At 55.3% G+C, this 113,938-nt stretch carries 111 protein-coding genes, 2 tRNA genes, 1 other RNA gene and 1 pseudogene (1 of these 115 cut by a window edge); 57 read left to right on the top strand and 58 right to left on the bottom strand.

Features of this window, described 5'->3' with window-relative positions; translation table 11 throughout:
* The 3 genes from ACOTXC_RS17625 to pepA form a co-directional block, all read right to left on the bottom strand.
* On the bottom strand, positions 1-2,547 hold the 5' portion of the coding sequence (locus ACOTXC_RS17625) for a valine--tRNA ligase (protein WP_063150255.1). The gene continues 309 nt to the left of window position 1, outside the view; the window shows 2,547 of its 2,856 coding nt (coding positions 1-2,547); it begins with the start codon at positions 2,545-2,547; the stop codon falls past the left edge of the window.
* Positions 2,547-2,990: a DNA polymerase III subunit chi gene (gene holC, locus ACOTXC_RS17620; protein ID WP_003861884.1), complete on the bottom strand. Its 444-nt coding sequence runs from the start codon at positions 2,988-2,990 to the stop codon at positions 2,547-2,549. Before holC ends, ACOTXC_RS17625 begins: the two co-directional genes overlap by 1 nt.
* Before the next feature lie 118 nt (positions 2,991-3,108).
* On the bottom strand, positions 3,109-4,620 hold the full coding sequence (gene pepA / locus ACOTXC_RS17615) for a leucyl aminopeptidase (protein WP_003861882.1): 1,512 nt from the start codon (positions 4,618-4,620) through the stop codon (positions 3,109-3,111).
* 265 nt (positions 4,621-4,885) lie between these two features.
* Between pepA and lptF the strand changes: the two genes are divergently transcribed.
* The 5 genes from lptF to mtgA all read left to right on the top strand — a co-directional run bounded on the left by lptF (position 4,886) and on the right by mtgA (position 11,147).
* Positions 4,886-5,986, top strand: a complete 1,101-nt coding sequence (gene lptF, locus ACOTXC_RS17610; RefSeq protein ID WP_023307066.1) for an LPS export ABC transporter permease LptF — start codon at positions 4,886-4,888, stop codon at positions 5,984-5,986.
* Positions 5,986-7,068: an LPS export ABC transporter permease LptG gene (gene lptG, locus ACOTXC_RS17605; RefSeq protein ID WP_022649534.1), complete on the top strand. Its 1,083-nt coding sequence runs from the start codon at positions 5,986-5,988 to the stop codon at positions 7,066-7,068. Before lptF ends, lptG begins: the two co-directional genes overlap by 1 nt.
* A gap of 137 nt (positions 7,069-7,205) precedes the next feature.
* Positions 7,206-9,539, top strand: a complete 2,334-nt coding sequence (gene arcB, locus ACOTXC_RS17600; RefSeq protein ID WP_058646872.1) for an aerobic respiration two-component sensor histidine kinase ArcB — start codon at positions 7,206-7,208, stop codon at positions 9,537-9,539.
* 232 nt (positions 9,540-9,771) lie between these two features.
* On the top strand, positions 9,772-10,425 hold the full coding sequence (gene elbB, locus ACOTXC_RS17595) for an isoprenoid biosynthesis glyoxalase ElbB (protein ID WP_421767863.1): 654 nt from the start codon (positions 9,772-9,774) through the stop codon (positions 10,423-10,425).
* Positions 10,422-11,147 (top strand): monofunctional biosynthetic peptidoglycan transglycosylase, encoded by a 726-nt coding sequence (gene mtgA, locus ACOTXC_RS17590; RefSeq protein ID WP_023298721.1) that lies wholly within the window; start codon positions 10,422-10,424, stop codon positions 11,145-11,147. Before elbB ends, mtgA begins: the two co-directional genes overlap by 4 nt.
* Positions 11,148-11,186: 39 nt before the next feature.
* Here the strand turns inward: mtgA and npr are convergent, their stop codons facing one another.
* The 11 genes from npr to ACOTXC_RS17535 form a co-directional block, all read right to left on the bottom strand.
* Positions 11,187-11,459, bottom strand: coding sequence for a PTS phosphocarrier protein NPr (npr, locus tag ACOTXC_RS17585; RefSeq protein ID WP_003861872.1), 273 nt, complete (start codon positions 11,457-11,459; stop codon positions 11,187-11,189).
* Positions 11,456-12,310, bottom strand: a complete 855-nt coding sequence (gene rapZ, locus ACOTXC_RS17580) for an RNase adapter RapZ (protein WP_003861870.1) — start codon at positions 12,308-12,310, stop codon at positions 11,456-11,458. Before rapZ ends, npr begins: the two co-directional genes overlap by 4 nt.
* A 45-nt stretch (positions 12,311-12,355) precedes the next feature.
* Positions 12,356-12,847, bottom strand: a complete 492-nt coding sequence (gene ptsN / locus ACOTXC_RS17575) for a PTS IIA-like nitrogen regulatory protein PtsN (protein WP_003861869.1) — start codon at positions 12,845-12,847, stop codon at positions 12,356-12,358.
* Between the two features lie 82 nt (positions 12,848-12,929).
* Positions 12,930-13,217, bottom strand: a complete 288-nt coding sequence (gene hpf / locus ACOTXC_RS17570; protein WP_014171818.1) for a ribosome hibernation promoting factor — start codon at positions 13,215-13,217, stop codon at positions 12,930-12,932.
* A 22-nt stretch (positions 13,218-13,239) separates the two neighbouring features.
* The gene (gene rpoN, locus ACOTXC_RS17565) at positions 13,240-14,673 is read right to left on the bottom strand and encodes an RNA polymerase factor sigma-54 (protein ID WP_022649530.1); all 1,434 of its coding nucleotides are present in this window, start codon (positions 14,671-14,673) and stop codon (positions 13,240-13,242) included.
* A gap of 47 nt (positions 14,674-14,720) precedes the next feature.
* The gene (gene lptB / locus ACOTXC_RS17560; RefSeq protein ID WP_003861862.1) at positions 14,721-15,446 is read right to left on the bottom strand and encodes an LPS export ABC transporter ATP-binding protein; all 726 of its coding nucleotides are present in this window, start codon (positions 15,444-15,446) and stop codon (positions 14,721-14,723) included.
* A 6-nt stretch (positions 15,447-15,452) separates the two neighbouring features.
* A complete protein-coding gene (gene lptA / locus ACOTXC_RS17555; protein ID WP_006812136.1) occupies positions 15,453-16,007 on the bottom strand; it encodes a lipopolysaccharide ABC transporter substrate-binding protein LptA in 555 nt (184 codons plus the stop codon).
* Positions 15,976-16,551, bottom strand: a complete 576-nt coding sequence (gene lptC / locus ACOTXC_RS17550; protein WP_015571983.1) for an LPS export ABC transporter periplasmic protein LptC — start codon at positions 16,549-16,551, stop codon at positions 15,976-15,978. Before lptC ends, lptA begins: the two co-directional genes overlap by 32 nt.
* Positions 16,548-17,114 (bottom strand): 3-deoxy-manno-octulosonate-8-phosphatase KdsC, encoded by a 567-nt coding sequence (gene kdsC / locus ACOTXC_RS17545; protein WP_193131700.1) that lies wholly within the window; start codon positions 17,112-17,114, stop codon positions 16,548-16,550. Before kdsC ends, lptC begins: the two co-directional genes overlap by 4 nt.
* A 14-nt stretch (positions 17,115-17,128) precedes the next feature.
* Positions 17,129-18,115: an arabinose-5-phosphate isomerase KdsD gene (gene kdsD / locus ACOTXC_RS17540; protein ID WP_003861853.1), complete on the bottom strand. Its 987-nt coding sequence runs from the start codon at positions 18,113-18,115 to the stop codon at positions 17,129-17,131.
* 13 nt (positions 18,116-18,128) lie between these two features.
* On the bottom strand, positions 18,129-19,106 hold the full coding sequence (locus ACOTXC_RS17535) for a calcium/sodium antiporter (protein WP_003861852.1): 978 nt from the start codon (positions 19,104-19,106) through the stop codon (positions 18,129-18,131).
* 227 nt (positions 19,107-19,333) lie between these two features.
* Here ACOTXC_RS17535 and mlaF point away from each other — a divergent pair, with 227 nt between their 5' ends.
* The 7 genes from mlaF (at position 19,334) to murA (ending at position 24,127) form a co-directional block, all read left to right on the top strand.
* On the top strand, positions 19,334-20,146 hold the full coding sequence (mlaF, locus tag ACOTXC_RS17530; RefSeq protein WP_022649527.1) for a phospholipid ABC transporter ATP-binding protein MlaF: 813 nt from the start codon (positions 19,334-19,336) through the stop codon (positions 20,144-20,146).
* A gap of 7 nt (positions 20,147-20,153) precedes the next feature.
* On the top strand, positions 20,154-20,936 hold the full coding sequence (mlaE, locus tag ACOTXC_RS17525; RefSeq protein ID WP_003861848.1) for a lipid asymmetry maintenance ABC transporter permease subunit MlaE: 783 nt from the start codon (positions 20,154-20,156) through the stop codon (positions 20,934-20,936).
* A gap of 4 nt (positions 20,937-20,940) precedes the next feature.
* Complete coding sequence (mlaD, locus tag ACOTXC_RS17520) at positions 20,941-21,489, top strand: outer membrane lipid asymmetry maintenance protein MlaD (protein WP_022649526.1); 549 nt, start codon at positions 20,941-20,943, stop codon at positions 21,487-21,489.
* Between the two features lie 18 nt (positions 21,490-21,507).
* Entirely contained in the window at positions 21,508-22,143 is a 636-nt protein-coding gene (mlaC, locus tag ACOTXC_RS17515) for a phospholipid-binding protein MlaC (protein ID WP_023307064.1), read from the top strand.
* Positions 22,143-22,436, top strand: coding sequence for a lipid asymmetry maintenance protein MlaB (gene mlaB / locus ACOTXC_RS17510; RefSeq protein ID WP_022649525.1), 294 nt, complete (start codon positions 22,143-22,145; stop codon positions 22,434-22,436). The genes mlaC and mlaB overlap by 1 nt, the downstream gene beginning before the upstream one ends.
* A gap of 126 nt (positions 22,437-22,562) precedes the next feature.
* Entirely contained in the window at positions 22,563-22,817 is a 255-nt protein-coding gene (gene ibaG, locus ACOTXC_RS17505; RefSeq protein ID WP_003861840.1) for a BolA family iron metabolism protein IbaG, read from the top strand.
* Positions 22,818-22,867: 50 nt separating this feature from the next.
* Positions 22,868-24,127: a UDP-N-acetylglucosamine 1-carboxyvinyltransferase gene (gene murA / locus ACOTXC_RS17500; protein WP_006812128.1), complete on the top strand. Its 1,260-nt coding sequence runs from the start codon at positions 22,868-22,870 to the stop codon at positions 24,125-24,127.
* A gap of 63 nt (positions 24,128-24,190) precedes the next feature.
* On the opposite strand, the gene sfsB is transcribed toward murA, so the two are convergent.
* Positions 24,191-24,478 (bottom strand): DNA-binding transcriptional regulator SfsB, encoded by a 288-nt coding sequence (gene sfsB / locus ACOTXC_RS17495; protein ID WP_022649524.1) that lies wholly within the window; start codon positions 24,476-24,478, stop codon positions 24,191-24,193.
* 229 nt (positions 24,479-24,707) lie between these two features.
* A complete protein-coding gene (gene ispB, locus ACOTXC_RS17490) occupies positions 24,708-25,679 on the bottom strand; it encodes an octaprenyl diphosphate synthase (protein ID WP_006812126.1) in 972 nt (323 codons plus the stop codon).
* A gap of 257 nt (positions 25,680-25,936) precedes the next feature.
* On the opposite strand from ispB, the gene rplU reads away from it, so the two are divergent.
* The 4 genes from rplU (at position 25,937) to cgtA (ending at position 28,777) form a co-directional block, all read left to right on the top strand.
* Complete coding sequence (gene rplU / locus ACOTXC_RS17485; RefSeq protein WP_003025032.1) at positions 25,937-26,248, top strand: 50S ribosomal protein L21; 312 nt, start codon at positions 25,937-25,939, stop codon at positions 26,246-26,248.
* A gap of 19 nt (positions 26,249-26,267) precedes the next feature.
* Entirely contained in the window at positions 26,268-26,525 is a 258-nt protein-coding gene (rpmA, locus tag ACOTXC_RS17480) for a 50S ribosomal protein L27 (protein WP_003861831.1), read from the top strand.
* A 95-nt stretch (positions 26,526-26,620) separates the two neighbouring features.
* A complete protein-coding gene (locus ACOTXC_RS17475) occupies positions 26,621-27,586 on the top strand; it encodes a DMT family transporter (RefSeq protein WP_003861826.1) in 966 nt (321 codons plus the stop codon).
* Positions 27,587-27,601: 15 nt separating this feature from the next.
* A complete protein-coding gene (gene cgtA / locus ACOTXC_RS17470; protein ID WP_003861823.1) occupies positions 27,602-28,777 on the top strand; it encodes an Obg family GTPase CgtA in 1,176 nt (391 codons plus the stop codon).
* Positions 28,778-28,810: 33 nt separating this feature from the next.
* Here cgtA and pmrB read toward each other — a convergent pair whose 3' ends face one another.
* From pmrB to dacB, 3 genes are read right to left on the bottom strand one after another with little or no spacing between them, the layout of a single operon-like run.
* Positions 28,811-29,854, bottom strand: coding sequence for a two-component system sensor histidine kinase PmrB (gene pmrB / locus ACOTXC_RS17465; RefSeq protein WP_058677035.1), 1,044 nt, complete (start codon positions 29,852-29,854; stop codon positions 28,811-28,813).
* On the bottom strand, positions 29,851-30,513 hold the full coding sequence (pmrA, locus tag ACOTXC_RS17460; RefSeq protein ID WP_003861819.1) for a two-component system response regulator PmrA: 663 nt from the start codon (positions 30,511-30,513) through the stop codon (positions 29,851-29,853). Before pmrA ends, pmrB begins: the two co-directional genes overlap by 4 nt.
* A gap of 2 nt (positions 30,514-30,515) precedes the next feature.
* Positions 30,516-31,949, bottom strand: coding sequence for a serine-type D-Ala-D-Ala carboxypeptidase (dacB, locus tag ACOTXC_RS17455; RefSeq protein ID WP_003861817.1), 1,434 nt, complete (start codon positions 31,947-31,949; stop codon positions 30,516-30,518).
* A gap of 228 nt (positions 31,950-32,177) precedes the next feature.
* Between dacB and greA the strand changes: the two genes are divergently transcribed.
* Positions 32,178-32,654 carry a transcription elongation factor GreA gene (greA, locus tag ACOTXC_RS17450; protein ID WP_014171793.1) on the top strand — a complete coding sequence of 159 codons (477 nt, stop codon included), beginning with the start codon at positions 32,178-32,180 and terminating at the stop codon, positions 32,652-32,654.
* A gap of 151 nt (positions 32,655-32,805) precedes the next feature.
* On the opposite strand, the gene yhbY is transcribed toward greA, so the two are convergent.
* Positions 32,806-33,099, bottom strand: coding sequence for a ribosome assembly RNA-binding protein YhbY (gene yhbY, locus ACOTXC_RS17445; protein ID WP_003861814.1), 294 nt, complete (start codon positions 33,097-33,099; stop codon positions 32,806-32,808).
* Between the two features lie 127 nt (positions 33,100-33,226).
* Between yhbY and rlmE the strand changes: the two genes are divergently transcribed.
* The 6 genes from rlmE to ACOTXC_RS17415 all read left to right on the top strand — a co-directional run bounded on the left by rlmE (position 33,227) and on the right by ACOTXC_RS17415 (position 38,818).
* Positions 33,227-33,853: a 23S rRNA (uridine(2552)-2'-O)-methyltransferase RlmE gene (gene rlmE / locus ACOTXC_RS17440; RefSeq protein WP_003861812.1), complete on the top strand. Its 627-nt coding sequence runs from the start codon at positions 33,227-33,229 to the stop codon at positions 33,851-33,853.
* A 102-nt stretch (positions 33,854-33,955) separates the two neighbouring features.
* Positions 33,956-35,890, top strand: coding sequence for an ATP-dependent zinc metalloprotease FtsH (gene ftsH / locus ACOTXC_RS17435; RefSeq protein WP_003861810.1), 1,935 nt, complete (start codon positions 33,956-33,958; stop codon positions 35,888-35,890).
* Between the two features lie 98 nt (positions 35,891-35,988).
* Entirely contained in the window at positions 35,989-36,837 is an 849-nt protein-coding gene (gene folP / locus ACOTXC_RS17430) for a dihydropteroate synthase (RefSeq protein ID WP_045622101.1), read from the top strand.
* Positions 36,830-38,167 (top strand): phosphoglucosamine mutase, encoded by a 1,338-nt coding sequence (gene glmM, locus ACOTXC_RS17425; protein ID WP_003861804.1) that lies wholly within the window; start codon positions 36,830-36,832, stop codon positions 38,165-38,167. The genes folP and glmM overlap by 8 nt, the downstream gene beginning before the upstream one ends.
* A gap of 222 nt (positions 38,168-38,389) precedes the next feature.
* Positions 38,390-38,722 (top strand): preprotein translocase subunit SecG, encoded by a 333-nt coding sequence (gene secG / locus ACOTXC_RS17420; protein ID WP_003861803.1) that lies wholly within the window; start codon positions 38,390-38,392, stop codon positions 38,720-38,722.
* Positions 38,723-38,731: 9 nt separating this feature from the next.
* Positions 38,732-38,818 (top strand) — tRNA-Leu (locus ACOTXC_RS17415).
* A 187-nt stretch (positions 38,819-39,005) separates the two neighbouring features.
* Here the strand turns inward: ACOTXC_RS17415 and argG are convergent.
* On the bottom strand, positions 39,006-40,352 hold the full coding sequence (argG, locus tag ACOTXC_RS17410; RefSeq protein WP_022649518.1) for an argininosuccinate synthase: 1,347 nt from the start codon (positions 40,350-40,352) through the stop codon (positions 39,006-39,008).
* Positions 40,353-40,639: 287 nt separating this feature from the next.
* Between argG and ACOTXC_RS17405 the strand changes: the two genes are divergently transcribed.
* The 12 genes from ACOTXC_RS17405 (at position 40,640) to mtr (ending at position 54,343) form a co-directional block, all read left to right on the top strand.
* A tRNA-Met gene (locus ACOTXC_RS17405) sits at positions 40,640-40,716 on the top strand.
* A gap of 207 nt (positions 40,717-40,923) precedes the next feature.
* Positions 40,924-41,376, top strand: coding sequence for a ribosome maturation factor RimP (gene rimP / locus ACOTXC_RS17400; RefSeq protein ID WP_014833432.1), 453 nt, complete (start codon positions 40,924-40,926; stop codon positions 41,374-41,376).
* A gap of 28 nt (positions 41,377-41,404) precedes the next feature.
* Entirely contained in the window at positions 41,405-42,907 is a 1,503-nt protein-coding gene (gene nusA, locus ACOTXC_RS17395) for a transcription termination factor NusA (RefSeq protein WP_003861798.1), read from the top strand.
* A gap of 24 nt (positions 42,908-42,931) precedes the next feature.
* Positions 42,932-45,619: a translation initiation factor IF-2 gene (gene infB / locus ACOTXC_RS17390; RefSeq protein WP_022649517.1), complete on the top strand. Its 2,688-nt coding sequence runs from the start codon at positions 42,932-42,934 to the stop codon at positions 45,617-45,619.
* A 106-nt stretch (positions 45,620-45,725) separates the two neighbouring features.
* Positions 45,726-46,130 carry a 30S ribosome-binding factor RbfA gene (rbfA, locus tag ACOTXC_RS17385; RefSeq protein WP_003861793.1) on the top strand — a complete coding sequence of 135 codons (405 nt, stop codon included), beginning with the start codon at positions 45,726-45,728 and terminating at the stop codon, positions 46,128-46,130.
* Positions 46,130-47,080 carry a tRNA pseudouridine(55) synthase TruB gene (truB, locus tag ACOTXC_RS17380; RefSeq protein ID WP_023298718.1) on the top strand — a complete coding sequence of 317 codons (951 nt, stop codon included), beginning with the start codon at positions 46,130-46,132 and terminating at the stop codon, positions 47,078-47,080. The genes rbfA and truB overlap by 1 nt, the downstream gene beginning before the upstream one ends.
* A gap of 154 nt (positions 47,081-47,234) precedes the next feature.
* Positions 47,235-47,504: a 30S ribosomal protein S15 gene (gene rpsO / locus ACOTXC_RS17375; protein ID WP_003861789.1), complete on the top strand. Its 270-nt coding sequence runs from the start codon at positions 47,235-47,237 to the stop codon at positions 47,502-47,504.
* Positions 47,505-47,746: 242 nt separating this feature from the next.
* Positions 47,747-49,885 carry a polyribonucleotide nucleotidyltransferase gene (gene pnp, locus ACOTXC_RS17370; RefSeq protein WP_022649515.1) on the top strand — a complete coding sequence of 713 codons (2,139 nt, stop codon included), beginning with the start codon at positions 47,747-47,749 and terminating at the stop codon, positions 49,883-49,885.
* A 110-nt stretch (positions 49,886-49,995) separates the two neighbouring features.
* A complete protein-coding gene (nlpI, locus tag ACOTXC_RS17365) occupies positions 49,996-50,880 on the top strand; it encodes a lipoprotein NlpI (RefSeq protein WP_003861782.1) in 885 nt (294 codons plus the stop codon).
* Positions 50,881-50,987: 107 nt separating this feature from the next.
* The gene (yrbN, locus tag ACOTXC_RS17360; protein ID WP_097397692.1) at positions 50,988-51,068 is read left to right on the top strand and encodes a protein YrbN; all 81 of its coding nucleotides are present in this window, start codon (positions 50,988-50,990) and stop codon (positions 51,066-51,068) included.
* Positions 51,061-52,956, top strand: coding sequence for a DEAD/DEAH family ATP-dependent RNA helicase (locus ACOTXC_RS17355; RefSeq protein ID WP_022649514.1), 1,896 nt, complete (start codon positions 51,061-51,063; stop codon positions 52,954-52,956). Before yrbN ends, ACOTXC_RS17355 begins: the two co-directional genes overlap by 8 nt.
* 142 nt (positions 52,957-53,098) lie before the next feature.
* Positions 53,099-54,343: a tryptophan permease gene (gene mtr / locus ACOTXC_RS17350; RefSeq protein WP_038416787.1), complete on the top strand. Its 1,245-nt coding sequence runs from the start codon at positions 53,099-53,101 to the stop codon at positions 54,341-54,343.
* An 84-nt stretch (positions 54,344-54,427) separates the two neighbouring features.
* Here mtr and ACOTXC_RS17345 read toward each other — a convergent pair whose 3' ends face one another.
* The 3 genes from ACOTXC_RS17345 to ubiU all read right to left on the bottom strand — a co-directional run bounded on the left by ACOTXC_RS17345 (position 54,428) and on the right by ubiU (position 57,394).
* Positions 54,428-55,435 (bottom strand): luciferase-like monooxygenase, encoded by a 1,008-nt coding sequence (locus ACOTXC_RS17345; protein ID WP_022649512.1) that lies wholly within the window; start codon positions 55,433-55,435, stop codon positions 54,428-54,430.
* 77 nt (positions 55,436-55,512) lie between these two features.
* A complete protein-coding gene (locus ACOTXC_RS17340) occupies positions 55,513-56,391 on the bottom strand; it encodes a U32 family peptidase (protein ID WP_317579328.1) in 879 nt (292 codons plus the stop codon).
* 7 nt (positions 56,392-56,398) lie between these two features.
* Positions 56,399-57,394 (bottom strand): ubiquinone anaerobic biosynthesis protein UbiU, encoded by a 996-nt coding sequence (gene ubiU / locus ACOTXC_RS17335; RefSeq protein ID WP_022649510.1) that lies wholly within the window; start codon positions 57,392-57,394, stop codon positions 56,399-56,401.
* A 221-nt stretch (positions 57,395-57,615) separates the two neighbouring features.
* On the opposite strand from ubiU, the gene ubiT reads away from it, so the two are divergent.
* Both ubiT and ACOTXC_RS17325 read left to right on the top strand, forming a co-directional pair.
* On the top strand, positions 57,616-58,140 hold the full coding sequence (gene ubiT, locus ACOTXC_RS17330; protein ID WP_023307057.1) for a ubiquinone anaerobic biosynthesis accessory factor UbiT: 525 nt from the start codon (positions 57,616-57,618) through the stop codon (positions 58,138-58,140).
* Entirely contained in the window at positions 58,134-58,637 is a 504-nt protein-coding gene (locus ACOTXC_RS17325) for a GNAT family N-acetyltransferase (protein ID WP_022649509.1), read from the top strand. The genes ubiT and ACOTXC_RS17325 overlap by 7 nt, the downstream gene beginning before the upstream one ends.
* Here ACOTXC_RS17325 and ACOTXC_RS17320 read toward each other — a convergent pair.
* Positions 58,624-58,953 (bottom strand): GIY-YIG nuclease family protein, encoded by a 330-nt coding sequence (locus ACOTXC_RS17320; protein WP_003861768.1) that lies wholly within the window; start codon positions 58,951-58,953, stop codon positions 58,624-58,626. The two genes, ACOTXC_RS17325 and ACOTXC_RS17320, sit on opposite strands and share 14 nt — an antisense overlap.
* 14 nt (positions 58,954-58,967) lie before the next feature.
* Between ACOTXC_RS17320 and ACOTXC_RS17315 the strand changes: the two genes are divergently transcribed.
* Complete coding sequence (locus tag ACOTXC_RS17315; protein WP_022649508.1) at positions 58,968-59,402, top strand: YhbP family protein; 435 nt, start codon at positions 58,968-58,970, stop codon at positions 59,400-59,402.
* Here ACOTXC_RS17315 and ACOTXC_RS17310 read toward each other — a convergent pair.
* On the bottom strand, positions 59,382-59,900 hold the full coding sequence (locus ACOTXC_RS17310; RefSeq protein WP_015571965.1) for a type 1 glutamine amidotransferase domain-containing protein: 519 nt from the start codon (positions 59,898-59,900) through the stop codon (positions 59,382-59,384). The two genes, ACOTXC_RS17315 and ACOTXC_RS17310, sit on opposite strands and share 21 nt — an antisense overlap.
* A 128-nt stretch (positions 59,901-60,028) precedes the next feature.
* Here ACOTXC_RS17310 and ACOTXC_RS17305 point away from each other — a divergent pair, with 128 nt between their 5' ends.
* Both ACOTXC_RS17305 and ACOTXC_RS17300 read left to right on the top strand, forming a co-directional pair.
* Entirely contained in the window at positions 60,029-60,673 is a 645-nt protein-coding gene (locus tag ACOTXC_RS17305; protein ID WP_022649507.1) for an NAD(P)H-binding protein, read from the top strand.
* Between the two features lie 40 nt (positions 60,674-60,713).
* A complete protein-coding gene (locus ACOTXC_RS17300) occupies positions 60,714-61,751 on the top strand; it encodes a permease (RefSeq protein WP_421767862.1) in 1,038 nt (345 codons plus the stop codon).
* 50 nt (positions 61,752-61,801) lie between these two features.
* Here ACOTXC_RS17300 and dolP read toward each other — a convergent pair whose 3' ends face one another.
* The 4 genes from dolP to ACOTXC_RS17280 are packed head-to-tail and all read right to left on the bottom strand — an operon-like array spanning position 61,802 to position 65,490.
* Positions 61,802-62,377 carry a division/outer membrane stress-associated lipid-binding lipoprotein gene (gene dolP / locus ACOTXC_RS17295; RefSeq protein ID WP_022649505.1) on the bottom strand — a complete coding sequence of 192 codons (576 nt, stop codon included), beginning with the start codon at positions 62,375-62,377 and terminating at the stop codon, positions 61,802-61,804.
* Positions 62,378-62,386: 9 nt separating this feature from the next.
* Positions 62,387-62,977: a DnaA initiator-associating protein DiaA gene (gene diaA, locus ACOTXC_RS17290; protein ID WP_003861754.1), complete on the bottom strand. Its 591-nt coding sequence runs from the start codon at positions 62,975-62,977 to the stop codon at positions 62,387-62,389.
* A 21-nt stretch (positions 62,978-62,998) separates the two neighbouring features.
* On the bottom strand, positions 62,999-63,394 hold the full coding sequence (locus ACOTXC_RS17285) for a YraN family protein (protein WP_022649504.1): 396 nt from the start codon (positions 63,392-63,394) through the stop codon (positions 62,999-63,001).
* Positions 63,352-65,490: a penicillin-binding protein activator gene (locus ACOTXC_RS17280; RefSeq protein WP_421767861.1), complete on the bottom strand. Its 2,139-nt coding sequence runs from the start codon at positions 65,488-65,490 to the stop codon at positions 63,352-63,354. The genes ACOTXC_RS17285 and ACOTXC_RS17280 overlap by 43 nt, the downstream gene beginning before the upstream one ends.
* Before the next feature lie 61 nt (positions 65,491-65,551).
* Here ACOTXC_RS17280 and rsmI point away from each other — a divergent pair, with 61 nt between their 5' ends.
* Positions 65,552-66,415, top strand: a complete 864-nt coding sequence (gene rsmI, locus ACOTXC_RS17275; RefSeq protein ID WP_271075421.1) for a 16S rRNA (cytidine(1402)-2'-O)-methyltransferase — start codon at positions 65,552-65,554, stop codon at positions 66,413-66,415.
* 67 nt (positions 66,416-66,482) lie between these two features.
* Here rsmI and ACOTXC_RS17270 read toward each other — a convergent pair whose 3' ends face one another.
* The 11 genes and pseudogenes from ACOTXC_RS17270 to kbaZ form a co-directional block, all read right to left on the bottom strand.
* Positions 66,483-68,372, bottom strand: coding sequence for an enterotoxin (locus tag ACOTXC_RS17270; RefSeq protein WP_032626403.1), 1,890 nt, complete (start codon positions 68,370-68,372; stop codon positions 66,483-66,485).
* 16 nt (positions 68,373-68,388) lie between these two features.
* Positions 68,389-69,561 (bottom strand): MalY/PatB family protein, encoded by a 1,173-nt coding sequence (locus ACOTXC_RS17265; RefSeq protein WP_023307051.1) that lies wholly within the window; start codon positions 69,559-69,561, stop codon positions 68,389-68,391.
* Between the two features lie 12 nt (positions 69,562-69,573).
* A pseudogene (gene malX / locus ACOTXC_RS17260) lies at positions 69,574-71,145 on the bottom strand (maltose/glucose-specific PTS transporter subunit IIBC).
* Positions 71,146-71,261: 116 nt separating this feature from the next.
* A complete protein-coding gene (gene kbaY / locus ACOTXC_RS17255) occupies positions 71,262-72,134 on the bottom strand; it encodes a tagatose-bisphosphate aldolase subunit KbaY (RefSeq protein ID WP_003861740.1) in 873 nt (290 codons plus the stop codon).
* 12 nt (positions 72,135-72,146) lie between these two features.
* Entirely contained in the window at positions 72,147-73,292 is a 1,146-nt protein-coding gene (locus tag ACOTXC_RS17250; RefSeq protein WP_421767860.1) for an SIS domain-containing protein, read from the bottom strand.
* A 246-nt stretch (positions 73,293-73,538) separates the two neighbouring features.
* The gene (nagA, locus tag ACOTXC_RS17245; RefSeq protein WP_058677044.1) at positions 73,539-74,672 is read right to left on the bottom strand and encodes an N-acetylglucosamine-6-phosphate deacetylase; all 1,134 of its coding nucleotides are present in this window, start codon (positions 74,670-74,672) and stop codon (positions 73,539-73,541) included.
* Complete coding sequence (gene agaF, locus ACOTXC_RS17240; RefSeq protein WP_032626392.1) at positions 74,669-75,103, bottom strand: PTS galactosamine/N-acetylgalactosamine transporter subunit IIA; 435 nt, start codon at positions 75,101-75,103, stop codon at positions 74,669-74,671. The genes nagA and agaF overlap by 4 nt, the downstream gene beginning before the upstream one ends.
* 16 nt (positions 75,104-75,119) lie before the next feature.
* Positions 75,120-75,998, bottom strand: a complete 879-nt coding sequence (agaE, locus tag ACOTXC_RS17235; protein ID WP_333027997.1) for a PTS N-acetylgalactosamine transporter subunit IID — start codon at positions 75,996-75,998, stop codon at positions 75,120-75,122.
* Positions 75,988-76,767, bottom strand: coding sequence for a PTS N-acetylgalactosamine transporter subunit IIC (gene agaW / locus ACOTXC_RS17230; protein WP_003861730.1), 780 nt, complete (start codon positions 76,765-76,767; stop codon positions 75,988-75,990). Before agaW ends, agaE begins: the two co-directional genes overlap by 11 nt.
* 10 nt (positions 76,768-76,777) lie before the next feature.
* Complete coding sequence (gene agaV / locus ACOTXC_RS17225) at positions 76,778-77,251, bottom strand: PTS N-acetylgalactosamine transporter subunit IIB (protein ID WP_003861728.1); 474 nt, start codon at positions 77,249-77,251, stop codon at positions 76,778-76,780.
* 19 nt (positions 77,252-77,270) lie between these two features.
* Positions 77,271-78,578 (bottom strand): tagatose-bisphosphate aldolase subunit KbaZ, encoded by a 1,308-nt coding sequence (gene kbaZ / locus ACOTXC_RS17220; RefSeq protein ID WP_171932521.1) that lies wholly within the window; start codon positions 78,576-78,578, stop codon positions 77,271-77,273.
* 239 nt (positions 78,579-78,817) lie between these two features.
* Between kbaZ and ACOTXC_RS17215 the strand changes: the two genes are divergently transcribed.
* Positions 78,818-79,621 carry a DeoR family transcriptional regulator gene (locus ACOTXC_RS17215; RefSeq protein WP_015571958.1) on the top strand — a complete coding sequence of 268 codons (804 nt, stop codon included), beginning with the start codon at positions 78,818-78,820 and terminating at the stop codon, positions 79,619-79,621.
* 107 nt (positions 79,622-79,728) lie between these two features.
* Here the strand turns inward: ACOTXC_RS17215 and garD are convergent, their stop codons facing one another.
* The gene (garD, locus tag ACOTXC_RS17210; protein WP_421767859.1) at positions 79,729-81,300 is read right to left on the bottom strand and encodes a galactarate dehydratase; all 1,572 of its coding nucleotides are present in this window, start codon (positions 81,298-81,300) and stop codon (positions 79,729-79,731) included.
* Between the two features lie 366 nt (positions 81,301-81,666).
* Between garD and garL the strand changes: the two genes are divergently transcribed.
* The 11 genes from garL (at position 81,667) to ACOTXC_RS17155 (ending at position 95,457) form a co-directional block, all read left to right on the top strand.
* On the top strand, positions 81,667-82,437 hold the full coding sequence (gene garL, locus ACOTXC_RS17205) for a 2-dehydro-3-deoxyglucarate aldolase (protein WP_003862676.1): 771 nt from the start codon (positions 81,667-81,669) through the stop codon (positions 82,435-82,437).
* Between the two features lie 21 nt (positions 82,438-82,458).
* Complete coding sequence (gene garR / locus ACOTXC_RS17200) at positions 82,459-83,349, top strand: 2-hydroxy-3-oxopropionate reductase (protein WP_022649490.1); 891 nt, start codon at positions 82,459-82,461, stop codon at positions 83,347-83,349.
* Between the two features lie 56 nt (positions 83,350-83,405).
* Positions 83,406-84,551 carry a glycerate 2-kinase gene (gene garK / locus ACOTXC_RS17195; protein WP_046620847.1) on the top strand — a complete coding sequence of 382 codons (1,146 nt, stop codon included), beginning with the start codon at positions 83,406-83,408 and terminating at the stop codon, positions 84,549-84,551.
* 32 nt (positions 84,552-84,583) lie between these two features.
* An RNA gene (rnpB, locus tag ACOTXC_RS17190) (RNase P RNA component class A) lies at positions 84,584-84,960 on the top strand.
* 672 nt (positions 84,961-85,632) lie between these two features.
* A complete protein-coding gene (gene tdcA / locus ACOTXC_RS17185) occupies positions 85,633-86,553 on the top strand; it encodes a transcriptional regulator TdcA (RefSeq protein WP_252066304.1) in 921 nt (306 codons plus the stop codon).
* A 96-nt stretch (positions 86,554-86,649) separates the two neighbouring features.
* Positions 86,650-87,639: a bifunctional threonine ammonia-lyase/L-serine ammonia-lyase TdcB gene (tdcB, locus tag ACOTXC_RS17180; protein WP_023298701.1), complete on the top strand. Its 990-nt coding sequence runs from the start codon at positions 86,650-86,652 to the stop codon at positions 87,637-87,639.
* 9 nt (positions 87,640-87,648) lie between these two features.
* Positions 87,649-88,980 (top strand): threonine/serine transporter TdcC, encoded by a 1,332-nt coding sequence (gene tdcC / locus ACOTXC_RS17175; protein WP_022649486.1) that lies wholly within the window; start codon positions 87,649-87,651, stop codon positions 88,978-88,980.
* A 30-nt stretch (positions 88,981-89,010) separates the two neighbouring features.
* On the top strand, positions 89,011-90,219 hold the full coding sequence (gene tdcD / locus ACOTXC_RS17170; RefSeq protein ID WP_421767858.1) for a propionate kinase: 1,209 nt from the start codon (positions 89,011-89,013) through the stop codon (positions 90,217-90,219).
* A gap of 15 nt (positions 90,220-90,234) precedes the next feature.
* A complete protein-coding gene (gene pflB / locus ACOTXC_RS17165; RefSeq protein WP_421767857.1) occupies positions 90,235-92,529 on the top strand; it encodes a formate C-acetyltransferase in 2,295 nt (764 codons plus the stop codon).
* 274 nt (positions 92,530-92,803) lie between these two features.
* The gene (locus ACOTXC_RS17160) at positions 92,804-94,135 is read left to right on the top strand and encodes an amino acid permease (protein WP_022649483.1); all 1,332 of its coding nucleotides are present in this window, start codon (positions 92,804-92,806) and stop codon (positions 94,133-94,135) included.
* A 20-nt stretch (positions 94,136-94,155) separates the two neighbouring features.
* Positions 94,156-95,457 (top strand): serine dehydratase subunit alpha family protein, encoded by a 1,302-nt coding sequence (locus ACOTXC_RS17155; protein ID WP_421767856.1) that lies wholly within the window; start codon positions 94,156-94,158, stop codon positions 95,455-95,457.
* Between the two features lie 93 nt (positions 95,458-95,550).
* On the opposite strand, the gene ACOTXC_RS17150 is transcribed toward ACOTXC_RS17155, so the two are convergent.
* Positions 95,551-96,252 carry a pirin family protein gene (locus ACOTXC_RS17150; RefSeq protein WP_022649481.1) on the bottom strand — a complete coding sequence of 234 codons (702 nt, stop codon included), beginning with the start codon at positions 96,250-96,252 and terminating at the stop codon, positions 95,551-95,553.
* A 104-nt stretch (positions 96,253-96,356) separates the two neighbouring features.
* Here ACOTXC_RS17150 and yhaJ point away from each other — a divergent pair, with 104 nt between their 5' ends.
* Entirely contained in the window at positions 96,357-97,259 is a 903-nt protein-coding gene (gene yhaJ / locus ACOTXC_RS17145) for a DNA-binding transcriptional regulator YhaJ (RefSeq protein WP_022649480.1), read from the top strand.
* Between the two features lie 47 nt (positions 97,260-97,306).
* Here yhaJ and ACOTXC_RS17140 read toward each other — a convergent pair whose 3' ends face one another.
* From ACOTXC_RS17140 to ACOTXC_RS17090, 11 genes are all read right to left on the bottom strand, one after another.
* The gene (locus ACOTXC_RS17140; RefSeq protein ID WP_022649479.1) at positions 97,307-97,672 is read right to left on the bottom strand and encodes a DUF805 domain-containing protein; all 366 of its coding nucleotides are present in this window, start codon (positions 97,670-97,672) and stop codon (positions 97,307-97,309) included.
* A 106-nt stretch (positions 97,673-97,778) separates the two neighbouring features.
* On the bottom strand, positions 97,779-98,765 hold the full coding sequence (locus ACOTXC_RS17135) for a glutathione S-transferase family protein (protein ID WP_421767855.1): 987 nt from the start codon (positions 98,763-98,765) through the stop codon (positions 97,779-97,781).
* Between the two features lie 72 nt (positions 98,766-98,837).
* Positions 98,838-99,230, bottom strand: a complete 393-nt coding sequence (locus ACOTXC_RS17130; RefSeq protein WP_006812075.1) for a DoxX family protein — start codon at positions 99,228-99,230, stop codon at positions 98,838-98,840.
* A 254-nt stretch (positions 99,231-99,484) separates the two neighbouring features.
* The gene (locus tag ACOTXC_RS17125; protein ID WP_022649477.1) at positions 99,485-99,781 is read right to left on the bottom strand and encodes a YqjK-like family protein; all 297 of its coding nucleotides are present in this window, start codon (positions 99,779-99,781) and stop codon (positions 99,485-99,487) included.
* The gene (locus ACOTXC_RS17120; protein WP_003862647.1) at positions 99,778-100,176 is read right to left on the bottom strand and encodes a phage holin family protein; all 399 of its coding nucleotides are present in this window, start codon (positions 100,174-100,176) and stop codon (positions 99,778-99,780) included. Before ACOTXC_RS17120 ends, ACOTXC_RS17125 begins: the two co-directional genes overlap by 4 nt.
* 2 nt (positions 100,177-100,178) lie before the next feature.
* Positions 100,179-100,484: a DUF883 family protein gene (locus ACOTXC_RS17115; protein WP_008503141.1), complete on the bottom strand. Its 306-nt coding sequence runs from the start codon at positions 100,482-100,484 to the stop codon at positions 100,179-100,181.
* A 29-nt stretch (positions 100,485-100,513) separates the two neighbouring features.
* Complete coding sequence (locus ACOTXC_RS17110) at positions 100,514-100,882, bottom strand: DUF1090 domain-containing protein (RefSeq protein ID WP_017382428.1); 369 nt, start codon at positions 100,880-100,882, stop codon at positions 100,514-100,516.
* 143 nt (positions 100,883-101,025) lie between these two features.
* Positions 101,026-101,409, bottom strand: a complete 384-nt coding sequence (mzrA, locus tag ACOTXC_RS17105; protein ID WP_022649476.1) for an EnvZ/OmpR regulon moderator MzrA — start codon at positions 101,407-101,409, stop codon at positions 101,026-101,028.
* 2 nt (positions 101,410-101,411) lie between these two features.
* Positions 101,412-102,074: a DedA family general envelope maintenance protein YqjA gene (yqjA, locus tag ACOTXC_RS17100; RefSeq protein WP_022649475.1), complete on the bottom strand. Its 663-nt coding sequence runs from the start codon at positions 102,072-102,074 to the stop codon at positions 101,412-101,414.
* A gap of 341 nt (positions 102,075-102,415) precedes the next feature.
* Positions 102,416-103,192: a transcriptional regulator ExuR gene (gene exuR, locus ACOTXC_RS17095; protein ID WP_421767854.1), complete on the bottom strand. Its 777-nt coding sequence runs from the start codon at positions 103,190-103,192 to the stop codon at positions 102,416-102,418.
* Positions 103,193-103,388: 196 nt separating this feature from the next.
* Positions 103,389-104,687, bottom strand: a complete 1,299-nt coding sequence (locus ACOTXC_RS17090) for an MFS transporter (protein ID WP_022649474.1) — start codon at positions 104,685-104,687, stop codon at positions 103,389-103,391.
* A gap of 475 nt (positions 104,688-105,162) precedes the next feature.
* On the opposite strand from ACOTXC_RS17090, the gene uxaC reads away from it, so the two are divergent.
* The gene (gene uxaC / locus ACOTXC_RS17085) at positions 105,163-106,575 is read left to right on the top strand and encodes a glucuronate isomerase (protein ID WP_126291444.1); all 1,413 of its coding nucleotides are present in this window, start codon (positions 105,163-105,165) and stop codon (positions 106,573-106,575) included.
* A gap of 17 nt (positions 106,576-106,592) precedes the next feature.
* Entirely contained in the window at positions 106,593-108,080 is a 1,488-nt protein-coding gene (locus ACOTXC_RS17080) for a UxaA family hydrolase (protein WP_126291442.1), read from the top strand.
* Between the two features lie 139 nt (positions 108,081-108,219).
* Here the strand turns inward: ACOTXC_RS17080 and sstT are convergent, their stop codons facing one another.
* From sstT to ACOTXC_RS17060, 4 genes are all read right to left on the bottom strand, one after another.
* Positions 108,220-109,461 carry a serine/threonine transporter SstT gene (gene sstT, locus ACOTXC_RS17075; protein WP_023298692.1) on the bottom strand — a complete coding sequence of 414 codons (1,242 nt, stop codon included), beginning with the start codon at positions 109,459-109,461 and terminating at the stop codon, positions 108,220-108,222.
* A 275-nt stretch (positions 109,462-109,736) separates the two neighbouring features.
* Positions 109,737-110,702 (bottom strand): TerC family protein, encoded by a 966-nt coding sequence (locus ACOTXC_RS17070; RefSeq protein ID WP_022649470.1) that lies wholly within the window; start codon positions 110,700-110,702, stop codon positions 109,737-109,739.
* Between the two features lie 252 nt (positions 110,703-110,954).
* Positions 110,955-111,953 (bottom strand): Gfo/Idh/MocA family protein, encoded by a 999-nt coding sequence (locus tag ACOTXC_RS17065; RefSeq protein WP_022649469.1) that lies wholly within the window; start codon positions 111,951-111,953, stop codon positions 110,955-110,957.
* A gap of 70 nt (positions 111,954-112,023) precedes the next feature.
* Positions 112,024-112,527, bottom strand: a complete 504-nt coding sequence (locus ACOTXC_RS17060) for a M48 family metallopeptidase (RefSeq protein ID WP_023298690.1) — start codon at positions 112,525-112,527, stop codon at positions 112,024-112,026.
* 83 nt (positions 112,528-112,610) lie between these two features.
* On the opposite strand from ACOTXC_RS17060, the gene rlmG reads away from it, so the two are divergent.
* Positions 112,611-113,747, top strand: a complete 1,137-nt coding sequence (gene rlmG, locus ACOTXC_RS17055; protein ID WP_023298689.1) for a 23S rRNA (guanine(1835)-N(2))-methyltransferase RlmG — start codon at positions 112,611-112,613, stop codon at positions 113,745-113,747.
* The last annotated feature ends 191 nt before the right edge of the window (positions 113,748-113,938 follow it).

Genomic DNA, 113,938 nt, shown 5'->3' with positions numbered 1-113,938 from the left:
ACGCGCCATGGTTTTCAGGAAGGTATTGTTCTCGGTGACGCGACGAACGGCAGCTTCGCTGCAACCGCGCAGCAGCAGCTCCAGTGGTTTACCCGGAGCGATGTTCATTTCCGCGCGGATGTTACGTACCGCAACGATCGCCTGTTTCAGCCACTCGGTATCCGCAGACGCGGCTTCATCCACTTTCGCGGCGTCGAATGCCGGGAACGGCTGGAGCATGATGGTATCGGCGTTTATACCGGCAATTACCTTCACGCGCTGCCAGATGGTTTCGGTGATGAACGGAATGATCGGGTGCGCAAGGCGCAGCAGACCTTCCAGAACGGTAATCAGCGTATTACGCGTACCGCGCAGCTCCGCCTCAGTGCCGCCGTTCATGACCGGCTTCGCCAGCTCCAGATACCAGTCACAGAACTGGTTCCAGGTGAATTCGTACAGGATGCCTGCCGCGATGTCGAAGCGGTAGCTGTCCAGCGCGTCGCGGAACGCTTTCACCGTCTGGTTAAATTCCGCCAGGATCCAGCGGTCTGCCAGAGACAGGGTCATTTCGCCGCCGTTAAAGCCGCAATCCTGATCTTCGGTGTTCATCAACACGAAGCGGCTGGCGTTCCACAGCTTGTTACAGAAGTTACGGTAACCTTCGAGACGCTTCATATCCCAGTTGATGTCACGACCGGTGGAGGCCAGCGCCGCCAGGGTGAAGCGCAGGGCGTCGGTACCGTGAGATTCGATCCCGTTCGGGAACTGCTTCTCGGTACGCTTGCGGATTTTCTCCGCCAGCTGCGGCTGCATCATGTTGCCGGTACGTTTTTCCAGCAGCTCTTCCAGAGAGATACCATCAACCATGTCCAGCGGGTCGATAACGTTACCCTTGGATTTGGACATCTTCTGGCCTTCGTCGTCGCGGATCAGGCCGGTCATGTAAACGGTATGGAACGGAACCTGCGGCTTGCCATCTTCGTCTTTGATGAAGTGCATGGTCATCATGATCATGCGGGCGATCCAGAAGAAGATGATGTCGAAGCCGGAGACCATCACGCTGGTTGGGTGGAACTGACGCAGCGCGTCGGTATTTTCCGGCCAGCCGAGGGTCGAGAAGGTCCACAGCGCGGAGGAGAACCAGGTATCCAGCACGTCTTCGTCCTGGCGCAGCGCAACGTCAGCGCCCAGGTTGTTTTCCTGACGCACTTCCTCTTCGGTGCGGCCAACGTAGACGTTGCCTTCATTGTCGTACCACGCCGGGATACGGTGACCCCACCACAGCTGACGGGAGATACACCAGTCCTGAATATCGCGCATCCAGGAGAAGTACATGTTTTCGTACTGCTTCGGCACGAACTGAATGCTGCCGTTCTCAACCGCTTCCACAGCCGGTTTCGCCAGCACGTCGGCACGCACGTACCACTGGTCGGTCAGCATTGGCTCGATAACCACGCCGCCACGGTCGCCGTACGGCACGGTCAGATCGTGAGGTTTAATCTCTTCCAGCAGGCCGAGCGCGTCCACGGCGGCTACGACGGCTTTACGCGCGGCAAAGCGCTCCAGCTTCTGGAACTCAGCCGGGATGTCGCTGGAATAAACGTCGGATTCGTTGCCTTTGGTGTCGTACACTTCTGCGCTTTCGCGGATATCGCCGTCGAAGGTCAGAATGTTGATCATCGGAAGTTGATGACGACGACCGACTTCATAGTCGTTAAAGTCGTGTGCCGGGGTAATTTTCACGCAGCCGGTGCCTTTTTCCATGTCGGCGTGTTCGTCGCCCACAATCGGAATACGGCGGTTCACCAGCGGCAGCACCACAAATTTGCCGATCAGATCTTTATAGCGCGGATCTTCCGGGTTAACGGCCACGCCGGTATCGCCCAGCAGGGTTTCCGGACGGGTGGTCGCCACCACCAGGTAATCTTTACCGTCTGCGGTTTTTGCACCGTCGGCCAGCGGGTAGCGGATGTGCCACATGGAGCCTTTAGACTCGCGGTTTTCCACTTCCAGGTCAGAGATGGCGGTACGCAGTTTCGGGTCCCAGTTGACCAGGCGTTTGCCACGGTAAATCAGGTCTTCTTTGTACAGGCGCACGAAGACTTCTTTCACGGCGTTGGACAGGCCTTCGTCCATGGTGAAGCGCTCACGCTCCCAGTCCACGGAGTTGCCGAGACGGCGCATCTGACGGGTAATAGTGCCGCCGGATTCCGCTTTCCACTGCCAGATTTTGTCGATAAACGCGTCGCGACCGTAGTCGTGGCGGGTTTTACCCTCTTCAGCGGCAATTTTACGCTCAACCACCATCTGGGTCGCGATACCCGCGTGGTCAGTCCCCGCCTGCCACAGGGTGTTTTTACCCTGCATACGCTGGTAGCGGATCATGGTATCCATGATGGTCTGCTGGAAAGCATGCCCCATATGCAAACTGCCGGTGACGTTCGGCGGCGGGATCATGATGCAGAAGGACTCTTTGCTTTCGTCGCCGTTAGGCTTGAAATAGCCCTGCTGTTCCCAGTGCTCGTAAAGCGGCTGTTCGATATCGCGTGGGTTATATGTCTTTTCCATTATTTCCAGGTTGCCGTATTCAGGTTAAAACCGGCCAGGCGGTACGCTTTGTAGCGTTCGCGCGCCAGCTGTTTCAAAGATTCTTCGTAAGGGACAAAGTCTACCACTTCTGTGAAAGCGGTGGCAAAATCTGCAAAGTCTGTCCGCAGGCTAATGAGAATGTCGCGCGCGCTGCTGTTGCGTTTTTGCGGCCAGGCAATCTCCACCGGTGCCCCGCCGCGTGGACCTTCGCCCGACAGGTTATGCGGAACAAAACTCTCCGGCGGGCGCGCCCATAGCGCTTCATCCAGACGAATCGCCTGCTGCTCATCTTCACAGGCAATCAGGACGCGTTTACCTGCGCGCCAACGTTCTGCGGCAATTTCACACACCAGTTGTTCAACGGCGCTGAGGCCATCCTGATGGGTGTCATTGTCCAGAAGGTAGAACGTTGCATTCTTCATATATGGGGTTTCTTGTCGTGGATTTAAATGCAAAGCCGGGTGGCGCTACGCTTACCCGGCCTACGGTTGAGTGACGTTGTAGGCCGGGTAAGGCGAAGCCGCTACCCGGCGTTTTTCATCACTCGTCGCCGTTAAAACCCGCGCGATTGAGCAGGAACTGCGACAGCAGCGCCACCGGACGTCCGGTCGCGCCTTTGGCTTTACCGGAGCGCCATGCGGTCCCCGCAATGTCCAGGTGCGCCCAGTTGTACTTGCGGGTGAAGCGCGCCAGGAAGCAGCCTGCGGTAATTGCGCCGCCAGGACGACCACCAATGTTCGCCATGTCCGCGAAGTTAGACTCCAGCTGTTCCTGGAACTCGTCCCCCAGCGGCAGACGCCATGCGCGGTCGCCAGCCTGCTCGGACGCGCCGATCAGCTCATGCGCCAGCGGATTGTGGTTCGACATCAGGCCGGTGATGTGATGCCCCAGCGCAATCACGCAGGCGCCGGTCAGGGTAGCTACGTCGATAACCGCTTCAGGTTCGAAACGCTCAACGTAGGTCAGCACGTCGCACAGCACCAGACGGCCTTCGGCGTCGGTGTTCAGCACTTCAACGGTCTGGCCGGACATGGTAGTCAGCACATCACCCGGGCGATAAGCGCGGCCGCCAGGCATGTTTTCGCAGCCCGCCAGCACGCCGATCACGTTGATGGGCAACTGAAGTTCCGCGACCATGCGCATGACGCCGTAAACCGCCGCCGCGCCACACATGTCGTACTTCATCTCATCCATGCCTTCTGAAGGCTTGATGGAGATACCGCCGGAGTCGAAGGTCAGCCCTTTGCCAACGAGTACGATCGGACGCGCGTCTTCAGACGGATTGCCTTTGTATTCGATGACCGACATCAGGGATTCGTTCTGGGAGCCGTTACCGACCGCCAGATAAGAGTGCATCCCCAGCTCTTTCATCTGCTGTTCGCCGATAACGCGGGTGATGACGTTCTTGCTGTAGGCGTCAGCCAGCTGGCGCGCCTGTGACGCCAGGTACGCGGCGTTACAGATGTTTGGCGGCATATTGCCAAGATCTTTTGCCGCTTTAATACCGGCAGCAATCGCCAGACCGTGCTGAATGGCGCGCTCGCCGCTGGTCAACTCGCGACGGGTTGGCACGTTAAAGACCATTTTACGCAGCGGGCGACGCGGCTCGCTTTTGGTGGTCTTCAACTGATCAAAGCTGTAGAGGCTCTCTTTTGCGGTTTCGACGGCCTGGCGTACTTTCCAGTACGTGTTGCGGCCCTTAACGTGCAGCTCCGTGAGGAAGCAGACGGCTTCCATCGAACCAGTATCATTCAGTGTATTAATGGTCTTCTGAATAACCTGCTTGTACTGGCGCTCATCAAGCTCACGTTCTTTACCGCAGCCAATCAGCAGAATACGCTCGGACAGGACGTTCGGAACGTGGTGCAGCAACAGGGTCTGCCCTGGTTTGCCTTCCAGTTCGCCACGGCGCAGCAGGGCGCTGATATAGCCGTCGCTGATTTTATCGAGTTGCTCGGCGATCGGGGAGAGTCGGCGTGGTTCAAAGACGCCCACAACGATGCAGGCACTCCGCTGTTTCTCCGGGCTACCGCTTTTTACACTGAACTCCATGCACTACGCTCCTGAATCTTAAAGACAACGGCGGCGGCTACGGATAGAATTGAAACCTTTCGTAACTCATGTCCGCCGTTGTGGTGACTTCGTGTTAATCTTACGTTACTACGGTTTCGACACGTCAATAAATGTCATGAAGCGCGAATCCGCCGGGTTTTTTAATCTTAGCGATGATTTCGACGACTCAAGAGAATAAATGACGTTTAAGCCATGAAACAAGCTAAATTCCTGCATAAGACGAGTTTTAACGGGCGTATTTAAAGTGATAATCATAAGATATCTGGTTCGGGAGACGCTGAAGAGCCAACTGGCGATCCTCTTTATCCTCCTTCTGATCTTTTTCTGTCAGAAGCTGGTCAGGATCCTCGGCGCGGCAGTTGATGGCGAAATCCCAACGAATCTGGTGCTTTCCCTGCTCGGGCTTGGCGTGCCGGAAATGGCGCAGCTTATCCTGCCGTTAAGCCTGTTCCTTGGTCTGCTGATGACCCTGGGTAAGCTCTATACCGAAAGTGAAATTACCGTGATGCATGCCTGCGGCCTCAGTAAGGCCGTACTGGTAAAGGCAGCCATGGTGCTGGCGCTGTTTACGGGCATTGTTGCCGCGGTTAACGTCATGTGGGCGGGGCCGACCTCGTCCCGTCATCAGGATGAGGTGCTGGCGGAAGCAAAAGCTAACCCGGGGCTGGCGGCGCTGGCGCAGGGGCAGTTCCAGCAGGCGACCGACGGTAACTCCGTGCTGTTTATCGAAAGCGTCGATGGCAGCCGCTTCAATGACGTGTTTCTTGCTCAACTGCGCCCGAAAGGTAACGCTCGCCCTTCTGTGGTAGTGGCGGACTCCGGTCAGCTGGCGCAGCGTAAAGACGGCTCTCAGGTTGTCACGCTGAACAAAGGAACGCGTTTCGAAGGCACGGCTATGCTGCGTGACTTCCGTATCACCGATTTCCAGAACTACCAGGCCATCATTGGTCACCAGGCCGTCGCGCTCGATCCAACGGATACTGAGCAGATGGATATGCGCACCTTAATGAATACTGATACCGATCGTGCGCGTGCTGAACTGCACTGGCGTATCACGCTGGTATTCACCGTATTTATGATGGCGCTGATGGTAGTGCCGCTGAGCGTGGTGAACCCGCGTCAGGGCCGCGTGCTGTCGATGCTGCCAGCGATGCTGCTGTATCTGGTGTTCTTCCTGCTGCAAACCTCAATCAAGTCTAACGGCGGGAAAGGTAAAATTGACCCGATGATCTGGACCTGGGTCGTGAATGGTTTGTATCTGCTGCTGGCAGTCGGACTCAACTTGTGGGACACGGTGCCTGTGCGTCGTCTTCGTGCCCGGTTTACGCGTAAAGGAGCCATCTAATGCAGGCGTTTGGCGTACTTGACCGCTATATCGGTAAAACAATTTTTACCACCATCATGATGACCCTGTTCATGCTGGTGTCGCTCTCGGGCATTATCAAATTTGTCGACCAGCTGAAAAAAGCCGGGCAGGGGAGTTACGACGCGTTGGGCGCCGGGATGTACACCCTGCTCAGCGTACCAAAAGATGTACAGATCTTCTTCCCGATGGCGGCCCTGCTGGGTGCGCTGCTGGGCCTGGGGATGCTGGCTCAGCGTAGCGAACTGGTGGTGATGCAGGCATCGGGCTTTACCCGTATGCAGGTTGCGCTGTCGGTGATGAAAACCGCGATCCCGCTGGTGCTGCTGACCATGGCGATCGGCGAATGGGTCGCGCCGCAGGGCGAACAGATGGCGCGTAACTACCGTGCTCAGGCGATGTACGGCGGTTCTCTGCTCTCCACGCAGCAGGGATTATGGGCGAAAGATGGCCAGAACTTCGTCTATATCGAACGCGTGAAAGGGGATGACGAGCTGGGTGGCGTGAGTATCTATGCTTTCAATAACGATCGTCGTTTGCAGTCAGTGCGTTATGCCGCCTCTGCTAAATTTGATGCAAACAACAAGCTGTGGCGGTTATCCCAGGTTGATGAATCTGACCTGACTAACCCGAAACAGATCACCGGTTCGCAGACCGTTAGCGGTACCTGGAAAACCGACCTGACGCCGGACAAGCTCGGCGTCGTGGCGCTTGACCCCGATGCGCTCTCCATCAGCGGTCTGCATAACTACGTGAAGTATCTGAAATCGAGCGGGCAGGATGCGGGGCGTTACCAGCTCAACATGTGGAGCAAAATCTTCCAGCCGCTGTCCGTGGCGGTGATGATGCTGATGGCGCTGTCGTTCATCTTTGGACCGCTACGTAGCGTGCCGATGGGGGTTCGCGTGGTAACAGGTATCAGCTTTGGTTTCGTGTTCTACGTCCTCGATCAGATTTTTGGTCCGCTGACGCTGGTGTATGGCATTCCGCCAATTATCGGCGCGCTGTTGCCGAGCGCCAGTTTCTTCCTGATCAGCCTCTGGATGCTGCTAAAACGCTCCTGATAAACCTTCTTCCTCGCTCCCGCTTGCCCGGGGGCGAGGCTAATCTCCTGTTTCACGCCGCACTTTTTCTCACAACCTTCAACGCCTCGCCGTGAATTTGAGTATTATTGAGCGATAAAGTCGTGAAGGGATCCTCTATGAAGCAAATTCGAATGCTGGCCCAGTACTACGTCGACCTGATGATGAAGCTCGGGCTGGTGCGTTTTTCCATGCTGCTGGCGCTGGCGCTGGTCGTTCTGGCCATCGTCGTGCAAATGGCCGTGACCATGGTTCTGCATGGTCAGGTCGAGAGCATCGACGTGATCCGCTCTATTTTCTTTGGCCTGCTGATCACCCCATGGGCGGTCTATTTCCTCTCCGTGGTGGTTGAGCAGCTGGAAGAGTCCCGACAGCGTTTATCGAAACTGGTGGATAAGCTGGAAGAGATGCGCGAGCGCGATCTTAAACTCAACGTTCAGCTCAAGGACAACATTGCCCAGCTGAATCAGGAAATTTCAGACCGTGAGAAGGCGGAAGCCGAGCGTCAGACCACGCTGGAGCAGCTGAAAATTGAGATGAAAGAGCGTGAGGTCACGCAGATCCAGCTTGAACAGCAATCCTCTTTCCTGCGCTCGTTCCTCGATGCGTCGCCGGATCTGGTGTTCTACCGTAATGAAGATAAAGAGTTCTCCGGCTGTAACCGGGCCATGGAATTGTTGACCGGGAAAAGCGAAAAGCAGCTGATACACCTGAAACCTCAGGATGTCTATTCCGAAGAGGCGGCGGCAAAAGTGATGGAGACAGATGAAAAGGTCTTCCGTCATAACGTCTCGTTGACCTATGAGCAGTGGCTGGATTATCCCGACGGGCGCAAAGCCTGCTTTGAAATCCGCAAAGTGCCTTATTACGATCGGGTGGGTAAACGTCATGGTCTGATGGGCTTTGGCCGTGATATCACCGAGCGTAAGCGATATCAGGATGCGCTGGAGCGCGCCAGCCGGGATAAAACAACCTTCATCTCCACCATCAGCCATGAGCTTCGTACGCCGCTAAACGGTATCGTGGGGCTGAGCCGTATTCTGCTGGATACCGACCTGACCAGCGAGCAGGAAAAATACCTCAAAACGATCCACGTTTCGGCGGTCACGCTGGGCAATATCTTCAATGATATTATCGACATGGATAAGATGGAGCGCCGTAAGGTTCAGCTCGACAACCAGCCGGTTGATTTTACCGGCTTCCTCGCGGACCTGGAGAACCTGTCAGGTTTGCAGGCCCAGCAGAAAGGGTTGAGCTTCGTGATGGAACCGACGCTGCCGCTGCCGCATAAAGTGGTGACGGACGGCACGCGTCTGCGTCAGATCCTGTGGAATCTCATCAGCAACGCCGTGAAGTTTACCCAGAAGGGACGGGTTGCGGTGCGCATTCGCTATGATGAGGGGGACATGCTGCACTTTGAAGTTGAGGACTCGGGTATCGGCATTCCTCAGGATGAGCAGGATAAGATCTTCGCCATGTATTATCAGGTTAAAGACAGCCACGGCGGTAAACCGGCGACCGGCACGGGCATTGGCCTGGCGGTGTCGAAACGTCTGGCGAAAAGTATGGGTGGGGATATCACCGTTGCCAGCCAGCCGGGTAAAGGCTCCACCTTTACGCTTACCGTCCACGCCCCTGCTGTTGCTGAAGAAGTGGAAGATACGTTTGAGAACGATGATATGCCGCTTCCAGCCCTGCACGTCCTGCTGGTTGAAGATATTGAGCTGAACGTCATTGTCGCCCGGTCGGTACTGGAAAAACTCGGTAACAGCGTGGATGTCGCGATGACCGGCAAAGCCGCGCTGGAGATGTTCACGCCGGGCGAGTACGACCTGGTGCTGCTCGATATTCAGCTACCGGACATGACCGGGCTGGATATCTCCCGCGAGCTGACGCACAAATATGCTCCTGACGAGCTGCCGCCGCTGGTTGCGTTGACCGCAAACGTGTTGAAAGATAAAAAAGAGTACCTCGAGGCCGGTATGGACGACGTGCTCAGCAAGCCGCTGGCAGTACCTGCCCTGACGGCGATGATCAAGAAGTTCTGGGATACCTGTGATGAAGAGGAGAGCACCATGACGTCTGTTGATAGCGCTAAAACCCAAACGATACTGGATACCGCCATGCTGGAGCAGTATATCGATCTGGTGGGACCCAAACTGATCACCGATGGCCTGGCCGTGTTCGAAAAAATGATGCCGGGCTATCTGAACGTGCTCGAATCCAACCTGACGGCGCGTGACCAGAAGGGCATCGTCGAAGAGGGACATAAAATCAAAGGCGCAGCTGGTTCAGTCGGGTTACGCCATCTCCAGCAGCTGGGCCAACAGATTCAGTCGCCTGATTTACCTGCCTGGGAAGATAACGTAGGTGATTGGGTTGAAGAGATGAAACAAGAGTGGCAAAACGATGTGGCAGTGCTGAAAGCCTGGGTAGAATCCCGAAAAAAATGACCCCGGCTATACCGGGGTGCGCGAATACTGCGCCAACACCAGGGAAATCGTGGCTGCGCCTGATTTTTATGGGTTGTTTTCGCATGGACGCCGCCTGAAAATTAAGGCCGCACGCAGATAAGATAGCAAATCTTAAACAGTTTGTTACATGAATCAGTGAAATGTGTGAAGCATAGCGTTTTAATCAGAATTTTTAATGTGCTTCAGCGAGTTGCATAGAAGGATCGTCAGAATGAAGAAAGTGGGTGTCGTGCTGAGCGGATGTGGCGTTTACGATGGTTCAGAGATACATGAAACCGTATTAACGCTGCTGGCATTATCGCGCCAGGGGGCCGACGTTATCTGCTTCGCTCCGGATAAAACGCAGGCAGACGTGGTTAATCATCTTACCGGCGAGCCAATGGCGGAAAGCCGTAACGTGCTGATTGAAGCGGCGCGTATTGTGCGCGGGGATATTCATCCGCTGGTACAGGCCGATGCTGCTGAGCTAGATGCGCTCATCGTGCCGGGCGGCTTTGGCGCGGCGAAAAACCTGAGCACGTTTGCATCGCAAGGCGCGGCGTGTCAGGTCGAGCCCGACTTAAAAGCGCTATCGCTGGCGATGCATGCGGCAGGTAAGCCGCAGGGCTTTATCTGCATTGCGCCAGCCATGCTGCCGAAGATTTTTGATTTCCCGCTGCGGCTCACGATCGGAACCGACATTGATACTGCTGAAATTGTCGAAGATATGGGCGGCGAACATGTGCCATGTCCGGTAGACGACATTGTGGTGGATGAGGACAATAAAATCGTCACCACGCCGGCGTATATGCTGGCGCAGAACATTGCCGAGGCTGCTGCAGGCATTGAAAAGCTGGTGGACAGAGTGCTGGTTCTTACCGAATGAGCCGTAAATTATCCCCTGGCGGGTGGTTAAAACGGATCCTGCTGCGTATTGTGCTGGTCCTGGCCGTTTTTTGGGGCGGAGGCATTGCGCTGTTCAGCATCCTGCCCGTCCCGTTCTCGGCCGTGATGGCAGAGCGGCAGATTAGCGCCTGGCTCTCGGGTGATTTTGGCTATGTTGCCCACTCAGACTGGGTCGGCATGGATGAAATCTCCCCGTGGATGGGGCTGGCGGTCATTGCGGCAGAAGATCAGAAATTCCCGGAGCACTGGGGTTTTGACGTGGCGGCTATCGAGAAGGCGCTGGATCATAATGAACGTCATGAAAACCGCGTCCGCGGTGCGTCGACGCTTTCCCAGCAGACGGTAAAAAACCTGTTCTTATGGGACGGTCGCAGCTGGGTGAGAAAAGGGCTGGAGGCCGGGCTGACGCTGGGCGTCGAGACGGTGTGGAGCAAAAAACGCATTTTGACTGTTTACCTGAATATCGCGGAGTTTGGTGACGGCGTGTTTGGCGTCGAAGCGGCATCGCAGCGCTATTTTGGCAAGCCCGCCAGCAGGCTGACTATGTCCGAAGCGGCACTGCTTGCCGCCGTGCTGCCGAACCCGCTGCGTTTTAAGGCCAGCGCGCCGTCAGGCTACGTGCGAAGCCGCCAGGCGTGGATTATGCGCCAGATGCGTCAGCTGGGTGGGGAAGGGTTTATGGAGCGAAATAATCTTATGTAAAGCGGGTAAGCGCAGCGCTACCCGCCGACGTGGCGAACGTTAATCTTCGTCAAACCCGGCGTTAAACAGGGCAATCACTGCCGCCAGCGCTTCTTCTTCCTGCGGGCCGGTGGCTTCAACTTCAATCTGGCGGCCTTTGGCAGAATCCAGCATCAGCAGCGCAATCACGCTGTTGGCTTCTGCCTCGGTTCCCTCATCGTTGCGCAGCAGCACCTCAGCATCAAAACCCTGCATCAGTTCAAACAGCTTCATCGCCGGGCGCGCATGCATGCCCAGCTTATTGGTGATTTCGACGGTCTGTTTTACGGTCATGTTTTGCGTTTTTCCAGCGTGCGATGACGGGACTGAACGTTCTTCCCGCGTGAGCGGAAGTAATCGGCCAGCTGTTCGGCAATGTAGACCGAACGATGTTTACCGCCGGTACAGCCAATCGCCACCGTCAGGTAGCTACGATTGTTTGTCTCCAGCATAGGTAACCATAGCTCAAGGTAGCTTCGCGTCTGGTAGATAAAATTGTGTACTTCTGTGTGTCGGTCGAGGAACGCCGCCACCGGCTTATCCAGACCGGTCATCGGACGCAGTTTCGGATCCCAGTGTGGGTTCGGCAGGAAACGCACATCAAAAACGTAATCCGCATCGATAGGGATACCGTGCTTAAAGCCGAAGGATTCAAACACCATCGTCAGTTCGCGCTCGCGCTTGCCGAGTAAGCGAGTACGCAGCATTTCCGCCAGCTCGTGGACGGACATTTCTGAAGTGTCGACAATCAGGTCGGCCCGGGAACGCAGCGGCTCAAGCAGATCGCTCTCTTTATCGATGGCGCTTTCCAGCGAAAGATTTTTACTCGAGAGCGGATGCAAACGACGTGTATCGCTGTAACGGCGGATCAGCGTGTTGCGGTCAGCATCCAGGAACAAGAGCTGAGGCGAGAAGCATTCCGGCAGGCTGTTCATTGCCTGCTCGAAGATTTCCGGCGATTCCGGCATGTTACGCACGTCAATACTGACGGCGGCAGAGATTTGTCTGTCCGCCAGCGTCCGCGCCAGATCGGGTAACAGCACTACCGGCAGGTTATCTACGCAGTAAAATCCCATGTCTTCCAGCGCGCGCAGGGCCACGGACTTCCCGGACCCCGAACGACCGCTGACGATCATCAGCACCATGTTCCGTTTCTCCTCAGGGCAGCCGTTCTGAAGGCCCTTTCCCGATTATGCCTCATCCTGATTGCCTTCTGCTTCAGTGATAATTTGATAAAGCTCTTCATCACTTTGAGCTGAGCGCAGTCGACGACAAATGGTTTTATCCGCCAGACGTTTGGCAACCAGCGACAGCGTGTGCAGGTGGGTTTTGGTCTGATCGGCAGGAACCAGCAGCGCGAAGAGCAGATCCACAGGCTGGTTATCGATGGCGTCAAAAGCGATAGGCGTTTCCAGTTGCACAAACACCCCCACGGCACGCAGCGTATCTTCTTCCAGCTTGCCATGCGGGATCGCAATGCCATTGCCGATGCCGGTACTGCCCATTTTTTCACGGGTCAGAATGGCTTCAAACACGATCTGCGGCGGCAGACCCAGCTGTTTTGCGGCCAGCTCACTGATGATTTCCAGCGCACGTTTTTTGCTCTGGCAGTGAACGCCACTGCGGGTACAATCCTGGTTAAGGACATTGCTCAGTTGAAGAGCGGAATCGTTGTTTATCATAATTTCACCTAAGCGCTAACTGTACAAATGGCCTGTTGTGTTTCACAACAGGCCGTCCTGCACCCGTTAACTGCCCGGACAATTAGTGTTGTTTCAGTTTATCTTTATGTTTATTGAGCTGTCTCGCAAGCTTATCAATCAAGCCGTCGATAGCCGCGTACATGTCTTGCCCTTCCGCACTGGCATGAAGTTCCCCTCCGTTGACGTGCAGGGTCGCATCCGAGATATGCGTCACTTTCTCCACTTTCAACACAACATAGACCTGGTTGATCCTCTCGAAATACTGCTCGAGTTTCGCGAACTTAGCGTTTACAAAATCGCGTAAAGCCTCAGTAATTTCGACGTTATGTCCGGTGATATTGAGCTGCATAGTGTCTTCCTTATCGGTTGTGTCAAACCAGTTGTTTACGCTGGTTAGACGGCGGAATGGATAAAGACTCTCGATACTTCGCGACAGTACGGCGTGCCACCATAATACCCTGATCGGACAGCATGGTGGTTAACTTACTGTCACTGAGTGGCTTCGCGGGGTTCTCCGCGGCGATCAACTTCTTCACCAGTGCGCGAATAGCTGTTGACGAGGCTTCGCCGCCGCCTTCGGTGTTCACGTGGCTGGAGAAGAAATACTTAAGCTCAAAAATACCGCGTGGGCTGTGCAGATACTTCTGCGTGGTCACGCGGGAAATGGTTGATTCATGCATCTCGACGGCCTGGGCGATGTCCGCCAGCACCATCGGTTTCATAAACTCTTCGCCCTGCTCAAAGAATGCCTGCTGCTGTTCGACAATACAGCGGCTGACGCGCAGCAGCGTGTCATTACGGCTTTCCAGACTCTTAATCAACCAGCGTGCTTCCTGAAGGTTGCTGCGAATGTATTGATTATCAGCGTCGTTACGGGCGCTGGTGCACATGGAGGCGTATTGCTGGTTGATTTGCAGGCGAGGAATGCTGTCGGCGTTCAGTTCAACGACCCAGCGGCCATTGTGTTTTCTCACCAGCACATCAGGAATAACGTATTCCGGTTCGCTGGTCTGGATAGATTGCCCCGGACGCGGATCGAGTGACTGGATCAGATTCACCGCTTCCTTCAGCACCTCTTCTTTGAGGCGCGTGACGCGCATCAGGGTGCGGAAGTCGTGATTTGCCAGCAAATCCAGATGCTCGCTGATGATGAGCCGGGCTTCATCAATCCACGGTGTCTCTTTGGCAAACTGCGAAAGCTGGATCAGAAGGCAGTCGCGCAGATCTTTCGCGGCGACGCCAATCGGGTCGAAACGCTGAACGCGTTTCAGGACGGCTTCGATCTCTTCCAGTTCAATCTCGTCATCGCCGATGCTTTCCAGAATCTCGTCCAGCGTCACGGTCAAATAGCCCGTGTCGTCAACGGCATCGACAATCGAGGTGGCAATGGCGCGATCGGTATCGGAGAAAGGCGTCAGCTCCACCTGCCACATCAGGTAGTCCTGAAGCGACTGGGTAGTTTCGCCCTGGTAGACCGGGAGTTCATCGTCCTGGTAATCTGCACGCGTCCCGGAAGGGGTACCCGCGGTGTAGATTTCATCCCAGCTGGCATCCAGCGGCAGTTCCTCCGGCATCTCTTTCTGTTCGAGCGCATCTACGGAGTCGAGCGTTTCTGTGTCCTGCGTCTGCTGAGCGTCTACCTCGTCATGAAGATCGGTTTGCTCCAGCAGCGGATTGCTGTCCAGCGCCTGCTGGAGCTCCTGCTGGAGTTCTAACGTGGACAGCTGCAACAGACGGATTGCCTGCTGGAGCTGCGGCGTCATGGCCAGTTGCTGGCTGAGCCGTAATTGCAAACCTTGCTTCATGTTCAGAGCGTTTTTCTCCGGTTCGGCGTGACTTAACCTCTACCCTATCAGAGTCTGAAGTCTTCCCCAAGGTACACGCGCTTAACATGCTCATCTTCGAGGATTTGCTGCGGCGTACCGTGGGCAATCAGATGGCCCTGGCTCACTATGTAGGCGCGCTCACACACGGCCAGCGTTTCACGAACGTTGTGGTCCGTGATCAGCACGCCAAGCCCGCTGTCGCGCAGGTGCTCAATAATACGTTTGATATCGATAACGGAGATGGGGTCAACGCCCGCAAACGGTTCATCCAGGAGGATAAATTTCGGGTTTGCTGCCAGCGCGCGCGCAATCTCAACGCGGCGGCGTTCACCACCGGACAGCGCCTGACCGAGGCTGTCACGCAGATGTTCAATATGAAACTCTTCCATCAGCTCGTTCGCACGGTCAGTGCGCTGCTCGCTGGTCAGATCGTCACGGATCTGGAGCACGGCCATCAGGTTGTCGAACACGCTTAAGCGGCGGAAGATAGAGGCTTCCTGCGGCAGATAGCCGATGCCACGACGCGCGCGGGCATGCAGTGGCAGCAGACTGATATCTTCATCATCGATGATGATGTTGCCGGCGTCACGCGGGACGATGCCCACCACCATGTAGAAAGTCGTGGTTTTACCCGCCCCGTTAGGGCCAAGCAAACCCACGATTTCGCCGGAGTTGACGGTCAGACTGACATCTTCGACGACGCGGCGGCCCTTATACGCTTTCGCGAGGTTTTTTGCTGTTAAAGTTGCCATAACGAATTAGTTACTCTTTTTCTGTGCCGGAGCCTGGCCGTTGTTCTTGTCCTGCAATTGCGAAGGCACAAGAACGGTCGTGACGCGTTTGCCTTTTTCACTGGAGGCCTGCATTTTCTGCTCTTTCACCAGATAAGTGATCTTGTCGCCTTTGATATTGCTGTCCAGCTGTTCCAGGTAAGCATTACCGGTCAGGATGACCAGATCCTTCGCCAGTTCATAGTGCATATGCGAGGCATGGCCTTTCACCGGCTTGCCGTTGTCCTGCATCTGGTAGAAGGTGGCCGGGTTGCCATAACCATCGATAATCTCTTTGCCCTGCTCGCCGCCCGGTCGGGTAACGACCACTTTGTCGGCGTTGATTTTGATGGTGCCCTGGGTCATGACCACGTTGCCGGTAAAGGTGACGACGTTACCCTGCATATCCAGAGACTGGGTATCGGATTCAATATGAATCGGCTGTTCGGTGTCGCCAGTCACAGCAAGCGCGGGAAGACTGGCCGCCAGCAGCGCGCTGGCGATAACAACTTTAAGGCTGAGTTTGTTTGTTTTGAATTTCATAGGAGGTTCTAACCTTTTCAATCAGCTCGGCGTTTTTGCTGCGTAAGTTCCCGCGCATTCTTAAACCGCTGGAATTAAATGTTGTGCCATACAGGGTGACTAAATCCTGCGACGTGACATCCTGGGTGACCAGGTTGATCTGGGCGTTATCCGTCGTAATTTTTCGCAGTTGCGCGTCAGCGGTCAGGGCGTTGACTTCAACGTGACCATACAGGTAAAGCATACGGTCATTTGTCAGTTTTGCCCGGTCAGACTTGATAGACCACGTCGGCACTTTGTCCGTATCAAAGGTGGTCATGACCGGTTGGGTAAACCACGAAGTACCGTCATCTGAAAAATATTCTACATGCTGAGCAACGAGGCGATAGTTCAGCGCACCTTCCGGGCTATAGACCACGGTGTCGCTGTGATCGCTTTTATAGGTCGGGTCGCTCGTGTTAACCACTTCCGCTTGCGTATCATCGCGGTCAGCGAGGTTTACGCCAATCAGTACCAGGGCGACAAGCGCAAGCAGAATGATAACCCAACGTCTGGTTTTACTCATATCGATTGCCCTTTCGCCTCATCAAGCTTGCCCTGCGCCAGCAGAAGCAGATCGCAGACTTCACGGACGGCGCCGCGGCCACCGTGAATATGGGTAACGTAATCAGCACGCGGGATCAGCAGCGGGTGCGCGTCAGCCACGGCGATGCTCAGACCCACCTCCACCATGACTGGCCAGTCGATCAAATCATCCCCGACGTATGCCACATTCTCTGGTGCAATGGCCAGTTTTCCCAACAGATCCCGGAAGGCTACCATCTTATCAGACTGCCCCTGATAGAGATGGGTAATGCCCAGCGTTTCACACCGATCCTCTACCAGTTTAGCTTTCCGCCCGGTTATGATTGCAACTTCAATACCGGACGTGAGCGCACAGCGGATACCGTAACCGTCGCGAACGTTAAAGGCTTTCAGCTCTTCGCCGTTATTGCCCATATAAATCAGACCGTCGGAGAGCACACCATCCACATCGAGGATCAGCAGGCGGATATTTTCCGCCTTTGCCATCATGTGGGCGCTCACCGGGCCATAACAGGTTGCAAGGGATGCACCCGCATTACTCATTGTCTTATCCTTCATTACACTACGCCAGCGCGCAGCAGATCATGCATATGTACCACACCCAGCAGTTGGTCGCCATCGGCAACCATCACTGAGGTAATATGACGGGACTGCATCAGGTTCAGTACATCTACCGCCAGCGTGCCCGGACGGACGCGGATCCCGCCTGGTGTCATTACATCAGCGATGCCCAGCGTTCGGACATCCACACCCATATCGAATACCCGGCGCAGGTCGCCGTCGGTGAAAATGCCCTGAATTTTCATCAGATCGTCGCAGATAACCGTCATGCCCAGGTTTTTACGGGTAATCTCCAGTAACGCGTCGCGCAAAGAGGCCTCTTTGCTGACGTGCGGGATCTCATCCCCGGTGTGCATAATATCGTTGACCCGCAGCAGCAGTTTGCGCCCGAGCGCGCCGCCGGGGTGAGACAGGGCGAAATCTTCTGGCGTAAAACCGCGGGCTTCCAGCAGCGCAACGGCAAGGGCATCGCCCATCACCAGCGCGGCGGTTGTGCTGGAGGTCGGCGCCAGCCCCAGCGGGCAGGCTTCTTTCGGCACCTTCACGCACAGGTGAATATCTGCCGCACGCGCCATGCTGCTTTCCGGGCGGCTGGTCATGCAAATCAGCGGTACGTGCAGACGCTTCAGCACCGGGATCAACGCCAGGATTTCATTCGATTCCCCGGAGTTGGACAGCGCAATAACCACGTCCTGCGGCGTAACCATGCCGAGGTCACCGTGCGCGGCTTCACCGGGATGAACGAAGAATGACGACGTGCCGGTACTGGCAAAGGTCGCCGCCATTTTGCGCCCGATATGGCCGGATTTGCCCATCCCCATCACCACGACTTTACCGGCGCAGTAGAACATCTTCTCACAGGCCAGACTAAAATCCTGATTAATGTACTGATCTAACTGCGCCAGACCTTCACGTTCAATCTCCAGAACGTCTTTGCCTGCTTTCTGAAAGTCAAAACCCGGCTGCAATTCTATTTGCGACATAATGCGTTTCCGTTTACCCAGAGAGAAGTGGCGAGAGCCAGTACAGCATCGCCAGCCATACGATAAATCCACCCGTCAGCAGCGCGCCCGCGCCTTTGCCGATCTGCTCTTTTCGCCGCCAGCAGAGCAGGGCGAAAATTACGCTGACCAGTAGCATCACACCGTAATCGCGCGTGAAGACCATAGGGTTAAACGGCCCCGGTGAGATTAATGCTGGCAGCCCCGTCACGATCGCGATATTGAAAATATTCGAGCCAATGATATTGCCGATGGCGATATCATCTTCCCCTTTACGTGCCCCGGCGATGGCGGTAGCCAGCTCTGGCAGGCTGGTGCCGATGGCGATGACCGTCAGACCGATTGTCAGTTCGCTCATCGCAAACGCGTTCGCCAGCACCGTCGCGTTATCGACCACCATCCGCGTGGCCATTGGCATTATGATCAGCGCGACGCCCAGCCACAGCAGGGCGACGGGTAAGGTCCCTTCCCGTGGCAGCTCGGCGAGATGCTCACGCGTGAGGCTATCATTACCCTGTTTTTCCGCCAGACGTGCGATCTTCACGCTGTAAAGCAACCAGATCACGGCCAGGGCGAGCAGGAATATACCGTCACCGACGCTCAGCACCCCGTCATAAAGCACATAGCCTGCCAGCAGACTGACGACTAACATTAGCGGCAATTCACGACGCAAAACATCGGAATGTACGCGAAATGGATGCAGTAATGCGGCTAAGCCTAAAATCAGCAAGATATTGACGATGTTAGAGCCAATCGCAGTGCCAATAGCGAGGTCGACCTGGCCATGCAACGAGGCTGAAACAGAAACGATGATTTCAGGAAGCGATGTGCCTACACTGACCACCGTCATCCCAATAATGATGGGCGGCATGCCAATGAGTCGACAGAGAATGGATGCGGCAAAGACCAAACGGTCAGCACTGTAGACCACCAACAGTAAACCAATTATTAACAGTGCTGTTGCTAAAAGCATCAAAAGTCCTTTCTTCAGGTATACTCGCTGGTCCACTGCGCACGAATTTTAGCGCCAGATGAAGTCTGAGACGTGACGAATTCCTAATTTTGACTTTATGCGCCGGAAAAGTAAAACAAATGCCAGCTTTCGCTAACCCCAATAGTGAATATTCTGTAAAAATGCGGGGTTTAGGGCTGATTTACGCTTCATGCCAGCAGTGAAGCAAGGTAAGTAAGGAACCATAAATGAGCCAAACGATGGCGAATATAGTCGATGTCCGGGGCGTCAGTTTTTCTCGCGGCAACCGGGTGATATTTGATGATATTTCGCTGACCGTGCCGCGCGGTAAAATCACCGCCATCATGGGGCCGTCAGGGATCGGTAAAACGACGTTGCTGCGTCTTATCGGCGGGCAAATCCCCCCTGATAGCGGCGAAATTCTCTTCGACGGTGAAAACGTCCCGGAGATGTCTCGCTCGCGCCTCTACACGGTTCGCAAACGGATGAGCATGCTCTTTCAGTCGGGTGCGCTGTTCACCGATATGAACGTATTTGACAACGTGGCCTATCCGCTGCGTGAGCACACCCATCTTCCTCCTGCGCTGTTGCACAGCACGGTGATGATGAAGCTCGAAGCTGTGGGGTTGCGGGGGGCTGCGAAACTTATGCCGTCCGAACTCTCGGGTGGGATGGCGCGCCGCGCCGCGCTGGCGCGTGCTATTGCCCTGGAACCCGATTTAATCATGTTCGATGAACCGTTCGTCGGGCAGGACCCTATCACCATGGGCGTGCTGGTGAAGTTAATCTCGGAGCTGAACAGCGCCCTTGGCGTCACCTGCGTGGTGGTTTCCCACGACGTGCCGGAAGTGCTGAGTATTGCTGATTACGCCTATATTGTGGCTGACAAAAAGATCGTCGCCCACGGCAGCGCTCAGGCGTTGCAGGAGAATGGCGATCCGCGCGTGCGGCAGTTCCTGGACGGTATCGCAGATGGGCCGGTGCCTTTCCGCTATCCGGCGGGCGACTATCATGACGATTTACTGGGAATAGGGAGTTAATCCACTCATGCTGTTAAATGCGTTGGCGGGTCTTGGACACCGTGGCCTAAAAACCATCAGTACGTTCGGGCGTGCCGGATTAATGTTGTTCAACGCGCTGGTTGGCAAACCGGAGTTCCGCAAGCATGCGCCGTTACTGGTGCGGCAGCTTTATAACGTCGGCGTGCTGTCGATGCTTATCATCATCGTGTCGGGTCTGTTTATTGGCATGGTGCTGGGGTTGCAGGGGTATCTGGTGCTGACAACCTACAGCGCGGAAACCAGCCTTGGCATGCTGGTGGCGCTCTCGCTGCTGCGTGAACTCGGGCCGGTTGTAGCAGCGCTGCTGTTCGCCGGGCGTGCCGGATCAGCGCTGACGGCTGAAATTGGCCTGATGCGCGCCACAGAGCAGCTCTCCAGTATGGAGATGATGGCGGTCGATCCGCTGCGCCGGGTGATCTCGCCGCGCTTCTGGGCCGGGGTTATCTCCTTACCGTTACTGACTATCCTCTTTGTGGCGGTAGGTATCTGGGGAGGCGCGCTGGTTGGCGTCAACTGGAAAGGCATTGATGCCGGGTTCTTCTGGTCTGCCATGCAGGACGCCATCGATCTGCGGATGGATCTGGTGAACTGTCTGATCAAGAGCGTGGTTTTCGCTGTGACGGTTACCTGGATTGCGTTGTTTAATGGTTACGATGCCATTCCGACGTCGGCGGGCATTAGCCGTGCAACGACGCGTACTGTCGTACATTCGTCGCTGGCCGTTTTAGGTCTGGATTTTGTGCTCACCGCACTGATGTTTGGGAATTGAGTTCATGCAAACGAGAAAAAATGAAATTTGGGTTGGCGTGTTTTTGCTTCTGGCGCTGCTGGCCGCGCTGTTTATCTGCCTGCGCGCGGCGGACATCACCTCTGTTCGCACCGAGCCGACGTATCGCGTCTACGCGACTTTCGATAATATCGGCGGCCTGAAGGCGCGCTCACCGGTCCGTATTGGTGGCGTCGTTATTGGACGTGTCGCTGACATTACGCTTGATGAGAAAACCTATCTGCCGCGCGTCGCAATGGATATCGAAGAACGCTATAACCACATTCCTGACACCAGCTCGCTCTCTATCCGCACCTCTGGCCTGCTGGGGGAGCAATATCTGGCCCTTAACGTTGGTTTTGAAGATCCTGAGCTGGGAACGTCTATCCTTAAAGACGGTAGCGTAATCCAGGATACCAAGTCAGCGATGGTGCTGGAAGATATGATTGGTCAGTTCCTTTACAACAGTAAAGGGGATGATAAAAAGTCTGACGATGCCCCTGCGCAGAGTGAAGACCACACCAACGTCGAACCGACGCCAGGCGCGACGAATTAATTTCAGGAGAAGTCATTCATGTTTAAACGACTGTTAATGGTTGCCATGCTGGTCATTGCCCCTCTAACCGCGGCGCACGCTGCGGATCAGAGTAACCCGTACAAACTGATGGATGAGGCCGCGAAGAAAACCTTCGACCGTCTTAAAAACGAACAGCCAAAAATCCGCGCTAACCCTGATTATCTGCGTGATGTGGTGGATCAGGAACTGCTGCCGTATGTGCAGATCAAGTACGCGGGCGCACTGGTGCTGGGCCGTTACTACAAAGACGCGACCCCGGCGCAGCGCGAGGCTTACTTTGCGGCGTTCCGTGAATACCTGAAACAGGCTTACGGCCAGGCGCTGGCGATGTACCACGGGCAGACCTATCAGATTGCTCCTGAACAGCCGCTGGGCGATGCCACCATCATTCCTATCCGCGTGACGATTATCGATCCAAACGGTCGTCCACCGGTACGCCTGGACTTCCAGTGGCGTAAAAACAGCCAGACCGGAAACTGGCAGGCGTACGACATGATCGCTGAAGGCGTCAGCATGATCACCACTAAACAGAACGAGTGGAGCGATCTGCTGCGCACCAAAGGCATCGATGGCCTGACGGCTCAGCTTCAGTCCATCTCTCGTCAGAAAATTACCCTGGACGAGAAGAAGTAATGTCGCAGCAGCTTAGCTGGGCGCGTGACGGCGAGACGTTGACGCTGACGGGAGAGCTGGATCAGGATCTGCTTAACCCGCTGTGGGACGCTCGCCATAACGCGATGCAGGGCGTGACGTTGATTGATCTCCATGGCGTCACGCGAGTAGATACCGCCGGTATCGCCCTGCTGGCGCACCTGGTGGCCACGGGCAAAAAGCAGGGGAGTAGCGTCACCCTGACGGGGGTAAGCGATAATGTCGTAACCCTTGCACAGCTTTACAATTTGCCTGAAGACGTATTACCTCGCTAACTTTTTCAGTACGTTACTTCCGAAAGCCCCGACAGTTTACGCGTCGGGGCTTTTTGCTTGTTTAAGACCGCGCCACTTTGCTCTAAGATGTTGAGCTTGTTTTCACTATCAGATGATGTAGACCCCATGGAAAATAATGAAATCCAGACAGTGCTGATGAATGCACTCTCCCTTCAGGAAGCCCACGTCTCTGGCGATGGCAGTCACTTCCAGGTTATTGCTGTGGGTGAGATGTTCGACGGAATGAGTCGCGTGAAGAAACAGCAGGCTGTGTACGCGCCGCTGATGGAATACATTGCGGATAACCGCATCCACGCCCTGTCGATTAAAGCGTTCACCCCACAGGAGTGGGCACGCGATCGCAAACTAAACGGTTTTTGAGCTGAGGGCGAAGCGCCCGCAGCACGGTTGAATTTATAAGAGAGCAAACGATGGATAAATTTCGTGTACAGGGACCCACGCGTCTCCAGGGCGAAGTCACAATTTCTGGCGCTAAAAACGCCGCGCTGCCCATTCTTTTCGCTGCGCTGCTCGCAGAAGAGCCGGTAGAGATCCAGAACGTACCGAAGCTGAAAGATATCGACACGACCATGAAGTTGCTCGGCCAGTTGGGCACCAAAGTGGAGCGTAACGGTTCCGTCTGGATCGATGCCAGCAACGTGAACAACTTCTCAGCGCCGTATGAGCTGGTGAAAACCATGCGTGCTTCCATCTGGGCGCTTGGCCCGCTGGTTGCGCGTTTCGGTCAGGGACAGGTTTCACTGCCGGGCGGATGCGCTATCGGCGCCCGTCCAGTCGACCTGCATATCTTCGGTCTGGAAAAGCTGGGCGCGGAGATCAAGCTGGAAGAGGGGTACGTTAAAGCGTCCGTCAATGGTCGCCTGAAAGGCGCGCACATTGTCATGGACAAAGTGAGCGTGGGCGCAACGGTAACCATCATGTCGGCTGCTACGCTGGCAGAAGGCACTACCATCATCGAAAACGCCGCCCGAGAGCCGGAAATCGTGGATACCGCGAACTTCCTGGTCGCGCTGGGGGCGAAGATCAGCGGGCAGGGCACAGACCGTATCACCATCGAAGGCGTTGAACGTCTGGGTGGTGGTGTGTACCGCGTACTGCCAGACCGTATCGAAACCGGTACTTTCCTGGTAGCGGCTGCCATTTCTGGCGGTAAGATTGTTTGTCGTAACGCACAACCGGATACCCTGGATGCGGTGCTGGCGAAACTGCGCGATGCGGGTGCGGACATTGAAATTGGTGAAGACTGGATCAGCCTCGATATGCACGGGCAGCGTCCTAAAGCCGTTAACGTGCGCACTGCGCCACATCCGGCATTCCCGACGGATATGCAGGCACAGTTCACCCTGTTGAACCTGGTGGCCGAAGGCACAGGCTTCATCACGGAAACTATCTTCGAAAACCGTTTCATGCACGTACCGGAACTGATCCGTATGGGTGCGCATGCTGAGATTGAAAGCAACACGGTCATTTGCCACGGCGTTGAAAAACTGTCCGGTGCGCAGGTGATGGCGACCGATCTGCGCGCGTCTGCGAGCCTCGTACTGGCAGGTTGTATTGCAGAAGGGACTACCGTCGTCGATCGTATCTACCACATCGATCGTGGTTACGAGCGTATTGAAGACAAACTGCGCGCGCTGGGTGCGAATATCGAGCGTGTGAAGGGCGAGTAATCGTTCCGGCACCCCCCTGCCATAACAGGCCGGGGGATTGCTGTTCCTGTAAATCCGGGTGCATCAGTCCTGATGTGCTTTCTTCGCTTTGCTCTGGCGCATCATGCGCGTTCTGTCGATAAATTCATGGGTAATGGGATCGTGATAGCGTGACGGCCATATCACCCACGGATGCGTATCCAGCGCCGTCGCAATAATCAGTTCCCCCTTCGGCCATGGGCGGGTCAGGGCGTTTGCCAGCGTCGACGAGCTCAGCCCATGACGACGTGATTCGGCAGCCAGCGATGTCCCTTTTTTACGCAGTGCCGCAATAATGTCAGCAGAATGCCAGTCGATGAATTTTGTATCCATAATGCTGTCCTTGTGTTCGTTATCGTCCACGTCGTTTCGTGTGAAAAGACAGCATTACTATACTCACTTCGAACATCTGTTCTAAAAAGTTCATGTTACGAGAAGCAATATTCAGAATAAGGCACGGCTTTATACATACGGCCTGTAACCTGATGAGCTTACGCGTAAATGTAATTTATTGGTGCGTACTGGAACCTCCCTACGAGATCGCAGGGAGATGAGGAGGGGATTAACGGTCGCGCTGGACGGCGATGTGCGCGAGGCCGATTAGCGCATCACGCCATGGGCTGTCGGGAATGACCTGAATTGCGGCGATGGCTTTGTCTGCTTCTTCTTCAGCACGCTGACGCGTCCATTCAAGGGAACCACAGATGGCCATTGTTTCCAGTACCGGTTCCAGAAGATGGCGACCATTTCCCTGCTCGATAGCCTCCCGGATCATTTTCGCCTGCTCTGGTGTGCCATTGCGCATCGCGTGGAGCAGCGGCAGCGTTGGCTTGCCTTCGTTCAGGTCATCGCCAACGTTTTTACCGAGCGTTTCGCCATCCGCGCTGTAGTCCAGCAAATCATCAATCAGCTGGAACGCGGTGCCGAGGTAACGGCCATAGTCCTGAAGCCCTTTTTCCTGAGCTTCGCTACAGCCTGCCAGAATGCCGGAGCACTGCGCGGCGGCTTCAAACAGACGTGCGGTCTTGCTGTAAATCACCCGCATATAGTTTTCTTCGGTGATATCCGGGTCGTTGACGTTCATCAACTGTAGGACTTCGCCTTCAGCGATAACGTTTACGGCTTCTGACATCACTTCCAGCACCTTCAGCGAGCCAAGGCTGGTCATCATCTGGAAGGCTCGGGTATAGATAAAATCCCCTACCAGAACGCTTGCCGCATTACCAAACGCGGCATTGGCGGTGGCTTTGCCACGACGCATGTCTGATTCATCCACAACATCGTCATGAAGCAGGGTGGCGGTGTGGATAAATTCGATCAGCGCCGCGATCGTGACGTGGGCATTTCCCTGATAGCCAACCGCGCGTGCGGCCAGAATGGCAATCATCGGACGAATACGTTTACCGCCGCCGCTGACGATGTAATAGCCCAACTGATTGATCAGCTGAACGTCAGAGTTGAGTTGCTCCAGGATTGCTGCATTCACACCCGCCATATCTTGCGCGGTTAACTCATTGATTTTTTCTAAATTCATCGCAAAAGCCGGGCTTTTTATCCTGTTTATCCCACACGAGATGGGTACACAAAGGGTTTCGGTTTATAAATAGTATTGCTGATTGTACTGAAAAAATGGCTCAGATAAACGTTACCGTACGTGTTGTGTTTTTTTTCTTCATGTATTGATGGTAGCACTTGTCAAAGGCTCGCGTTTTGCGTAATATTCGCGCCCTATTGTGAATATTTATAGCGCACTCTGAATCATACGAGGATGTGCGCGGAAGCGGAGTTTATATGTACGCGGTTTTCCAAAGTGGTGGTAAACAACACCGAGTAAGCGAAGGTCAGACCGTTCGCCTGGAAAAGCTGGACATCGCAACTGGCGAATCTGTTGAGTTCGCTGAAGTTCTGATGATCGCAAACGGTGAAGAAGTCAAAATCGGCGTTCCTTTCGTTGATGGCGGCGTTATCAAAGCTGAAGTTGTTGCTCACGGTCGTGGCGAGAAAGTTAAAATCGTTAAGTTTCGTCGTCGTAAACACTATCGTAAGCAGCAGGGCCACCGTCAGTGGTTCACTGATGTGAAAATTACTGGCATCAGCGCCTAAGACCTGAGGAGAGATTTAAATGGCACATAAAAAGGCTGGCGGCTCCACACGTAACGGTCGCGATTCAGAAGCTAAACGCCTGGGCGTTAAGCGTTTCGGTGGCGAATCCGTTCTGGCGGGTAGCATCATCGTTCGTCAGCGTGGCACCAAGTTCCACGCGGGTACCAACGTAGGTTGCGGTCGTGACCACACTCTGTTTGCTAAAGCAGACGGTAAAGTGAAATTTGAAGTTAAAGGCCCGAACAACCGTAAATACATCAGCATCGTTGCTGAGTAAGGTTTTCTCGGTCCGGTAACGGATTAAAGCCCCGCAACGTGTTGCGGGGCTTTTTACATTGGAAACCCGGAAAATTTTCTGTAGGGAAAACGGGCATGAAGCAGCAGGCCGGCATTGGTATTCTTTTGGCGCTCACTACCGCGATGTGCTGGGGGGCGCTGCCAATTGCAATGAAGCAGGTACTGGAAGTGATGGAACCGCCCACGGTGGTGTTTTATCGCTTCCTGATGGCAAGTATAGGCCTGGGCGCCATTCTGGCCGTCAAAGGTAAGCTGCCACCGCTGCGCATCTTCCGAAAACCGCGCTGGCTGGTGTTACTGGCTATCGCGACGGGCGGTCTGTTCGGTAACTTCATTCTGTTCAGCTCTTCCCTGCAATATCTTAGCCCTACAGCGTCGCAGGTGATTGGTCAGCTATCACCGGTCGGCATGATGGTCGCCAGCGTATTCATCCTCAAGGAGAAGATGCGCGGTACGCAGATCATCGGGGCAAGCATGCTGCTTTGCGGTCTGGTGATGTTCTTTAACACCAGTCTGATCGAGATTTTTACCCGCCTGACGGATTACACCTGGGGTGTCATTTTTGGGGTGGGTGCAGCAACGGTCTGGGTGAGTTATGGCGTCGCGCAAAAGGTGTTATTGCGTCGTCTTGCCTCACAGCAGATCCTCTTTTTGCTGTACACTTTGTGTACACTGGCATTATTGCCGTTAGCTAAGCCGGGGGTGATTACCCAGCTCAGCGACTGGCAACTGGCGTGCCTCATTTTTTGTGGGCTGAACACGCTGGTCGGTTATGGCGCGCTGGCTGAAGCTATGGCGCGCTGGCAGGCAGCACAGGTTAGCGCCTTAATCACGCTTACCCCGCTGTTTACGCTGTTATTTTCAGATTTGTTATCAATGGCCTGGCCCGATGTCTTCGTCAAGCCGATGCTCAACCTGTTGGGTTATCTCGGTGCGTTTGTCGTGGTTGCGGGCGCGATGTATTCCGCCATTGGTCATCGTCTCTGGGGGCGTTGGCGCAAAAATGAAGCGGTTGTAATAGTCCCCCGCTCAGGCGAATGAGTTACGGAGAGTAAAATGAAGTTTGTTGATGAAGCGACGATTCTGGTCGTGGCAGGTGATGGCGGTAACGGTTGTGTAAGCTTCCGCCGTGAAAAATATATTCCTCGTGGCGGTCCTGACGGCGGTGACGGTGGGGACGGTGGCGACGTGTGGCTGGAGGCGGATGAAAACCTCAACACGCTGATCGACTACCGTTTCGAAAAATCTTTCCGCGCCGAACGTGGGCAGAATGGCCAGAGCCGCGACTGTACCGGTAAACGCGGTAAAGACGTGACGATCAAAGTGCCGGTAGGTACGCGTGTCATCGATCAGGGCACGGGCGAAACCATGGGTGATATGACCAAACACGGTCAGCGCCTGATGGTGGCGAAAGGCGGCTGGCACGGTCTGGGTAACAGCCGTTTCAAATCTTCCGTTAACCGTACCCCGCGTCAGAAAACCATGGGTACCCCGGGTGATAAGCGCGACCTGCAACTGGAACTGATGCTGCTGGCGGATGTGGGGATGCTGGGTATGCCAAACGCCGGTAAATCGACGTTTATCCGTGCGGTCTCTGCGGCGAAACCAAAAGTGGCAGATTATCCGTTTACGACGCTGGTACCGAGCCTGGGCGTTGTCCGTATGGATAACGAGAAGAGCTTCGTGGTCGCTGACATCCCGGGTCTGATTGAAGGGGCAGCAGAAGGCGCCGGTCTGGGGATTCGCTTCCTGAAGCACCTTGAGCGTTGTCGCGTACTGTTGCACCTCATCGACATCGATCCAATCGACGGTTCCGATCCGGTTGAAAACGCCCGTATCATTATCGGTGAGCTGGAGAAATACAGTGAAAAACTGGCGCAAAAACCGCGCTGGCTGGTATTTAACAAGATCGACCTGATGGATAAAGCGGAAGCTGAAGCGAAAGCTAAAGCGATTGCCGAAGCGATGGGTTGGGAAGATAAGTACTACCTGATCTCTGCCGCCAGCCAGGTTGGCGTGAAAGATCTCTGCTGGGATGTGATGACCTTTATCATCGAGAATCCGGTTGTTCAGGCAGAAGAGGCGAAACAGCCTGAAAAAGTCGAATTCATGTGGGATGACTACCACCGCCAGCAGCTCGAAGAGCTGGAAGCGGAAGAAGATGATGAAGACTGGGACGATGACTGGGATGAAGACGACGAAGAAGGCGTCGAGTTCATCTACAAGCACTAACTTCAGTATAAAGCCCCTTAACGGGGCTTTTTTTTATCCTATTTTCGCCGGTAACCAACAGCTGGCGATGAGGCCGCCCGCAGCGCCGTTCTCCAGCGTTAAATGGCCATGATGGAGCTGTACGATACGCTGTACGATGCTCAGCCCAAGGCCGCTGCCGCCGTAGCGCTGGTCGAGACGTCGGAAAGGTTCGGTGATCGACTGGCGGTGTGCCTCATCAATACCCGGCCCCTGATCGGTAACGCTCACCCGGGTACCGCTCTCCGTCGCTGTTAATGCCACTTCAATGGTTGTGCCTGCCGGGCTGTAGCGGGCGGCATTCTCCAGAAGGTTCCTTAGCATCAGACGTAACAGGACGGCGTCGCCCTGTACCGTCAGCGGGCTGTGAGCAGGCCATATCACCGTATGCTCTCTGGCTTCATGCTCCAGGCTGAGCGGTGCAATGATCGTCTCAGTCCAGTTCACGGTATCGTAATGGCCGCTGGCCATCGCCTGTCCGGCACGCGCCAGCATCAGCAGCTGTTCCACCGTGTGCATCAACTGATCGATCCGGTTTATCAGTGGCGTGGCCTGCGGGGAACCGGACTGAGCCATCAGTTCCAGATGGAGCCTGATCCCCGCAAGCGGCGTACGTAACTCGTGTGCCGCATCGGCGGTAAACAGGCGTTCCTGTTGAATAGTGTGATCCAGCCGGGCGAGGAGTTGATTGAGCGATGTGGTCACAGCGCCTATCTCTTCCATATCAGAATACATCGGCAGGGGAGTCAGATTATCCGCCGAGCGGTTCGCAAGGCTGGCGCGAAGTTTATTGAGTGGTCGGGTGATCCAGGTTACTGCCCAGAATGAGAAGAGCAGGGTAAAACCGACCATCACCAGAGAAGGGACCAGCAGGGAGGCAATGGCTTCGCGGATCTCTTTTTCGACATGGTTGTTGCGCGCTTTCGCAGACAACGTTTCATTCACCAGAAAACCGATTTGCTCGCGGCTCTCATGCCACAGCCAGACTACGCTAACCAGTTGAAAAAATAGCAGTATAACCGCCAGCAACACCATTAATCGCCGGCGCATACTGTTCATTTCTGGCTCTCCAGACGGTAACCCACGCCACGTACGGTTTTGATGCGATCTTTACCGAGCTTGCGGCGCAGATTATGAATGTGAACTTCAAGCGTGTTTGATCCTGGATCGTCCTGCCAGGAGTAGATGTCCTGTTGCAGCGTTTCACGGTGCACGGTCTGCCCGCTGCGCATGATCAGACGCGTCAGCAGAGCGAACTCTTTTGGGGTCACTTCCACAGGCTGAGACTGGCGCAGCACCTGCTGAGTTTGCAGATTGAGGGTGATATCCCCGTCCGTCAGCAGGTTGTCGCTGTGGCCCTGATAGCGGCGGATTAACGCCCGTACGCGAGCCTGTAGCTCGGCAAGGGCGAAGGGTTTTACCAGATAATCGTCAGCGCCAGAATCCAGCCCGTTAATTCTGTCTTCAATGGCATCGCGGGCGGTGAGAATCAATACGGGATTCTCCACTCCGCGACGACGCCACTGGCAGAGCAGCGTCGCGCCGTCTTTATCCGGCAGTCCCAAATCCAGGATCACAAGGCTGTATTCTCCGCTCTGGATCAAGGCATCTGCTTCAGCCGCCGTGGCGGCACAATCCAGGGCGTAGCCCTCATTCCCCAGTGCCAGCGCTAACCCTTCCTGTAATAACAGATCGTCTTCAACTATCAGTAGTTTCATCGCTAGTTATTCTGGTAGATGTCCTTATAGAGCCTGCTTTCGAAACGCACCAGTGGAATACGACGATTGCGCTGGTCAGCCGGTTCGACGGCATAGCCGGACAGATACTGCACAAAGGCCATGCGTTGCCCGCTGGCTGTCGTGATAAAACCGGCAAGGTTGTAAACGCCCTGCAGGGAACCCGTTTTGGCTGACACTTTGCCATCCACGCCTGCAGCGTGAAGGCCCGCACGGTACTGAAGTGACCCATCGTGTCCGGCGAGCGGCAGCATTGTAATAAAGTTTAGCTCAGCGTCATGCTGAGCGATGTACTGCAACACCTGCATCATGGTGGCCGGTGAGATCAGGTTATGGCGCGATAAACCGGAACCGTCGACAGCGATCGTATTGCCCAGATCGATACCCGCCTGCTGACGCAGGATCTGACGTACGGCATCAGAACCGGCCCGCCAGGTTCCAGGCACACCAAAGCGTGCGTGCCCAATCATACGGAACACGGTGTCGGCAATCATGTTATCCGACTTTTTCAGCATAATCTTAAGCAAATCATGCAGTGGCGCGGACTGTTTGCTGGCAATCACCGTGCCTGGTTCATTCACCTGCGTCTGGCGCAGCAGCGTTCCGGTGTAGGTTATGCCCGCCTGCTTCAGTTCATCTTTAAAAATGGCACCGGCATAGCCTGCGCCATCCTGAATGGCAAAGGCCAGCGGGAGGGGATCGGCCCGCTGGGTCAGGCAGCCGGTGAGCGTATAGCGATTGAGATCGCCCGGTACCACGTCGAGCTCACAATACTGCGCCTCCGGGGAGCCTTTCGCCAGCGTCCGCACCTGGCTGAACATCGTGACCGGGTAGTAAGACGCCACGCGGATAAACGCTAAGTCATTGGGTTTTGGCGCGCTGTAAAGCGATACGGAGAAGCAGTTACGGTCAACGATGGCGGCGGCTGGCGGGGCGCTAAAGCACTGCGTCATGTCGTTCCATGGCCAGCCAGGCGCTTTATCGTGGCTGGCGAAAATGGAGGTGTCGATCAGCACGTTGCCATCAATTTTTGTTACGCCGGATTTTTTCAGTACCGCCACCATGTTGCGGACATCCTGGCGCTTAAAGGTGGGATCGCCACCAAAACGGGCGATAAGATCGCCTTTCAGTTCGCCACCCTCAACGTTACCTCTGGTTTCAAGGGTGGTAGTAAAACGGAAGTCAGGCCCGAGCTGGAGCAGGGCGGCGAGGGCAGTGATCACCTTCTGGGTACTGGCAGGCAGCGCCATCTGTTGACTGTGATAGTCAATCTCGGGAGCCTGCGCGCCAACCTTCTGCACCATCAGGGCAAGGTTCGCGCCGGCGGGCAGTTGATTAATGTACTCATCAACATTCGCGGCCTGAACGGTGAACGTTATACTGGTAGTCAATCCGATGATAAAACTGGAAAATCGCATAATCTCGCGCTAACAACCCGAAAACAAACCGTCATACTACGGTGCATGGCACTGTAAAGTAAACGATGACCCATAGTGAACTTCGCGGTAAAATGCGTATCAAATTGAAAAATTGCTGCTGACCTGGGGCGTTGCTCCCGGGTCGGTTTTCTTTTTGCTTCTGGCCTGTTCAGGTGGGCTGGAGCAGGGAACACTGCTCCCAACAGGAATGTTTAAGAGGTATAACAAATGCAAGCTATTCCGATGACCTTACGTGGTGCCGAAAAACTGCGCGAAGAGCTGGATTTTCTGAAATCCGTACGTCGCCCTGAAATCATCGCCGCTATCGCGGATGCGCGTGAGCATGGCGACCTGAAAGAGAATGCTGAATACCACGCGGCGCGTGAGCAGCAGGGTTTCTGCGAGGGGCGTATCAAAGATATCGAAGCGAAACTGTCCAACGCGCAGGTTATCGATATCACTAAAATGCCAAACAACGGTCGCGTGATCTTCGGCTCTACCGTCACCGTCCTGAATCTGGACAACGACGAAGAGCAAACCTATCGCATCGTGGGTGATGATGAAGCGGACTTCAAACAGAACCTGATTTCGGTGAACTCCCCGATTGCTCGCGGCCTGATTGGCAAAGAGCAGGATGATGTTGTGACTATCCGCACCCCAGGTGGCGAAGTGGAATACGAAATTATTAAGGTTGAATACCTGTAATTCGCTTCTCTTCTAAGATGTTGATACATTGTAAAGAAAAGAAAAAGGCCGCATAGCGGCCTTTTATCAACTCAAGGAGCATGGCATTTTGCTCGCCTGCTGAAAGAAATCCCTCGTTTCACACAGAAAATGTGTTTGATTCAGGATATCCTTAACGTGGCAGCGAGATTTTGCGCTCTTTAGATGGGCGATAGAGCACCAGCGTTTTACCGATGACCTGTACATTACAGGCGCCGGTTTCGCGCACGATGGCTTCCACGATCAGGTTTTTAGTGTCTCTGTCTTCAGAGGCGATTTTCACCTTGATCAGCTCGTGGTGTTCCAGCGCTTGTTCAATCTCGGCAAGCACCCCTTCGGTCAAACCATTGTTGCCAAGCATCACTACAGGCTTGAGCGGATGTGCCAGACCTTTAAGGTGCTGTTTTTGTTTAGTACTCAGATTCATCGTATATTTTTGCTTACGTTGGGATTGAAAACGGTTCATTCTACCGCCATCTCCCTAATATCGCCAAATAGCTGCGTAGAAATTTACGTCACAGGCAAGTAACGATGAACCAGGACGGAAATGTTAAATGACAGGTAAAAAGCGTTCTGCCAGCTCCAGCCGCTGGCTTCAGGAACACTTTAGCGATAAATATGTTCAACAGGCGCAGAAAAAGGGGTTACGTTCCCGCGCCTGGTTTAAACTTGATGAAATACAGCAAAGTGACAAACTTTTTAAACCGGGAATGACGGTGGTCGACCTCGGTGCGGCACCTGGCGGATGGTCACAGTATGCGGTTACGCAGATCGGCGGAACGGGCCGAATCATCGCATGCGATCTTTTACCAATGGATCCCATCGTCGGTGTCGACTTCCTTCAGGGCGACTTTCGTGATGAATTAGTGCTTAAAGCATTACTTGATCGTGTAGGTGACAGTAAGGTCCAGGTTGTCATGTCGGATATGGCACCAAATATGTGTGGAACACCGGCGGTGGATATCCCCCGCGCCATGTATCTGGTGGAACTAGCGTTAGAAATGTGTCGTGATGTACTAGCGCCTGGTGGTAGTTTTGTTGTGAAGGTGTTTCAGGGCGAAGGTTTCGAGGAGTATCTTAAGGAAATTCGCTCCCTGTTTGCGAAGGTCAAAGTTCGTAAGCCGGACTCTTCCCGGGCCCGTTCCCGTGAAGTGTATATTGTAGCGACCGGGCGAAAATGATAACCGGTAGATTTCAGGCGAAAGTTTGAATGAAACTGGATATAGAGTATCCTGACGCTGTTTTTAACACAGTTGTAATATGAGGTTAATCCCTTGAGTGACATGGCGAAAAACCTAATACTCTGGCTGGTCATTGCCGTTGTGCTGATGTCAGTTTTCCAGAGCTTTGGGCCCAGCGAGTCGAATGGCCGCAAGGTGGATTATTCTACCTTCCTGCAAGAGGTCAATCAGGACCAGGTTCGCGAAGCGCGTATCAACGGACGTGAGATCAACGTTACCAAGAAAGATAGTAACCGTTACACGACTTACATCCCGGTGAACGATCCTAAGCTGCTTGATAACCTTCTGACCAAAAACGTCAAAGTGGTAGGCGAGCCGCCGGAAGAACCAAGCCTGTTGGCTTCTATCTTCATTTCCTGGTTCCCAATGCTGCTTCTTATCGGTGTCTGGATCTTCTTTATGCGCCAGATGCAGGGCGGTGGTGGCAAAGGTGCCATGTCGTTCGGTAAGAGCAAGGCGCGTATGCTGACGGAAGACCAGATCAAGACCACCTTTGCTGACGTAGCAGGTTGTGACGAAGCAAAAGAAGAGGTGGGTGAACTGGTTGAATACCTGCGCGAGCCGAGCCGTTTCCAGAAACTGGGCGGTAAGATCCCGAAAGGCGTCCTGATGGTCGGCCCTCCGGGTACCGGTAAAACCCTGCTGGCAAAAGCCATCGCGGGTGAAGCGAAGGTCCCGTTCTTTACTATTTCAGGTTCTGACTTCGTTGAAATGTTCGTGGGTGTCGGTGCATCTCGTGTGCGTGACATGTTCGAGCAGGCTAAGAAGGCAGCACCGTGCATCATCTTCATCGATGAAATCGACGCCGTTGGCCGCCAGCGTGGCGCAGGCCTGGGCGGTGGTCACGATGAACGTGAGCAGACCCTGAACCAGATGCTGGTTGAAATGGACGGCTTTGAAGGTAACGAAGGTATCATCGTTATCGCGGCAACTAACCGTCCAGACGTACTCGACCCTGCGCTGCTGCGTCCAGGCCGTTTCGACCGTCAGGTTGTGGTCGGTCTGCCGGATGTTCGTGGTCGTGAACAGATCCTGAAAGTGCATATGCGTCGCGTACCGCTGGCGCCAGATATCGACGCGGCAATCATCGCGCGTGGTACTCCAGGCTTCTCCGGTGCGGATCTGGCTAACCTGGTCAACGAGGCAGCACTGTTTGCCGCTCGCGGTAACAAGCGTGTAGTGTCCATGGTGGAATTTGAGAAAGCGAAAGACAAAATTATGATGGGTGCGGAACGTCGCTCCATGGTGATGACGGAAGCGCAGAAAGAGTCCACGGCATATCACGAAGCGGGCCACGCGATTATCGGTCGTCTGGTGCCGGAACACGATCCGGTACACAAGGTGACGATCATTCCACGCGGTCGTGCGTTGGGTGTGACCTTCTTCCTGCCTGAAGGTGACGCGATCAGCGCCAGCCGTCAGAAGCTGGAAAGTCAGATTTCAACCCTGTACGGCGGTCGTCTGGCAGAAGAGATCATCTACGGTGCGGAACATGTTTCCACCGGTGCGTCGAACGATATTAAAGTGGCGACAAACCTGGCACGTAACATGGTGACCCAGTGGGGCTTCTCCGACAAACTCGGTCCGCTGCTCTATGCAGAAGAAGAGGGCGAAGTATTCCTGGGCCGCTCCGTGGCAAAAGCGAAACATATGTCCGATGAAACGGCTCGTATCATCGACCAGGAAGTGAAAGCGCTGATTGAGCGTAACTACGCTCGCGCCCGTCAGATCCTGAATGACAATATGGACATCCTGCATTCGATGAAAGATGCGCTCATGAAATATGAGACCATCGATGCTCCGCAAATTGACGACCTGATGGCTCGCCGCGAAGTGCGTCCGCCAGCAGGCTGGGAAGACCCAGGCGCGTCTAACAATTCTGACAACAATGGCACCCCGCGTGCACCGCGTCCGGTCGATGAACCGCGTACGCCAAACCCGGGCAACACCATGTCAGAGCAGTTGGGCGACAAGTAAGTCACTGCTGTTGAAGCGTTTGTCTGTACATCAAACCCTGGAGCGTGCTCCGGGGTTTTTCTTTTTTATATAACCATGAAAATAACAGGGATTTAGCCATGAAACTCTTCGCCCAGGACTCGCATCTCGACCTTTCACATCCGCATGTGATGGGAATCCTGAATGTCACGCCTGATTCCTTCTCTGACGGCGGCACGCATAACTCGCTTATCGACGCGGTTAAACACGCGAATTTAATGATCAACGCGGGTGCCACCATCATTGACGTTGGAGGGGAGTCAACGCGGCCTGGCGCGGCGGAGGTTTCGGTGGAAGAAGAGCTGGCGCGCGTGGTGCCGGTGGTGGAGGCTATCGCCCGGCGCTTTGAAGTGTGGATCTCCGTTGATACCTCCAAACCCGAAGTGATCCGTGAAGTGGCGAGAGTGGGCGCTCACATTATTAATGATATCCGCTCGCTGACCGAGCCGGGCGCAATTGAAGCCGCCGCTGAAACCGGGCTACCGGTGTGTCTGATGCATATGCAGGGCCAGCCTAAGACAATGCAGGAGGCGCCAAAATATGAAGATGTGTTTGCCGACGTCACCCGCTTCTTTATTGAGCATATCGAACGCTGTGAACGTGCGGGTATCGCAAAAGAGAAATTGCTGCTCGACCCGGGCTTCGGTTTCGGTAAAAATCTCTCACACAATTACGCGTTGCTTGCGCGCTTATCAGAGTTTCATCAGTTCGGCCTGCCACTGCTGGTGGGAATGTCGAGAAAATCGATGATTGGTCAGTTGTTGAATATCGGGCCGAACGAACGTCTGAGCGGCAGTCTGGCCTGCGCGGTGATTGCCGCGATGCAAGGTGCACACATCATTCGCGTCCATGACGTAAAAGAAACAGTAGAAGCCATGCGTGTGGTGGAAGCCACACTGGCAGCGAAGGAAAACAAACGCTATGAGTAATCGTAAATATTTTGGTACCGATGGCATCCGTGGGCGCGTAGGCGATGCGCCAATTACCCCTGACTTTGTCCTGAAGCTGGGCTGGGCGGCGGGTAAGGTACTGGCGCGTCATGGCTCCCGTAAGATCATTATTGGTAAAGATACCCGTATTTCGGGTTATATGCTTGAGTCCGCGCTGGAAGCCGGGCTGGCGGCGGCGGGGCTTTCAGCTTCCTTTACGGGGCCAATGCCGACCCCTGCTGTTGCCTATCTGACTCGTACCTTCCGTGCGGAAGCGGGCATCGTCATTTCAGCTTCTCATAATCCGTTCTATGACAACGGTATCAAATTCTTCTCCATCGACGGCACTAAACTGCCGGATGACGTGGAAGAGGCGATTGAAGCGGAAATGGAGAAAGAGATCACCTGTGTCGACTCCGCTGAGTTGGGTAAAGCCAACCGTATTGTCGATGCCGCAGGCCGCTACATTGAATTCTGCAAAGGCACGTTCCCGAATGAACTGAGCCTGGCACACCTCAAAATTGTGGTGGACTGTGCAAACGGTGCGACCTATCACATTGCGCCGAATGTTTTCCGCGAGCTGGGCGCGAAAGTGATCACCATCGGCTGCGAGCCGGACGGTCTGAACATCAATGAAGAAGTCGGCGCGACAGACGTGCGTGCCTTGCAGGCGCGTGTACTGGCTGAAAAAGCCGATCTGGGTATTGCCCTGGATGGCGATGGCGATCGTGTGATCATGGTTGACCACGAAGGTAACAAGGTCGATGGCGATCAGATCCTCTACATCATTGCGCGTGAAGGCCTGCGTCAGGGGCAACTGCGCGGTGGCGCGGTGGGCACGCTGATGAGCAATATGGGTCTGGAGCTGGCGCTGAAACAGCTGGGCATCCCGTTTGTTCGCGCGAAAGTGGGTGACCGCTACGTGCTGGAAAAACTTCAGGAAAAAGGCTGGCGCATTGGCGCGGAAAACTCCGGCCACGTGATCCTGCTCGATAAAACCACCACCGGTGACGGCATTGTGGCGGCGCTTCAGGTTGTTGCCGCGATGGCGCGTAACCATATGAGCCTGCACGATCTGTGCAGCGGCATGAAAATGTTCCCGCAGATCCTGGTGAACGTGCGTTTCACCGCTGGTAAAGGCGACCCGCTGGAAAATGATAACGTGAAAGCGGTGATGGCAGAGGTGGAAGCGACGCTTGGCAGTCGTGGACGCGTCCTGCTGCGTAAGTCGGGTACCGAGCCGCTGATCCGCGTGATGGTGGAAGGTGAAGACGAAGCGCAGGTAACTGAATTTGCGCACCGCATTGCGGATGCAGTGAAAGCTGCATAATCTTTCAGAATAAGTGTTTAAAAAGGCGGCGTTTGCCGCCTTTGTTTTAAGCAATTAATGGCTTTTTGCTGTTTTTTTCCGCAGTTGATACAATGCCTCGAAAATGCCCTTGCGAAGGTGATTCGCTTTGGTTAGTATTCACACCCGCTTCAGTGGGAAACAAAATCCTGCTAATTGGTCGAAGCATTGGTATGCGGCAAATCCGCAAGGAACAGGTTGATTATGTACGAAGCTCTTTTAGTTATTTTCCTTATTGTAGCCATCGCTCTCGTAGCGCTGATTATGCTGCAGCAAGGTAAAGGCGCTGATATGGGAGCCTCCTTCGGAGCAGGCGCTTCCGGTACGCTGTTCGGTTCAAGTGGTTCTGCGAACTTCATGACCCGTACGACGGCGATTCTGGCTACGCTGTTCTTCATCATCAGTCTGGTGCTGGGCAATATCAACAGCAACAAGACCAGTAAAGGAAGCGAGTGGGAAAATCTGAGCGCGCCAGCAAAAACTGAGCAAACTCAGCCAGCTGCACCGGCTAAGCCAACCAGCGATATCCCGCAGTAAGTATTCAGTACCGAGGTGGTGGAATTGGTAGACACGCTACCTTGAGGTGGTAGTGCCCTAACGGGCTTGTGGGTTCGAGTCCCATCCTCGGTACCAATATTCCAGAAGAAAGACGTCGCAAGACGTCTTTTTTTTCGTCTGTACATTCTGTGTTTCCGATCTATTGTAGGGCGGGTAAGCGCAGCGCCGCCCGCCGTTTTGCCCGGCGGCGCTGCGCTTACCGGGCCTACGAAGACCACAAAAAAGGCGCCCATTGGGCGCCTTTTGCATGTCTTGCTGTCGATTACTTCTTATCGCTGTGTTCCAGGTTCTCAACCTGCGGCAGACCATTACCGGAATTCGCGGAGAGCAGGCCATTCTCAACATAGTTGAACAGCTTCTCACGGGTATCGGTGATGTCCAGGTTACGCATGGTCAGCTGGCCAATACGATCGTCCGGAGAGAATACTGACTCACCTTTCTCCATGGTCAGACGCTCTGCTTTATAGGTCAGGTTGTCAGACACGGTATTGAGGATGGAGTAATCATTGCCGCGACGCAGTTCCAGCGTCACTTCGCCGGTGATTGCGCTCGCCACCCAACGTTGCAGGGCGTCACGCAGCATCAGCGCTTGTGGATCAAACCAGCGACCCTGATACAGCAGTTTGCCCAGCTGACGGCCATGAGCGTGATACTGCTCAATGGTGTCTTCGTTGTGAATACCGGTCAGCAGACGCTCATAAGCGATGTGCAGCAGCGCCATCCCCGGAGCTTCGTAAATGCCACGGCTTTTCGCTTCGATGATACGGTTTTCGATCTGATCGCTCATACCCAGACCGTGACGACCGCCGATGCGGTTTGCTTCCAGCATCAGTTCAACATCGTCTGAGAAGGTTTTACCGTTCAGGGCAACCGGATGACCGCGTTCGAAACGCACGGTCACTTCTTCCGCCGGGATCTTCACGTTCTCATCCCAGAATTTTACGCCCATGATCGGGTTAACAATTTTTACGCTGGAGTTCAGGAATTCCAGGTCTTTCGCTTCGTGCGTCGCACCCAGCATGTTGGAGTCGGTTGAGTAGGCTTTCTCAACGGACATCTTATAGTCAAAGCCGCAGGCAATCATAAACTCAGACATTTCATGACGGCCACCCAGTTCGTCGATGAAGTCGGTATCCAGCCACGGTTTGTAGATCTGCAACTCGGCGTTGGTCAGCAGACCGTAACGATAGAAACGTTCAATATCGTTGCCTTTATAGGTACTGCCATCACCCCAGATGTTCACGCCATCTTCTTTCATGGCGGCGACCAGCATGGTGCCGGTGACAGCACGACCCAGCGGAGTGGTATTAAAATAGGTCAGGCCGCCGGTAGTGTTATGAAAAGCACCGCACTGGATAGCGGCAATGCCTTCAGCGACCAGTTGCTTACGGCAGTCAATCAGACGTGCGTTCTCTGCGCCATACTCCATGGCACGACGAGGGATCGCGTCATAATCTTCCTCGTCCGGCTGACCCAGGTTCGCAGTATATGCATACGGAACCGCTCCCTTCTGGCGCATCCACAGCAGTGCAGCGCTGGTATCCAGGCCGCCTGAGAAAGCGATGCCAATACGTTGTCCTACCGGAAGATGCTTGAGAATCGTCGTCATAGAATAAAACCCTGCTTGATTGACTGATTAGAGACCACTTTCGCTCTCTTGTGCATTTTTATGCAAAATAAGTGAGTATTCATTTAATCATCTTTTGTCGAAGACCGAAAGAGACTCGTGCGTTTTTTGTAAAAAATTTGGTCTGTTCTGTCTGGCAGAAGCTGGGTTGACAGGTGGGGTCAACTATCAATATACTAAACGCCGATTTTACGTCCCGTCTTCGGTACCAAATCCCAGCATTATTTGCAAATTCTGTCCAAAACGCGTAGAATTTGCCACGTTTCAGGCGCGGGGTGGAGCAGCCTGGTAGCTCGTCGGGCTCATAACCCGAAGGTCGTCGGTTCAAATCCGGCCCCCGCAACCACTTTCCTATAAAGTTCTTTTTCAAATATACTGTGAAGACTTAGAGCCTTCGTAGCTGGATTTGAAAAAATTCTTTCGGAAAGTGCTCCAGGCCACAGTTGTGGCTATAGGGTTCAGTTATCTAAAGCCCCGATTTATCGGGGTTTTTTGTTATCTGACTACAGAATAACTGGGCTTTACGCCCTTTTTTTATGTCTTGGGGGTGGGCTTGTCCACATTAGAGCAAAAATTAACAGAGATGATTACTGCACCGGTCGAAGCACTGGGCTACGAACTGGTCGGCATCGAATTCGTTCGCGGCCGCACATCGACGCTGCGCATCTATATTGATAGTGAAGATGGCATCAATGTTGATGATTGTGCTGATGTCAGCCACCAGGTGAGTGCGGTTCTTGATGTTGAAGATCCGATTACCGTTGCGTACAACCTGGAAGTTTCCTCACCTGGCCTCGATCGTCCGATGTTCACGGCCGAGCACTATGTGCGCTTTACCGGTGAAGAAGTGGCTCTCGTTCTGCGTATGGCCGTACAGAACCGCCGTAAATGGCAGGGAATTATCAAAGCCGTTGATGGTGAAATGATCACGGTGACAGTCGAAGGCAAAGATGAAGTGTTCGCGCTGAGTAATATCCAGAAGGCGAACCTGGTTCCCCACTTTTAACAGTCTGGATTGAGGTGAAAAGCCCGCGATGAACAAAGAAATTTTGGCTGTTGTTGAAGCCGTCTCCAACGAGAAATCACTGCCGCGTGAGAAGATTTTCGAAGCGCTGGAAAGTGCACTGGCTACAGCAACCAAGAAAAAATACGAACAAGAGATTGATGTTCGCGTAGAAATCGATCGTAAAAGCGGTGACTTCGATACATTCCGTCGTTGGGTAATCGTTGAAGAAGTGACCCAACCGACCAAAGAGATCACCCTGGAAGCGGCACGTTTTGAAGACGAAAGTCTGAACGTGGGTGACTACGTTGAAGATCAGATTGAATCTGTCACCTTCGACCGTATCACCACCCAGACCGCGAAGCAGGTTATCGTGCAGAAAGTTCGCGAAGCCGAGCGCGCGCTGGTTGTCGATCAGTTCCGCGATCAGGAAGGCGAAATCATCACTGGCGTGGTGAAGAAAGTGAACCGCGATAACATCTCTCTGGAGATCAAATCCGAAGGGCTGCCGGGTAACGCTGAAGCCGTTATCCTGCGTGAAGACATGCTGCCGCGTGAAAACTTCCGCCCAGGCGACCGTATTCGTGGTGTGCTGTATGCCGTACGTCCTGAAGCACGTGGTGCACAGCTGTTCGTGACGCGTTCTAAACCAGAAATGCTGGTTGAACTGTTCCGTATCGAAGTGCCGGAAATCGGCGAAGAAGTTATCGAAATCAAAGCGGCGGCCCGCGATCCGGGCTCCCGTGCGAAAATTGCGGTGAAAACCAACGACAAGCGTATCGACCCGGTCGGTGCTTGCGTCGGTATGCGTGGCGCACGTGTTCAGGCGGTTTCTACCGAACTGGGCGGCGAGCGTATTGATATCGTTCTGTGGGACGACAATCCGGCGCAGTTCGTGATCAACGCAATGGCACCGGCTGATGTGGCGTCTATCGTTGTTGACGAAGACAAACACACCATGGATATCGCTGTAGAAGCGGGCAACCTGGCGCAGGCGATTGGCCGTAACGGTCAGAACGTACGTCTGGCGTCACAGCTGAGCGGCTGGGAACTCAACGTGATGACCGTTGATGACCTTCAGGCCAAGCATCAGGCTGAAGCCCACGCGGCGATCGATACCTTCACCAAATACCTGGACATTGACGAAGACTTCGCCACTGTGCTGGTTGAAGAAGGTTTCTCTACGCTGGAAGAACTGGCCTACGTGCCAATGAAAGAGCTGCTGGAAATTGACGGTCTGGATGAACCAACCGTTGAAGCCCTGCGTGAACGCGCTAAAAACGCCCTGACCACCCTGGCGCTGGCTCAGGAAGAAAGCCTTGGCGATAAGAAGCCGGCTGATGACCTGCTGAATCTGGAAGGTCTTGATCGTGCGATTGCGTTCAAGCTGGCTGCCCGTGGTGTTTGTACGCTGGAAGATCTCGCTGAGCAAGGCGTTGATGACCTGGCTGATATCGAAGGTTTAACCGACGAGAAAGCCGGCGAACTCATCATGGCCGCACGTAATATTTGCTGGTTCGGCGACGAAGCGTAATAAACTGTAGCAGGAAGGAACAGCATGACTGATGTAACTGTAAAATCGCTGGCTGCTGAGATTCAGACCTCCGTGGACCGCCTGGTACAGCAATTTGCTGATGCAGGGATCCCGAAGGCCGCTGATGACTCGGTGACCGCGCAAGAAAAACAAACCTTGTTAGCGCACCTGAACCGTGAACACGGCTCTACGCCTGACAAGTTAACGCTGCAGCGCAAAACGCGTAGCACGTTGAACATCCCTGGTACCGGTGGCAAAAGCAAATCGGTACAAATTGAAGTCCGCAAGACGCGCACCTTTGTAAAACGTGATCCGCAAGAGGCAGAACGCCTTGCTGCGGAAGAGCAGGCACAGCGTGAAGCGGAAGAACAAGCTCAGCGTGAGGCAGAAGCCACTGCCAAACGCGAAGCAGAATTAAAAGCTGAACGTGAGGCCGCAGAAAAAGCGAAACGCGACGCCGGTGAAAAAGCGAAGCGTGACGCTGCGGAAAAAGACAAAGTGAGCAATCAACAGACCGACGAAATGACCAAAACTGCCCAGGCTGAAAAAGCCCGCCGTGAAAATGAAGCTGCCGAGCTGAAGCGTAAAGCGGAAGAAGAAGCCCGCCGCAAGCTTGAAGAAGAAGCTCGCCGCGTCGCCGAAGAAGCGCGTCGCATGGCAGAAGAAAACGAGAAGAACGGTGTGAATACCGCTGAACCAACTGAAGACAACAGCGATTATCACGTAACCACTTCTCAGCATGCGCGCCAGGCAGAAGACGATAACGACCGTGAAGTTGAAGGTGGTCGTGGCCGTACTCGCAGTACAAAAGCGGCGCGTCCTGCGAAAAAAGGTAACAAGCACGCTGAATCTAAAGCTGACCGTGAAGAAGCACGTGCAGCGGTTCGCGGTGGTAAAGGCGGTAAGCGTAAAGGTTCCGCTCTGCAGCAGGGCTTCCAGAAGCCAGCTCAGGCCGTTAACCGTGACGTTGTGATCGGCGAAACCATCACCGTTGGCGAACTGGCTAACAAGATGGCGGTGAAAGGCTCTCAGGTCATCAAAGCGATGATGAAGCTGGGCGCAATGGCCACCATCAACCAGGTCATCGACCAGGAAACCGCACAGCTGGTTGCCGAGGAGATGGGCCACAAAGTTATCCTGCGTCGTGAAAACGAGCTGGAAGAAGCAGTAATGAGCGACCGTGATACGGGCGCAGCGGCTGAACCGCGCGCACCGGTTGTGACCATCATGGGTCACGTTGACCACGGTAAAACCTCTCTGCTTGACTACATTCGTTCTACTAAGGTTGCCTCCGGCGAAGCGGGTGGTATTACCCAGCATATCGGTGCTTACCACGTAGAAACCGAAAACGGCATGATCACCTTCCTGGATACCCCAGGCCACGCAGCGTTTACCTCAATGCGTGCTCGTGGTGCTCAGGCAACGGATATCGTTGTTCTGGTTGTTGCTGCCGATGATGGCGTGATGCCACAGACCATTGAAGCTATCCAGCACGCGAAAGCGGCGCAGGTGCCTTTGGTTGTTGCAGTCAACAAAATCGATAAGCCAGAAGCCGATATGGATCGCGTTAAGAACGAACTGTCACAGTACGGCGTTATGCCGGAAGAGTGGGGCGGTGAAGCGCAGTTCATCCCTGTATCTGCAAAAGCAGGTACCGGTATCGACGACCTGCTGAACGCTATCCTGCTTCAGGCTGAAGTTCTGGAGCTGAAAGCGGTTCGTAAAGGTATGGCGAGCGGTGCGGTAATCGAATCCTTCCTGGATAAAGGTCGTGGTCCGGTTGCAACCGTTCTGGTTCGCGAAGGTACTCTGCACAAGGGCGACATCGTTCTGTGTGGTTTCGAATACGGTCGCGTTCGTGCGATGCGTAACGAACTGGGTCAGGAAGTGCTGGAAGCGGGTCCGTCCATCCCAGTGGAAATCCTCGGCCTGTCCGGTGTTCCGGCTGCCGGTGACGAAGTAACCGTGGTACGTGACGAGAAGAAAGCACGTGAAGTGGCGCTGTATCGTCAGGGTAAATTCCGTGAGGTGAAACTGGCTCGCCAGCAGAAATCTAAACTCGAGAACATGTTCGCCAACATGACTGAAGGCGAAGTTCACGAAGTGAACATCGTTCTGAAAGCGGACGTACAGGGTTCTGTGGAAGCGATCTCCGACTCCTTGCTGAAACTGTCTACCGACGAAGTGAAAGTGAAGATCATCGGTTCTGGCGTAGGTGGTATCACCGAAACTGACGCAACCCTGGCAGCCGCGTCCAACGCTATCCTGGTTGGCTTCAACGTTCGTGCTGACGCATCTGCGCGTAAAGTTATCGATGCTGAAAGCCTGGATCTGCGTTACTACTCCGTCATCTATAACCTGATTGACGAAGTGAAAGCAGCGATGAGCGGCATGCTGTCTCCTGAGCTGAAACAGCAGATCATCGGTCTGGCTGAAGTACGTGACGTGTTCAAATCACCGAAATTCGGTGCGATCGCGGGCTGTATGGTTACCGAAGGGACCATTAAGCGTCACAACCCAATCCGCGTACTGCGCGACAACGTGGTTATCTACGAAGGTGAGCTGGAATCCCTGCGCCGCTTCAAAGATGACGTTAACGAAGTTCGTAACGGCATGGAATGTGGTATCGGTGTTAAGAACTACAACGACGTTCGCGTTGGCGATATGATCGAAGTGTTCGAGATCATCGAAATTCAGCGTACCATCGCGTAATCTTCGTCAACTGAAGATTAATTAGCGTAGGCCGGGTAAGCGAAGCGCCACCCGGCAGTAATTTTAAAAAGGGGCTTAAGCCCCTTTTTTGTCTGGAGAATTTATTATGGCGAAAGAATTTGGTCGCCCACAGCGCGTCGCGCAGGAGATGCAGAAAGAGATCGCTCTCATTCTGCAACGTGAAATCAAAGATCCACGCGTGGGGATGATGACCACCGTGTCTGGCGTGGAAATGTCCCGCGACCTGGCGTACGCCAAAGTGTTTGTGACATTCCTGAATGACCAGGATGAAGACGCCGTGAAGAACGGCATTAAAGCGCTGCAGGAAGCCTCTGGTTTCATCCGCTCTCTGCTTGGCAAAGCGATGCGTCTGCGTATTGTGCCGGAGCTGACCTTCTTCTACGACAACTCGCTGGTTGAGGGTATGCGTATGTCCAACCTGGTGACCAGCGTGGTGAAACATGACGATGAGCGTCGTGTTAACCCGGCGGACGACAGCAAGGAGGACTGATGAGTCGTCCTCGTCGTCGCGGTCGTGACGTGCATGGCGTGCTGTTGCTGGATAAACCACAGGGCGCATCCAGCAACGACGTGCTGCAAAAAGTAAAGCGTATTTATAACGCCAATCGCGCGGGGCACACCGGCGCGCTGGATCCGCTGGCAACCGGGATGCTCCCGATCTGCCTGGGTGAAGCGACAAAGTTTTCCCAGTATCTGCTGGATTCCGATAAGCGCTACCGCGTGATTGCCAAACTGGGCCAGCGCACGGACACTTCCGATGCGGATGGTCAGGTCGTTGAAGAGCGCCCGGTAACCTTCAGCGCAGAGCAACTTGATGCGGCGCTGGAGAGCTTCCGGGGCGACACAATGCAGGTGCCGTCGATGTATTCGGCGTTGAAATATCAGGGCAAGAAGCTTTACGAATATGCGCGTCAGGGCATTGACGTTCCGCGTGAAGCCCGTCCGATTACCGTGTATGAGCTGCTGTTCATTCGCCACGAAGGTGATGAGCTGGAGCTGGAAGTACACTGTTCGAAAGGGACCTACATCCGCACCATCATTGACGACCTCGGTGAAAAGCTGGGCTGCGGCGCGCATGTGATTTATCTGCGTCGTCTGGCGGTCAGCAAGTATCCGGTCGAACGTATGGTAACGCTTGAGCATCTGCACGCCCTGGCTGAACAGGCGCAAGCGCAGGGAATTGCGCCGGCAGATCTGCTGGATCCGCTGCTGATGCCAATGGACAGTCCGGCAGCAGATTTCCCGGTTGTTAATCTTCCTTTAACATCGTCCGTTTATTTTAAGAACGGAAACCCGGTCCGCACAACGGGGGCGCCGCTTGAGGGCCTGGTCCGTGTGACGGAAGGGGAGGAAGGCAAGTTTATCGGGATGGGCGAAATGGACGGTGAAGGGCGCGTTGCCCCGCGTCGTCTGGTCGTCGAATACCCGGTCGAAGCGTGACGGTGATAACGCCTCACCTTGCGATAAGCAGGGGAGACGAGTAGAATATCGCCGCTTAACGCCTGGTAAATTGTTTAACAATCTGCGGGGCGTACATGGGATAGCTGAATTAGAGATCGGCATCCTTACATTCTTTATACTTTGGAGTTTGAAAATGTCTCTAAGCGTTGAAGCTAAAGCTAAAATCGTTTCTGAGTTTGGTCGTGGTACTAACGACAGCGGTTCTACCGAAGTTCAGGTTGCACTGCTGACTGCACAGATTAACCACCTGCAGGGTCACTTTGCAGAGCACAAAAAAGATCACCACAGCCGTCGTGGTCTGCTGCGTATGGTTTCTCAGCGTCGTAAACTGCTCGACTACCTGAAGCGTAAAGATGTTGCACGCTACACCGCGCTGATCGAGCGTCTGGGTCTGCGTCGCTAATTCTTGCGAGTTTCAGAAAAGGGGGCCTGATGGCCCCTTTTTTCAACCAGACGGCAGCAATTCAGGGGAAACTATTGTATTGTTGCTATAAATGATCTTCATTGCAGAGGTTCGCGCGGCTAATGAGAGGCTTCACCCATGGGGGTGTCGGTTGTCATTAGTCGCGAGGATGCGAAGAAGGTCGGGTTAAATCGTCAGCACACCTGAGGTGTGCTTTCAAACATTTAAGAAAGGACAGAATTTTGCTGAATCCGATCGTTCGTAAATTCCAGTATGGTCAGCATACCGTCACGCTGGAAACCGGCATGATGGCTCGTCAGGCTACTGCTGCCGTAATGGTAAGCATGGATGACACTGCTGTATTCGTTACCGTAGTTGGCCAGAAAAAAGCTAAACCAGGTCAGGACTTCTTCCCACTGACCGTGAACTACCAGGAGCGTACCTACGCTGCCGGTAAAATCCCGGGTGGCTTCTTCCGTCGTGAAGGCCGTCCAAGCGAAGGCGAAACCCTGATCGCGCGTCTGATTGACCGCCCGGTTCGTCCGCTGTTCCCGGAAGGTTTCGTCAATGAAGTGCAGGTTATCGCAACCGTTGTTTCCGTTAACCCACAGGTTAACCCGGACATCGTAGCGATGATCGGTGCGTCTGCTGCCCTGTCACTGTCTGGTATCCCATTCAATGGCCCAATCGGTGCCGCGCGCGTCGGTTACATCAACGACCAGTACGTGCTGAACCCAACTCAGGAAGAGCTGAAAGAGAGTAAGCTGGACCTGGTTGTTGCCGGTACTGAAGCAGCAGTTCTGATGGTTGAATCTGAAGCAGAACTGCTGAGTGAAGACCAGATGCTGGGCGCAGTGGTCTTCGGCCACGACCAGCAGCAGATTGTTATCCAGAACATCAACGACCTGGTGAAAGAAGCCGGTAAACCACGTTGGGACTGGCAGCCAGAAGCGGTAAACGACGCGCTGAACGCACGCGTAGCTGCACTGGCAGAATCTCGTCTGAGCGATGCATATCGCATTACAGACAAACAGGAGCGTTATGCTCAGGTTGACGTGATCAAAGATGAAACCATCGCAACCCTGATCGCGGAAGACGAAACGCTGGACGCTAACGAGCTGAGCGAAATCCTGCACGCTATCGAGAAAAACGTTGTTCGTAGTCGCGTACTGGCAGGCGAGCCGCGTATTGATGGCCGTGAAAAGGACATGATCCGTGGTCTGGATGTGCGTACTGGCGTGCTGCCACGTACTCACGGTTCCGCGCTGTTCACCCGTGGTGAAACCCAGGCGCTGGTTACCGCTACCCTGGGTACTGCACGTGACGCACAGAACATTGATGAACTGATGGGCGAGCGCACTGACAGCTTCCTGTTCCACTACAACTTCCCTCCGTACTCTGTGGGCGAGACCGGTATGGTTGGCTCACCGAAGCGTCGTGAAATTGGTCACGGTCGTCTGGCGAAGCGCGGCGTGCTGGCAGTAATGCCAGAAGCAGACAAATTCCCGTACACCGTACGTGTCGTGTCTGAAATCACTGAATCCAACGGTTCTTCTTCCATGGCTTCCGTGTGTGGTGCCTCTCTGGCGCTGATGGATGCAGGCGTGCCGATCAAAGCCGCCGTTGCGGGTATCGCAATGGGTCTGGTGAAAGAAGGCGACAACTTCGTTGTTCTGTCTGACATTCTGGGTGACGAAGATCACCTGGGTGATATGGACTTCAAAGTGGCGGGTTCCCGCGACGGTATCTCTGCCCTGCAGATGGATATCAAAATTGAAGGTATCACCAAAGAGATCATGCAGGTTGCTCTGAACCAGGCTAAAGGTGCGCGTCTGCACATCCTGGGCGTGATGGAACAGGCTATCAACGCACCACGCGGTGATATCTCTGAATTCGCTCCGCGTATTCACACCATCAAGATCAATCCAGACAAGATCAAAGATGTTATCGGTAAGGGCGGTTCTGTTATCCGTGCACTGACCGAAGAAACGGGCACCACCATCGAAATCGAAGATGACGGTACTGTGAAAATCGCAGCAACCGACGGTGAGAAAGCGAAATATGCTATCCGCCGTATCGAAGAGATTACAGCAGAAATCGAAGTGGGCCGTATCTACAATGGTAAAGTGACCCGTATCGTTGACTTTGGCGCATTCGTTGCCATCGGTGGCGGTAAAGAAGGTCTGGTACATATCTCTCAGATCGCTGACAAGCGCGTTGAGAAAGTGACCGATTACCTGCAAATGGGTCAGGAAGTACCGGTGAAAGTTCTGGAAGTTGACCGCCAGGGCCGTATCCGTCTGAGCATTAAAGAAGCAACCGAGCAGTCTCAGCCTGCTGCGGCGCCGGAAGCTCCGGCTGCCGAACAGCAAGGCGAGTAAGGTTGCCATTTGCCCTCCGCGCAGGCGGAGGGCTTATTATCAGGCAGGACGCCTTGTTAAGCCGCCGGGGGACAGGACGTTCATCCAATAGTTGTCTTCGGGAGTGGGAAATGAAGCCTTTTTTGCGCTGGTGTTTCGTTGCGACAGCTTTAACGCTGGCAGGATGCAGCAACTCTGCCTGGCGTAAGAGCGAAGTCCTCGCAGTGCCATTGCAACCGACTTTGCAGCAGGAAGTGATTCTGGCACGCATGGAACAAATACTTGCCAGTCGGGCTTTAACCGATGACGAACGCGCACAGCTTTTATATGAGCGCGGAGTGTTGTATGATAGTCTCGGTCTGAGGGCATTAGCGCGAAATGATTTTTCACAAGCGCTGGCAATTCGACCTGATATGCCTGAAGTATTCAATTACTTAGGCATTTATTTAACGCAGGCAGGCAATTTTGATGCTGCCTATGAAGCGTTTGATTCTGTACTTGAGCTTGATCCAACTTACAACTACGCGCACTTGAATCGCGGTATCGCATTGTATTACGGCGGTCGTGATAAGTTAGCGCAAGATGATCTGCTGGCGTTTTATCAAGACGATCCTAATGATCCTTTCCGCAGCCTGTGGCTTTACATCGTTGAGCAGAAGCTCGATGAGAAGCAGGCCAAAGAAGCACTGAAACAGCGCTTCGAGAAATCGGACAAGGAACAGTGGGGATGGAACATTGTCGAGTTCTACCTGGGCAACATTAGCGAAGCAACGCTGATGGAACGCCTCAAGGCGGACGCAACGGATAACACCTCGCTCGCTGAGCATCTCAGTGAAACCAACTTCTATTTAGGTAAGTACTACCTAAGTCTGGGGGATATGGACAGCGCTACGGCACTGTTCAAATTAGCGGTTGCTAACAACGTACATAACTTCGTTGAGCACCGTTATGCATTGTTGGAATTATCGCTCTTGGGCCAGGAGCAAGACGACCTGGCAGAATCGGACCAGCAATAGCTGACGACATAAACATCAGCCCGTAATCTTTTGATTGCCATCACCTTCACTGGTGAGGGCGTTGTTGTTCGTCAATACACCTAATTTGAGCCGGTTCACACTTTTCAATGAAAATTGCTAATCATTTTCACGATGAGCTAAGTAGACTGGCCGCCATTAATATCGAGGCACTTGTACTACATGGCTGAATTCGAAACCACTTTTGCAGATCTGGGCCTGAAGGCTCCTATCCTTGAAGCCCTTAACGATCTGGGTTACGAAAAACCATCTCCGATCCAGGCTGAGTGTATCCCACACCTGCTTTCTGGTCGTGACGTGCTGGGCATGGCCCAGACCGGTAGCGGTAAAACCGCAGCATTCTCGCTGCCGCTGCTGAACAACATTGATCCGGACCTGCGTGCGCCGCAGATCCTCGTCCTGGCTCCAACCCGTGAACTGGCTGTTCAGGTTGCTGAAGCAATGACGGAATTCTCTAAACATATGCGCGGCGTAAACGTGGTAGCCCTGTACGGCGGCCAGCGTTATGACGTGCAGTTACGCGCTCTGCGCCAGGGCCCACAGATTGTTGTCGGTACGCCGGGCCGTCTGCTGGATCACCTGAAGCGCGGTACCCTGGACCTCTCTAAGCTGAGCGGCCTGGTACTGGATGAAGCAGATGAAATGCTGCGTATGGGCTTCATCGAAGACGTTGAAACCATCATGGCGCAGATCCCGGAAGGTCATCAGACCGCTCTGTTCTCTGCAACCATGCCAGAAGCGATCCGTCGCATTACCCGCCGCTTCATGAAAGAGCCGCAGGAAGTGCGTATTCAGTCCAGCGTGACCACTCGCCCGGACATCAGCCAGAGCTACTGGTCTGTATACGGCATGCGCAAAAACGAAGCGCTGGTCCGTTTCCTGGAAGCGGAAGATTTTGATGCGGCGATTATCTTCGTACGTACCAAAAACGCGACCCTGGAAGTTGCTGAAGCGCTGGAGCGTAGCGGCTACAACAGCGCAGCGCTGAACGGCGACATGAACCAGGCGCTGCGTGAGCAGACTCTGGAGCGTCTGAAAGACGGTCGTCTGGATATCCTCATTGCAACCGACGTGGCAGCACGTGGTCTGGACGTTGAGCGTATCAGCCTGGTTGTAAACTACGATATCCCAATGGACTCCGAGTCTTACGTTCACCGTATCGGCCGTACCGGTCGTGCGGGTCGTGCGGGCCGTGCGCTGCTGTTCGTTGAGAACCGCGAGCGTCGTCTGCTGCGTAACATTGAACGCACCATGAAGCTGACCATTCCAGAAGCTGAGCTGCCAAACGCAGAACTGCTGGGCAAACGCCGTCTGGAAAAATTCGCCGCGAAAGTACAGCAGCAGCTGGAAAGCAGCGATCTGGATCAGTACCGTGCGCTGCTGTCCCAGATCCAGCCTGTCGCTGAAGGCGAAGAGCTGGATATGGAAACTCTGGCCGCAGCACTGCTGAAAATGGCGCAGGGCGAACGTAGCCTGATCGTGCCACCTGATGCACCGATGCGTCCTAAGCGTGAGTTCCGTGACCGTGACGATCGTTTCGAACGTCGTGGCGACCGTAACGACCGTGGTCCACGCGGTGACCGTCCAGAGCGTGGTGGTGAAGACCGTCCACGTCGCGAGCGTCGTGACGCTGGCGAAATGGAACTGTATCGCATTGAAGTGGGCCGTGATGATGGTGTTGAAGTTCGTCACATCGTTGGCGCGATCGCTAATGAAGGCGACATCAGCAGCCGTTACATCGGTAACATCAAGCTGTTCGGTTCACACTCAACGATCGAGCTGCCAAAAGGCATGCCGGGCGAAGTACTGCAGCACTTTACTCGCACCCGCATTCTGAACAAGCCAATGAACATGCAACTGATGGGTGATGCACAGCCTCGCTCTGACCGCGGTGGCGAACGCCGTGGCGGTGGTCGCAGCTTCGGTGGCGAGCGTCGTGAAGGCGGTCGTAGCGAAGGTCGCACTGGCGAACCTCGTCGTTTCTCCGGCGAGCGCCGTGAAAATCGTGGCCCACGCCGCGAAGAAGGCACCAGCCGTCGTCGTTTCGGTGACGCGTAAGCCTTTTCGCTTTTGACGTAAAGTAAAATATACAGCCCCGATAGTTGTTATCGGGGCTTTTTTTATTCCTTTTGTACTCCTGTACTGGTACAGTGCAGCACATTAAAATGCACACCACATTTTTGACTGGAGATAAGGCCGCATGGCAACACTAACCACCACCCAAACGTCACCTTCGCTGCTTGGCGGCGTGGTGATCATCGGCGGAACCATTATTGGTGCCGGGATGTTCTCCCTGCCAGTGGTTATGTCCGGTGCGTGGTTCTTCTGGTCGCTGGCGGCGCTGGTTTTCACCTGGTTCTGCATGCTCCATTCCGGGCTGATGATCCTTGAAGCAAACCTGAACTACCGCATTGGCTCCAGCTTCGACACCATCACCCGAGATCTGCTGGGCAAAGGCTGGAACCTGGTGAACGGGTTGTCCATCGCGTTTGTACTCTATATCCTGACCTACGCGTACATTTCAGCGAGCGGGTCGATTCTGCATCACACCTTCTCCGAGATGTCGCTGAACGTTCCGGCGCGTCTGGCGGGTCTCTGCTTCGCGCTGGGCGTGGCGTTTATCGTCTGGATGAGCACCAAAGCGGTCAGCCGCATGACGGCGATCGTGTTGGGCGCCAAGGTCATCACCTTCTTCCTGACCTTCGGCAGCCTGCTGGGGCACGTCACGCCGGCCACGCTGTTTAACGTTGCGGAAGTGAACACCTCCTACACGCCATACCTGCTTATGACGTTGCCGTTCTGTCTGGCGTCGTTCGGCTACCACGGCAACGTACCGAGCCTGATGAAGTACTACGGCAAGGATCCGCGCACCATCGTGAAATGCCTGATTTACGGCACGCTGCTGGCGCTGGGGCTGTATGTGATCTGGCTGCTGGGGACGATGGGTAACATCCCGCGTCCGGAATTTATCGGCATTGCGCAGAAGGGCGGTAACATTGATGTGCTGGTACAGGCGCTGAGTGGCGTGCTGAACAGCCGCAGTCTGGATCTGCTTCTGGTGGTCTTCTCTAACTTTGCGGTGGCGAGCTCATTTCTCGGCGTGACGCTGGGCCTGTTTGACTACCTGGCAGATCTGTTTGGTTTTGATGACTCTGCGATGGGGCGCTTCAAAACGGCGCTGTTAACCTTCCTGCCGCCGATTGTGGGCGGCCTGCTGTGGCCGAACGGTTTCCTGTACGCCATCGGCTATGCAGGACTGGCGGCTACCATCTGGGCGGCGATTGTACCGGCGCTGCTGGCGCGTAAATCACGTAAGCGCTTCGGCAGCCCGAAATTCCGCGTCTGGGGCGGAAAACCGATGATTGCGCTGATCCTGGTATTTGGTCTCGGCAATGCGGTGGTGCACATGCTGTCGAGTTTTAATCTGTTGCCTGTGTATCAGTAAAAAGAAAGCCCGGTGGCGCTACGCTTACCGGGCCTACAGGGATCGCGTAGGCCGGATAAGGCGAAGCCGCCATCCGGCAAAAAACTACCCCACCAACTCCTCTTTCACCTGCATCGCCAGATCAAATGAATGCAAACGCGCCTGATGATCGAAAATCTGGCCGTTGACCATAATTTCATCCGCCTGCGTTTCTCGTAGCACTGCCTCCAGACCGTGACGCACCTTCGCCTTATCACCCACCAGCGACATGCTCAGGGCCTGCTGCACGCCATACTGCTCGGAGGCCGACCACAGCTGATGCATATTTTCTACCGGTGGTGGCAACTGGCCCGTCTCGCCGCGACGCAGCTTCACAAACGCCTGCTGCATGGAGGTAAACAGGAATTCCGCGTCGCGGTTGCTGTCGGCGGCAATGATATTGATGCACACCATCGCATACGGCTTCTCAAGACGCTCGGAAGGCTTGAAGTTTGTGCGGTAGAGATGCAGAGCCTGATGCAGCATATCCGGTGCGAAGTGGGAAGCGAACGCGAACGGCAGCCCCAGCTGTGCGGCAAGCTGTGCGCTGTACAGACTTGAGCCTAACAGCCACACCGGGATTTTCTCGCCGTAGCCCGGCACCGGGCGCACGTGCGGGTTAGGATCGCTCGCATCGAACCAGTCTACCAGCTCCGCTACATCACGCGGGAAGTTGTCGATATCGCCGCTCATATGGCGACGCAGGGCGCGCATGGTCGGCTGGTCGCTGCCCGGCGCGCGGCCAAGACCCAAATCAATGCGACCGGGGTAGAGTGTATTCAGGGTGCCAAACTGCTCGGCAATCACCAGCGGGGCATGGTTCGGCAGCATCACGCCACCGGAGCCAAGGTGCAAAGTAGTGGTATTCGCCGCCAGATAGCCAATCAGTACTGAGGTGGCGGCGCTGGCGATGCCCACCATATTATGGTGCTCCGCCAGCCAGTAGCGGTGATAGCCACGTTTTTCGGCAAGCTGAGCCAGATCCAGAGAGTGCGAAAAGGCTTCTCTTGCCGAGGAGCCTTGTGGAATCGGTGCCAGATCCAGCACCGAAAACGGAATGGTTTTGTCAGTCATAACAGCTCACTTTGTCGACGGTCAATCTTTAATACTGCATTAAAAAATGATAACCGTTGTTAACAAAGTGAGCTTTTTTACCCCTGCAATTCCAGCCCGGCGAGACGTTTCCAGTAACCGTTGCAGTCGCTGTTTGCCGTCAGCGGCAGCGGCGAGGCGCCGTTTTCGTTGGTGCGGAAGGCGTCCAGCATGGCGAACACGCCGGTATCGAGCGGCGAAAGACGCACCATATCCACCAGCCCATGCATTGACGCCAGCTCGTTGCCGAGGTTATAGACGTAACCGCTCATAGTCTGAATGCCGTTGAGGACAAACACCTGCTGATTCTCCTGCGACAGCATGCTGCGTCCGTTCGGGTACTTAATGCAGCAGGTCTCACACTCGTCTTTCGGGCGATCTTCGGAACGCGCGGTGAAGCAGCGGGCAGAGTAGGCCAGCGGCAGATGGCCGTAGCTCAGCACTTCGACTTCAAACTGATTGCGAATGCCCAGCTCGTCACACTGATTTAGCAGGTTGACCAGCCAGTCGCGGGAGAGCTCAACCGGCATGCACCAGCGTGTCATCCCCTGTTTGAGCAGCAGGCGCAAGGTCACCGCGTTATAGCAGTTCAGCGCATGTCCGGCGACAAACGGCAGCTTACGCTCGGCGCACATGTTCACCACGCCCAGGTCGCTCGCCTCCAGCAGGAACTCACCGTTTTCGACGTAGCGCTTCAGCTCGCCCAGTTCAGAGGACGCCTGCACCAGCGCCAGCGTCGAGAGCACCACCTGCTTGCCGCTGCCGGCCAGGCTTTTCGCCATATCCAGCCAGTCGCCCACTTTGGTGGCGCGGCGCTTGCTGCACACCGCTTCGCCGAGGTAAATCACATCGGCGCTGCTGTTAGCCGCCTGCTGGTAAAAACCTTCCAGCGTCTCTTTTGGCCAGTAGTAAAGCACCGGCCCTAATGAATATTTCATGATTATCTCACTGCCATTTACGGTGATACGCGCCGAGCGTGGTTTGCGTGCCTTCGGACATCGCACCGAGCGTCTCCATCCAGGCCGCCTGCGGGGCGTAGTTTTGCGGGTCCGCCATGCAGCGGTCGATGGCCTGACGCCACACCTTCGCCACCTGGCTCACGTAGGCCGGGCTACGCTGGCGGCCTTCGATTTTCACCGAGGCAATGTTGGCGGCCAGCAGTTCCGGCAGCAGCTCCAGCGTGTTGAGGCTGGTGGGCTCCTCCAGCGCGTGGTAGCGCTCGCCGTCCACCAGATAGCGGCCTTTGCACAGTGTCGGGTAGCCCGCGTTTTCACCGTCCTGATAGCGGTCGATTAACACGTTATTCAGGCGCGACTCCAGTCCCTGCGGCGTTTGCTGCCAGCGAACGAAGCGGGCAGGCGAGCAGGCGCCGACGGTATTTGGCGATTCCCCGGTGAGATAGGAAGAAAGATAGCAGCGGCCTTCGGCCATGATGCACAGGCTGCCGAAGGCAAAAACCTCCAGCGGCACTGGCGTGACGCGCGCCAGTTGCTTAACCTGATGAATAGAGAGCACGCGCGGCAGCACCACGCGAGCCACGTCAAAGTGTCGATGATAAAAACGCACGGCCTCTTCATTGGTGGCCGATGCCTGAACAGAGACGTGGCGCTCAATATGCGGATAACGTTCTGCCGCATACTCAAGCATAGCGAGGTCGGCCAGGATCAACGCATCGGCGCCCAGCTGGGCCGCCATATCCACGGCGCGCTGCCAGCGGGCGTAGCCATCAGGATGGGCAAAGGTATTGATGGCGATGTGCAGTTTGCGCCGGTGCTGGTGAACGAAGTTAACGGCTTCCTGAAGCTTTTTCTCCGTAAAGTTAAGACCCGCAAAATGGCGGGCATTGGTATCATCTTTCAGCCCGATATAGACCGCATCGGCCCCATTTTCGATGGCCGCCTTAAGCGCCGGAAGGTTTCCGGCAGGGCAGAGCAGCTCCATAATTTATCCCGATGTTGTCGATCGCAGGGATCGTAAAAAATGTTAACGAGCTGGGATTTTAATTAACCCATACGCGACAATTTTTGATTTAAGGCAGCTAATGGCGTATTGATGGCACCAATAATGAGGTATACCGGACAACGGTTTGTTGATTTACGCCGCTATCTTCTTGTCGGGATATGGCAAAATAGCAGGACTATAGCTATCAGGGAGTAAAGCTCGTGCTGGATAAACTGCGTTCACGTCTCGTACAATTTGGCCCATCAATGCTGAGCGTGCCGGTAAAACTGGCGCCGTTCGCGCTTAAACGCCAGGTGCTGGAACAGGTACTGAGCTGGCAGTTCCGCCAGGCGCTACAGGACGGTGAGCTTGAGTTTCTGGAAGGCCGCTGGTTAAAGATTGAAGTACGCGATATCGGGTTGCGCTGGTTTACTTCCGTAGAGAACGATCGGCTTATCGTCCGTGAAACCGCCGAGGCGGATGTCAGCTTTAGCGCGGATGCCAGCGATCTGCTGATGATCGCCGCGCGCAAACAGGATCCGGACACCCTTTTCTTCCAGCGTCGTCTGGTGATTGAAGGCGACACGGAGCTCGGTCTGTACGTCAAAAATTTAATGGATGCCATTGAGCTGGAGCAGATGCCGAACGCACTGCGTATGATGTTGATGCAAATGGCAGATTTCGTTGAGGCCGGGCTAAAAACCCCGCCGGACAGTAAACACACTTCAGTAGGTGAACCATGCTGATTCGAGTCGAAATTGGGATTGATGCGCCGGGTATCGATGCGTTGTTACGCCGCTCTTTTGCAGGCGACGCCGAAGCTCAACTGGTTCACGATCTTCGCGAAGATGGCCTGATTACGCTGGGCCTGGTTGCCACCGACGATGAAGGGCAGGTAGTCGGCTACGTGGCGTTCAGCCCGGTGATTGTGCAGGGTGAAGAGTTGCAGTGGGTCGGCATGGCGCCGCTGGCGGTGGATGAAAACTACCGTGGACAGGGCCTGGCACGCCAGCTGGTCTATGAAGGGCTGGATTCCCTGAATGAATTCGGCTATGCCGCTGTCGTCGTTCTGGGCGATCCGGCGTTCTACGAGCGTTTAGGCTTTGAGCCAGCGTCCAGATACGATCTGCGCTGCCACTGGCCAGGCACGGAAACATCTTTCCTGGTACATCCTCTGGCGGACGATTCGCTCGATGGGGTTACCGGTCTGGTGGAGTACCACGATCATTTCAATCGTTTTTAAGCAGGCTTTCGCGTAGCGCCTCGAAAGAGCCGTCCCCGTTGACGAGACGCTCTTTCTGGCGCTTCGTCAGCTGCTTGATGCGGTATTCCAGCCTGAGCGCCAGGGATCTGTCGCCCACGGCGGCTGAAAACGCCAGCTGAAGTTCACCTTTCCCCCGCAGTGCTTTCGCCCCTTTTCCCGTTTGATGTTGTAAAAAACGCCGTGCCACATCGGTAGTGATCCCGGTGTAGAGTGCGTTATCAGCGGTTCGGACAAGATAGAGAAACCAGCACACGGTAAACAGATTCAGTATGTTAAGGTGAACGCACCATAGCATGAGAGAGAGCGAAAATGGAAACACTGGCCGCCATTAACCGCTGGCTGGCAAAGCAGCATGTTGTGACCTGGTGCGTCTGTAAAGACGAGGAGATGTGGTGCGCAAATGCCTTTTATTACTACGATCCCGAGCGCGTGGCCTTTTACGTGATGAGCGAAGACAAAACGCGGCATGCGCAGATGACGGGCCAACAGGCAAAAGTGGCGGGCACGGTAAATGGTCAGCCTAAAACCGTTGCACTGATCCGCGGGGTCCAGTTCAAAGGCGAAATTCGTCGCCTGGAAGGTGAGGAAAGCGACGCCCAGCGTAAACGCTATACGCGCCGCTTCCCGGTGGCCGCAGCGCTAAAAGCCCCGGTGTGGGAAATCCGCCTCGATGAGCTGAAATTTACCGACAACACCCTGGGCTTTGGCAAGAAGCTGCACTGGTTACGCACCGAGCAGGCGTAGCGCTTCGCGGTTAAACGCTGGAAGATCGTCCGGCGTACGGCTGGTGATCAGCTGATCGTTATCGTTCACCACTTCCTGATCGTAGAACTCGGCACCGGCGTTTTTCAGATCGATAACGATCGGTTTCACCGCGGTGAGCTTACGCCCGCGTACCACCTCGGCGCTGATCAGCAGCTGCGGACCGTGGCAAATGGCAAACACCGGTTTACCGGTGCCGACGAAGTCACGGGTAAAGGTGACGAAACGCTCGTCCCCGCGCAGGGAATCCGGTGAATGGCCGCCCGGTAACAGCAGGGCGTCGAAATCCGACGGGCTGACGTTATCAATGGATTCGTCAATGGTCACGCTGGCTTCACCCTTGTGGCCCTTCACGGTTTTACCCGCTTCTTTTTCGATGGTGACCACCTCGTGGCCCGCCTTGCGGAATGCCTCTGCTGGCGACGTAAATTCTGAATCTTCAAACTCGTCGGTAATCAAGACTGCGATTTTTTTACCCATGCTTCCTCCGTTGTTTTCGCTTCAGACTGTTTTTTTCCCGTTTGTGGTAAATACTTACCGGTAACAGACTTTTAAGTGTGGTAGAGCAGGCCCAGATCGCAAACGGACAATTCTGTAAAGGGGACAAGATGAGTCAGGTACTGATTACCGGCGCAACCGGGCTGGTGGGTGGACATCTGCTGCGGCTGCTGATCCAGGATCGGCATATCAACTATATCGCCGCCCCGACGCGTCGCCCGCTGTTGGATATCACCGGCGTCTATAACCCGCACGATCCCCAGCTTACCGACGCGCTGGCGCAGGTGCAGGATCCCATTGATATCGCCTTTTGCTGCCTTGGCACCACCCGACGGGAAGCGGGCAGTAAGGAAGCCTTTGTCCATGCAGATTACACGCTGGTGGTAGATACCGCCCTGACGGCCAAAAAGCTGGGTGCAAAGCATTTCCTGGTGGTCAGCGCGCACGGCGCGAACGCAGGCTCGCCGTTTTTTTACAACCAGGTGAAGGGCAAAATGGAAGAGGCGTTAATCGCGCAGCAATGGGAGCGCCTGACCATCGTGCGGCCTTCCATGCTGATGGGCCACCGCGACGAACGGCGTTTTAACGAGTCTTTTTTCGCTCCGCTGTTTCGCATCCTGCCCGGTAACTGGAAGTCCATCGAGGCGCGGGATGTCGCGCAGGCGATGCTGAAAGAGGCACTGGCTCCGTCGCAAGAGGGGGTTAATATTATCCCTTCGGCAAAACTGCGTGAAATCGCGCAGGGCGAGGCGTAAACTTCCCCGGCTTATTAAATAACACCTTCCGGGGAATGGTATGACTGGTCAGTCTTCATCTCAGGCGGCAACACCTGTTCAGTGGTGGAAGCCCGCACTCTTCTTTCTCGTGGTCATCATTGGCCTCTGGTATGTGAAATGGCAGCCGTACTACGGTAAAGCCTTCACCGCCGCCGACACCCACAGCATCGGTAAATCGATTCTCGCGCAGGCCGATTCCAGCCCGCTTCGCGCGGCGTGGGATTACGCAATGGTCTATTTTCTTGCCGTCTGGAAAGCGGCGGTATTGGGCGTATTGCTGGGCTCGCTGATTCAGGTACTTATCCCGCGTAACTGGCTGATAAAAACCCTGGGACAACCGCGCTTGCAGGGCACGCTGCTGGGAACGATTTTCTCCCTGCCGGGCATGATGTGCTCCTGCTGCGCTGCACCGGTGGCGGCGGGTATGCGCCGACAGCGCGTGTCGATGGGCGGTGCGCTTGCCTTCTGGATGGGTAACCCCCTGCTGAACCCGGCAACGCTGGTGTTTATGGGCTTCGTTCTCGGCTGGCATTTCGCGTTTATCCGTCTGGCGGCTGGCCTGCTGACGGTGGTGCTTGTCGCTACGCTGGTGCAGCACCTGGTGAAAGACAACGAGGCCGGGCCTGCCTCCGTTGAGCTGGACCTCAGCGATCCGCAGGGCAGTTTCTTATCTCGCTGGGGCAAAGCGCTGTGGCAGCTTTTCTGGAGCACAATCCCGGTCTATATCCTGGCCGTACTGGTGCTGGGGGCGGCGCGCGTCTGGCTGTTCCCGCATGCGGATGACGCTATCGACAACACGCTGATGTGGGTGATTGCGATGGCGGTGGCCGGTTGCCTGTTTGTGATCCCAACCGCGGCGGAGATCCCGATTATTCAGACCATGATGATGGCTGGCATGGGTACCGCACCGGCGCTGGCGCTGCTCATCACGCTGCCGGCGGTGAGCCTGCCGTCGCTGATCATGCTGCGTAAGTCATTCCCGGCGAAAGCGCTGTGGCTGACGGCGGGGCTGGTGGCGTTGAGCGGAGTGATTGTGGGGAGTATGGCGCTGGTGTGAAAGAAAGCCCGGTGGCGCTGGCGCTTACCGGGCTTACAGTCAGGTGTGAATTACTTGATATAAGTAAAGGCGGTGGTGACGTGCTTCACGCCGCTCACCCGGCTGGCGATATCCGCCGCCGCTTTCCCTTCACGTTCTGTCACCAGGCCCAGCAGGAACACTTCGCCGTTCTCCGTGGTTACTTTCACGTTTGAGGATTTCACCTGGTCGGTACCCAGCAGCTGGGAACGCACTTTGGTGGTGATCCAGGTATCAGATGACGCGGTGCCGAGACCAATCGGCTGGCCCTGGCGGATCTCGTTAAACACTTCCGCCGTACCTTCTACGCCCATCGCGATCTGTTTGGCGCGCGAGGCGAGTTCAGGGGTTGGCGCCTGGCCTGCCAGCAGAACTTTACCCTGATAAGCCGTCACGTTAATGCGTGCTTCCTTCTTGATCTGTTCGTCTTTCGACAGCGCACTGTTTACGCGCAGCTCAAGCGTACCGTCATCCACCTGCGTCCCAACGGTACGCGGATCGGTCGCTGCTTTGGTGCCGACCGCTGCGGTACCGACTACAGCGGCAGCGATGCATCCCTGAAGCAGTAATGCAGACATCACGACTGCAAGGGCCGATAAAACCTTCATGAGAACTCCTTAATCATCCTGGTGAGGGAAAAGCGTGTTATCGATCAGATCGCATAAGCAGTTCACCGTGAGCATATGCATCTCCTGGATGCGGGCGCTACGGTGCGAAGGAATGCGGATCTCCACATCCTGCGGCCCCAGCAGGCCAGCCAGCTCACCGCCGTCGTAACCGGTCAGGGCGACAATCGTCATGTCCCGGGTTACTGCCGCTTCAACCGCCTTAACGATATCCCGGCTGTTACCGCGCGTGGAGATCGCCAGCAGCACGTCTCCGGCATGGCCTAAGGCGCGCACCTGCTTGGCGTAAATTTCGTCATGCAGACGATCGTTGGCAATCGCAGTTAAGACCACGTTATCGGTGTTTAGTGCAATGGCAGGTAAACTCGGTCGCTCGGTTTCGAAGCGATTGATCATGCTGGCAGCAAAATGCTGTGCGTTGGCGGCGGACGTGCCATTGCCACAACAGAGGATTTTGTTGCCGTTGAGCAGCGACTGAACCAGCGTCATCGCTGCACGCGAGATCGCGTCCGGAAGGGCTTCCGCTGCGGCAATCTGCGTTTGAATGCTTTCTGTGAAGCACACTTTTATTCGTTCGAGCACGGTATCCCTTTAAAATCTTATTTATGCGTCTTCGCCAAACGCGTTTTTAAGCCAGTCGATCGCATTTCCGGTGAAGGCTACCACATCGAAACGGCAATCCACAGTATCAAAACTCCCATTATGGCGGGCAAGCCACAAGTGGGCAGTCTGTAATAATTTTTGTTGTTTGGCGAGCGTCACGCTGGCGGCAGCACCGCCAAAACGGGACGACTGTCGGTAGCGTACTTCAACAAACACGATGGTTTGACCGTCTTTCATAATCAGGTCAATCTCGCCGCCGCGCCCGCGAACGTTGGCGGCGACAAAGCGCAGTCCTTTGCCTTCAAGCCAGCGGCGCGCTTTTAGCTCCCACGCGTCGCCGGTCTCTTTGCGGCTTAACTGGCCGGGACGATCTGCCCCTGCTGGTATTTGAGCCATGATAACTTCCTGTTAATCACACAATCCTGATCGGCGGTCAGATCGCCGGTATTCCCGTTAAGCTCAAAGCCCGGTACCTGGCGCATCTGGGTAAAGTGGTTTGCCAGCGCCCAGGCATCGACGCCCATCGCGTACAGACGCGCCAGGGAATAATCATTGCGCACCGCGCCCAGCGCCTGCTGCATCAACTGCGGGTTGCTGCCTGCCAGCATAGGGATCTCGCTGTATTGCAGTCCTTCCATTTCCAGACGGAAATCCGGGCCTGCGGTACCCTGTGCGCTGCGGGAGCTGGCGTAGAGCGTTGCGCCGCTCTGGCTGCCGTTACGCATGGCGATCATTGGTTTGATAAAGGCGATCTCTTCCGGCGTAGCGACGATGTACGCCGAATCCACTTTACCGCCGCCGCTGATTTGCGCGTCGGTAGGGGGGGCTGGGATCGTCAGACCGCCGATGGTGACGCTCTGCTGCTGCGGCAGGCTGGCGGATACCGGGCTACCGTTGAGGGCAATACCTGCCCCGCCGTTCACGCCCGCTCTCAGTTCGGAAGCTGAGCCAAATTTCTGCTGCAACACCACGCCACCGCCAAGGGTCTGCCACTCTTGCGCAAAGGCGTTGGCAACGCGGTCGCCCAGCGTGCTGCGTGGGATCAGCAGCAGCGGCGCCTGTTTGCCCTGCTCGTGGATATGACGGGCCGCATCGCGGGCTTCATCCTCCGGAGAGAGGGCGAAGTAACAGATATTGGCGCGGTTCTGAACCTGCTCTGGCTGGTTAAGCGCAAGCACGTTCAGCGTGGTGTTGCTCTTCATCAGCGCTTCCACGTTGTTTTTCAACAGCGGGCCGACAACGATGCTGGCCCCGTCCTGCTGAACCTGCGCCAGCACCTGGTCAAGCGGCTGGGCGGTGGTGTCGTAGATTTTCAACTCTGCACCAGGGTTAGCGCTGGTGGTGGCCACAGCCTGCGGCTGGGCTGCTGGCTGCTGTTCCGGCTGCGCGGTTTGCGGCTGAGGTTGTTCTGCCGTCGCGGGCGCCGGGGTTTCAGCCGGGGCCTGTGTTGCCGCAGGCGCTGAGGTAGCGGGTTGCGTCGTTGGGGCGGTAACCGGATTCTGCATGGTGCCCTGGGCAGGGGTTTGCGCGGTGGTCAGGTCGCTGGTTTCGGCGGCTGACGGACTGACGACGTCATTCACATTCGCCGCCTGTGCTGCCTGCGCCGGAACGGCGCTGCCGGTGACGGCGGTAGTGCCGTTTTTCGCGGCTTCAAAACCTTGCTGAATGGCGCGGCCAAACACCGCTGCCTGGCCGTTTAACGGCAGCAGCAGGGCGATTTTGCTGGTGGAGGCGGGCTTAAAGTTTTGCACGTTCACCAGCTGCGTTGGCAGCATTTTTGCTCCCGGGTTTTGCGGGTAGCGCTTTTGCCAGTCGGTAATGCCGGCTTTCAGCATGTTCGGATCGCTGCGGTTGTTGAACCACATCTGTTGCAGATCCAGCCAGCCTTGCAGGACATTTTCATCGGCGTTGATCACCAGCGCTCTGGCCTGATCCTGGGTCATGGAGGCGAGTGCCTGCCAGGTTGCGTCAATATTTTTCTGCTTGTCCGCACCCGCGAGCAGAGGCTCCTGGGCAATCAGCGCACGGAGAAGCGTCAGGGAGGGGCGACCCTGCTCAGCGGTGATACCGGCCTGCCAGAAACGGGCCTGCTGATTCTTATCCAGCGCGCTCAGTTCGATAGTGCCGAGGATCTTCTTCGCGCCGTCGAAATCTTTCTGCGCGACCTTCAGTTCTGCCGACAGCAGCGTCTGCTCATGGCGCTGATCGTCGTTAAGATCCTGCGGCAGCTGGCTGAACAGCTCGGCAGCCTGCTGGGTTTTTCCTTCCTTCAGCAGTGCACGAATGGCGAGTAATTGCCAGTTGATCCTGGTATCATTTGAACTCTGCGACATTTGTTGCAGATAAAAGCCAGAATCAGCCTGAGCGGATCCCTGCATATGAGCAGTGCTCTGGTCGGGTGCCTGGGTGCCGCAGCCGGTAAAGATCAGGGCTGCCAGCAGGAGGGGCACGCTGTGCGCGGCTTTTTTTCGAAGAAACGTTAACGGTACCATACTGTATCCAGTGATTTTTTTACGCAATGCTCAATATTAAATCGGCAATACGGACGAAACAATGAAACAACACGAAACGGCAGATAATTCTCAAGGCCAGCTTTATATTGTACCTACTCCTATCGGGAATTTGTCTGATATTACCCAACGTGCACTCACTGTATTGCAAGCTGTTGATTTAATTGCTGCTGAAGACACCCGTCATACCGGTTTACTGCTGCAGCACTTTGCCATTAACGCCCGTCTGTTTGCCCTGCACGATCACAATGAGCAACAAAAAGCCGAAACGCTGGTGGCGAAGCTGAAAGAAGGGCAGAACATCGCGCTGGTCTCCGATGCGGGTACGCCGCTTATCAACGATCCGGGCTACCATCTGGTGCGCACCTGCCGTGAAGCAGGGATCCGCGTTGTGCCGCTGCCGGGGCCGTGTGCTGCTATTGCCGCATTAAGTGCGGCGGGCCTGCCGTCCGATCGTTTCTGCTACGAAGGTTTCCTGCCTGCTAAATCCAAAGGCCGTCGCGACGTGTTAAAGGATCTGGAAGCAGAGCCGCGTACCCTGATTTTTTACGAATCAACCCACCGCCTGCTGGAAAGCCTGGACGATATGGTTACCGTCTGGGGCGAATCCCGCTACGTGGTGCTGGCGCGCGAGCTGACCAAAACCTGGGAAACGATCCACGGTGCGCCGGTTGGCGAACTGCTGGCGTGGGTGAAAGAGGATGAGAACCGCCGCAAGGGCGAAATGGTGCTGATTGTCGAAGGGCATAAAGCGCAGGAAGACGCCCTGCCTGCCGATGCGCTGCGTACGCTGGCCCTGCTACAGGTTGAACTCCCCCTGAAAAAAGCGGCGGCGCTGGCGGCGGAGATCCACGGCGTGAAGAAAAATGCGCTGTATAAATATGCGCTGGAGCAGCAGGGGGAGTAAGCCCCTGCCGCCTGTTTTGCCGGGTGACGGCTTCGCCTTACCCGGCCTACACCGTGTCAAAGCCTCACTATTTTCCCGGCATCGCCTCAAACACCAGCGTTTCCAGCGGTTGCAGCGTAATCACCACAGCGTTTTTATACTCCTCTGGTACGGTCGAATTACTGCCGTACACGGCTTTCAGGGTAAACTGCGAGCGCTCTCCTGCCGGGATCTCAAAATCTTTGGTTAAATCCAGGTAGTAACGTTGCGGCTTATCCGACGGGTTGCGTAAACCAAAAATCGCTTTGTCTTTACTCCATGAGGCCCAGCCGTAAACCTCAAGCGAAGTTGGGTCACCGCCAATCCAGTGCGTATCCACCAGCACGCTGGCATTCTCACGCGACCACTTCGCCGCCTGTGCCAGGGTGTCCCACTTCGCCTTGTTAAGCATGGACGGCGTGATGTACAGCTCCTGAAGTTGAGTTCCGGTCGCGAAGTAGCTCCAGACCTGATCGGCAAAATCACCGTCCGTTTGTACTTTCTCCAGTCCATAGTAAGCGTTCTCTGCACTGACGATCCCGTGGTACATCAGGGAGTTCAGCGGGAACAGCGGGCCTTTGCGTACGATGGAGCGATAAGTTTCGGCATCCCGGTAGGTCATCCACTGCTGCACTGGCGTGCCGGGACCGTACAGGTTGATATCATCGCCCTGACGCCAGATTGAATCAGCATAGAACAGCCAGGACGGGCTCGCGTCGGTCCCGGTGGTCAGGTTGATAAACAGGTTCGGGTTTGCGCTGCGCATGTTGTGCAGCAGGGCAATGGACGCGTCAAAATCCGATGCAAATGGGCTGCCCTTGATATGCGAATTGGCGTTACCCATTCCGTCGAGCTTAAACGAGGTAATGTGCTCGTTTTTGATCAGCTTAATGATCTGATCGTTAAAGTTTTTAAAGTAGTTCGGCCCCGACAGCGCCAGCTTGCCGTCTACGGTTTCGAAACCATACTCTTTTGCATGCGAGACGCGAATATCGCGCGGCTTGTTGTAACCGCCCCACGGTGAAAGCCACAGCCCAACCGAGCTATGCAGGCTATCGGCTTTTTCCCTGACTTTGCCAAAACCGTTGCTGAATGCCGGGCCAAACAGCCAGCGTCCGGTGCGATCGTCCCAGCCATCGTCCAGCAGGAACGCGTCCAGCGCCACCCCGCGTCCGGCAATAAATTCTTTATTCCATTCGTCCATCCGCCCAATGACATCCTGCTCGGAGTAAGGAGTAAAGAAGCCAATGTCCATCCAGCTGTTGTAGTGCAGATAAGGCTTATAAGGCCGCGGGCGCACGGCATCGATAAACTGGTTTACGCTGCGCCGCAGCTGATTAGTTTCCGGGAAAGTGCCGAACCAGGTGGTAAAACTGACCGGTGTCTCAGGCAGAATTGGCGTTTTCAGCTCCACGTTGAGGTTCGTGGTGGCTTCATAAGCGTAAGTATTCACAATCGGTTTGTCTGGCAGGATGAAGAACGAGTCGGCCACGATTGGCGAGCTGTTAATCGCCCCGTCAACGTAAGGTGCCTGAGACTGCTTCTTCGTCGGGAAGAAGGTCATTTTCGCTACGTCCCGCGGCTGCCCGACGGCGGCGATGGTGTAGCCGATGCTGGCGTATTTTCCCTTCACCAGGTTCAGTTTCACCGTTACGTTAAAATCCGGATGCGTAAAGTCGATGACTATCGCGTTGTCCTGCTTTTCGACGTGCTTGATTTTGAAATCAGCGGTGTGGATTTTTGTTTCATCCGGCAGCGTCAGAAAGAACAACTCCTGGGGCGTGAGTGGATGGTTAGCTTTGCTGTCCGTTACTACTACCGTTGCATTTGCATCATCAAACGAAAGGGCAATATTGTTGTTACTGAGCGCGTAGTTTGCTGCCGCCGCGCCATGAGAAACACAGAGAGCCAGCAGCGAGAGAGTGAGCCTTGTTTTCATCGGGGTAAGATCCTTATCAGTAATGCTTCAGCATTCGGTTGATGGACTGTTCCAGCCAGTAGCGCTGGGTGCCGAAGTTAATACGCAGGTAGTTTTCGCCGTTTTGTACGTAGTGGCTGCCATCTTCGATGACCACGCCAGCCTGTTTGGCGAAATGTTGGGTTAGCGCCGTCGCACTGCGATCGTCCGCACTGACGTCTATCCAGGCGAGATACGACGACTCCGGGTTCATCATCTTCCATGCAGGGAAGTGGGTCTGGATGGCATCCGCAAGGTAGCGGGCATTGCCGCGCAGATAACCATTCAGCGCGTCGAGCCATGGCAGACCTTGCTGATAGGCCAGAATAATCCCCCACACGCCGAAGATATTGGGCGAGGTAATGGAGTTCTTCTCCAACTGCTGGCGGAAACGCTGGCGCAGCGAATCGTCTGGAATCATTGAGTAGGATGTTTTTAGCCCGCCAAGGTTGAAGGCTTTATTGGGGGAGGTCAGCACAATCAGGTTGTCCTGGGCGGCACAGCCCGAAGTCAGACAGCTGACGAATGTACCGTCCAGAATGTGCTCGGCGTGAACCTCATCAACCACCAGAATCGTGCCGTAGCGCTTACAGAGATCGGACACCTGGCGTATCTCATCCGCGCGCCAGATGCGGCCCGAGGGGTTATGCGGCGAGCAGAAGAACCACAGTTTTGGACGGTGAGTTTTGAGCTGAACTTCAATCAGATTAAAATCCAGCTGATAGCGGTTTTCCTTCACGCTCAGCGGATTTGCAAGCACCCGCACGCCCTGTCGCTGTGTCGCCATCGCAAACGGGTCATACACCGGGGTGTTCATCATCACGCAGTCGCCGGGATTGCAGAACGCCTGAACCGTATAGTGCAGCGTAGAAACGGTGCCGTAGGTCAGGGTGATCCATGACTTATGCACCTCAACCTGATGACGGGTGCGCTGGAAGGCGATGACCGCATCGTAGAATTCGTCGAAGCACCAGGTGTAACCGAAGGTGCCATGCTCCACGATGCGCTGAAAGCCTTCAATCACGGCGGGTGGCGAGGTGAAATCCATGTCTGCTATCCACAGCGGGATAAATCCCTCCGGGACATCACCGAAACGCGAACACACAAACGCATGATCCCATTTACGGCATTTATCGCTTTTACGCTCAATGATTCTGTCGAAATCAAACACAACGACCCCCTGTTAAATTAAGGCTTCAATGCCGGATTTGACGCTCTGCACCTGTGGGCCGATGATCACCTGAACGCTGTGGGCATCAAGCACCACGACTGACAAGGCGCCAGCGGCCTTCAGCGCCTGCTGGTCGATAAGCCCCATATCTTTCACCACCAGACGTAAGCGGGTAATGCAGTTGTCGAGCGACTCAATATTCTCTTTACCGCCAAGCGCGCGAAGAATAAGCCCATGATCGTATTTTGATTTTCCACGTGCCCGGGTATTGGCTTCCACCGCCTGGAGCGCACCCTGCGCGTCAACCTCACGGCCTGGCGTTTTTATATCGTGCTTGAGGATGTACCAGCGGAAGACGAAGAAGTAGATAGCAAACCAGGCAATACCCACCGGGAACAGCAGATACCATTTGGTCGACATCCCCTGCATGACGCCGAAGATCAGCAGATCCAGAATACCGCCGTCAGTGTTGCCGATGGTGACGCCGAGCAGCGCCATCACCATCAGCGCCAGGCCAGACATAACGATATGAAACGCGTAAAGCACAGGGGCAATAAACAGGAACAGGAACTCAATTGGCTCTGAAATACCCGTGACAACTGAAACCAGCACGCCTGAAAGCAGCAGCCCTTTAATCACCGGACGGTTTTCCGGGCGCGCGGTGCGGTAGATAGCGTAAGCCACGGCAGGCAGGCCGAAGATAAAGGTCGGCATAAACCCTTGCGATAAAAATGCCGTAACGTGCGGGCTAAACGGCAGACCCGCTTTCAGCTCGGCGTAGAAAATGTTCAGCGCACCGGCCACTTCCTGGCCGTTAACCATCTCAATGCCGCCCGCCGGGGTGAAGCGCACCATCGCCAGCAGAATGTGATGCAGGCCAAAAGGTTTGAGTAGCAGCACGCCCACGCCATACAGGAACGGCCCAAAGACGCTGGTGCTCTGGATGATATGACCAATCCCGGCAATGCCCATTGCCACATATTCCCACAGCAGGGGGATGACCAGGCCGACCAGCGACAGGGTGAGGGCGGTAACAATCGGAACAAAACGAATGCCGCTAAAGAAGGCAAATGCGTCGTGCAGCACCGTGTCCTAGAAGCGTTCGTGCAGGAAGTAGGTGATCACCCCTACCACAATGCCACCGAGCACGCCCATCTCCAGCGTTTGAATGCCAAGCACGATGGATTGTCCCACCTGTCTCATGGTGGCGGCATCCGCAAGCTGGTGGGTGGCGGTCAGGTAGTAATTGATGCTCATGTTCATCAGCATGTAGCCAACGAATCCGGCAAAAGCGCCCACCGCTTTATTACGCCTGGCAAGGCCCATTGGGATCGCCATGGCAAACATCAGCGGCAGATAGGTAAAAGCAAAGCCACCGACCATGGCGATAAAACCAAAGGTGAGCTGCGTTAACTCACCGCCCAGAAAGGGAAAACTTTTGATGGTGGAAGGGCTGGTGACAGAACTACCGATACCTAACAACAACCCCATAAAGGCCAATAGCGAAACCGGGAACATAAACGTCTTTCCCAGGCTCTGGAAAAACTCCCACGCTTTCGATTTAAACGACTTTTCCTGTGTCATGTAGGGACTCCTCGGATTTTTAGGATAATGGAAGGCGCTGTCCGGCTTAAGGACGCGCCTTCATATTTGCGAGGCTTATAGTTATTTTTTAGGTACTAACGTTATGCGCGATGGGTTCAGGCTTCAGCCGGAAGCAGCAGCCGGTTCGCCGAGCCGCAAACGGTGATTTTGCTTCTGACCACCTCTTTCATGGCATCCATGCCGACGCGCATGTAGAAGCGCGGATCGTTGCCCTGTGGGTTCTCGGCAAACCAGGCTTTGACTGCGTCAGAGAAGGCGATTTTCAGCTCTGTTGCGACGTTAACTTTGCAGACGCCCAGCTCAATGGTGCGGCGCACATCCTCATCCGGAACATCGCTCGCACCGTGCAGTACCAGCGGCACTGTCACTACCTCGCGGATCTCGGCCAGCCGCTGGAAGTCGATTTTTGGGCGTTTGGTATAGAGGCCGTGCGCGGTTCCGATGGCAACGGCGAGGCTGTCCACGCCTGTCAGTTCGACAAAGCGTTTTGCTTCCTGCGGGTCGGTCAGGAACGCGCTTTCGGCGTCGACGCTCATGTCATCTTCCACTCCACCCAGTCGGCCCAGTTCGGCCTCGACGCTACAGTCGTTGAGGTGACAGAAATCGACGACCGATTTCACCAGCTTGACGTTTTGTTCGAAGGGGTAATGGCTACCGTCGATCATTGCGCTACGTACGCCGGCATGGACTTTGCGGCGAATGTCATCCAGCGATTCGTGGTGATCGAGGTGTAGCGCCAGCGGCATGTCATAAGTAAGGGAATATGCGCTGCACAAGGCGTAGATCTCTTCCAGCGCAATATGTTTAAACGTCCCCGGCGTACCCGCGAGGATCACCGGGGATCGCATTTCGCTACAGACTTCGAGGATCGCCTGGATCGTCTCGGCGTTATGAATGTTAAAGGCCGGAACGGCATAGCCCTTTGCCTGTGCGTCCTGCAAAAGATATTTGGTGGAAATAATACTCATGAGCCTGTCCTCTTAAGCCTGCCACGGATGAATAACGACGCCCTGGACCACACGGTTAACCGTACCGCTGGCGGATGGCGTATCTGGCGTATTGCCAACGTGCAGAGACTGGGTCAGTGCGAAGACCTGGGCGTACATCAGGAAGCAGAACGCCTGCTCCATATCGTTAAATGAACGAGAAGGCGGCAGCAGGATATGCGGGCCAGCTTCAATGACCGGATCCGTTTCGGCTGCAATGGCTACTACCCGCATAGCCTGACGATCGCGACGCAGCTCGGCGAGCAGATCCAGATCGTACTGACGCGTGTACGGATGGCTGGAGACAAACACGACGACCAGCGTTTCGTTGTCCACCAGCGACTTAGGCCCGTGACGGAAACCCGTTGGCGAATCGTAGAATGCCGCCAGCTTGCCGGCGGTCAGCTCCAGCACTTTCAGCGCAGACTCCCGTGCGGCGCCCTGTAATCCACCGCTGCCCAGATAAACAATGCGTTTCCACGGTTCGTTACCAAAGACGCCGGGGCTGAAATCGCCAAGCGATGTGAGGATCGCCTGACAGCGATCGGACACGTTCCGGAACGTTTTGCTGTTGATCGTTTCCGGTGCGAATACCGCCAGGCAGCTCGCCATCATGGTGGTGATGCTGCTTGTCATCGCAAACCCGCGATCGTGCGTTTCGGCTGGCATGAGCAGAGCGCAGGCGTTATCACTGTCGACGGCATTCTGGTACAGGCTGCCCGCTTCATTACAGGTGATCGACAGGTGGCAGCACTCCGGTACAAACTGATTCGCCAGCTCAACGGCAGCGACGCTCTCCGGGCTATTGCCAGAACGGGCGAAAGAGACCAGCAGCAGCGGGTGCGCAGGGCTGAAGTAATCCATAGGGTTGGTGACCAGATCGGTCGTAGGTATCGCGGTGATGTTTTTTCCTGTGTGGCTGGCAAGCCATGGCGCAATGATGTCGCCGATAAAAGCGGACGTGCCCGCGCCAGTCAGAACGATCCGCAGATCGGGCTTGCGCAACAGTGGCGTCAGAAAACTGTCGATCGACGCGCGCAGATTATCAATATTGTTGAGCGAGCGAAGCCAGCTGGCTGGCTGCTGGCGGATCTCTTTTTCGGTCCAGGTGCCGGTGGCGGCGGTAGTGGTTTGTGGCATAACTCAGTCCTTAGTCGTGTGAATTCCACATCAGACGCTGGCAAACGTGTCGCTATCTTTCGTTTCGTTTCACTTGTTCACTTTAGCAATTAAATAAAATCTATAGAAAAGAAATCGAAAGTTCAATGGCGTAAAAGAAATAAAACGAAAAGTGTGATCGCGAAAGGAAAGGAGAAAGTCAAGGAAAGGAAAAGAAAGGCCTTACGATCGTCTTCCGTAAGGCCAACAGGGCACACTGTGAAAGGGCTACAGGGAAAGAGCCTGACCCTGGATCCAAATCTGCCGGAGGTGTAAACCCGCATCCAGCGCAATAATATTGGCGCGTTTGCCAGGCGCTAACGATCCCAGCAGGTGATCCATACCGAGCAGACGGGCGGGATGCAGTGAAGCCATATGGATAGCTTGCTCTGGGGCGACCCCCGTATGCTCCACCATATTCCGCACGGCGGCATCCAGCGCGAGCGTGCTGCCCGCAAGCCCGCCTGAGGCCGTGCGGACAACGCCGCCCTGCATCTCGACACTTTCACCACACAACGTATAGCCCCCATCAGGCATACCCGCCGCCTGCATGGCATCGGTAATCAGCACCGTACGATCCTTCGCGCAGCAACAACACAGCCGCATGGCTCCAGGATGAACGTGATGCCCGTCGGCAATAAGCTCCAGCCACGCGCGTGGGTCCGTAAGGCCAGCGCCAACCATGCCGGGCTCCCGGTGGTGTAACCCCGTCATGCCGTTGTAGCAGTGCACCAGCCCGGCTGCGCCTGCATCAAATGCGGCCAGGGTTTGCGCGTATGTAGCGGCGCTGTGGCCCAGCATGACGCGTATCCCTTTTTGCTTGAGGTGATGGATCGCCTTCAGGGCTTCCGCTTTTTCCGGAGCAAGCGCCACTACCCGCAGCGTGTTCTGCGAAACCGCAATCAGATCATCAAGTTCCGCGAGATCCAGTTCGCGAAACAGTTCTTGCGGATGTGCCCCTTTGTTCTGCGGCGTAAAGTACGGGCCTTCCAGATAGCTGCCCAGGACCTGCGCACCGGGGCCACCGACATGACAGCGTCGGGCAATGCGCCGTAACGCGTTATGGATCGCCTCCAGCGGAGCGGTGACGGTGGTAGGCAGAAACGCCCCCACACCTTCACGCGCTTTATGCATGGCTAACCGGTCCAGCACGTCGGGGGCATCATCCATCACATCCACACCCGCGCCGCCGTGGACGTGGATATCAATGTATGCCGGGCAAAGCAGGTCTGCCTCGCGGGTGTTAACCCCTGCCGGAATCGGCTCGATGGCGGTGATGACGCCTCTATCCATGCGCAGCTGATGGTCATCCAGCCAGCCCTGCCCGGTAAGCAGACGACGCGCGCGCAGCAGCTGGCTCATATCCCTTCCTCGGCGGGCGCTTCCTCGCGACAGCGTGCAAGCTCATCCACCAGGCTGGTCAGGCCGCGATGGCCGCACTCCAGCGCCTGCAAACGAAATGCTTCACTGCTTAACCCGTCGCGCTCCAGAACCATCTCCAGCAAAAGCTGGAGATTGGTGCCGGTGATCACTTCGCTGCCGGGGTGTTGCATCGCGAGGGTAGAGGCCACACGAAACGGCGTACCGCCGAGAAGATCGGTGAGAAACACGATATCGTGCTCTGCATCCAAATCATTCACTGCCTGCTCAAGCTGCGCGGTCAGCCGCGCAGTGGTGGAGCTTTCCGGAAAATCGATGGCGATAAACTGCGGCTGTTCGCCGAGGATTTGCTTCATCGCCTGTTCCAGCCCGCTGGCAAAACCGCCATGACCCGTCAAAATAATGCCTAACATCGCAACCTCTTTGCTTTTACAGGAAGTGACAGAATTTACCGACAACGCCCAGCACCACGGTGATACCAATCAGGCGCAGCGGGCTCCAGCCACGGCGTACCAGCCAGAACATGGTCAGGGTGTAGACCAGCGGCAGAAAGGCGGGCATCAGTTTGTCGATCACATCGGTTTGCAGTTTGACGACCGCATCCCCGGCTTTAATCTCGAGTGTGGTATTCAGGCGCACATAGGTTGCCACCAGCGCGCCAATCACCGTCATTCCGACAATGGACGCAGCATGACCAACCTTTTTGGTGTTGGCCTTGATCAGCGGGATCGCGGCGACACCCATTCGGTAGGCATAGTGCGCCAGACCAAAACGCAGGCCGAGATGCACCACGTTAAACAGCACGATAAAGACCACGGCGCCAAGAATGGATCCCTGTAGCGCCAGGCTGGCGCCAATCCCCCCGCAAATGGGCAGCAGGGTCAGCCAGAACATGGCGTCACCAATGCCACCGAGCGGTGCACCGACGGCAATTTTAGTGCTCTGGATGCTGTTCACATCCTGCTTGGAACGCTCCATTGCCAGAATAATGCCGATGACGAAGGTCACCAGGAACGGGTGGGTGTTAAAGAAGCCCATATGGCCTTTCATGGCGCGCGCCAGGTCCCGCTTATTGGTGTGGATCTTTTTCAGCGCGGGCAGTAGCCCATACAGCCAGCCGGAGGCCTGCATTCGCTCGTAGTTGAACGAGGCCTGTAGCAGCATGGAACGCCAGGCGACACGGTTAATATCCTTTTTCGTTAGCTCAGCGCCAATACTCTGGTCGTCGTAGACGTTTTCATTCACGCCGGTCAGCAGCGTCTCTTCACTTTCAGACACGCCCGGCAGGGTGGTTGGATTAGATGCCATCTTCAAATTCCTCTTTCTGGGCCGCAGGCGCCGTCGGTTCAGGCGATTTGCGCAGCAGGTCGATCAGCGCCATCGCCAGCGCAGCCGCGGCAATCGCCAGCACCGGCAGTTTCAGCCAGGCCGCGGCGACAAAGCCGATAATGAAGTAAGGGATGTAGACGTTTTTCATCATGATCTTCAGCAGCACGGCGAAGCCGATAGCTGGCATGATACCGCCCGCGACGCCCAGACCGTCGATCAGACGTTCCGGCAGGACATCAATCGCGGTTTTCGCATGTTCAGCCCCGAAGTAGATGGGCAGAAACGCACACAGGAAGTAGAAGACGCCGAGCGCCAGCAGTGCCAGATAGTTGACCCGTTCAATACCACGGGTGTCTGCGTTAGCCGCCATGCGATCGCAGCGGGACATCACGCCGGACATCACCGAGAAGAGGAAAGTGATCCCCATCTGAACCGCCACGGCAAACGGCACGGCGACCCCAACCGCGACATCCGGTTTCACGCCTGTGGTAATGGCAAATGTGGTGCCAACGATGGTGCCGATAATCACGTTTGGCGGCTGCGCACCCGCCAGCGGCGCGAGACCCATCCAGACCAGTTCTAACGTACCGCCGGTCAGAATTCCGGTGTGCAGATCGCCCAGAATCAGGCCAACCAGTGGCCCGAGCACCACCGGACGGTGCATGTGTGTTAAGCCGTTAAACATATCCAGGCCCGCGATAAAGGCGAGAAGCCCCAGCGCGAAAGCCTGCAACAGACTGATTTCCATTGTGAATCCCTCAGAGCAGTTTAAAGAGATCCAAAGCAGTCTCTGTTGGAACGCCCTGAACGAAGCATTCCACTCCGGCCGCCTTCAGGCCGTTAAACGCGGCGATATCGTTCGCGTCTACAGATACCGTTTTGGCAATTTGCTGTTTGCCACTGGCGTAATGCATATTTCCGACGTTGATACGGGTGATAGGCACGCCGCCCTCGACCAGCGTTAAAAAATCAGCCGGTGTTTTACAGACCAGCAGAATTTTCTGCCGATCTGCGGCGCGATGAATGTTGTCGATCACTTTTTGCAGGGACCAGAAACGCACGGCGATGCCTTCCGCAAGCACCATCTCCATCAGGTTTTGCTGAACCGGATCGTCTGCAACCTCGTCATTTGCCACCAGCACCAGGTTCGCCCCCGCAAACCCCACCCACTGTACGCCCACCTGACCGTGGATCAGGCGTTCATCAATGCGGCATAAGACAATGTTTGGCATAGCGTTTTCCTCTTTTTAATTATGCGTGTTGAGTCGTTACGCCTTCGCAGGCGGCATGGTACTGCTGGAGTATGTCCTGAATGTGGTCGAGAATGAGCTCCCGTGGTGTGGACCTGAGAGCACCCTCGCGAACTTTGCTGTACTGCAACGGCAGATACTGGCTGATCAGCGGCAGCGGGATCGGTTCATCCGCCAGGTTGCGTACCAGTCGCTCAAAAGCCTCGTCAATCTGGCTGTCTGGCCAGTAATAGCGCACGCGGTCGGAATAGCTGTAACCGCGGGCCAGGCGACGGGCATTGCCGTCGCCGTGATAGTGGCTTTGCCAGTATTCCGGGCGATCGAGCATCACGTTTTCCAGGACGTGACGCAGTCCTGAGCAGGCTTTTGCCGGCAAAAGCTCTTCTTCAATTGCAGCCAGGGAGAACAGCGCTTCGCGCAGCGCGAAGGTTAGCGCAGGGCCGACTTTCAGAATGGCGAAGTGATCTTTCACCAACTGGCGCAGCGCCTGCGGCGTCTGGTAATCGGTAGAGTGTGCTTCAAATACGAGCGTGTCGTAGGCTTCAACCATCTTGCTCAGTGCGACGGCTTTATGCGGTTGATAGTCACAAACGCGCGCATGGTCGAACTCAACGCCAGGCTGAACCACCAGGCCAATAATGCGCGGCCAGATGTCGCTTAACCCTTCCTTCTCGAATGCGTGGCGGTGTGCCTCAAGCGTGGCACGTGCCGCCTCTGGTGTGGTGACCTCAAGCTCGGTCAGCGTTTCGTGTGCCCCACCGGGAACCGGAACTTCCGTGCCGATAACGTAGACCAGATCCGCTACGCCAAATTGCTCGAGACAGGTGGTTTCGGCAATTTTAGCCAGCCGAGCGGCACGCCCGGCAACGATTGCATCGGTTAAAGGAACCGGATCGTCTTCGCAGGACATGCTGCAATCGAGGTGAATTTTTTTAAATCCGGCCGCCACGTAGCTTCTGATCAGATCGTCGGCGTTCGCCATCGCCTGCAAAGCTGGCAGGTTTTGCCAGCGGTTTGGACCTAAATGATCGCCGCCAAGGATCAGCTGTGAGGTGGGGAAACCGAGGGATCCCGCCAGATTGCAGACAAACCCATAAAAATCGGCGGGCGTCATACCGGTATAGCCGCCAAATTGATCCACCTGGTTTGAGGTGGCTTCAATCAGCAGAGGCGTCTGTTGTGAATGGGCGTAACGAATTGCAGCTTCAAGTACCAATGGATGTGCGGAACAGACGGCGTAAATCCCGTTTGTATTCCCCCGTTTATGTTGTTCCACCATTTCTGTCAGATGTTTCACTTTCCTCTCCATTTCGGATGGTGTTGGTATTCATCTTTCGTTTTGTTTCATTTGATACTGCATTATGGTGGGGTAAAAATAAAACGAAAGATAATAGTTTTCCGATCTGTTTCACAAAAGAAACATAATGAAAGGTTTCAGCGGCGGTTAAGCTTGCGTCTGCTCACCATACAGGGCTTGCATTCCCTCAAAAGAAAGGCGTTAATAAGCAAAACGAAATGAAACGAAAGTTTATTTACTAAGGAGCTCGTATGAGCAGCACCGATTCATCCGCAGAGAAGCGCATCACCGGCACCAGTGAAAGGCGAGAGCAGATCATTCAGCGGTTGCGGGCGCAGGGAAGCGTGCAGGTTAACGATCTTTCTCTTTTATACGGCGTGTCGACGGTGACGATCCGTAACGATCTGGCCTTTCTGGAAAAGCAGGGGATTGCCGTTCGCGCTTACGGCGGCGCGCTGATTTGTGAAGGTAATGCCCCCGGCGTGGAGCCGTCCGTTGAGGACAAAAGTTCCCTTAATACGGCTGTGAAGCGCAGCATCGCGCAGGCGGCGGCTGAACTGGTGAAGCCGGGTCACCGCATTATTCTGGACTCCGGCACCACGACCTTTGAAATTGCTCGCATGCTGCGCCAGCACACCGATGTTATTGCCATGACCAACGGGATGAACGTGGCAAACGCGCTGCTGGAAGCGGAGGGCGTAGAGCTGCTGATGACCGGCGGGCACTTGCGCCGTCAGTCGCAGTCCTTCTATGGTGACCAGGCGGAGCAGTCCTTACAGAATTACCATTTTGACCTGCTGTTCCTGGGCGTCGATGCCATCGATCTCGATCGGGGGGTGAGTACGCACAACGAGGATGAAGCCCGTCTGAACCGGAAAATGTGCGAGGTGGCGGAGCGTATTATCGTTGTCACTGATTCCAGCAAGTTTAACCGTTCAAGCCTGCATAAAATCATTGATACTCAGCGGATCGACATGATTATCGTTGATGAAGGTATTCCGGCGGAAAGCCTGGAAGGGTTACGCAAAAGCGGGATCGATGTGGTGCTGGTCTAAAGAGGCTTTTCCCCTCACCCTAACCCTCTCCCCATAGGGGAGAGGGGACTGCTCGGTGCGGTTTTTTTACCCTCTCCCCGGTGGGGAGAGGGCAGGGTGAGGGGCAATCACGTCACCGGTGCCGGGTTAAACACCGCCAGCGAGTTATGCAATCCCCATTGATCGGAGAAGGTTTTCTTCCGTCCGCTTGCCACATCCAGAATGAAGTGGAACAGCTTCCAGCCCACCTCTTCAATACTCTCTTCCCCGGTGGCGATGGTGCCCGCGTTGATATCCATTAAGTCATACCAGCGGTTTGCCAGCTCGGTGCGGGTCGCCATTTTGATCACCGGTACCGCCATCAGGCCGTACGGCGTGCCGCGTCCGGTGGTAAAGACCTGTACCGTAATGCCGGATGCTACCTGCTGGGTGCCGCACACGAAATCACTGGCAGGCGTTGCCGCGTAGATCAGACCGCGTTTGGTTGGTCGCTGGCCAGGTGAGAGCACTTCCACAATCGCGCTCTGGCCGGATTTGGCAATCGACCCGAGGGCCTTTTCCACCACGTTTGCCAGGCCGCCTTTCTTGTTACCCGGAGACGGGTTGGCGCTGCGGTCGGTTTTGCCCATGTCGAGATAGTTATCGTACCAGGCCATCTCCTCCAGCAGGCGTTTGCCCACCTCTTCGTTGACGGCGCGCGGCGTGAGCAGGTGGATAGCATCACGCACTTCGGTGACCTCGGAGAACATCACCGTGGCGCCGCAGCGCACGAACAGATCGGAGGCATAACCTACCGCCGGGTTAGCGGTGACGCCGGAAAACGCATCGCTGCCGCCACACTGTGTCCCAACCACCAGTTCAGAGGCCGGGCAGGTTTCACGCTGGCGTTTGTTCAGCTTCTCCAGATGGCGCTCTGCCACCTGTAAAATGTCGTCGACCATCGATCTGAAGCCGACATGGTGTTCATCCTGAAGACGCACAATACTGGCCTCGTCAACCGGAATGGCTTTCACATCCTCAGTACCCTGCAACAGGCGTTCTGGCTGCAATTTTTCACAGCCGAGGCCAATCACCACCACCTCGCCGCCAAAGTTCGGGTTAAGGGCGATATTGTGGATCGTGCGGATCGGCACGACCGCTGCGGGCGCGTTGATCGCCACGCCGCAGCCGTACAGGTGGTTAAGACCCACCACGCCGTCAACGTTGGGGTATTTCGGCAGCAGATCGCGCTCAATAATTTTCACCACGTAATCCACGACACCCGCCACGCAATGCACGCTGGTGGTGATGCCAAGCAGGTTTTTGGTTCCCACGCTGCCATCCGCGTTGCGGTAACCTTCGAAGGTATAACCCTCCAGCGGAGGTAACGGCTCAGGGACGCGGGTAGCCAGCGGCAACGTCTCCAGCGGCGGGGCGGTGGGCAGCTCAACCAGCGACTCCTCAATCCAGCTACCCTGCGGGATAGCGCGCACCGCATAGCCGATGACTTCGCCGTAGCGCACGATTTCGCCCTGCGCCGGGATATCGACCAGTGCGACTTTATGCCCCTGCGGAATGTGCTCAATCAGCTCCAGCCCGTCCGGGAACCGGGTACCCGCTTTTAAGCCATTGTCGTTGACAATAATCGCCACGTTATCGGTATCGTGCACTTTTATATAGAACGCCGTCGGCGACGCCTGTCGAATTTCAATATCGGCCATTGTTCACTCATCTCCAGCAAAATATCTGATACTAAATATAGCCAGATGGTTAATCGTTTCTTATTGAGGAAATAAAGAATGTCAGGAGAGGAAAAGTGAGAATGTGATCGCGATCGCTCCCGAAACACTAATCGTTGATTCTGTGCATCAGCGCCCACTGCATTGGGCATATGCTCAAAATAGCGTGCTAACCCCGTTGGATAATTGAGCATTGAGACAATGTGCTGCCGGGTGGTGACGATTATACTGAATGACGATTTTATAACGCCAAAATTCAGTCAGTAAATAAATATAACGCTGACGCTGAGTCGGAATAAATAAGAAAAGCTACTGGCTAAAACTGCGGAATTAAAAAAGGTATACGTAATGAGTAACGACATCTTCCCGAATAAATTTAAAGCGGCCCTTGCGGCGCATCAGATTCAGATTGGCTGCTGGTCTGCGCTGGCCAACCCCATCAGCACCGAAGTGCTGGGCCTGGCCGGATTCGACTGGCTGGTGCTGGACGGCGAACATGCGCCAAACGATATCAACACGTTTATTCCGCAGCTGATGGCGCTGAAAGGCAGCCACAGCGCGCCGGTGGTGCGTGTACCTACCAACGAGCCGGTGATCATCAAGCGTCTGCTGGATATCGGCTTCTACAACTTCCTGATCCCGTTTGTTGAAACGGAAGAAGAAGCGGTGCTGGCCGTAGCTGCCACCCGCTATCCGCCGGAAGGGATCCGCGGCGTGTCTGTCTCGCACCGCGCCAACATGTTTGGCACCGTGCCGGACTATTTCGCCCAGTCCAACAAGAACATCACCATTCTGGTTCAGATCGAGAGCCAGCAGGGGGTCGATAACGTCGACGCCATTGCCGCGACCGAAGGTGTCGACGGTATTTTCGTCGGCCCGAGCGATCTGGCGGCCGCCTTTGGTCATCTGGGCAACGCCAGCCACCCGGACGTGCAGCGGGCAATCCAGCACATTTTTGCCCGTGCCAAAGCGCACGGTAAACCGTGCGGCATTCTGGCGCCGGTGGAAGCCGATGCCCGCCGCTACCTGGAGTGGGGCGCAACGTTTGTCGCCGTCGGCAGCGACCTCGGCGTATTCCGCGCCGCCACGCAGAAATTAGCGGACGCTTTTAAAAAATAACCATCATTGAGGAAACAGATTATGACGCTGAAAGTGGGTTTTATTGGCCTGGGTATCATGGGCAAACCAATGAGCAAAAACCTCATCAAAGCAGGTTACTCACTGGTGGTTTTAGATCGTAATTCAGACGCGGTGGCAGAAGTGATTGCGGCTGGCGCAGAAACGGCGACAACTGCAAAAGCGATCGCCGAGCAGTGCGATGTCATTATCACCATGCTGCCAAACTCCCCGCACGTGAAAGAGGTGGCGCTGGGTGAGAACGGCATTATCGACGGCGCGAAGCCGGGTCTGGTGGTGATCGACATGAGTTCTATCGCGCCGCTGGCGAGCCGCGAAATCAGCGAGGCGCTGAAAGCGAAAGGCGTGGAGATGCTGGATGCGCCGGTCAGCGGCGGCGAACCGAAAGCCATCGACGGTACTCTGTCGGTAATGGTGGGGGGTGATAAAGCCGTGTTCGACAAATACTACGACCTGATGAAAGCCATGGCTGGCTCCGTGGTGCATACCGGTGAAATTGGCGCAGGCAACGTCACCAAGCTGGCAAACCAGGTGATTGTGGCGTTGAACATCGCGGCCATGTCCGAAGCACTGACGCTGGCCACCAAAGCGGGCGTTAATCCGGATCTGGTCTATCAGGCCATTCGCGGTGGTCTTGCGGGCAGCACCGTGCTGGATGCCAAGGCACCGATGGTGATGGATCGTAACTTCAAGCCGGGCTTCCGCATCGATCTGCACATTAAAGATCTGGCGAATGCGCTGGATACCTCCCACGGCGTGGGCGCGCAGTTGCCGCTGACTGCCGCCGTCATGGAGATGATGCAGGCGCTGCGTGCGGACGGTCTGGGCACCGCCGATCACAGCGCGTTAGCGTGCTATTACGAAAAGCTGGCGAAGGTTGAAATTGCTCGCTAATGACGTCCCGCCCGGTGGCGTTACGCTTACCGGGCCTACGGCTCAGGCATACAACTATGAAAATCGTAATCGCGCCAGACTCTTATAAAGAAAGCCTGTCTGCCACTGAGGTAGCGCAGGCGATAGAAAAAGGATTTCGGGAAATTTTCCCCGACGCTCATTACGTGTCTGTTCCCGTTGCTGACGGCGGAGAAGGTACGGTTGAAGCGATGATCGCCGCGACGCAGGGCACCTGGCAGCAGGCTGTCGTCACCGGCCCGTTAGGGGAAAAGGTGAAGGCCAGCTGGGGGATCTCGGGCGACGGTACCACCGCGTTTATCGAGATGGCCGCCGCCAGCGGCCTGGTACTTGTTCCTCCAGCGCAGCGTAACCCGCTGGTCACGACGTCGCGCGGGACGGGGGAGCTGATCCTCCGCGCGCTGGATAAAGGCGCGCGCAACATCATTATCGGTATCGGCGGGAGCGCAACCAACGATGGGGGCGCGGGTATGATGCAGGCGCTGGGCGCGAGGTTTACGGATGCGAACGGGACGGAGATCGGCTACGGCGGCGGCAGCCTGATGGCGCTGAACCGTATTGATATTTCTGATCTTGATCCGCGTCTTCAGGAGTGCGCAATCCGCGTCGCCTGTGACGTGACGAATCCGCTGGTCGGTGAAAGCGGCGCGTCGCGTATCTTTGGCCCGCAAAAAGGTGCCACGGAGGAGATGATCCTCGAACTCGACGCCAGTCTTAGCCACTACGCCAACGTGATCAAAAAATCGCTGCGCATTGACGTCAACCCGGTTCCGGGGGCAGGAGCGGCGGGCGGCATGGGCGCGGCGCTGATGGCCTTCCTGGGCGCTGAGCTGAAAAGCGGCATTGAGATTGTCACTCAGGCGCTCAATCTTGAAGAACATATTCACGACTGCACGTGGGTGCTGACGGGAGAAGGGCGCATCGACAGCCAGAGCATTAATGGCAAAGTGCCCGTCGGCGTGGCGAGCGTCGCCAAAAAATACCATAAGCCGGTGATAGGGATTGCCGGAAGTCTGACGCAGGATGTGGGTGTGGTGCATCAGTACGGCATCGACGCGGTGTTCAGCGTCCTGACCCGTATCGGTTCACTGGAAGAGGCGTTCCAGGGAGCGTACGACAACATTTACCGCGCCTCGCGCAATATCGCGGCCACATTGCAGGTAGGCATGCGTAGCCAGGGGTGACAGCGGCGCGCAAACCCTCTATACTGCGCGCCGAAGCTGACCAGACAGTCGCCGCTTCGTCGTCGTCCCTTTCGGGGGAGACGGGCGGAGGGGAGGAAAGTCCGGGCTCCACAGGGCAGGGTGCCAGGTAACGCCTGGGGGGGAAACCCACGACCAGTGCAACAGAGAGCAAACCGCCGATGGCCCGCGTAAGCGGGATCAGGTAAGGGTGAAAGGGTGCGGTAAGAGCGCACCGCGCGGCTGGTAACAGTCCGTGGCACGGTAAACTCCACCCGGAGCAAGGCCAAATAGGGGTTCACATGGTACGGCCCGTACTGAACCCGGGTAGGCTGCTTGAGCCAGTGAGCGATTGCTGGCCTAGATGAATGACTGTCCACGACAGAACCCGGCTTATCGGTCAGCTTCAACTTCTTACGAAACCCCGCTTCGGCGGGGTTTTTGTTTTCTGAAGGTTGCAGGCCGGGTCAGCGAAGCGCCAAACGACATCAATTCTCAATTTTGCGACGCTAAGCACATTTCACTGCTTTACCGATTATGCGTTCCTTTCATCTGCTGCGCATGATCGTAATCACAAAATTTAACGCTATAAAATTAGAAAATTTTAGTGTTGAACAGATGTTGTGAATGTTGACTCAGTGATGCTGAATGTTATTCATTTGATAATTTAATATTGAATCTAAAAACATTCTTCTGGTGAATGTGTGATATATCCCACTCTTTAACCGGAAGCTGAGAAAATATTCCTGATAAAGTTGATAAACCACAAAAATGTTTTAAAAGAATAATGATGGTTTATTAACCTTTAATTGCCTGAAAGATAGTCTTTATTAATATTGTTAAGGCAAAAAAATTCATGCTGGTTATTGCCATAAAATAAATTTATTACCGCGGATTTTGTTGATCAATATCAGCGTAATTGCGTATTTTTAGCTATCTAACTGTTTGAATAATAAGATTATAAATCGATTTTAAATGTGGTTGTAAAAAGGGCATCCTGGCAAATTGTGAGTAACAGCACATACCCCCTGAAACAATATTGGGTAGAATCCGCTGCGTCATAGGGAAATAAGCGCAGAATATTATGAATACTATTATTCTACCGAAAACACAGCACCTCGTGGTATTTCAGGAAGTCATCAAAAGTGGCTCTATAGGTTCTGCTGCAAGACAGCTGGGGCTGACGCAACCTGCCGTCAGCAAAATCATCAGCGACATCGAATCTTACTTTGGGGTGGAAGTGATGGTGCGTAAAAACACCGGCGTAAAACTCACTGCCGCCGGTCAGGTGCTGCTGTCCTACGCTGAGTCGATCACCCGCGAAATGAAAAACATGGTGAGCGAGATCAACAGCCTCAGTTTCAGTACCGTCATGGACGTCACCTTCGGCTATCCGTCGCTGATTGGCTTCACCTTCCTGTCCGGGATGATCAAAAAATTCAAGGAAGTGTTCCCGAAGGCGCGCGTCTCAATGTATGAAGCGCAGCTCTCTTCATTCCTGCCCGCCATTCGCGATGGCCGGCTGGATTTCGCCATCGGCACGCTGAGCGACGGGATGTTGCTCCAGGATCTTCACGTTGAGCCACTCTTTGAATCTGAGTTTGTGCTGGTGGCGAGTAAATCACGAACGTGCACCGGCCCGACCAGACTGGCATCGCTCACGCACGAGCAGTGGGTGATGCCGCAAACCGATATGGGCTACTACAATGAACTCCTGACCACCCTGCAAGATAACCACATCAGCATTGAAAACATCGTCCAGACCGATTCCGTCGTCACCATCTATAACCTTGTTCTCAATGCCGATTACCTGACGGTGATCCCCCGTGACATGATTGCGCCATTCGGCTCGGACCAGTTTATTGTCCTGCCGGTGGAAGATGCATTACCTGTGGCGCGTTATGCTGCCGTGTGGTCAAAAAATTACAGTATTAAAAAATCGGCGTCAGTATTAGTTGAACTGGCAAAACAATATTCGTCGATGAATATCGAAAAACGACGATAGAAATAATGATGATTTAAAATACCCGGAGCGACGATTTTTAACGCTCTGATACCCTGACTTTGCCTGAAAACAATGAATTATTATAACGAGGATATTATGCACATTACTTACGATCTCCCGGTGACCATTGACGATATTCAGGACGCCAGAAAAAGACTGGCGGGAAAGATCTATAAAACCGGTATGCCGCGCTCAAATTATCTGAGCGAACGGTGTAAGGGTGAGATATTCCTGAAATTTGAAAATATGCAGCGTACCGGTTCGTTTAAAATACGTGGGGCGTTTAATAAATTAAGCTCGCTGACCGATGCGGAAAAACGCAAGGGCGTGGTTGCCTGTTCCGCAGGGAACCACGCGCAGGGGGTGTCGCTCTCCTGCGCCATGCTCGGCATCGACGGCAAAGTGGTAATGCCTATGGGCGCGCCGAAATCCAAGGTGGCCGCCACGCGCGACTACTCCGCCGAAGTTGTGCTGCATGGCGAGAACTTTAACGACACTATCGCCAAAGTGAGCGAAATCGTCGAGATGGAAGGGCGCATATTTATCCCGCCTTACGACGATCCGAAAGTGATCGCCGGTCAGGGCACCATCGGCCTGGAAATCCTCGAAGATTTATACGACGTGGATAACGTGATTGTTCCCATCGGCGGTGGTGGTTTAATTGCCGGTATTGCGACAGCAATTAAATCCATCAACCCAACTATCAATATTATCGGCGTGCAGTCTGAAAACGTGCACGGAATGGCGGCGTCGTATCAGACCGGTGAAATAACGAACCACCGCATTACCGGCACATTAGCGGACGGCTGCGACGTGTCTCGCCCGGGTAATTTAACCTTCGAAATCGTTCGTGAACTGGTTGACGACATTGTGCTGGTCAGCGAAGACGAGATTCGCAACAGCATGATCGCGCTTATTCAGCGAAATAAAGTGGTTACGGAAGGTGCTGGCGCGCTGGCGTGCGCGGCGTTATTAAGCGGCAAGCTGGACCACTATATTCAGGGCCGTAAAACCGTCTGCATTATTTCCGGTGGCAATATTGATCTCTCCCGTGTTTCCCAAATTACCGGCTTCGTTGACGCATAAAGGTGACCTATGAGCAACACAGAAAGCATTATCGTTGGCCAGACAAAAACGTCCTCCTGGCGTAAATCGGATACCACCTGGACGCTCGGCCTGTTTGGTACCGCCATTGGCGCTGGCGTGCTGTTCTTCCCCATCCGCGCAGGCTTTGGTGGCCTGATCCCTATTCTGCTGATGCTGGTTCTGGCGTTCCCCATTGCCTTTTACTGCCACCGCGCGCTGGCGCGGCTGTGTTTGTCCGGCAGTAACGTCTCCGGCAACATCACCGAAACGGTGGAGGAGCATTTTGGTAAGACCGGCGGGGTGGTGATCACCTTCCTCTACTTCTTTGCTATTTGCCCGCTGCTGTGGATTTACGGCGTCACCATTACCAACACCTTTATGACCTTCTGGGAAAACCAGCTCCAGATGCCTGCCCTGAACCGCGGCGTGGTAGCGCTGTTCCTGCTGCTGCTGATGGCCTTTGTGATCTGGTTCGGTAAAGACCTGATGGTGAAGGTGATGAGCTACCTGGTGTTCCCGTTCATCGCCAGCCTGGTGCTGATTTCTCTCTCGCTGATCCCGTACTGGAACTCAGCGGTGATCGACCAGGTTAACCTGAGCGATATCGCCTTCACCGGTCATGACGGCATTCTTGTCACGGTGTGGCTGGGGATTTCCATTATGGTCTTCTCCTTCAACTTCTCGCCTATCGTCTCCTCGTTTGTGGTCTCCAAGCGCGAAGAGTACGAGCCGGAGTTTGGTAAAGAATTCACCGAGCAGAAATGTTCCAAAATCATCGGTCGCGCCAGCCTGCTGATGGTGGCGGTGGTGATGTTCTTCGCCTTTAGCTGCCTGTTTACGCTCTCTCCGCAGAACATGGCGGACGCCAAAGCGCAGAACATTCCGGTGCTCTCTTACCTGGCGAACCACTTTGCGTCGATGTCAGGCAGTAAATCCACGTTCGCCACGGTGCTGGAGTACGGCGCGTCCATCATCGCGCTGGTCGCTATCTTTAAATCCTTCTTCGGTCACTACCTGGGCACGCTGGAGGGGCTGAACGGCCTGATCGTTAAGTTCGGCTACAAGGGCGACAAGAAGAACGTCTCCGTGGGCAAGCTGAACACCATAAGCATGGTCTTCATCATGGGCTCCACCTGGATTGTGGCCTATGCCAACCCGAACATTCTGGACCTTATTGAAGCCATGGGCGCGCCAATTATCGCCTCTCTGCTGTGCCTGCTGCCGATGTACGCCATCCGCAAAGCACCGGCGCTGGCGAAATACAAAGGCCGGACCGAGAACATCTTCGTAACCGTGGTCGGCCTGCTGACCATTCTGAACATCGTGTACAAACTGTTTTAAACCAAAGCTCAGGAAGAGCGGAGCCATACCATGATTGAGTTTCCGGTAGTACTGGTCATTAACTGCGGATCGTCCTCTGTTAAGTTTTCGGTGCTGGACGCCGCAGGCTGCGATGCTCTGATGACGGGCATTGCGGACGGCGTCAACACTGAAAAAGCCTTTATTTCCGTGAATGGGGGTGAGCCAGTCAGACTGGCTCATCAGGACTACGAAGGGGCGCTGGCCGCCATCGCCCTGGAGCTGGAGAAGCGCGACCTGATGGGCAGCGTGGCTTTGATTGGCCATCGCATTGCCCACGGCGGCGATCTCTTCAGCGAGTCGACCCTGATCACGGAAGAGGTGATGGAGCAGATCCGCCAGGTCTCCCCGCTGGCGCCGCTGCATAACTACGCTAACCTGAGCGGCGTGGAAGCCGCAGAGCGACTCTTCCCCGGGGTGCAGCAGGTGGCGGTATTTGATACCAGCTTCCACCAGACCATGGCGCCGCAGGCGTATCTGTACGGCTTGCCGTACCGCTATTTTGAAGAGCTGGGCGTGCGCCGCTACGGCTTCCACGGCACCTCTCACCGCTACGTGGCGGCGCAGGCGCACGCGCTTCTCGGGCTCTCCGCCGAAGACAGCGGCCTGGTGATTGCCCATCTCGGCAACGGGGCGTCCATCTGCGCGGTGCGTAACGGCGTAAGCGTGGACACGTCCATGGGGATGACGCCGCTTGAAGGACTGGTGATGGGCACGCGCTGTGGCGACGTAGATTTTGGCGCGATGGCGTGGATTGCCCGGCAGACCGGCCAGACGTTCGAGGATCTGGAGCGCGTGGTCAATAAAGAGTCCGGGTTGCTGGGGCTCTCCGGCATCTCCTCCGATTTGCGCGTGCTGGAGAAAGCCTGGCATGACGGCAACGAGCGGGCGCGGCTGGCGATAAAGACCTTTGTCCACCGCATAGCGCGGCATATCGCCGGTCATGCCGCATCCCTGCACCGTCTGGATGGCGTGGTGTTTACCGGCGGGATCGGTGAGAACTCCGTGCTTATCCGCGCACTGGTGGTGGAGCACCTGAAGGTGTTTGGCATCATCCTCGACGAGTCCAAAAATGCCCTGCCGGGCAGCGCGGGTGAGCGCGTGATCTCCACCGAGTCGTCACGCGCGGCCTGCGCGGTGATCCCTACCAATGAAGAAAAAATGATCGCGCTGGACGCCCTCCGTCTTGGGAAGGTCACCCCGGCTGCGGCTTACGCCTGATAAAGCGAGAATCTGATGAAAGTAACAATCGATACGGGCGTCGCGCCTTACAGCGACGCATGGGCCGGGTTTCGCGGTGAAGAATGGAAAAACGCCGTTAACGTGCGCGATTTTATTCAGCATAACTACACCCCTTATGAAGGCGATGAAGCTTTCCTCGCGCAGGCGACGCCAGCAACGACGGCGCTGTGGCAGAAGGTGATGGTCGGCATTCGCCAGGAGAATGCCACCCACGCTCCGGTGGATTTTGACACCAACATCGCCACCACCATTACCGCGCACGGGCCGGGCTATATTGACCAGGAGCTGGAGACGATCGTCGGCCTGCAAACCGACAAGCCGCTCAAGCGGGCCCTGCATCCGTACGGCGGGATCAATATGATCCGCAGCTCGTTCGAAGCCTACGGTCGCGAGATGGATCCGCAGTTTGAATATCTCTTCACCGACCTGCGCAAAACCCACAACCAGGGCGTATTTGACGTTTACTCTCCGGAGATGATGCGCTGCCGAAAATCCGGCGTGCTCACCGGTCTGCCGGACGGCTACGGGCGCGGACGCATCATCGGCGACTACCGTCGCGTGGCGCTATACGGCATCAGCTATCTGGTGCGCGAGCGTGAACTTCAGTTCGCCGATCTCCAGGGGAAACTGGAGCGCGGAGACGATCTGGAGGCCACGATCCGCCTGCGCGAGGAGCTGGCGGAGCACAAACGTGCGTTGCTCCAGATCCAGCAGATGGCGGCGAACTATGGCTTTGATATTTCACGTCCGGCGATGAATGCGCAGGAAGCGGTGCAGTGGGTCTACTTTGCCTACCTTGCCGCAGTGAAATCCCAAAACGGCGGGGCGATGTCGCTGGGGCGCACGGCCTCGTTCCTCGATATCTACATTGAACGCGACATGCAGGCAGGAAGGCTGAACGAGGTGCAGGCCCAGGAGCTGATCGACCACTTCATCATGAAGATCCGCATGGTGCGCTTCCTGCGCACGCCGGAGTTCGACACGCTCTTCTCCGGCGATCCGATCTGGGCCACGGAAGTGATCGGCGGCATGGGGCTGGATGGCCGTACGCTGGTGACCAAAAACAGCTTCCGCTATCTGCATACCCTGCACACCATGGGGCCAGCGCCGGAGCCAAACCTGACGATCCTCTGGTCCGAACAGCTGCCGATCGCTTTCAAGAAATACGCCGCGCAGGTCTCGATCGTCACCTCCTCGCTGCAATACGAGAACGACGATCTGATGCGTACCGACTTCAACAGCGACGACTACGCCATTGCCTGCTGCGTCAGTCCGATGGTGATCGGCAAGCAGATGCAGTTCTTCGGCGCACGCGCCAACCTGGCGAAAACGCTGCTGTACGCAATTAACGGTGGGGTGGATGAGAAGCTGAAGATCCAGGTGGGGCCGAAAACCGAGCCGCTGCTGGATGAGGTACTGGATTACGACACCGTAATGGCGAGCCTCGATCACTTCATGGACTGGCTGGCAGTGCAGTACATCAGTGCGCTGAATCTCATTCACTACATGCATGATAAATACAGCTACGAAGCCTCGCTGATGGCGCTGCACGACCGGGACGTTTACCGCACCATGGCCTGTGGCATTGCCGGGCTGTCGGTGGCGGCGGATTCCCTGTCGGCCATCAAGTACGCCACGGTAAAACCGGTGCGCGACCACACTGGTCTGGCGGTGGATTTCGTCATCGAAGGCGACTATCCACAGTACGGCAACAACGACGATCGCGTGGACAGTATCGCCTGCGATCTGGTTGAGCGCTTTATGAAGAAAATCCAGGCGCTGCCGACGTACCGCAACGCGGTACCGACGCAGTCGATCCCGACCATCACCTCCAACGTGGTTTACGGGCAGAAGACCGGCAACACGCCGGACGGACGTCGCGGCGGCACGCCGTTTGCGCCTGGCGCCAACCCGATGCACGGGCGCGACAGAAAAGGGGCGGTGGCGTCGTTAACCTCGGTCGCCAAGCTGCCGTTCACCTATGCCAAAGACGGGATCTCCTACACCTTCTCCATCGTGCCGCAGGCACTGGGCAAGGACGAGCTGGTGCGCAAAACCAACCTTGTCGGGCTGCTGGACGGGTACTTCCACCACGAAGCGACCATTGAGGGCGGGCAGCACCTGAACGTCAACGTGATGAACCGGGAGATGCTGCTGGATGCCATCGCCCATCCGGAGAACTATCCGAACCTGACGATCCGCGTTTCAGGCTATGCGGTGCGGTTTAACGCTCTGACCCGCGAGCAGCAGCAGGACGTGATTTCGAGGACGTTTACGCAGGCGATCTAACACAGGCCCCATCTTCAGCCTCCTCAGATGAGGAGGCTTTTAATTTTGTGAACACCGTCAATTTTAGAAAACTCACTCTCTTTTCTGCTATCACGAAGTAATATTTTCCTCTTGCATTAGGAAATCCCTATAAAAGTTGTGACTTTTTTCTCCCGCGCTCCGGATATGATCTCCCCATACCAATAACTCACACCTGCACCCTCTGACTCGCAATCGCTGGCGATCGGAACCTTATAAAAACAAATCGTTACCCTACAAAATAAGCGAGTGCCCAATGAATATGGCAACAAACAGCAGTGTGATTGTGAGTGATTCCCCTGCGGCAAGGCGGGCGGGAATGAGCGAAAGCGAATGGCGAGAGGCGATTAAATTCGACAGCACCGATACGGGCTGGGTCATCATGAGTATTGGGATGGCTATCGGCGCGGGCATTGTTTTTCTTCCGGTGCAGGTTGGATTAATGGGGCTATGGGTATTTTTACTCTCGTCGATAATTGGTTATCCGGCCATGTACCTGTTCCAGCGCCTGTTTATTAATACGCTGGCGGAATCACCGGAATGTAAAGACTATCCGAGCGTTATTAGCGGATATTTAGGCAAAAACTGGGGCATCTTATTGGGTGCACTTTATTTCGTGATGCTGGTGATCTGGATGTTTGTCTATTCGACGGCCATTACCAACGACAGCGCATCCTATTTACACACCTTCGGCGTAACCGACGGTTTGCTGTCGGAAAATCCGTTCTACGGCTTATTCCTGATCTGCATTCTGGTCGCCATTTCGTCGCGCGGTGAAAAGCTGCTGTTTAAAGTCTCCAGCCTGATGGTGCTGACCAAATTATTTGTGGTGGCGGCGCTGGGGCTTTCGATGATTGGCCTCTGGCATTTAGCCAACGTCGGCATGCTGCCGCCAATGGGGCTGCTGATTAAAAACGCCATTATTACGCTGCCTTTCACCTTAACCTCCATTCTGTTTATTCAGACATTAAGCCCGATGGTGATTTCCTATCGTTCAAGGGAAAAATCCGTTGAGGTGGCGCGGCATAAAGCGCTGCGGGCAATGAATATCGCCTTTGGCGTGCTGTTTGTGACGGTCTTTTTCTACGCTGTCTCCTTCACCCTGGCGATGGGGCACGACGAGGCGGTAAAAGCCTACGAGCAGAATATTTCCGCCCTGGCAATCGCAGCACAGTTTATCAGCGGTGACGGCGCGGGCTGGGTCAAAATTGTCAGCGTAATCCTCAATATTTTCGCTGTGATGACCGCGTTCTTTGGCGTCTATCTCGGCTTTCGTGAGGCGACGCAGGGCATTGTGATGAACATCCTGCGCCGCAAAATGCCGGCGGAGAAAATCAATGAAAATGCCGTCCAGCGCGGGATTATGCTGTTCGCCATCCTGCTGGCCTGGAGCGCGATTGTGTTAAACGCGCCGGTGCTGAGCTTCACTTCCATCTGTAGCCCTATTTTCGGGATGGTGGGCTGCTTAATTCCGGCGTGGCTGGTCTACAAAGTGCCCGCACTTCATAAATATAAAGGCGTATCGCTGGTGATTATTGTGATTACCGGGCTGCTGCTTTGTGTTTCTCCTTTCCTCGCCTTCTCATGAGGTTAAATAAGGTCGTAACGATGTCTGAGCAAATTAATCCTTTATGGAACCATTTTATTCGCGCGGTGCAGGAAGAGGTAAAGCCTGCGCTGGGCTGTACCGAACCCGTCTCGCTGGCGCTGGCGTGCGCGATGGCTGCCGGACAGCTTGACGGTGAGGTGACGCGTATCGAGGCGTGGGTATCGCCGAACCTGATGAAAAACGGGCTTGGCGTAACGGTGCCCGGTACCGGTATGGTCGGTTTACCCATCGCGGCCGCGCTGGGCGCGACAGGCGGTAACGCGCATGCCGGACTGGAGGTGTTGAAAGACGCGTCGTCCGAGGCGCTAACGCGCGCCAAAGCACTGCTGAACGCGGGTCTGGTGCAGGTAAAATTGCAGGAGCCGTGCGATGAGATCCTCTATTCACGTGCCTGCGTTTACGTCGGTGAATCCTCGGCGATGGTGACCATCGCTGGCGGGCACACTCGCGTGGTGGAGGTAGTTTGTCAGGGCGAAACGCGCTTCAGGCTTGACGATAATCAGAGCCAGAACAACGACGATCCGCTGGCGGTACTCTCGACCACCACGCTGTCGCAGATCCTTGAGTTTGTAGAGCAGGTGCCGTTCGACGCGATCCGCTTTATCCTCGATGCGGGGCGGCTGAACGATGCGCTCTCCCGCGAAGGTTTGCGTGGCAACTGGGGGCTGCATATTGGCGCGACGCTCAATAAACAGCGCGCACGCGGCTGGATGGCGCAGGATCTGGGTTCAGACATTATTATCCGCACCAGCGCAGCCTCGGATGCCCGCATGGGAGGCGCGACGCTGCCGGCGATGAGCAACTCGGGTTCCGGGAATCAGGGCATCACCGCCACCATGCCGGTGGTGGTGGTGGCTGAGCACGTTCAGGCCGATGACGAACGGCTGGCGCGGGCGCTGATGCTCTCGCACCTGTCGGCGATCTATATCCATTACCAGCTTCCGCGCTTGTCCGCGCTGTGTGCGGCGACAACAGCCGGAATGGGGGCTGCGGCGGGGATGGCGTGGCTGATGGGCGGTTCTTACCAGAGAATTTCCATGGCGATCGGCAGTATGATCGGCGACGTCAGCGGGATGATCTGTGACGGGGCGTCTAACAGTTGCGCAATGAAGGTCTCGACCAGCGTCACCAGCGCCTGGAAAGCCGTGATGATGGCGCTGGATGATACTGCCGTGACGGGCAACGAGGGGATTGTGGCGCACGACGTGGAGCAGTCGATCGCGAACCTGTGCGCGCTGGCGTGCCGCTCGATGCAGGCAACGGACCGGCAGATTATTGAGATTATGGCGAGTAAGGTGTAAAAATTTCCCCTCACCCCAACCCCTCTCCCCATAGGGGCGAGGGGCTCGATCGTTCCCTCTCCCCTTTGGGGAGAGGGCTAGGGTGAGGGGGGGTTAAACCGGCAAATCAATCAGCAGCGCGCGCAGCGGCGTATCCGCCACCAGGGTGATATTCGCTTCATCACGAATAAACGCGCCGTCGCCGCAGGTGAGCGCCTCTTTCTCTTCCGCGTGCGTCACCGCATGCACCGTTCCGTGAATGGACTGCAGATAGGCGCGCGGGCCATGAAGCTGGAAGCTTGCCTGTTCACCTTTTTTCAGTTCGATATGGTGCAGCCACACCTGCTGGCGCAGCTGCAGGCTGCCTTTGCTGCCATCAGGGGATGCAATCAGCTGCTGTTTATCGCCCTTCAGATCGATTTTTTGCACCAGCGGATTTTCCCGCTCCGGACAGGCATCCAGCCACAGCTGCATGCGGGTCAGCGTTTTGTCTTTGCTGAGGTTATGCTCGCTATAGCTAATACCCGGCTGCGTGGAAATTAACAGCGCCTCGCCAGCCTTCGCCTGGACATGATTGCCCTCGCTATCGCGGTATTCTGCCTCGCCTTCCAGGATCAGGTTCAGGATATCGACTTTCGGGTACGTGCGCGGCTGGAAGGACGCGCCCGGGGCGAGCACTTCCTGGTTCAATACGCGCAGTGAAGCGTAACCGAGAAGTTTAGGGTCAAAGTAGTGTCCAAAGGAAAAGGTGTAGCGGGCCTGCAACCAACCGAAATCGGCTTGTCCACACTGTTTCGCTGTTCTTGTCGTAATCATAAACTTGACCTCTCTTTACACTAAATCAATGGTAAAGGTATGGACGCTGCAATGTTAGCCAGATATTCTGCCCGGTATGTTCAAATTTCCTGAATGAGAACGAGATGGCTAAAGAGAGAGCATTGACGCTTGAGGCGCTTCGCGTCATGGACGCGATTGACAGGCGCGGCAGTTTTGCCGCGGCGGCAGATGAACTGGGGCGCGTTCCGTCTGCGCTGAGCTATACCATGCAAAAGCTGGAGGAGGAGCTGGATGTTGTGCTCTTCGATCGCTCTGGTCATCGAACAAAATTCACCAACGTTGGGCGGATGCTGTTAGAGCGCGGCCGCGTATTGCTGGAAGCGGCGGATAAACTGACGACCGATGCCGAAGCGCTGGCCCGCGGCTGGGAAACCCATCTGACGTTAGTGACCGAAGCGCTGGTGCCCACCGAGGCGCTGTTCCCACTGGTGGACCGCCTGGCGGCGAAGGCCAATACGCAGCTGTCGATCATCACCGAGGTGCTGGCAGGGGCGTGGGAGCGTCTTGAGACGGGCAGGGCGGATATCGTTATTGCGCCGGATATGCATTTCCGCTCATCGTCAGAAATTAACTCGCGCAAACTGTACAGCGTGATGAACGTCTACGTCGCTGCGCCGGGTCACCCGATCCATCAGGAGCCGGAACCGCTCTCTGAGGTCACGCGCGTGAAATACCGCGGCGTGGCGGTGGCGGATACCGCGCGCGAGCGCCCGGTGTTAACGGTGCAGTTGCTGGATAAACAGCCGCGTCTGACGGTGACGTCGCTGGAAGATAAGCGTCAGGCGCTGCTGGCGGGGCTGGGCGTGGCGACCATGCCGTATCCGTTCGTCGAAAAGGACATTGCAGAGGGACGGCTGCGCGTTGTCAGCCCGGAATACACCAGCGAAGTGGATATTATTATGGCGTGGCGTCGTGACAGCATGGGCGAAGCCAAATCATGGTGTTTACGCGAAATTCCGAAGCTTTTCACGCAATATAATAAATAAAATCGTAATTTGTAGGCCCGGTAAGCGAAGCGCCACCGGGCTTTTTTTTATGCGCAGATCTTCGGATCCGGACCAAAGCGGTTTTCTCCCGGCGTTCCGCTCTGACAGTTGAAAATCAAAATCACGATCCAGCCGATAAGCGGGATCAACAGCAACAGCAGCCACCACGCCGAACGATCGGTGTCGTGAAGACGACGAAACAGTACGGCCCATGAAGGCAGCAGAACCAACACACCATAAATGGTGGTGAGAATGCCTTCGCCCCCCTCGCGTTCCCAGCCGAGGATTTTGTCCACAATACCCAGCACCATAATCAGGACGAAGTTCACCAGAACGAACATCCAGTACTCTTTACGGCGGGCACGGCCACCAAATCCAACGTAGTTGCGCAGTACTTTTAAATACCAGTCCATTTTTCCTTGCCTCTTAGTCAGTCAATCACTTGTTTTCTAAGCGATCGAGGTAAGGATAGATGTATGCCGTGAATTAAAAAAGGGAATCAATTGATTCCCTAAATAATTATCCGAAACGCACGTCGCGCCCGTGTGGTTCATCCAGATCCTGCCACGGACCAATGGAGATAATGCCCGTTGGGTTGATGGTCTTATGACTGCGGAAATAATGGGTGCGAATATGGTCAAAATTGACCGTCTCCGCAATACCCGGCATCTGATAGATGTCGCGCAGGAAACCGTGCAGGTTCAGATAATCGCTGATGCGATGCTTGTCGCACTTGAAGTGGGTGACATACACCGGATCGAAGCGGATCAGCGTCGTCCACAGGCGGATGTCTGCTTCGGTGAAGCGATCGCCCGTTAAATAACGATGCTGGCCGAGGATCTGCTCCAGACGTTCCAGGGATCCAAACACGTTGCCGACCGCTTCGTCGTACGCTTCCTGACTGGTGGCAAAACCGGCTTTATAGACGCCGTTGTTGACGTTGTCGTAGATCCAGCCGTTCAGCTCGTCAATTTTCTCGCTCAGCTCAACCGGATAGTAATCCCCGGCGCGGGCGCCGTGCGCGTCAAACGCGGTATTGAACATGCGAATGATTTCAGCGGATTCATTGCTGACGATCGTCTGGTTTTTCTTGTCCCACAGTACAGGCACCGTTACGCGTCCGGTGTAGTGCGGATCGGCGCGCAGATAGAGCTGATACAGGAAATCGTGATGATAAAGCTCATCACCCGTCGCGGCCGGGAAGTCACTGTCGAACGTCCAGCCGTTTTCCAGCATCAGCGGGTTGACCACCGAAACCGGAATTAGCGATTCGAGACCTTTAAGTTTGCGCACAATCAGCGTACGGTGCGCCCACGGACAGGCGAGAGAAACATACAGATGATAACGATCTTTCTCCGCCGCAAAGCCCCCTTCGCCACTCGGGCCGGGTGCGCCGTCGGCGGTCAGCCAGTTACGGAAGGCCGAAACAGAGCGCTTAAAGCGTCCACCGGTGGATTTGGTGTCATACCAGACATCCTGCCAGACGCCGTCTACGAGTTGTCCCATTTTTTACTCCTCCGTCAGATAGCAAAAGCGAGGAGATGTCTCCTCGCTTTGAATTTAATCAGTATAGCGTGCTTACCACTTCTTATTCAGAAGACGGTCGATGCTGTAGGCGCCCGGACCCGTGATAGCCAGCAGCAGGAAGCCACCCGCGATTGTCAGGTTTTTCATGAACATCAGGGAGTTCACGCCTTCCGCAAAGTTGCTGTGGAAGATGAACGCGGTCAGCAGGGTAAAGCCTGCGGTGAACAGCGCCGTGGTGCGGGTCAGGAAACCGAACAGCACTGCCAGGCCGCCGCCGAACTCAAGCAGGATGGTCAGTGGCAGCAGGAAACCCGGTACGCCCATCGCTTCCATATACTGCTGAGTGCCCGCATAGCCGGTAATTTTGCCCCAGCCTGCGGTGATGAACAGCACAGGCATCAGAATACGCGCTACCAATACACCAACATCTTCTAATTTTTTCATTTTACTCTCCAGGAAACCACATCAGCGGCTAAACGTTATTTGCGTGCAAATTCGGGTAGATACCGCGTCTTTGCTGTCGATGGAGAGGAGTGTAAACGGGGCGGATGGCAATTGTTAGCAAGGAAAACTGTCAATCTTTTTCAAAGATATTGAGTAAGGGAGCATAGAGAGATTTTGCCGGGTGACGGCTACGCCTTACCCGGCCTACTTTTTTACCGTAGGCCGGGTAAGCGCATCGCCACCCGGCGAGAAGGCTAGCGCAGCTGCTGCTGACGAATCGTTGCTTTCACCAGACGCCATGCGCTCCAGACACCAAAGCCACGGCGTGCCCAGCGAATCAGCATGTTTGGATGACGAATCGTCCAGATCGCCATCACGCTGCTACCCACCAGCGCCCACGATCGCAGGCTCAGAAGAGTATTCCAGCCGCGATCGTAACGCTGGGTCAGCTCCAGCCAGTCGCGACGGCTGGCGGACAGGTCCAGCCGCTGCTGCTGGATCTGGCTCAGCAGATACGCTTTCCGCTTTTGACGTTCGGCTTTGTCGCTCACGACTTATCATCCTCCAGCAGGGCGCGGTCGTTGGCCAGCTCCTGGCGCGTATGGCGCAGGAAGGTCGACGTGCGCGCTTTATGCAGGGTCCAGATACCGCCTATCAGCGCCGCCACCAGCAGAACCACGGTAGTCGCAATCATCGCGTTCAGTCGATACTGTGGATCGATAGCCCAGATGATTAACACCATCAGGCTCATCAGACCAAACGCGGCAAAGAGCATCGTAAGCCCAAGCATGAGCAGCATCTGGAAGAGATTGGCTTTCTCCTCTTCCAGTTCCACTACCGCAAGCCGGACGCGCGTTTCGGCAATCCCGACCAGCGTCGTAAGAATACGCTGGCCGATGCCGAGGACGTTTTTAGCAGGCCCTTGTGCGTGACGTGGATCTTCCATAATCAACGACGCGTCAGCAGGACACCCAGCACCACACCCACTGCGGCACCAATACCAACGCCTGTCCATGGATTGTCACGTACATATTCGTCTGCGCGCGCAGCCGCTTCGCGGGTCTGTTTCGCCAGTGCATCACCGGTTTCACCCAGACGGTAACGGCTCTCTTTCAGTGCCTGCTCCGCTTTGCTGCGCAGTTTGCTGACTTCTTCTTTCGATTTATCGGCAGAAGAGTTCAGCACCTCTTCCAGGGTGTCCGCCAGGGATTTCAGCTCAGCGCGCAGATGTTCTGAAGTTGTATCTTTTGACATGATTCTCTCCTGTTGAGATTTCCGTTAACTCAATAATCGCGAGCTTCCAGCGCTTTCAGTTCGTCCTGCGCCTCTTGCAACTTCCTCTCGCGCTTGGCAATTTTTTCCGCATCACCTTTCTCTTTCGCTTCTTGCAGGTCTTGACGGCGCTCGGCTATCTCGTCCTTCTGTTCAGCGATTTTTTCCTGATGATCGGCACGCAGCTTGCTGTCCGTACAATTGTCTTTCACTTCGCTCAACGCTTTTTTCAGTCCGTCGATCCGGTGCTGATTGTTATGCTTTTCGGCATAACTGATTTCGCGTTGAATATCCTGTTCTTTCTCCTGACAAAGAGACATAGCGAAGGAAGCTGTGCTTAAAGAAAAAAGGGCCAGAGCCAGGGTGATGCGGTATTTCATTATAGAAACCTTCCATTGTGTTACGGCGTAAGCCGTGTTCCAGAACTATGCGGAGAACATCTGAGGGGTGCTCCGCGTACTTAAGCATAGTAAGTAAACGGGAGTTTCACCAAAGTGGGTGAAAATATTCGGAATATTAGTCGTTAGCCAAATCGATGCGACGTGTCGCGTAACCGTGACATCCAGGAGGCTACGTGGCTGTCATCATCCTGTTGCGCGATGATGTAACCCTGCGGCAACGTGCGGTCCAGCACCGCTTTCGCCGCGGCGCTTTGCGCACTGGAGTCAAATTTTATCAGCAGCACGTCGTCTTGCGGCGTGATGCTCTTAAAGCGGATCCCGTTAGCATCCAGATGATGCCAGATGGAAAAACCATCCGGCACGCTGGTTCCTTGACTCACAGGACGGATAGTCAGCGTCGACTCCTGGTGCTGTAGGGCAGACCATAGCAGGATGAGAGCGCTGAACATCATTAGCGCGACGATGGCGTAAGAGAAGCGGCGCAGCGCGAGCGGGGAGATAACCATCGTTAACCCCTGGCTCCGTATTTCTTTTTCCACAGTACGACCAGTGAACCGACCAGGCCAAACACCAGCAGGACGACGGGCAGCAGCATCAGGCAAGACATCAGCTGGTCTTCATATTTCATAAAGACCGGCGTTTTACCGAGCGCATAGCCGAGCGTGGTCAGGATCAGAACCCACAGCAGGCCGCTCATCCAGTTAAAGAACTGGAAGCGCGCGCTGCTCAGGCCGGACAAGCCCGCAATGGTCGGCAGCAGGGTGCGTACGAATGCGATAAAGCGGCCAATCAGCAAGGCGGAGAGCCCGTGCTTATGGAAAAGGTGGTGCGCTCGCTGGTGATAATGTGCCGGAAGATGCGAAAGCCAGTTCTGAACGATTCGCGTGTTGCCCAGCCATCGCCCCTGAATATAACTCACCCAGCAACCCAGGCTGGCGGCAATGGTCAACAGCAGAACCGTTTGTGGGAAAGCCATCGCCCCTTTTGCACAGAGCACCCCAACCAGCACCAGCAGGCTGTCGCCCGGTAAAAAGGCAGCAGGCAGCAGGCCGTTCTCAAGGAACAGGATCATAAATAACACAAAGTAGAGCATGCCAATCATGGACGGGTTGGCCAGCGTTTCGAAATCCTGAGCCCAGAGGGCGTTCAGTAGTTGGGTCAAAAGTTCCATTCAGTGTTCCTGGAAATCGGTTAACGTCACGCCTGTCATACGGGAAAACAGCACGGCGACATTGTTATGATTTCATTATGGTCGCTCGCGGACACAATGATGTGTGGCCAACACTGTTCCCTGTTAATTGGCTGGTTAGCAAGCACTAACTTACAAAATAACGAAGTGAATCCAATTGTAACAAAGCCCGACGTTCTGCGTCACAGAATTTGAGGGGAAACACGATTTTGGCGTAAGCCACGGAGGGGAGCGAGAGATTTTACAAAGGCTGACACTATAGAGGTTTTCTTACCCTGTCTGGCCGGAAGGCGCGGCGGTGCGCCTGCCAGCAGTTCAGGAGGTTATTTTGTGACATTGGTCGCGGTATCGAGGTGAACCACCGGATTATCAGCAAAAAGATAGCGGTCAGCGTTAAATTCAAAGTCATCACTCGTTTCATTAAAAAGCATCTGTTTAGTGTTCTCCAGATGCTGCCACATTGCCAGTTTCGCCGCATGCGGATCTTTACGAATCAGGGCCTTAAGAATCTGGTCGTGGTCGTCACACCAGTTGTCTACCGTGCGGGAATCAATGTGATCGTGCAGTTTCTTCCAGTACGGGTTGTGAACGCGCTGAGTCCACATTTTTTCAACGATTGCCGCCAGCGCCGTGTTTTGAGTCGCAAGGGCGACCTGGACGTGGAATTGCAGGTCCCATTCGGAATCGCGGAAACATTTTTCTTTACGCGCATGATCCTGGATTTCCATCAGCTTCATGATGTCCTGCTTGGTGACCTGCGTCGCTGCGAATTCTGCGATATTGCTTTCAATCAGCTGGCGAGCCTGGAGAAGCTCAAACGGACCGTAGCTGGCAAATTCCAGACTTTCGTCCGGCGTGGGGGAGTGTTTCGCCTGGCTGGAAATCACGTGAATACCGGAACCTTTGCGTACCTCAACATACCCTTCAACTTCCAGCATGATGATGGCTTCGCGGACCACCGTGCGGCTGACGCTTTTTTCATCCGCAATAAAACGCTCAGCGGGAAGTTTATCACCGACAAGATAGACCCCTTGCTCGATGCGATCTTTCAGCTCGGCGGCAAGTTGTTGATATAAACGACGTGATTCGGTGATTTCCATATGCGCTCCAGGCAGGGTACGGCGAATGATTTGTTATACCACTTTTGCGTGCCACTCTCCAGATTTCGCCATTAAAAAAGCCGCCCGGAGGCGGCTTTTGCGACGTTTTTGCCGGGTGGCGCTACGCTTACCCGGCCTACGGTTTTATCGGGTGTTGTAGGCCGGGTAAGGCGAAGCCGCCACCCGGCACAACAAGCTAACTCTGCGTCGCCGGTCCCCCAAGGGACTCTTTCGCCAGTTCCTCGGCGGATTTACTCTTCAGCACCGTCCAGATAACCACCGCGCCCAGCAGGTCGAAGATGGCCAGTACCGCGAACAGCGGGCTGAAGCCGATGGTGTCTGCCAGCGCGCCGACCACGAGGGCGAACAGGGTACTTGCGGTCCAGGCGGCCATCCCGGTCAGACCGTTGGCGGTGGCAACTTCGTTACGACCAAACACGTCGGACGAGAGCGTAATCAGCGCGCCAGACAGAGACTGGTGAGCAAAGCCCCCGATACACAGCAGGGCGATAGCCACGTAAGGACTGGTGAACAGGCCAATCATGCCAGGGCCAATCATCAGCAGGGCGCCCATGGTGACCACCATCTTACGGGACACAATCAGGTTCACGCCAAACCAGCGCTGGAACAGCGGTGGCAGGTAGCCGCCGACGATACAGCCCAGGTCTGCAAACAGCATTGGCATCCAGGCGAACATCGCGATCTCTTTCAGGTTAAAGCCGTAGACTTTGAACATGAACAGCGGGATCCAGGCGTTGAACGTACCCCAGGCCGGTTCCGCCAGGAAGCGTGGCAGGGCGATACCCCAGAACTGACGGGTACCCAGGATCTGCCAGACGGACATTTTTTTACCGTTGTCGGTCTGATGATGAGATTCCTGACCATTAATAATGTAGTCACGTTCTTCGGTAGACAGCTTTTTCTGATCGCGCGGGTGTTTATAGAAGATCAGCCACGCCATGGCCCAGGCAAAACTCAGCACACCGGAGATGATGAACGCCATTTGCCAGCTGTGCATCACAATCGCCCACACCACCAGTGGCGGAGCAATCATCGCCCCGATGGAGGAACCCACGTTGAAGTAACCGACAGCGATTGAACGTTCTTTTGCCGGGAACCATTCAGAGCTGGCTTTCAGACCCGCAGGGATCATCGCCGCTTCGGCAGCACCTACCGCACCACGTGCTAGCGCCAGCCCGCCCCAGCTGCCAGCCAGCGCCGTCGCCCCGCAGAAGACGGCCCATGCTACAGCGAAGAAGGCATAACCAATTTTTGTACCCAGAATATCAAGAACATAACCTGCAACAGGCTGCATTACGGTGTAAGCGGCAGAATACGCCGCAATGATGTAAGAGTATTGTTGTGTGGAGATATGTAACTCTTCCATCAACGTTGGCGCCGCTGCTGCCACGGTGTTACGTGTCAGGTAGCCCAGCACGGTGCCGAGCGTCACCAGTGCGATCATGTACCAACGTAACCCTTTAATTTTACGCATGTAAAACCTCATCGTTATGTTATTTCCGTGTCGGGACACGGCAACAACTCAACCGTTGCCGGGAGCTGTTCTGTAACGGGAGGGGCGTAACCGGGAACCTGTCCCGGAACGGCCCGAACCTTGCCATAAGTCATCGTGCTAAGTCGGCTTCCGTACCGTTAAATCCGATGTAACAAACACCGGTAATGCATTCCGTCGGCTTATAGTTTGCGACGGCGAAAAGATAACTTGTCATACAACTTTAAAAGGTGAGTGACATCACAAAAGAGTGAATCTTTGTAGGGATATTATGCGGCGTGCGTAAAGCCAGATCTGGCGCGGCCTGCAAGAAGGTTTACCCCTTTGAGGGTAATTTATTTGTCGACGTTTATTGATCTAACTCACGAAAAAAACGTCGGACTCTGGAAATTGGTGTGATAACTTTGCAGCATCTGAACATAAGCTTTCTGACGCTCCCGTAATGAGGAAGACGATAATGACACCGTTTATGACCGAAGATTTCCTGTTAGATACCGAATTTGCTCGCCGCCTGTACCACGACTACGCAAAAGATCAGCCGATTTTCGACTACCACTGCCATTTACCGCCGCAACAGGTTGCCGAAAATTACCGTTTCAAAAACCTGTATGATATCTGGCTGAAGGGTGACCATTATAAGTGGCGCGCGATGCGCACCAACGGCGTGGCCGAGCGCCTGTGTACCGGCGACGCGACCGATCGCGAGAAGTTTGACGCCTGGGCCGCTACCGTTCCCCACACCATCGGTAACCCGTTATACCACTGGACGCACCTCGAACTGCGTCGTCCTTTTGGCATCACCGGCAAGCTGCTCTCTCCCGCCACGGCGGATGAAATCTGGGATCAGTGCAACGAACTGCTGGCGCAGGATAGCTTCTCGGCGCGCGGCATCATGCAGCAGATGAACGTGAAGATGGTGGGCACAACCGACGATCCGATCGACTCCCTGGAGCACCACGCGGTTGTCGCGAAGGACAGCACCTTTGACATCAAAGTGCTGCCAAGCTGGCGTCCGGATAAAGCCTTCAACATTGAGCTGCCGACCTTTAATGACTACATGACGAAGCTGGCTGAAGTATCGGATACCGATATCCGTCGTTTCGCCGATCTGCAATCCGCGCTGACCAAACGTCTGGATCACTTTGCCGCACACGGCTGTAAAGTGTCTGACCACGCGCTGGACGTGGTGCTGTTCGCGGATTCCAGCGAAGCCGAGCTGGACAGCATCCTGGCGCGTCGTCTCTCCGGCGAAGCCCTGAGCGAGCGTGAAGTCGCCCAGTTTAAAACCGCGGTGCTGGTGTTCCTCGGTGCGGAATATGCCCGTCGCGGCTGGGTTCAGCAGTACCATATCGGCGCGCTGCGTAATAACAACCAGCGTCAGTTTAAACTGCTGGGCGCGGACGTGGGCTTCGACTCCATCAACGACCGCCCTCTGGCGGAAGAGCTGTCAAAACTGCTGAGCAAACAGAACGAGCAAAACCTGCTGCCGAAAACCATTCTCTACTGCCTGAATCCGCGCGATAACGAAGTGCTGGGCACCATGATCGGCAACTTCCAGGGCGAAGGGATGCCGGGCAAGATGCAGTTCGGTTCCGGCTGGTGGTTTAACGATCAAAAAGACGGCATGGAGCGTCAGATGACACAGCTGGCGCAGCTCGGCCTGTTGAGCCGCTTCGTTGGCATGCTGACCGACAGCCGCAGTTTCCTCTCCTATACCCGCCATGAATATTTCCGCCGCATTCTGTGCCAGATGATTGGCCGCTGGGTGCACGCGGGCGAAGCGCCAGCGGATATCCAGCTGCTGGGCGAAATGGTGAGAAACATCTGCTTTAACAATGCGCGTGACTACTTCGCCATTGAACTGAACTAAGGCCGTTTGAGGTTGATATGCAATACATCAAAATCCATTCGCTGGATAACGTTGCCGTCGCGCTGGCAGATTTAGCCGAAGGGATGGAAGTGACCTTCGACAACCAGTCGGTGACGTTACGCCAGGCCATTGGACGTGGACATAAGTTTGCCCTGTTCCCCATTGCGAAAGGGGAGAACGTGGTGAAGTACGGTTTGCCCATCGGTCATGCGCTGGCGGATATTGCGCCGGGTGAATACATTCATTCCCACAATACCCGCACCAATCTCAGCGATCTGGACGAGTACAGCTATCAACCTGACTTCCAGCCAGAAGAAGGACAGGCGGCCGATCGTGAGGTACAGATCTACCGCCGCGCCAGCGGCGAGGTGGGGATCCGCAATGAGCTGTGGATCCTCCCGACTGTCGGCTGCGTGAACGGGATCGCGCGTCAAATTCAGACGCGTTTCCTGAAAGAGACTAATGATGCTGAAGGCACCGACGGCGTGCATCTGTTCAGCCACACCTACGGTTGTTCCCAGCTGGGCGACGACCACATCAATACCCGCACCATGCTGCAAAACATGGTGCGCCACCCGAACGCGGGCGCGGTGCTGGTGATCGGCCTCGGCTGCGAGAACAATCAGGTCGACGCCTTCCGCGACACGCTGGGCGAATTTGACCCTGAGCGCGTGCACTTTATGGTGTGTCAGCACCAGGACGACGAAGTGGAAGCGGGCGTTGAACAGCTGCATCAGCTGTACGAGGTGATGCGTCACGACAAGCGCGAGCCGGGCAAGCTGAGCGAACTGAAGTTTGGCCTGGAGTGCGGCGGATCTGATGGCCTTTCCGGCATTACCGCTAACCCAATGCTGGGTCGCTTCTCGGATTACGTGATTGCCAACGGCGGCACTACGGTGCTGACCGAAGTGCCGGAGATGTTCGGCGCAGAGCGCATTCTGATGAGCCACTGCCGCGACGAAGAGACCTTTGAGAAGACCGTCACCATGGTGAACGACTTCAAACAGTACTTCATCGCCCATAACCAGCCGATATACGAGAACCCCTCGCCGGGTAACAAAGCGGGCGGGATCACCACGCTTGAAGAAAAATCCCTGGGCTGCACTCAAAAAGCGGGCGCCAGCCAGGTGGTGGACGTGCTGCGCTACGGTGAGCGGCTGAAAACGCACGGCCTGAACCTGCTCAGCGCACCGGGCAACGATGCGGTCGCCACCAGCGCGCTGGCAGGCGCGGGCTGTCACATGGTGCTGTTCAGTACCGGGCGCGGTACGCCGTACGGCGGGTTTGTGCCGACGGTGAAAATCGCCACTAACAGCGAACTGGCGGCGAAGAAAAAGCACTGGATCGACTTTGACGCGGGCCAGCTGATCCACGGCAAAGCGATGCCGCAGCTGCTGAGCGAATTCGTGGACACGATTGTGGAATTTGCCAGCGGCAGGCAGACCTGCAACGAGAAGAACGACTTCCGCGAGCTGGCGATCTTTAAGAGTGGTGTGACGCTTTAAGTCGGGTGCGGGCTGGTGCCCTCACCCCGGCCCTCTCCCACAGGGAGAGGGTGCAAACACTAAAAACGGCAACACATGTTGCCGTTTTGCATTTACCTTGTAGGCCCGGTAAGGCGTAGCCGCCACCGGGCTTTTCTTTTTAACTGCGCAGGGCGTTCTTCGCTAAACGCGCATCTTCCGCCTGACAGGCTGCGGCGGTAAACAGCACGTCGGTAGAGGAGTTCAGCGCGGTTTCGCAGGAATCCTGCAATACGCCGATAATGAAACCGACCGCGACAACCTGCATGGCAATCTCGTTCGGAATACCGAACATGTTACAGGCCAGCGGGATCAGCAGCAGAGAGCCGCCCGCCACGCCGGATGCGCCACAGGCACACAGTGATGCAACGACGCTCAGCAGCAGCGCGGTTGGCAGATCTACCGGAATACCCAGCGTATGCACCGCCGCCAGCGTCAGCACGGTGATGGTAATCGCCGCACCGGCCATGTTCACGGTTGCACCCAGGGGAATCGACACCGAATAGGTATCGCGGTCCAGGTTCAGCTTCTCCGCCAGCGCCATGTTCACCGGTATGTTCGCCGCTGAGCTGCGGGTGAAGAAGGCATACACGCCGCTCTCGCGCAGGCAGGTCAGCACCAGCGGATACGGGTTGCGGCGGATCTGCCAGAACACCAGCAGCGGGTTGATCACCAGCGCCACCAGCAGCATACAGCCGACCAGGACGACCAGCAGCTGCGCGTAGCCCCACAGTGCGTCGAAACCGGTGGTGGCCAGCGTCGAAGAAACCAGACCAAAGATACCGACTGGTGCAAAGCGAATCACCAGCTTCACCATGAAGGTCACTGCATTGGACAAATCGTTAACCAGGTTTTTCGTGGTCTCGTTGCCATGACGCAGCGCGAAGCCCAGACCAATCGCCCAGACCAGGATGCCAATGTAGTTTCCGTTCATCAGTGCGGTGATGGGGTTAGAGACCATGCTCATCAGCAGGCCGCGAAGGACTTCCACAATCCCGGACGGCGGGGTGATATCACCGGCCGCGCTGGTCAGGTGCAGCGTGGACGGGAACAGGAAGCTAAACACAACGGCCGTTAAGGCAGCAGAGAAGGTTCCCAGCAGATACAGGAACAGAATAGGGCGAATGTTGGTTTTTTGTCCGTGCTGGTGGTTGGCAATCGACGCCATCACCAGCATCAGCACCAGTACCGGGGCGACGGCCTTCAGTGCGCCAACGAAAAGGGTGCCGAGCAGTCCCGTCGCTTCCGCCGCAGGTTTTGACACCATCGCCAGCAGAATACCCAGTACCAACCCGACCAGAATTTGTTTTACAAGACTGCCCTGCGCCAGGCGCGCAAGCAGGCCCTTAGATTGTGTGCTCATACGTTATTCCTGAGTGAAATTGCGTTCCATCCTGGATGTGCTCTAAGTCACATTTGTATCCGGATGTAAGTATTTGTTTGCCTGGTTGAGTATCAGGGAAAGCAGCGAAAGGCGGAAGCGTAAAATGCTGGATTTTACGTGTTGCGTCATGTTTTTTAACTATTGGTTAACGAAAGTGCCGGGTGGCGCTGCGCTTACCCGGCCTGCATTGCATTTCCCCCTCTCCCCGTGGGAGAGGGGTGGGGTGAGGGCATCAGCCCGCACCGAACGTTGCACTAAGCCTGCTGCTTCTTATCGTGCTGGCGGTTAACCCAGGTATTGATAATCAGCGTCACCAGCAGAATGCCAAACACCACGCCGAGCGAAATGGCGATCGGGATATGGTAGAAATCAACAATCAGCATCTTGATACCGATAAAGACCAGAATCACTGACAGACCGTACTTCAGCATTGAGAAGCGCTCTGCCGCGCCCGCCAGCAGGAAGTACATCGCACGCAGGCCGAGGATGGCGAACAGGTTCGAGGTCAGCACGATGAACGGGTCGGTGGTAACTGCGAAGATAGCCGGGATACTGTCCACCGCGAAAATCACGTCGCTCAGCTCGACCAGAATCAGCACCAGCAGCAGCGGGGTGGCGAACAGCAGGCCGTTCTTACGCACGAAGAAATGCTCGCTCTCGATCTTGTCCGTCATGCGCAGATGACCCCGGATCCACTTCACCAGCGGCTTATCACCGATACCGGTATCGTCTTCTTTCGCCAGCGCCATTTTGACCCCGGTGAACAGCAGGAACGCACCAAACACGTACAGCAGCCATTCGAACTGGGTAATCAGCCAGCTACCGGCGAAGATCATGATGGTACGCAGGATGATGGCGCCTAGCACGCCGTATACCAGCACGCGGCGTTGCAGGGCCGCAGGCACGGCGAAGTAACTGAACAGCATCAGCCAGACGAAGACGTTATCAACCGCCAGCGCTTTTTCAATCAGATAGCCGGTGAGGAAGGCGAGTGCCTGAGGATCGGCCACCGCGCGACCTTCGGTTGAGGCCAGATACCACCAGAAGGCGGCGCAGAAAAGAAGTGAGAGGGTAACCCATACCAGCGACCAGACGGCGGCTTGCTTAACGCTCATGCCGTGTTCGCCGCGACGACCCTGCAAAAAGAGGTCGATCGCCAGCATGATGAGCACGACAACCGCGAATCCGCCCCACAGCATTGGAGTGCCGACAGAATGCATACTATTTTCCTTACACATAAAAAAACAAAAACGGCTATGGTCAGAAGACGATAGCCGTTAGCTTTTTATGCATAGACCTCGCCTTCCGGCAAGGTCTCACTTACAACCACGAAGGTTGCCCGGCGACCGGATGCGGTTTTGCACGCATCGTAATGACGATCCACCGGCGAAGAAGTTACTCCCCTTTGCAGGTAACAAATTATGTCAGACCATCGATTTCGTCAATGGTCTGCACGATTTCATTACACAGCTTTACGCGACGGCTTCCACATTCACGCCGTCTGCGGGGAAGATTACGCCGGTCTGTCGGCGGATCTCCGTTTGCAGCTTCGCCGTGGTGCGGCTGATCGCCAGTCCCGGGTGGTTCACTTCGTTGTCTTCTACCAGACGGGCGAAGACCTCTGCCTCATAAAGCATAGTGTTAATATGCTGAGGCTGCGTCAGCTCCTGCGCTTTTCCGCCGCGCGGAACGATGCTGAGCTTCTGGCATTCGGAGATTTTTTCGATCACCAGCGAGCCGTCTTCGCCCTGAATTTCGCTTGGCAGCACGGAGTCGCTGACCTTCGAGTGCTGCAACGTCACGCTGAAATCACCGTAGTCCAGCACCACAACGCCGTGTGCATCCACGCCGCTCTCCAGCAGGCTGGCGGTGGCCGTCACGCCGTGTGGTTCCCCCCACAGCGCAACCGCAGAGGCCAGGCAGTAAAAACCGATATCCATAATCGAGCCATTCGAGAAGGCCGGGTTAAAGGTGTTCGGGTTTTCGCCGTCCAGATAGCGCTGGTAGCGCGAGGAATACTGGCAGTAGTTGATAAAGGCTTTACGCACTTTGCCAATTTTCGGCAGGGACTGCTGCAACAGCAGGAAGTTGGGCAGGCTGGCGGTTTTGAACGCTTCAAACAGCACCACCTGGTTTTCGCGGGCAAGCGCAATGGCGGCTTCCACTTCGTGGATATTCGACGCCAGCGGCTTCTCGCAGATCACATGCTTTTTATGACTGAGGAACAGCTTCGTTTGCGGGAAGTGCAGAGCATTCGGGCTGGCGATATAGACCGCGTCAATGGCGTCGCTTTGCGCCATCTCATCGAGTGAGGTGAACAGATGTTCAACCAGGTAGTCATTCGCAAAACTTTGCGCCTGCTCAAGGCTGCGGGAATAGACTGCGGTGAGCTTATATTTGCCGGTTTCGTGGGCGGCGTCGACGAACTGGCGCGTGATCCAGTTCGTACCGATGACTGCGAAACGTATCATAAACGTTTACGTACTCCGTAGCAGGGAACCTAAAGCCACTGTAGCACGTCCTCATGACATTTCGCGTGCGCTACTGCGCATTACTCTTTAACGATAAATGCGTCAGCCACAAACGGGTATCAAACTCCAGCTGGTGGTACTGCGGCTCCATATGGCAGCACAGGGAATAGAACGCTTTGTCGTGATCTTTCTCTTTCAAATGCGCCAGCTCGTGCACCACGATCATCCGCAGAAAGGCTTCCGGTGCATTGCGAAAGACGGTCGCGACGCGGATCTCCGCCTTAGCCTTCAGCTTGCCGCCCTGCACGCGGGAGATGGCGGTATGCAGGCCGAGCGCGTTTTTCAGCACGTGGATCTTGTTGTCGTACATCACCTTGTTGATAGGCGGGGCGCTCTTCAGATACTGGCTTTTCAGATCCTGCGTATACTGCCAGAGGGCTTTGTCAGTCGCGAAATCATGCGTGCCCGGGTAGCGTTTTTCCAGCACCGCGCCGAGCTTTCCCGCGGCGATCAGGTCGCGAACCTGGGATAGTAATTGCTCCGGGTAGCCCTGGAGATAAGTCAGCTGGTTCATCAAAACCCCAAAATAGTGTGAAAACGGGTATACTCACGCACCCTTTTCAGGGATACGCCAAATTTTACCATTCAGGAGGGCCGATGAGCCACTTAGACAACGGTTTCCGTTCACTCAACCTTAAACGTTTCCCGGAAACGGACGACGTGAACCCGCTTCAGGCGTGGGAAGCGGCGGATGAATATCTGCTGCAGCAGTTGGATGAGACTGAAATCCGCGGCCCGGTTCTGATCCTGAATGACGCGTTTGGCGCGCTGGGCTGTGCGCTGGCGGAACATGCGCCTTACAGTATCGGCGATTCTTACTTAAGCGAGCTGGCGACGCGTGAAAACCTGCGTCACAACGATATCGACGAATCCAGCGTGAAGTTCCTCGACAGCACCGCGGACTACCCGCAGGCGCCAGGGGTGGTGCTGATTAAAGTGCCCAAAACCATGGCGCTGCTGGAGCAGCAACTGCGCGCGCTGCGTAAAGTCGTGACGCCAGAAACGCGCATCATCGCGGGCGCCAAGGCGCGTGATATTCACACCTCGACGCTGGAGCTGTTCGAGAAAGTGCTCGGCCCGACCACTACGACGCTGGCCTGGAAAAAAGCGCGCCTGATCAACTGTACCTTCAGCGCGCCGGAACTGGCCGACGCGCCAGAGACCCTGAGCTGGAAGCTGGAAGGGACCGACTGGACCATCCACAACCACGCGAACGTCTTCTCCCGTACCGGTCTGGATATCGGCGCACGCTTCTTTATGGAACATCTGCCGGAAAACCTGGAAGGGGAGATTGTCGATCTCGGCTGCGGTAACGGCGTGATTGGCCTGACGCTGCTGGCGAAGAACCCGGAGGCCAGCGTGGTGTTCAGCGACGAATCGCCAATGGCGGTGGCTTCAAGCCGTCTGAACGTGGAAACCAATCTGCCGGAGGCGCTGGATCGCTGCGAGTTTATGATCAATAACGCGCTGTCCGGCGTAGAGCCTTTCCGCTTCAACGCGGTGTTTTGCAATCCTCCGTTCCACCAGAAGCACGCCCTGACGGATAACGTCGCGTGGGAGATGTTCCACCACGCGCGCCGCTGCCTGAAAATCAACGGCGAACTGTACATCGTGGCGAACCGCCATCTGGACTACTTCCACAAGCTGAAGAAGATTTTCGGTAACTGCGTCACCATTGCCACCAATAACAAATTCGTGGTGCTGAAATCGGTGAAGCTGGGGCGTCGTCGGTAAGATCGCTTTGCCTGGCGGCGCTTCGCTTGCACAGGCCTACGGTTTCAAATGCCCGGTGGCGCTTCTGTATGACCGGATACATAGGTAACAGATCAGACCGGGAACATAGGTAACACTTTTCAGTCTATCCGGAGCACACTCTGGGTTTTTCGGTCGTAGTACGCAAGCGTTATTCCATTAAAGATGATGGC

The organism is Enterobacter cloacae complex sp. IR5428 (assembly GCF_049238585.1).
GTDB lineage: Bacteria > Pseudomonadota > Gammaproteobacteria > Enterobacterales > Enterobacteriaceae > Enterobacter > Enterobacter intestinihominis.
This window is presented reverse-complemented; position numbering and strand designations above follow the sequence as displayed.

Coding starts and splice junctions, on each gene's coding strand:
- elbB (WP_421767863.1), top strand. CDS start 9,772: ATGAAGAAAGTGGGTGTCGTGCTGAGCGGATGTGGCGTTTACGATGGT.
- holC (WP_003861884.1), bottom strand. CDS start 2,990: ATGAAGAATGCAACGTTCTACCTTCTGGACAATGACACCCATCAGGAT.
- arcB (WP_058646872.1), top strand. CDS start 7,206: ATGAAGCAAATTCGAATGCTGGCCCAGTACTACGTCGACCTGATGATG.
- mlaC (WP_023307064.1), top strand. CDS start 21,508: ATGTTTAAACGACTGTTAATGGTTGCCATGCTGGTCATTGCCCCTCTA.
- infB (WP_022649517.1), top strand. CDS start 42,932: ATGACTGATGTAACTGTAAAATCGCTGGCTGCTGAGATTCAGACCTCC.
- agaF (WP_032626392.1), bottom strand. CDS start 75,103: ATGTTAGGCATTATTTTGACGGGTCATGGCGGTTTTGCCAGCGGGCTG.
- ACOTXC_RS17300 (WP_421767862.1), top strand. CDS start 60,714: ATGACTGGTCAGTCTTCATCTCAGGCGGCAACACCTGTTCAGTGGTGG.
- mlaF (WP_022649527.1), top strand. CDS start 19,334: ATGAGCCAAACGATGGCGAATATAGTCGATGTCCGGGGCGTCAGTTTT.
- folP (WP_045622101.1), top strand. CDS start 35,989: ATGAAACTCTTCGCCCAGGACTCGCATCTCGACCTTTCACATCCGCAT.
- secG (WP_003861803.1), top strand. CDS start 38,390: ATGTACGAAGCTCTTTTAGTTATTTTCCTTATTGTAGCCATCGCTCTC.
- ACOTXC_RS17150 (WP_022649481.1), bottom strand. CDS start 96,252: ATGATTACGACAAGAACAGCGAAACAGTGTGGACAAGCCGATTTCGGT.
- mlaE (WP_003861848.1), top strand. CDS start 20,154: ATGCTGTTAAATGCGTTGGCGGGTCTTGGACACCGTGGCCTAAAAACC.
- ACOTXC_RS17320 (WP_003861768.1), bottom strand. CDS start 58,953: ATGCTATGGTGCGTTCACCTTAACATACTGAATCTGTTTACCGTGTGC.
- nagA (WP_058677044.1), bottom strand. CDS start 74,672: ATGAGCCAGCTGCTGCGCGCGCGTCGTCTGCTTACCGGGCAGGGCTGG.
- kbaZ (WP_171932521.1), bottom strand. CDS start 78,578: ATGGAGAGGAAAGTGAAACATCTGACAGAAATGGTGGAACAACATAAA.
- mlaB (WP_022649525.1), top strand. CDS start 22,143: ATGTCGCAGCAGCTTAGCTGGGCGCGTGACGGCGAGACGTTGACGCTG.
- ACOTXC_RS17065 (WP_022649469.1), bottom strand. CDS start 111,953: ATGATACGTTTCGCAGTCATCGGTACGAACTGGATCACGCGCCAGTTC.
- ACOTXC_RS17285 (WP_022649504.1), bottom strand. CDS start 63,394: ATGGCTCAAATACCAGCAGGGGCAGATCGTCCCGGCCAGTTAAGCCGC.
- ACOTXC_RS17535 (WP_003861852.1), bottom strand. CDS start 19,106: ATGCTTTTAGCAACAGCACTGTTAATAATTGGTTTACTGTTGGTGGTC.
- garL (WP_003862676.1), top strand. CDS start 81,667: ATGAGTAACGACATCTTCCCGAATAAATTTAAAGCGGCCCTTGCGGCG.
- ACOTXC_RS17090 (WP_022649474.1), bottom strand. CDS start 104,687: ATGCGTAAAATTAAAGGGTTACGTTGGTACATGATCGCACTGGTGACG.
- sstT (WP_023298692.1), bottom strand. CDS start 109,461: ATGAGCACACAATCTAAGGGCCTGCTTGCGCGCCTGGCGCAGGGCAGT.
- ACOTXC_RS17475 (WP_003861826.1), top strand. CDS start 26,621: ATGAAGCAGCAGGCCGGCATTGGTATTCTTTTGGCGCTCACTACCGCG.
- dolP (WP_022649505.1), bottom strand. CDS start 62,377: ATGAAGGTTTTATCGGCCCTTGCAGTCGTGATGTCTGCATTACTGCTT.
- tdcB (WP_023298701.1), top strand. CDS start 86,650: ATGCACATTACTTACGATCTCCCGGTGACCATTGACGATATTCAGGAC.
- npr (WP_003861872.1), bottom strand. CDS start 11,459: ATGACCGTAAAACAGACCGTCGAAATCACCAATAAGCTGGGCATGCAT.
- ACOTXC_RS17135 (WP_421767855.1), bottom strand. CDS start 98,765: ATGGGACAACTCGTAGACGGCGTCTGGCAGGATGTCTGGTATGACACC.
- ACOTXC_RS17120 (WP_003862647.1), bottom strand. CDS start 100,176: ATGGAAGATCCACGTCACGCACAAGGGCCTGCTAAAAACGTCCTCGGC.
- nusA (WP_003861798.1), top strand. CDS start 41,405: ATGAACAAAGAAATTTTGGCTGTTGTTGAAGCCGTCTCCAACGAGAAA.
- pepA (WP_003861882.1), bottom strand. CDS start 4,620: ATGGAGTTCAGTGTAAAAAGCGGTAGCCCGGAGAAACAGCGGAGTGCC.
- tdcD (WP_421767858.1), top strand. CDS start 89,011: ATGATTGAGTTTCCGGTAGTACTGGTCATTAACTGCGGATCGTCCTCT.
- mtgA (WP_023298721.1), top strand. CDS start 10,422: ATGAGCCGTAAATTATCCCCTGGCGGGTGGTTAAAACGGATCCTGCTG.
- garK (WP_046620847.1), top strand. CDS start 83,406: ATGAAAATCGTAATCGCGCCAGACTCTTATAAAGAAAGCCTGTCTGCC.
- rpmA (WP_003861831.1), top strand. CDS start 26,268: ATGGCACATAAAAAGGCTGGCGGCTCCACACGTAACGGTCGCGATTCA.
- hpf (WP_014171818.1), bottom strand. CDS start 13,217: ATGCAGCTCAATATCACCGGACATAACGTCGAAATTACTGAGGCTTTA.
- ACOTXC_RS17340 (WP_317579328.1), bottom strand. CDS start 56,391: ATGAAATATTCATTAGGGCCGGTGCTTTACTACTGGCCAAAAGAGACG.
- yqjA (WP_022649475.1), bottom strand. CDS start 102,074: ATGGAACTTTTGACCCAACTACTGAACGCCCTCTGGGCTCAGGATTTC.
- garD (WP_421767859.1), bottom strand. CDS start 81,300: ATGGCCGATATTGAAATTCGACAGGCGTCGCCGACGGCGTTCTATATA.
- ACOTXC_RS17270 (WP_032626403.1), bottom strand. CDS start 68,372: ATGAAAACAAGGCTCACTCTCTCGCTGCTGGCTCTCTGTGTTTCTCAT.
- pmrB (WP_058677035.1), bottom strand. CDS start 29,854: ATGAACAGTATGCGCCGGCGATTAATGGTGTTGCTGGCGGTTATACTG.
- ACOTXC_RS17355 (WP_022649514.1), top strand. CDS start 51,061: ATGGCTGAATTCGAAACCACTTTTGCAGATCTGGGCCTGAAGGCTCCT.
- lptB (WP_003861862.1), bottom strand. CDS start 15,446: ATGGCAACTTTAACAGCAAAAAACCTCGCGAAAGCGTATAAGGGCCGC.
- ACOTXC_RS17155 (WP_421767856.1), top strand. CDS start 94,156: ATGTCTGAGCAAATTAATCCTTTATGGAACCATTTTATTCGCGCGGTG.
- ACOTXC_RS17070 (WP_022649470.1), bottom strand. CDS start 110,702: ATGCATTCTGTCGGCACTCCAATGCTGTGGGGCGGATTCGCGGTTGTC.
- rpsO (WP_003861789.1), top strand. CDS start 47,235: ATGTCTCTAAGCGTTGAAGCTAAAGCTAAAATCGTTTCTGAGTTTGGT.
- ACOTXC_RS17315 (WP_022649508.1), top strand. CDS start 58,968: ATGGAAACACTGGCCGCCATTAACCGCTGGCTGGCAAAGCAGCATGTT.
- glmM (WP_003861804.1), top strand. CDS start 36,830: ATGAGTAATCGTAAATATTTTGGTACCGATGGCATCCGTGGGCGCGTA.
- murA (WP_006812128.1), top strand. CDS start 22,868: ATGGATAAATTTCGTGTACAGGGACCCACGCGTCTCCAGGGCGAAGTC.
- agaE (WP_333027997.1), bottom strand. CDS start 75,998: ATGGCATCTAATCCAACCACCCTGCCGGGCGTGTCTGAAAGTGAAGAG.
- ACOTXC_RS17140 (WP_022649479.1), bottom strand. CDS start 97,672: ATGGACTGGTATTTAAAAGTACTGCGCAACTACGTTGGATTTGGTGGC.
- ACOTXC_RS17110 (WP_017382428.1), bottom strand. CDS start 100,882: ATGAAATACCGCATCACCCTGGCTCTGGCCCTTTTTTCTTTAAGCACA.
- rpoN (WP_022649530.1), bottom strand. CDS start 14,673: ATGAAGCAAGGTTTGCAATTACGGCTCAGCCAGCAACTGGCCATGACG.
- rplU (WP_003025032.1), top strand. CDS start 25,937: ATGTACGCGGTTTTCCAAAGTGGTGGTAAACAACACCGAGTAAGCGAA.
- ACOTXC_RS17130 (WP_006812075.1), bottom strand. CDS start 99,230: ATGAAAAAATTAGAAGATGTTGGTGTATTGGTAGCGCGTATTCTGATG.
- truB (WP_023298718.1), top strand. CDS start 46,130: ATGAGTCGTCCTCGTCGTCGCGGTCGTGACGTGCATGGCGTGCTGTTG.
- agaW (WP_003861730.1), bottom strand. CDS start 76,767: ATGGAAATCAGTCTGTTGCAGGCTTTCGCGCTGGGGCTTCTCGCCTTT.
- ACOTXC_RS17160 (WP_022649483.1), top strand. CDS start 92,804: ATGAATATGGCAACAAACAGCAGTGTGATTGTGAGTGATTCCCCTGCG.
- rapZ (WP_003861870.1), bottom strand. CDS start 12,310: ATGGTGCTGATGATCGTCAGCGGTCGTTCGGGGTCCGGGAAGTCCGTG.
- kbaY (WP_003861740.1), bottom strand. CDS start 72,134: ATGAGTATTATTTCCACCAAATATCTTTTGCAGGACGCACAGGCAAAG.
- mtr (WP_038416787.1), top strand. CDS start 53,099: ATGGCAACACTAACCACCACCCAAACGTCACCTTCGCTGCTTGGCGGC.
- ACOTXC_RS17115 (WP_008503141.1), bottom strand. CDS start 100,484: ATGTCAAAAGATACAACTTCAGAACATCTGCGCGCTGAGCTGAAATCC.
- ACOTXC_RS17280 (WP_421767861.1), bottom strand. CDS start 65,490: ATGGTACCGTTAACGTTTCTTCGAAAAAAAGCCGCGCACAGCGTGCCC.
- kdsC (WP_193131700.1), bottom strand. CDS start 17,114: ATGAGTAATGCGGGTGCATCCCTTGCAACCTGTTATGGCCCGGTGAGC.
- lptC (WP_015571983.1), bottom strand. CDS start 16,551: ATGAGTAAAACCAGACGTTGGGTTATCATTCTGCTTGCGCTTGTCGCC.
- uxaC (WP_126291444.1), top strand. CDS start 105,163: ATGACACCGTTTATGACCGAAGATTTCCTGTTAGATACCGAATTTGCT.
- rlmG (WP_023298689.1), top strand. CDS start 112,611: ATGAGCCACTTAGACAACGGTTTCCGTTCACTCAACCTTAAACGTTTC.
- ubiU (WP_022649510.1), bottom strand. CDS start 57,394: ATGGAGCTGCTCTGCCCTGCCGGAAACCTTCCGGCGCTTAAGGCGGCC.
- mlaD (WP_022649526.1), top strand. CDS start 20,941: ATGCAAACGAGAAAAAATGAAATTTGGGTTGGCGTGTTTTTGCTTCTG.
- kdsD (WP_003861853.1), bottom strand. CDS start 18,115: ATGTCGCAAATAGAATTGCAGCCGGGTTTTGACTTTCAGAAAGCAGGC.
- yhaJ (WP_022649480.1), top strand. CDS start 96,357: ATGGCTAAAGAGAGAGCATTGACGCTTGAGGCGCTTCGCGTCATGGAC.
- ibaG (WP_003861840.1), top strand. CDS start 22,563: ATGGAAAATAATGAAATCCAGACAGTGCTGATGAATGCACTCTCCCTT.
- ACOTXC_RS17060 (WP_023298690.1), bottom strand. CDS start 112,527: ATGAACCAGCTGACTTATCTCCAGGGCTACCCGGAGCAATTACTATCC.
- argG (WP_022649518.1), bottom strand. CDS start 40,352: ATGACGACGATTCTCAAGCATCTTCCGGTAGGACAACGTATTGGCATC.
- ACOTXC_RS17080 (WP_126291442.1), top strand. CDS start 106,593: ATGCAATACATCAAAATCCATTCGCTGGATAACGTTGCCGTCGCGCTG.
- ACOTXC_RS17305 (WP_022649507.1), top strand. CDS start 60,029: ATGAGTCAGGTACTGATTACCGGCGCAACCGGGCTGGTGGGTGGACAT.
- cgtA (WP_003861823.1), top strand. CDS start 27,602: ATGAAGTTTGTTGATGAAGCGACGATTCTGGTCGTGGCAGGTGATGGC.
- mzrA (WP_022649476.1), bottom strand. CDS start 101,409: ATGGTTATCTCCCCGCTCGCGCTGCGCCGCTTCTCTTACGCCATCGTC.
- lptG (WP_022649534.1), top strand. CDS start 5,986: ATGCAGGCGTTTGGCGTACTTGACCGCTATATCGGTAAAACAATTTTT.
- greA (WP_014171793.1), top strand. CDS start 32,178: ATGCAAGCTATTCCGATGACCTTACGTGGTGCCGAAAAACTGCGCGAA.
- rbfA (WP_003861793.1), top strand. CDS start 45,726: ATGGCGAAAGAATTTGGTCGCCCACAGCGCGTCGCGCAGGAGATGCAG.
- exuR (WP_421767854.1), bottom strand. CDS start 103,192: ATGGAAATCACCGAATCACGTCGTTTATATCAACAACTTGCCGCCGAG.
- ftsH (WP_003861810.1), top strand. CDS start 33,956: ATGGCGAAAAACCTAATACTCTGGCTGGTCATTGCCGTTGTGCTGATG.
- ptsN (WP_003861869.1), bottom strand. CDS start 12,847: ATGATAAACAACGATTCCGCTCTTCAACTGAGCAATGTCCTTAACCAG.
- pmrA (WP_003861819.1), bottom strand. CDS start 30,513: ATGAAACTACTGATAGTTGAAGACGATCTGTTATTACAGGAAGGGTTA.
- ACOTXC_RS17325 (WP_022649509.1), top strand. CDS start 58,134: ATGCTGATTCGAGTCGAAATTGGGATTGATGCGCCGGGTATCGATGCG.
- ACOTXC_RS17215 (WP_015571958.1), top strand. CDS start 78,818: ATGAGCAGCACCGATTCATCCGCAGAGAAGCGCATCACCGGCACCAGT.
- ACOTXC_RS17310 (WP_015571965.1), bottom strand. CDS start 59,900: ATGGGTAAAAAAATCGCAGTCTTGATTACCGACGAGTTTGAAGATTCA.
- ACOTXC_RS17250 (WP_421767860.1), bottom strand. CDS start 73,292: ATGCCACAAACCACTACCGCCGCCACCGGCACCTGGACCGAAAAAGAG.
- tdcC (WP_022649486.1), top strand. CDS start 87,649: ATGAGCAACACAGAAAGCATTATCGTTGGCCAGACAAAAACGTCCTCC.
- agaV (WP_003861728.1), bottom strand. CDS start 77,251: ATGCCAAACATTGTCTTATGCCGCATTGATGAACGCCTGATCCACGGT.
- tdcA (WP_252066304.1), top strand. CDS start 85,633: ATGAATACTATTATTCTACCGAAAACACAGCACCTCGTGGTATTTCAG.
- yhbY (WP_003861814.1), bottom strand. CDS start 33,099: ATGAATCTGAGTACTAAACAAAAACAGCACCTTAAAGGTCTGGCACAT.
- yrbN (WP_097397692.1), top strand. CDS start 50,988: ATGAAAATTGCTAATCATTTTCACGATGAGCTAAGTAGACTGGCCGCC.
- lptA (WP_006812136.1), bottom strand. CDS start 16,007: ATGAAATTCAAAACAAACAAACTCAGCCTTAAAGTTGTTATCGCCAGC.
- garR (WP_022649490.1), top strand. CDS start 82,459: ATGACGCTGAAAGTGGGTTTTATTGGCCTGGGTATCATGGGCAAACCA.
- ispB (WP_006812126.1), bottom strand. CDS start 25,679: ATGAATTTAGAAAAAATCAATGAGTTAACCGCGCAAGATATGGCGGGT.
- dacB (WP_003861817.1), bottom strand. CDS start 31,949: ATGCGATTTTCCAGTTTTATCATCGGATTGACTACCAGTATAACGTTC.
- sfsB (WP_022649524.1), bottom strand. CDS start 24,478: ATGGATACAAAATTCATCGACTGGCATTCTGCTGACATTATTGCGGCA.
- rsmI (WP_271075421.1), top strand. CDS start 65,552: ATGAAACAACACGAAACGGCAGATAATTCTCAAGGCCAGCTTTATATT.
- ACOTXC_RS17345 (WP_022649512.1), bottom strand. CDS start 55,435: ATGACTGACAAAACCATTCCGTTTTCGGTGCTGGATCTGGCACCGATT.
- nlpI (WP_003861782.1), top strand. CDS start 49,996: ATGAAGCCTTTTTTGCGCTGGTGTTTCGTTGCGACAGCTTTAACGCTG.
- pflB (WP_421767857.1), top strand. CDS start 90,235: ATGAAAGTAACAATCGATACGGGCGTCGCGCCTTACAGCGACGCATGG.
- rlmE (WP_003861812.1), top strand. CDS start 33,227: ATGACAGGTAAAAAGCGTTCTGCCAGCTCCAGCCGCTGGCTTCAGGAA.